Annotated in this window: 131 protein-coding genes, 1 tRNA gene and 1 pseudogene (1 of these 133 only partly in view); 74 read left to right on the top strand and 59 right to left on the bottom strand. The window is 44.4% G+C overall.

The features are described 5' to 3' along the window. Nucleotides 1–637, bottom strand: the 5' portion of a protein-coding gene (locus ACMQ5W_RS06805) for a hypothetical protein (RefSeq protein ID WP_419024412.1). The gene continues 86 nt to the left of window position 1, outside the view; only the first 637 of its 723 coding nucleotides appear in the window; the start codon lies at nt 635–637; its stop codon lies off the left edge, out of view. Nucleotides 638–906: 269 nt separating this feature from the next. Here ACMQ5W_RS06805 and ACMQ5W_RS06800 point away from each other — a divergent pair, with 269 nt between their 5' ends. Then, on the top strand, nt 907–2,568 hold the full coding sequence (locus tag ACMQ5W_RS06800) for a putative manganese-dependent inorganic diphosphatase (protein WP_419024410.1): 1,662 nt from the start codon (nt 907–909) through the stop codon (nt 2,566–2,568). 17 nt (nt 2,569–2,585) lie between these two features. On the opposite strand, the gene ACMQ5W_RS06795 is transcribed toward ACMQ5W_RS06800, so the two are convergent. Both ACMQ5W_RS06795 and ACMQ5W_RS06790 read right to left on the bottom strand, forming a co-directional pair. After that, nucleotides 2,586–3,446 (bottom strand): NmrA family NAD(P)-binding protein, encoded by an 861-nt coding sequence (locus tag ACMQ5W_RS06795; protein WP_419024408.1) that lies wholly within the window; start codon nt 3,444–3,446, stop codon nt 2,586–2,588. Further along, on the bottom strand, nt 3,439–3,867 hold the full coding sequence (locus tag ACMQ5W_RS06790) for a MarR family winged helix-turn-helix transcriptional regulator (protein WP_419024406.1): 429 nt from the start codon (nt 3,865–3,867) through the stop codon (nt 3,439–3,441). The genes ACMQ5W_RS06795 and ACMQ5W_RS06790 overlap by 8 nt, the downstream gene beginning before the upstream one ends. A gap of 175 nt (nt 3,868–4,042) precedes the next feature. Here ACMQ5W_RS06790 and ACMQ5W_RS06785 point away from each other — a divergent pair, with 175 nt between their 5' ends. Genes ACMQ5W_RS06785 through ACMQ5W_RS06770 form a run of 4 tightly spaced genes read left to right on the top strand, consistent with a single transcriptional unit; the run spans nt 4,043 to nt 9,155 of the window. After that, complete coding sequence (locus tag ACMQ5W_RS06785; RefSeq protein ID WP_419024404.1) at nt 4,043–6,424, top strand: FtsX-like permease family protein; 2,382 nt, start codon at nt 4,043–4,045, stop codon at nt 6,422–6,424. Between the two features lie 20 nt (nt 6,425–6,444). Then, complete coding sequence (locus ACMQ5W_RS06780; RefSeq protein WP_419024402.1) at nt 6,445–7,215, top strand: ABC transporter ATP-binding protein; 771 nt, start codon at nt 6,445–6,447, stop codon at nt 7,213–7,215. A 4-nt stretch (nt 7,216–7,219) separates the two neighbouring features. Beyond that, nucleotides 7,220–7,900 (top strand): response regulator transcription factor, encoded by a 681-nt coding sequence (locus ACMQ5W_RS06775; RefSeq protein WP_419024400.1) that lies wholly within the window; start codon nt 7,220–7,222, stop codon nt 7,898–7,900. Further along, the gene (locus ACMQ5W_RS06770) at nt 7,887–9,155 is read left to right on the top strand and encodes a sensor histidine kinase (protein ID WP_419024398.1); all 1,269 of its coding nucleotides are present in this window, start codon (nt 7,887–7,889) and stop codon (nt 9,153–9,155) included. Before ACMQ5W_RS06775 ends, ACMQ5W_RS06770 begins: the two co-directional genes overlap by 14 nt. A gap of 103 nt (nt 9,156–9,258) precedes the next feature. Here the strand turns inward: ACMQ5W_RS06770 and ACMQ5W_RS06765 are convergent, their stop codons facing one another. The 4 genes from ACMQ5W_RS06765 to ACMQ5W_RS06750 all read right to left on the bottom strand — a co-directional run bounded on the left by ACMQ5W_RS06765 (nt 9,259) and on the right by ACMQ5W_RS06750 (nt 15,016). Further along, entirely contained in the window at nt 9,259–11,025 is a 1,767-nt protein-coding gene (locus ACMQ5W_RS06765; protein WP_419024396.1) for a hypothetical protein, read from the bottom strand. 18 nt (nt 11,026–11,043) lie between these two features. Beyond that, a complete protein-coding gene (locus ACMQ5W_RS06760; protein WP_419024394.1) occupies nt 11,044–11,766 on the bottom strand; it encodes an ABC transporter ATP-binding protein in 723 nt (240 codons plus the stop codon). A gap of 228 nt (nt 11,767–11,994) precedes the next feature. After that, nucleotides 11,995–13,413, bottom strand: coding sequence for a hypothetical protein (locus ACMQ5W_RS06755; protein WP_419024392.1), 1,419 nt, complete (start codon nt 13,411–13,413; stop codon nt 11,995–11,997). A 223-nt stretch (nt 13,414–13,636) separates the two neighbouring features. Beyond that, nucleotides 13,637–15,016: a sigma-54 interaction domain-containing protein gene (locus ACMQ5W_RS06750; protein WP_419024390.1), complete on the bottom strand. Its 1,380-nt coding sequence runs from the start codon at nt 15,014–15,016 to the stop codon at nt 13,637–13,639. Nucleotides 15,017–15,509: 493 nt separating this feature from the next. On the opposite strand from ACMQ5W_RS06750, the gene ACMQ5W_RS06745 reads away from it, so the two are divergent. From ACMQ5W_RS06745 to ACMQ5W_RS06730, 4 genes are all read left to right on the top strand, one after another. After that, entirely contained in the window at nt 15,510–16,460 is a 951-nt protein-coding gene (locus ACMQ5W_RS06745; RefSeq protein ID WP_419024388.1) for a dimethylarginine dimethylaminohydrolase family protein, read from the top strand. Between the two features lie 2 nt (nt 16,461–16,462). Continuing rightward, nucleotides 16,463–17,203, top strand: a complete 741-nt coding sequence (locus ACMQ5W_RS06740; protein ID WP_419024386.1) for a TSUP family transporter — start codon at nt 16,463–16,465, stop codon at nt 17,201–17,203. 17 nt (nt 17,204–17,220) lie between these two features. Beyond that, entirely contained in the window at nt 17,221–18,612 is a 1,392-nt protein-coding gene (locus ACMQ5W_RS06735) for a Na+/H+ antiporter NhaC family protein (RefSeq protein WP_419024384.1), read from the top strand. A gap of 385 nt (nt 18,613–18,997) precedes the next feature. Further along, the gene (locus ACMQ5W_RS06730) at nt 18,998–19,540 is read left to right on the top strand and encodes a YgjV family protein (RefSeq protein WP_419024382.1); all 543 of its coding nucleotides are present in this window, start codon (nt 18,998–19,000) and stop codon (nt 19,538–19,540) included. Between the two features lie 41 nt (nt 19,541–19,581). Here ACMQ5W_RS06730 and ACMQ5W_RS06725 read toward each other — a convergent pair whose 3' ends face one another. The 3 genes from ACMQ5W_RS06725 to ACMQ5W_RS06715 all read right to left on the bottom strand — a co-directional run bounded on the left by ACMQ5W_RS06725 (nt 19,582) and on the right by ACMQ5W_RS06715 (nt 20,925). Beyond that, nucleotides 19,582–19,845: a hypothetical protein gene (locus ACMQ5W_RS06725; RefSeq protein WP_419024381.1), complete on the bottom strand. Its 264-nt coding sequence runs from the start codon at nt 19,843–19,845 to the stop codon at nt 19,582–19,584. Between the two features lie 74 nt (nt 19,846–19,919). Further along, a complete protein-coding gene (locus ACMQ5W_RS06720; protein WP_419024379.1) occupies nt 19,920–20,474 on the bottom strand; it encodes a DUF1062 domain-containing protein in 555 nt (184 codons plus the stop codon). Between the two features lie 169 nt (nt 20,475–20,643). Continuing rightward, on the bottom strand, nt 20,644–20,925 hold the full coding sequence (locus tag ACMQ5W_RS06715; RefSeq protein WP_148490632.1) for a CD3324 family protein: 282 nt from the start codon (nt 20,923–20,925) through the stop codon (nt 20,644–20,646). 579 nt (nt 20,926–21,504) lie between these two features. Between ACMQ5W_RS06715 and ACMQ5W_RS06710 the strand changes: the two genes are divergently transcribed. Together ACMQ5W_RS06710 and ACMQ5W_RS06705 are read left to right on the top strand one after the other, a co-directional pair. Continuing rightward, a complete protein-coding gene (locus ACMQ5W_RS06710; RefSeq protein ID WP_419024377.1) occupies nt 21,505–23,772 on the top strand; it encodes an ATP-binding cassette domain-containing protein in 2,268 nt (755 codons plus the stop codon). Nucleotides 23,773–23,776: 4 nt separating this feature from the next. Further along, on the top strand, nt 23,777–26,215 hold the full coding sequence (locus ACMQ5W_RS06705) for an ATP-binding cassette domain-containing protein (protein ID WP_419024375.1): 2,439 nt from the start codon (nt 23,777–23,779) through the stop codon (nt 26,213–26,215). A gap of 66 nt (nt 26,216–26,281) precedes the next feature. On the opposite strand, the gene ACMQ5W_RS06700 is transcribed toward ACMQ5W_RS06705, so the two are convergent. The 8 genes from ACMQ5W_RS06700 to ACMQ5W_RS06665 form a co-directional block, all read right to left on the bottom strand. Then, complete coding sequence (locus ACMQ5W_RS06700) at nt 26,282–27,640, bottom strand: acetyl-CoA hydrolase/transferase family protein (RefSeq protein WP_148490637.1); 1,359 nt, start codon at nt 27,638–27,640, stop codon at nt 26,282–26,284. Nucleotides 27,641–28,370: 730 nt separating this feature from the next. Beyond that, nucleotides 28,371–28,676 carry a hypothetical protein gene (locus ACMQ5W_RS06695; protein ID WP_002304425.1) on the bottom strand — a complete coding sequence of 102 codons (306 nt, stop codon included), beginning with the start codon at nt 28,674–28,676 and terminating at the stop codon, nt 28,371–28,373. Nucleotides 28,677–28,761: 85 nt separating this feature from the next. Then, nucleotides 28,762–30,135 (bottom strand): site-specific integrase, encoded by a 1,374-nt coding sequence (locus tag ACMQ5W_RS06690; protein ID WP_002304423.1) that lies wholly within the window; start codon nt 30,133–30,135, stop codon nt 28,762–28,764. A 4-nt stretch (nt 30,136–30,139) separates the two neighbouring features. Beyond that, nucleotides 30,140–30,763, bottom strand: coding sequence for a helix-turn-helix domain-containing protein (locus ACMQ5W_RS06685; protein WP_002304420.1), 624 nt, complete (start codon nt 30,761–30,763; stop codon nt 30,140–30,142). Between the two features lie 117 nt (nt 30,764–30,880). Further along, nucleotides 30,881–31,117: a helix-turn-helix domain-containing protein gene (locus ACMQ5W_RS06680; protein ID WP_002304418.1), complete on the bottom strand. Its 237-nt coding sequence runs from the start codon at nt 31,115–31,117 to the stop codon at nt 30,881–30,883. Nucleotides 31,118–31,123: 6 nt separating this feature from the next. After that, nucleotides 31,124–31,531 (bottom strand): type II toxin-antitoxin system PemK/MazF family toxin, encoded by a 408-nt coding sequence (locus ACMQ5W_RS06675; RefSeq protein ID WP_002578938.1) that lies wholly within the window; start codon nt 31,529–31,531, stop codon nt 31,124–31,126. 514 nt (nt 31,532–32,045) lie between these two features. Continuing rightward, nucleotides 32,046–32,351, bottom strand: a complete 306-nt coding sequence (locus tag ACMQ5W_RS06670; protein ID WP_002304413.1) for a helix-turn-helix transcriptional regulator — start codon at nt 32,349–32,351, stop codon at nt 32,046–32,048. Between the two features lie 262 nt (nt 32,352–32,613). Then, nucleotides 32,614–33,177 (bottom strand): hypothetical protein, encoded by a 564-nt coding sequence (locus tag ACMQ5W_RS06665; RefSeq protein ID WP_002304412.1) that lies wholly within the window; start codon nt 33,175–33,177, stop codon nt 32,614–32,616. 286 nt (nt 33,178–33,463) lie between these two features. Here ACMQ5W_RS06665 and ACMQ5W_RS06660 point away from each other — a divergent pair, with 286 nt between their 5' ends. After that, nucleotides 33,464–33,913, top strand: coding sequence for a helix-turn-helix domain-containing protein (locus ACMQ5W_RS06660; RefSeq protein ID WP_002304411.1), 450 nt, complete (start codon nt 33,464–33,466; stop codon nt 33,911–33,913). Between the two features lie 51 nt (nt 33,914–33,964). Then, the gene (locus ACMQ5W_RS06655) at nt 33,965–34,519 is read left to right on the top strand and encodes an ImmA/IrrE family metallo-endopeptidase (protein WP_002304410.1); all 555 of its coding nucleotides are present in this window, start codon (nt 33,965–33,967) and stop codon (nt 34,517–34,519) included. A gap of 162 nt (nt 34,520–34,681) precedes the next feature. Here ACMQ5W_RS06655 and ACMQ5W_RS06650 read toward each other — a convergent pair whose 3' ends face one another. Beyond that, the gene (locus ACMQ5W_RS06650) at nt 34,682–35,059 is read right to left on the bottom strand and encodes a helix-turn-helix domain-containing protein (RefSeq protein WP_002578940.1); all 378 of its coding nucleotides are present in this window, start codon (nt 35,057–35,059) and stop codon (nt 34,682–34,684) included. A 233-nt stretch (nt 35,060–35,292) separates the two neighbouring features. Here ACMQ5W_RS06650 and ACMQ5W_RS06645 point away from each other — a divergent pair, with 233 nt between their 5' ends. The 9 genes and pseudogenes from ACMQ5W_RS06645 (at nt 35,293) to ACMQ5W_RS06605 (ending at nt 42,146) form a co-directional block, all read left to right on the top strand. After that, nucleotides 35,293–35,610: a helix-turn-helix domain-containing protein gene (locus tag ACMQ5W_RS06645; protein WP_010729536.1), complete on the top strand. Its 318-nt coding sequence runs from the start codon at nt 35,293–35,295 to the stop codon at nt 35,608–35,610. After that, nucleotides 35,570–35,671: pseudogene (locus tag ACMQ5W_RS06640) on the top strand (peptide-binding protein); the annotation flags it as partial. The gene ACMQ5W_RS06645 and the pseudogene ACMQ5W_RS06640, both read left to right, overlap by 41 nt. 46 nt (nt 35,672–35,717) lie before the next feature. Next, complete coding sequence (gene erm(B), locus ACMQ5W_RS06635) at nt 35,718–36,455, top strand: 23S rRNA (adenine(2058)-N(6))-methyltransferase Erm(B) (RefSeq protein WP_271728148.1); 738 nt, start codon at nt 35,718–35,720, stop codon at nt 36,453–36,455. 364 nt (nt 36,456–36,819) lie between these two features. Continuing rightward, on the top strand, nt 36,820–38,070 hold the full coding sequence (locus ACMQ5W_RS06630) for a Cfr family 23S rRNA (adenine(2503)-C(8))-methyltransferase (protein ID WP_002578771.1): 1,251 nt from the start codon (nt 36,820–36,822) through the stop codon (nt 38,068–38,070). A 683-nt stretch (nt 38,071–38,753) separates the two neighbouring features. Continuing rightward, a complete protein-coding gene (locus tag ACMQ5W_RS06625) occupies nt 38,754–39,623 on the top strand; it encodes a hypothetical protein (protein WP_002578944.1) in 870 nt (289 codons plus the stop codon). 19 nt (nt 39,624–39,642) lie between these two features. Next, nucleotides 39,643–40,683: a hypothetical protein gene (locus ACMQ5W_RS06620; RefSeq protein ID WP_002304399.1), complete on the top strand. Its 1,041-nt coding sequence runs from the start codon at nt 39,643–39,645 to the stop codon at nt 40,681–40,683. Between the two features lie 9 nt (nt 40,684–40,692). After that, a complete protein-coding gene (locus ACMQ5W_RS06615; protein WP_002588965.1) occupies nt 40,693–40,947 on the top strand; it encodes a hypothetical protein in 255 nt (84 codons plus the stop codon). 16 nt (nt 40,948–40,963) lie between these two features. Next, a complete protein-coding gene (locus tag ACMQ5W_RS06610; protein WP_002304397.1) occupies nt 40,964–41,227 on the top strand; it encodes a DUF1292 domain-containing protein in 264 nt (87 codons plus the stop codon). A 49-nt stretch (nt 41,228–41,276) separates the two neighbouring features. Continuing rightward, complete coding sequence (locus tag ACMQ5W_RS06605) at nt 41,277–42,146, top strand: zinc metalloprotease HtpX (protein ID WP_002588966.1); 870 nt, start codon at nt 41,277–41,279, stop codon at nt 42,144–42,146. 278 nt (nt 42,147–42,424) lie between these two features. On the opposite strand, the gene ACMQ5W_RS06600 is transcribed toward ACMQ5W_RS06605, so the two are convergent. From ACMQ5W_RS06600 to ACMQ5W_RS06580, 5 genes are all read right to left on the bottom strand, one after another. Then, entirely contained in the window at nt 42,425–43,837 is a 1,413-nt protein-coding gene (locus ACMQ5W_RS06600) for a relaxase/mobilization nuclease domain-containing protein (RefSeq protein WP_002578945.1), read from the bottom strand. A gap of 62 nt (nt 43,838–43,899) precedes the next feature. Continuing rightward, entirely contained in the window at nt 43,900–44,184 is a 285-nt protein-coding gene (locus ACMQ5W_RS06595; protein WP_002578946.1) for a hypothetical protein, read from the bottom strand. A gap of 116 nt (nt 44,185–44,300) precedes the next feature. Then, nucleotides 44,301–44,633: a plasmid mobilization protein gene (locus tag ACMQ5W_RS06590; RefSeq protein WP_002578947.1), complete on the bottom strand. Its 333-nt coding sequence runs from the start codon at nt 44,631–44,633 to the stop codon at nt 44,301–44,303. Next, nucleotides 44,633–50,335: an LPD11 domain-containing protein gene (locus ACMQ5W_RS06585; RefSeq protein ID WP_223385287.1), complete on the bottom strand. Its 5,703-nt coding sequence runs from the start codon at nt 50,333–50,335 to the stop codon at nt 44,633–44,635. The genes ACMQ5W_RS06590 and ACMQ5W_RS06585 overlap by 1 nt, the downstream gene beginning before the upstream one ends. Nucleotides 50,336–51,837: 1,502 nt before the next feature. Further along, on the bottom strand, nt 51,838–52,176 hold the full coding sequence (locus ACMQ5W_RS06580) for a TnpV protein (RefSeq protein WP_118199520.1): 339 nt from the start codon (nt 52,174–52,176) through the stop codon (nt 51,838–51,840). Nucleotides 52,177–52,339: 163 nt separating this feature from the next. Here ACMQ5W_RS06580 and ACMQ5W_RS06575 point away from each other — a divergent pair, with 163 nt between their 5' ends. Further along, nucleotides 52,340–52,933: a hypothetical protein gene (locus ACMQ5W_RS06575; protein WP_021386789.1), complete on the top strand. Its 594-nt coding sequence runs from the start codon at nt 52,340–52,342 to the stop codon at nt 52,931–52,933. A gap of 48 nt (nt 52,934–52,981) precedes the next feature. On the opposite strand, the gene ACMQ5W_RS06570 is transcribed toward ACMQ5W_RS06575, so the two are convergent. The 26 genes from ACMQ5W_RS06570 to ACMQ5W_RS06445 form a co-directional block, all read right to left on the bottom strand. Continuing rightward, the gene (locus ACMQ5W_RS06570) at nt 52,982–53,188 is read right to left on the bottom strand and encodes a transposon-transfer assisting family protein (protein ID WP_002578948.1); all 207 of its coding nucleotides are present in this window, start codon (nt 53,186–53,188) and stop codon (nt 52,982–52,984) included. After that, entirely contained in the window at nt 53,185–53,781 is a 597-nt protein-coding gene (locus tag ACMQ5W_RS06565; protein ID WP_002304389.1) for a YodL domain-containing protein, read from the bottom strand. The genes ACMQ5W_RS06570 and ACMQ5W_RS06565 overlap by 4 nt, the downstream gene beginning before the upstream one ends. 13 nt (nt 53,782–53,794) lie before the next feature. Beyond that, nucleotides 53,795–54,640 (bottom strand): LPD16 domain-containing protein, encoded by an 846-nt coding sequence (locus ACMQ5W_RS06560; protein ID WP_002304387.1) that lies wholly within the window; start codon nt 54,638–54,640, stop codon nt 53,795–53,797. Then, complete coding sequence (locus ACMQ5W_RS06555; RefSeq protein ID WP_002578949.1) at nt 54,637–56,712, bottom strand: DNA topoisomerase 3; 2,076 nt, start codon at nt 56,710–56,712, stop codon at nt 54,637–54,639. The genes ACMQ5W_RS06560 and ACMQ5W_RS06555 overlap by 4 nt, the downstream gene beginning before the upstream one ends. Nucleotides 56,713–56,889: 177 nt before the next feature. Continuing rightward, nucleotides 56,890–58,122 (bottom strand): ATP-binding protein, encoded by a 1,233-nt coding sequence (locus ACMQ5W_RS06550; RefSeq protein WP_002304383.1) that lies wholly within the window; start codon nt 58,120–58,122, stop codon nt 56,890–56,892. Between the two features lie 151 nt (nt 58,123–58,273). Further along, nucleotides 58,274–58,957, bottom strand: a complete 684-nt coding sequence (locus ACMQ5W_RS06545) for a DUF4366 domain-containing protein (RefSeq protein ID WP_002578950.1) — start codon at nt 58,955–58,957, stop codon at nt 58,274–58,276. Continuing rightward, nucleotides 58,947–59,204, bottom strand: a complete 258-nt coding sequence (locus ACMQ5W_RS06540) for a DUF4315 family protein (RefSeq protein ID WP_002304378.1) — start codon at nt 59,202–59,204, stop codon at nt 58,947–58,949. The genes ACMQ5W_RS06545 and ACMQ5W_RS06540 overlap by 11 nt, the downstream gene beginning before the upstream one ends. 14 nt (nt 59,205–59,218) lie before the next feature. After that, nucleotides 59,219–60,955 carry a C40 family peptidase gene (locus ACMQ5W_RS06535; protein ID WP_002304377.1) on the bottom strand — a complete coding sequence of 579 codons (1,737 nt, stop codon included), beginning with the start codon at nt 60,953–60,955 and terminating at the stop codon, nt 59,219–59,221. Nucleotides 60,956–60,958: 3 nt separating this feature from the next. Beyond that, a complete protein-coding gene (locus ACMQ5W_RS06530; protein ID WP_002588967.1) occupies nt 60,959–63,346 on the bottom strand; it encodes a VirB4-like conjugal transfer ATPase, CD1110 family in 2,388 nt (795 codons plus the stop codon). Next, nucleotides 63,306–63,740 carry a PrgI family protein gene (locus tag ACMQ5W_RS06525; protein WP_002304375.1) on the bottom strand — a complete coding sequence of 145 codons (435 nt, stop codon included), beginning with the start codon at nt 63,738–63,740 and terminating at the stop codon, nt 63,306–63,308. Before ACMQ5W_RS06525 ends, ACMQ5W_RS06530 begins: the two co-directional genes overlap by 41 nt. A gap of 17 nt (nt 63,741–63,757) precedes the next feature. After that, nucleotides 63,758–64,624 carry a VirB6/TrbL-like conjugal transfer protein, CD1112 family gene (locus tag ACMQ5W_RS06520; protein ID WP_002304374.1) on the bottom strand — a complete coding sequence of 289 codons (867 nt, stop codon included), beginning with the start codon at nt 64,622–64,624 and terminating at the stop codon, nt 63,758–63,760. 25 nt (nt 64,625–64,649) lie between these two features. Then, on the bottom strand, nt 64,650–64,865 hold the full coding sequence (locus ACMQ5W_RS06515; protein ID WP_002576404.1) for a Maff2 family mobile element protein: 216 nt from the start codon (nt 64,863–64,865) through the stop codon (nt 64,650–64,652). A gap of 83 nt (nt 64,866–64,948) precedes the next feature. Continuing rightward, on the bottom strand, nt 64,949–65,341 hold the full coding sequence (locus tag ACMQ5W_RS06510) for a helix-turn-helix domain-containing protein (RefSeq protein ID WP_002304334.1): 393 nt from the start codon (nt 65,339–65,341) through the stop codon (nt 64,949–64,951). 5 nt (nt 65,342–65,346) lie between these two features. Continuing rightward, nucleotides 65,347–65,667, bottom strand: a complete 321-nt coding sequence (locus tag ACMQ5W_RS06505; protein WP_002304332.1) for a hypothetical protein — start codon at nt 65,665–65,667, stop codon at nt 65,347–65,349. 12 nt (nt 65,668–65,679) lie between these two features. Then, nucleotides 65,680–67,431, bottom strand: a complete 1,752-nt coding sequence (locus tag ACMQ5W_RS06500) for a VirD4-like conjugal transfer protein, CD1115 family (protein ID WP_002588968.1) — start codon at nt 67,429–67,431, stop codon at nt 65,680–65,682. After that, nucleotides 67,431–67,913, bottom strand: a complete 483-nt coding sequence (locus tag ACMQ5W_RS06495; RefSeq protein WP_002304320.1) for a PcfB family protein — start codon at nt 67,911–67,913, stop codon at nt 67,431–67,433. Before ACMQ5W_RS06495 ends, ACMQ5W_RS06500 begins: the two co-directional genes overlap by 1 nt. 36 nt (nt 67,914–67,949) lie before the next feature. After that, entirely contained in the window at nt 67,950–68,261 is a 312-nt protein-coding gene (locus ACMQ5W_RS06490) for a DUF5720 family protein (RefSeq protein ID WP_002304317.1), read from the bottom strand. A gap of 10 nt (nt 68,262–68,271) precedes the next feature. Then, nucleotides 68,272–68,913, bottom strand: coding sequence for a DUF3846 domain-containing protein (locus tag ACMQ5W_RS06485; protein WP_002588969.1), 642 nt, complete (start codon nt 68,911–68,913; stop codon nt 68,272–68,274). Between the two features lie 54 nt (nt 68,914–68,967). Then, the gene (locus ACMQ5W_RS06480) at nt 68,968–69,495 is read right to left on the bottom strand and encodes a hypothetical protein (RefSeq protein WP_002304315.1); all 528 of its coding nucleotides are present in this window, start codon (nt 69,493–69,495) and stop codon (nt 68,968–68,970) included. 8 nt (nt 69,496–69,503) lie between these two features. Then, on the bottom strand, nt 69,504–70,430 hold the full coding sequence (locus ACMQ5W_RS06475; RefSeq protein WP_002304314.1) for a ParB/RepB/Spo0J family partition protein: 927 nt from the start codon (nt 70,428–70,430) through the stop codon (nt 69,504–69,506). Continuing rightward, complete coding sequence (locus ACMQ5W_RS06470) at nt 70,387–71,214, bottom strand: ParA family protein (RefSeq protein ID WP_002304313.1); 828 nt, start codon at nt 71,212–71,214, stop codon at nt 70,387–70,389. Before ACMQ5W_RS06470 ends, ACMQ5W_RS06475 begins: the two co-directional genes overlap by 44 nt. Nucleotides 71,215–71,220: 6 nt before the next feature. Next, a complete protein-coding gene (locus ACMQ5W_RS06465; RefSeq protein ID WP_002304312.1) occupies nt 71,221–72,150 on the bottom strand; it encodes a DUF6017 domain-containing protein in 930 nt (309 codons plus the stop codon). Beyond that, nucleotides 72,147–72,302, bottom strand: coding sequence for a hypothetical protein (locus ACMQ5W_RS06460; RefSeq protein ID WP_227131618.1), 156 nt, complete (start codon nt 72,300–72,302; stop codon nt 72,147–72,149). The genes ACMQ5W_RS06465 and ACMQ5W_RS06460 overlap by 4 nt, the downstream gene beginning before the upstream one ends. Before the next feature lie 618 nt (nt 72,303–72,920). Next, nucleotides 72,921–73,895, bottom strand: coding sequence for an IS3 family transposase (locus ACMQ5W_RS06455; RefSeq protein ID WP_419024365.1), 975 nt, complete (start codon nt 73,893–73,895; stop codon nt 72,921–72,923). Next, the gene (locus ACMQ5W_RS06450; RefSeq protein WP_419024363.1) at nt 73,895–74,296 is read right to left on the bottom strand and encodes an HTH domain-containing protein; all 402 of its coding nucleotides are present in this window, start codon (nt 74,294–74,296) and stop codon (nt 73,895–73,897) included. Before ACMQ5W_RS06450 ends, ACMQ5W_RS06455 begins: the two co-directional genes overlap by 1 nt. A gap of 294 nt (nt 74,297–74,590) precedes the next feature. Further along, nucleotides 74,591–74,667 (bottom strand) — tRNA-Arg (locus tag ACMQ5W_RS06445). 410 nt (nt 74,668–75,077) lie between these two features. On the opposite strand from ACMQ5W_RS06445, the gene ACMQ5W_RS06440 reads away from it, so the two are divergent. Further along, nucleotides 75,078–76,142, top strand: coding sequence for a hypothetical protein (locus ACMQ5W_RS06440; RefSeq protein WP_148490688.1), 1,065 nt, complete (start codon nt 75,078–75,080; stop codon nt 76,140–76,142). A gap of 293 nt (nt 76,143–76,435) precedes the next feature. Beyond that, complete coding sequence (locus ACMQ5W_RS06435) at nt 76,436–77,260, top strand: hypothetical protein (RefSeq protein ID WP_148490690.1); 825 nt, start codon at nt 76,436–76,438, stop codon at nt 77,258–77,260. Between the two features lie 38 nt (nt 77,261–77,298). Here ACMQ5W_RS06435 and ACMQ5W_RS06430 read toward each other — a convergent pair whose 3' ends face one another. The 3 genes from ACMQ5W_RS06430 to ACMQ5W_RS06420 form a co-directional block, all read right to left on the bottom strand. Next, nucleotides 77,299–77,634 carry a helix-turn-helix domain-containing protein gene (locus tag ACMQ5W_RS06430; RefSeq protein WP_148490692.1) on the bottom strand — a complete coding sequence of 112 codons (336 nt, stop codon included), beginning with the start codon at nt 77,632–77,634 and terminating at the stop codon, nt 77,299–77,301. Between the two features lie 177 nt (nt 77,635–77,811). Then, nucleotides 77,812–78,213, bottom strand: coding sequence for a hypothetical protein (locus ACMQ5W_RS06425; RefSeq protein ID WP_148490694.1), 402 nt, complete (start codon nt 78,211–78,213; stop codon nt 77,812–77,814). A 102-nt stretch (nt 78,214–78,315) separates the two neighbouring features. Next, nucleotides 78,316–79,140: a YHYH domain-containing protein gene (locus ACMQ5W_RS06420; protein ID WP_419024361.1), complete on the bottom strand. Its 825-nt coding sequence runs from the start codon at nt 79,138–79,140 to the stop codon at nt 78,316–78,318. Between the two features lie 297 nt (nt 79,141–79,437). On the opposite strand from ACMQ5W_RS06420, the gene ACMQ5W_RS06415 reads away from it, so the two are divergent. From ACMQ5W_RS06415 to ACMQ5W_RS06405, 3 genes are read left to right on the top strand one after another with little or no spacing between them, the layout of a single operon-like run. Then, complete coding sequence (locus ACMQ5W_RS06415) at nt 79,438–79,932, top strand: NUDIX domain-containing protein (protein ID WP_419024359.1); 495 nt, start codon at nt 79,438–79,440, stop codon at nt 79,930–79,932. A gap of 29 nt (nt 79,933–79,961) precedes the next feature. Continuing rightward, on the top strand, nt 79,962–81,119 hold the full coding sequence (locus ACMQ5W_RS06410) for a diguanylate cyclase domain-containing protein (RefSeq protein WP_419024357.1): 1,158 nt from the start codon (nt 79,962–79,964) through the stop codon (nt 81,117–81,119). 39 nt (nt 81,120–81,158) lie between these two features. Next, nucleotides 81,159–81,722, top strand: a complete 564-nt coding sequence (locus ACMQ5W_RS06405) for a glycosyl hydrolase family 18 protein (protein WP_419024355.1) — start codon at nt 81,159–81,161, stop codon at nt 81,720–81,722. Nucleotides 81,723–81,731: 9 nt separating this feature from the next. Here ACMQ5W_RS06405 and ACMQ5W_RS06400 read toward each other — a convergent pair whose 3' ends face one another. The 3 genes from ACMQ5W_RS06400 to ACMQ5W_RS06390 all read right to left on the bottom strand — a co-directional run bounded on the left by ACMQ5W_RS06400 (nt 81,732) and on the right by ACMQ5W_RS06390 (nt 84,342). Further along, nucleotides 81,732–83,303, bottom strand: a complete 1,572-nt coding sequence (locus ACMQ5W_RS06400; protein WP_419024354.1) for a recombinase family protein — start codon at nt 83,301–83,303, stop codon at nt 81,732–81,734. A gap of 10 nt (nt 83,304–83,313) precedes the next feature. Beyond that, nucleotides 83,314–83,748, bottom strand: coding sequence for a DUF4236 domain-containing protein (locus ACMQ5W_RS06395; RefSeq protein WP_419024353.1), 435 nt, complete (start codon nt 83,746–83,748; stop codon nt 83,314–83,316). Nucleotides 83,749–83,811: 63 nt separating this feature from the next. Continuing rightward, the gene (locus tag ACMQ5W_RS06390) at nt 83,812–84,342 is read right to left on the bottom strand and encodes an Ltp family lipoprotein (RefSeq protein WP_419024351.1); all 531 of its coding nucleotides are present in this window, start codon (nt 84,340–84,342) and stop codon (nt 83,812–83,814) included. Nucleotides 84,343–84,492: 150 nt separating this feature from the next. On the opposite strand from ACMQ5W_RS06390, the gene ACMQ5W_RS06385 reads away from it, so the two are divergent. Beyond that, the gene (locus tag ACMQ5W_RS06385; RefSeq protein WP_419024349.1) at nt 84,493–84,678 is read left to right on the top strand and encodes a hypothetical protein; all 186 of its coding nucleotides are present in this window, start codon (nt 84,493–84,495) and stop codon (nt 84,676–84,678) included. Between the two features lie 37 nt (nt 84,679–84,715). Here ACMQ5W_RS06385 and ACMQ5W_RS06380 read toward each other — a convergent pair whose 3' ends face one another. Together ACMQ5W_RS06380 and ACMQ5W_RS06375 are read right to left on the bottom strand one after the other, a co-directional pair. Then, nucleotides 84,716–85,027 (bottom strand): hypothetical protein, encoded by a 312-nt coding sequence (locus ACMQ5W_RS06380; protein ID WP_419024347.1) that lies wholly within the window; start codon nt 85,025–85,027, stop codon nt 84,716–84,718. Nucleotides 85,028–85,041: 14 nt separating this feature from the next. After that, nucleotides 85,042–85,533: a helix-turn-helix domain-containing protein gene (locus tag ACMQ5W_RS06375; protein WP_419024346.1), complete on the bottom strand. Its 492-nt coding sequence runs from the start codon at nt 85,531–85,533 to the stop codon at nt 85,042–85,044. Nucleotides 85,534–85,708: 175 nt separating this feature from the next. Between ACMQ5W_RS06375 and ACMQ5W_RS06370 the strand changes: the two genes are divergently transcribed. Further along, a complete protein-coding gene (locus ACMQ5W_RS06370) occupies nt 85,709–85,927 on the top strand; it encodes a hypothetical protein (protein ID WP_419024344.1) in 219 nt (72 codons plus the stop codon). Between the two features lie 39 nt (nt 85,928–85,966). Next, on the top strand, nt 85,967–86,155 hold the full coding sequence (locus tag ACMQ5W_RS06365) for a hypothetical protein (protein WP_419024342.1): 189 nt from the start codon (nt 85,967–85,969) through the stop codon (nt 86,153–86,155). Nucleotides 86,156–86,173: 18 nt separating this feature from the next. Here ACMQ5W_RS06365 and ACMQ5W_RS06360 read toward each other — a convergent pair whose 3' ends face one another. Then, entirely contained in the window at nt 86,174–86,437 is a 264-nt protein-coding gene (locus tag ACMQ5W_RS06360; RefSeq protein ID WP_419024340.1) for a hypothetical protein, read from the bottom strand. A gap of 106 nt (nt 86,438–86,543) precedes the next feature. Between ACMQ5W_RS06360 and ACMQ5W_RS06355 the strand changes: the two genes are divergently transcribed. The 43 genes from ACMQ5W_RS06355 to ACMQ5W_RS06145 form a co-directional block, all read left to right on the top strand. Next, entirely contained in the window at nt 86,544–86,765 is a 222-nt protein-coding gene (locus ACMQ5W_RS06355; protein ID WP_419024338.1) for a hypothetical protein, read from the top strand. Nucleotides 86,766–86,956: 191 nt separating this feature from the next. Further along, nucleotides 86,957–87,112, top strand: a complete 156-nt coding sequence (locus ACMQ5W_RS06350) for a hypothetical protein (RefSeq protein WP_419024336.1) — start codon at nt 86,957–86,959, stop codon at nt 87,110–87,112. A gap of 34 nt (nt 87,113–87,146) precedes the next feature. Further along, the gene (locus tag ACMQ5W_RS06345; protein ID WP_419024334.1) at nt 87,147–87,353 is read left to right on the top strand and encodes a hypothetical protein; all 207 of its coding nucleotides are present in this window, start codon (nt 87,147–87,149) and stop codon (nt 87,351–87,353) included. A 99-nt stretch (nt 87,354–87,452) separates the two neighbouring features. Then, a complete protein-coding gene (locus ACMQ5W_RS06340; RefSeq protein ID WP_419024333.1) occupies nt 87,453–87,698 on the top strand; it encodes a hypothetical protein in 246 nt (81 codons plus the stop codon). A 10-nt stretch (nt 87,699–87,708) separates the two neighbouring features. Next, nucleotides 87,709–87,894 carry a hypothetical protein gene (locus ACMQ5W_RS06335; protein WP_419024331.1) on the top strand — a complete coding sequence of 62 codons (186 nt, stop codon included), beginning with the start codon at nt 87,709–87,711 and terminating at the stop codon, nt 87,892–87,894. Beyond that, nucleotides 87,887–88,285, top strand: a complete 399-nt coding sequence (locus ACMQ5W_RS06330) for a hypothetical protein (protein WP_419024330.1) — start codon at nt 87,887–87,889, stop codon at nt 88,283–88,285. The genes ACMQ5W_RS06335 and ACMQ5W_RS06330 overlap by 8 nt, the downstream gene beginning before the upstream one ends. Further along, a complete protein-coding gene (locus ACMQ5W_RS06325) occupies nt 88,282–88,458 on the top strand; it encodes a hypothetical protein (RefSeq protein ID WP_419024328.1) in 177 nt (58 codons plus the stop codon). Before ACMQ5W_RS06330 ends, ACMQ5W_RS06325 begins: the two co-directional genes overlap by 4 nt. Before the next feature lie 11 nt (nt 88,459–88,469). Then, a complete protein-coding gene (locus tag ACMQ5W_RS06320; protein ID WP_419024326.1) occupies nt 88,470–88,829 on the top strand; it encodes a hypothetical protein in 360 nt (119 codons plus the stop codon). Between the two features lie 310 nt (nt 88,830–89,139). Then, nucleotides 89,140–89,478: a hypothetical protein gene (locus ACMQ5W_RS06315; RefSeq protein ID WP_419024324.1), complete on the top strand. Its 339-nt coding sequence runs from the start codon at nt 89,140–89,142 to the stop codon at nt 89,476–89,478. Next, on the top strand, nt 89,459–89,791 hold the full coding sequence (locus ACMQ5W_RS06310; RefSeq protein ID WP_419024322.1) for a hypothetical protein: 333 nt from the start codon (nt 89,459–89,461) through the stop codon (nt 89,789–89,791). Before ACMQ5W_RS06315 ends, ACMQ5W_RS06310 begins: the two co-directional genes overlap by 20 nt. Before the next feature lie 12 nt (nt 89,792–89,803). Further along, on the top strand, nt 89,804–91,666 hold the full coding sequence (locus tag ACMQ5W_RS06305; protein WP_419024320.1) for a PcfJ domain-containing protein: 1,863 nt from the start codon (nt 89,804–89,806) through the stop codon (nt 91,664–91,666). A 10-nt stretch (nt 91,667–91,676) separates the two neighbouring features. Continuing rightward, a complete protein-coding gene (locus tag ACMQ5W_RS06300) occupies nt 91,677–92,657 on the top strand; it encodes a DUF3102 domain-containing protein (RefSeq protein ID WP_419024318.1) in 981 nt (326 codons plus the stop codon). Further along, nucleotides 92,654–92,857 carry a hypothetical protein gene (locus ACMQ5W_RS06295; RefSeq protein WP_419024316.1) on the top strand — a complete coding sequence of 68 codons (204 nt, stop codon included), beginning with the start codon at nt 92,654–92,656 and terminating at the stop codon, nt 92,855–92,857. The genes ACMQ5W_RS06300 and ACMQ5W_RS06295 overlap by 4 nt, the downstream gene beginning before the upstream one ends. 143 nt (nt 92,858–93,000) lie before the next feature. Next, on the top strand, nt 93,001–93,297 hold the full coding sequence (locus ACMQ5W_RS06290; protein WP_419024314.1) for a hypothetical protein: 297 nt from the start codon (nt 93,001–93,003) through the stop codon (nt 93,295–93,297). 72 nt (nt 93,298–93,369) lie between these two features. After that, nucleotides 93,370–93,705 (top strand): hypothetical protein, encoded by a 336-nt coding sequence (locus ACMQ5W_RS06285; protein ID WP_419024312.1) that lies wholly within the window; start codon nt 93,370–93,372, stop codon nt 93,703–93,705. Further along, nucleotides 93,702–93,887 (top strand): hypothetical protein, encoded by a 186-nt coding sequence (locus tag ACMQ5W_RS06280; protein ID WP_419024310.1) that lies wholly within the window; start codon nt 93,702–93,704, stop codon nt 93,885–93,887. Before ACMQ5W_RS06285 ends, ACMQ5W_RS06280 begins: the two co-directional genes overlap by 4 nt. 253 nt (nt 93,888–94,140) lie before the next feature. Beyond that, on the top strand, nt 94,141–94,359 hold the full coding sequence (locus tag ACMQ5W_RS06275) for a YdbC family protein (protein ID WP_419024308.1): 219 nt from the start codon (nt 94,141–94,143) through the stop codon (nt 94,357–94,359). Between the two features lie 132 nt (nt 94,360–94,491). Then, on the top strand, nt 94,492–95,295 hold the full coding sequence (locus ACMQ5W_RS06270; protein ID WP_419024306.1) for a rolling circle replication-associated protein: 804 nt from the start codon (nt 94,492–94,494) through the stop codon (nt 95,293–95,295). Nucleotides 95,296–95,323: 28 nt separating this feature from the next. After that, nucleotides 95,324–95,740: a hypothetical protein gene (locus ACMQ5W_RS06265; protein ID WP_419024304.1), complete on the top strand. Its 417-nt coding sequence runs from the start codon at nt 95,324–95,326 to the stop codon at nt 95,738–95,740. 133 nt (nt 95,741–95,873) lie between these two features. Beyond that, nucleotides 95,874–96,287, top strand: a complete 414-nt coding sequence (locus ACMQ5W_RS06260; protein ID WP_419024302.1) for an HNH endonuclease — start codon at nt 95,874–95,876, stop codon at nt 96,285–96,287. A 106-nt stretch (nt 96,288–96,393) separates the two neighbouring features. After that, complete coding sequence (locus ACMQ5W_RS06255) at nt 96,394–96,930, top strand: hypothetical protein (protein ID WP_419024300.1); 537 nt, start codon at nt 96,394–96,396, stop codon at nt 96,928–96,930. Beyond that, nucleotides 96,927–98,621 (top strand): terminase TerL endonuclease subunit, encoded by a 1,695-nt coding sequence (locus ACMQ5W_RS06250; protein ID WP_419024298.1) that lies wholly within the window; start codon nt 96,927–96,929, stop codon nt 98,619–98,621. Before ACMQ5W_RS06255 ends, ACMQ5W_RS06250 begins: the two co-directional genes overlap by 4 nt. Nucleotides 98,622–98,633: 12 nt before the next feature. Then, complete coding sequence (locus ACMQ5W_RS06245; RefSeq protein WP_419024296.1) at nt 98,634–99,878, top strand: phage portal protein; 1,245 nt, start codon at nt 98,634–98,636, stop codon at nt 99,876–99,878. Then, entirely contained in the window at nt 99,856–100,443 is a 588-nt protein-coding gene (locus ACMQ5W_RS06240) for an HK97 family phage prohead protease (protein ID WP_419024294.1), read from the top strand. The genes ACMQ5W_RS06245 and ACMQ5W_RS06240 overlap by 23 nt, the downstream gene beginning before the upstream one ends. A 10-nt stretch (nt 100,444–100,453) precedes the next feature. Further along, the gene (locus ACMQ5W_RS06235; protein ID WP_419024292.1) at nt 100,454–101,596 is read left to right on the top strand and encodes a phage major capsid protein; all 1,143 of its coding nucleotides are present in this window, start codon (nt 100,454–100,456) and stop codon (nt 101,594–101,596) included. Nucleotides 101,597–101,642: 46 nt separating this feature from the next. Beyond that, the gene (locus tag ACMQ5W_RS06230) at nt 101,643–101,930 is read left to right on the top strand and encodes a hypothetical protein (protein ID WP_419024290.1); all 288 of its coding nucleotides are present in this window, start codon (nt 101,643–101,645) and stop codon (nt 101,928–101,930) included. Beyond that, the gene (locus ACMQ5W_RS06225; protein ID WP_419024288.1) at nt 101,905–102,225 is read left to right on the top strand and encodes a head-tail connector protein; all 321 of its coding nucleotides are present in this window, start codon (nt 101,905–101,907) and stop codon (nt 102,223–102,225) included. The genes ACMQ5W_RS06230 and ACMQ5W_RS06225 overlap by 26 nt, the downstream gene beginning before the upstream one ends. Before the next feature lie 8 nt (nt 102,226–102,233). Further along, the gene (locus tag ACMQ5W_RS06220; protein ID WP_419024286.1) at nt 102,234–102,578 is read left to right on the top strand and encodes a head-tail adaptor protein; all 345 of its coding nucleotides are present in this window, start codon (nt 102,234–102,236) and stop codon (nt 102,576–102,578) included. After that, nucleotides 102,578–102,991, top strand: coding sequence for an HK97 gp10 family phage protein (locus ACMQ5W_RS06215; protein WP_419024284.1), 414 nt, complete (start codon nt 102,578–102,580; stop codon nt 102,989–102,991). Before ACMQ5W_RS06220 ends, ACMQ5W_RS06215 begins: the two co-directional genes overlap by 1 nt. Continuing rightward, nucleotides 102,988–103,455: a phage tail terminator family protein gene (locus tag ACMQ5W_RS06210; RefSeq protein ID WP_419024282.1), complete on the top strand. Its 468-nt coding sequence runs from the start codon at nt 102,988–102,990 to the stop codon at nt 103,453–103,455. The genes ACMQ5W_RS06215 and ACMQ5W_RS06210 overlap by 4 nt, the downstream gene beginning before the upstream one ends. Beyond that, nucleotides 103,430–104,479, top strand: coding sequence for a phage tail sheath C-terminal domain-containing protein (locus ACMQ5W_RS06205; RefSeq protein WP_419024280.1), 1,050 nt, complete (start codon nt 103,430–103,432; stop codon nt 104,477–104,479). The genes ACMQ5W_RS06210 and ACMQ5W_RS06205 overlap by 26 nt, the downstream gene beginning before the upstream one ends. 11 nt (nt 104,480–104,490) lie before the next feature. Next, nucleotides 104,491–104,937 carry a phage tail tube protein gene (locus ACMQ5W_RS06200; protein WP_419024278.1) on the top strand — a complete coding sequence of 149 codons (447 nt, stop codon included), beginning with the start codon at nt 104,491–104,493 and terminating at the stop codon, nt 104,935–104,937. Nucleotides 104,938–104,947: 10 nt separating this feature from the next. Further along, nucleotides 104,948–105,349 (top strand): hypothetical protein, encoded by a 402-nt coding sequence (locus ACMQ5W_RS06195; protein ID WP_419024276.1) that lies wholly within the window; start codon nt 104,948–104,950, stop codon nt 105,347–105,349. Then, entirely contained in the window at nt 105,349–105,513 is a 165-nt protein-coding gene (locus tag ACMQ5W_RS06190; protein ID WP_419024274.1) for a hypothetical protein, read from the top strand. Before ACMQ5W_RS06195 ends, ACMQ5W_RS06190 begins: the two co-directional genes overlap by 1 nt. Nucleotide 105,514: 1 nt before the next feature. Next, a complete protein-coding gene (locus tag ACMQ5W_RS06185) occupies nt 105,515–107,152 on the top strand; it encodes a hypothetical protein (protein ID WP_419024272.1) in 1,638 nt (545 codons plus the stop codon). 11 nt (nt 107,153–107,163) lie between these two features. Continuing rightward, nucleotides 107,164–107,580 (top strand): hypothetical protein, encoded by a 417-nt coding sequence (locus ACMQ5W_RS06180; RefSeq protein ID WP_419024270.1) that lies wholly within the window; start codon nt 107,164–107,166, stop codon nt 107,578–107,580. Further along, nucleotides 107,581–108,549 carry an XkdQ/YqbQ family protein gene (locus ACMQ5W_RS06175; protein WP_419024268.1) on the top strand — a complete coding sequence of 323 codons (969 nt, stop codon included), beginning with the start codon at nt 107,581–107,583 and terminating at the stop codon, nt 108,547–108,549. It abuts the gene before it with no gap. A 2-nt stretch (nt 108,550–108,551) separates the two neighbouring features. Continuing rightward, nucleotides 108,552–108,845, top strand: coding sequence for a hypothetical protein (locus ACMQ5W_RS06170; protein ID WP_419024266.1), 294 nt, complete (start codon nt 108,552–108,554; stop codon nt 108,843–108,845). Between the two features lies 1 nt (nt 108,846). Then, nucleotides 108,847–109,293, top strand: a complete 447-nt coding sequence (locus ACMQ5W_RS06165) for a DUF2634 domain-containing protein (protein ID WP_419024264.1) — start codon at nt 108,847–108,849, stop codon at nt 109,291–109,293. Beyond that, entirely contained in the window at nt 109,277–110,323 is a 1,047-nt protein-coding gene (locus ACMQ5W_RS06160) for a baseplate J/gp47 family protein (protein WP_419024262.1), read from the top strand. Before ACMQ5W_RS06165 ends, ACMQ5W_RS06160 begins: the two co-directional genes overlap by 17 nt. After that, nucleotides 110,316–110,849, top strand: a complete 534-nt coding sequence (locus ACMQ5W_RS06155) for a putative phage tail protein (RefSeq protein ID WP_419024260.1) — start codon at nt 110,316–110,318, stop codon at nt 110,847–110,849. Before ACMQ5W_RS06160 ends, ACMQ5W_RS06155 begins: the two co-directional genes overlap by 8 nt. A 13-nt stretch (nt 110,850–110,862) precedes the next feature. Then, a complete protein-coding gene (locus ACMQ5W_RS06150) occupies nt 110,863–111,198 on the top strand; it encodes a hypothetical protein (RefSeq protein WP_419024258.1) in 336 nt (111 codons plus the stop codon). Nucleotides 111,199–111,208: 10 nt separating this feature from the next. Beyond that, nucleotides 111,209–111,702: hypothetical protein (locus ACMQ5W_RS06145; RefSeq protein WP_419024256.1), on the top strand; the 494-nt coding region annotated here is incomplete at its 3' end.

The raw sequence follows: 111,702 nt of genomic DNA, 5'->3' as shown, positions 1-111,702 counted from the left end.
TTGCGGCTGCAAATGGCGGAATATCACTGCACTCCAACAAGAAAGCGCCAATTGCAGGCTCTTTTGCCATCATATCCTCTGCAATGTGTACCACTTGCTCCCGAAAGCGGACTGCATCCATTTCGGATTTTCTTTGCAGGCGGATGCAATCCATAAATTCTGAACAAGTATCCAGTTCCCCTATCACAAAGGGTATGGTATCGTCAATGCCGCTGGTTTCTAAAAAATGTGGTTCTTTGAGACGGCGGCCTGCCGCGGTGATGATTCCCAGCTTTTTCTGTCTTCCGATGATTTTGGAAATCATCGGGGCCATCAGCAGGGGAGAGGTGCATATAGGAATGTCCAGTTCCTCGGCTGCCCGCGTCTGCCAGACCACGAATAATCCGCAGCCGGTGGTGATGGCTCGTACCCCTTCGCCCTGCAGTTCCTTTGCTGCTCGAATAAAGGTCTGATACTTTTCTTCGTTTAAGTCCTGCCACCAACCGGTGGGCAGATTGACGACTTTGTAGCGGACCGGAAAGTCAAAAGAGGCCGCATGGGCCATGTTGCCGGGCATCAATGGGTATCTGGCGTTTAAAACGAGAATGCCTATTGGTACGCCGCCAAAGGCGGTTCCCCCTGAAATCATCTTTGTCAAAATATCACCTCCTGCTGTTTTGTACAGAGCCACTATATTATCATATAATTTAGATGGTATATATAGCTTTGACATATTGGCTTTATAATCTTATTTTAACACAGAATGGAGGATACGTTAATAGTTTTTTGAATATTCTGGAATAAATTGGGCGCTTATGTTGTCCCTTTCTGCTGCCTAAAAAACGAAATAATACTTTCGCTTGATTGATTTTGCCCGAAAATCAGTGTAGAATGGACACAAGTTTAATGAAAGAGGGGGCAAGGTGATTGCAAGAATATGAAACGACTTATGTCATCGGGCACAAGAACCCAGACACGGATTCTATTTGTTCGGCAATTTGTTATGCCAATCTGAAACATCGGATTGACGGGAAAAATTATGAACCGGCCAGGGCGGGACATATCAATGAAGAGACGAAGTTTGTACTGGAGTATTTTGATGTACCAGCGCCGCAGCTGATTGAAAACATCACTACCCAGGTGAAGGATATCGAGATTCGCAAGACCAAAGGCGTCTGCAAAAATCTGTCTATTAAACTGGCTTGGAACATGATGCAGGAACACGATATCTACACGATCCCGGTAGTTTCAGAGGGTGCCGTTCTGGAGGGACTGATTACCGTGGGGGATATCGCCAAGTCTTATATGAACGTTTACGACAGTGATATCTTGTCTAAGGCCAATACGCAGTATTCCAATATTATTGACACCTTGAAGGGGAGTACCGTGGTCGGCGACGGCACGAAATTTTTTCATCAAGGGAAAGTTCTGATTGCGGCGGCCAATCCTGACATGATGGAGAGTTTTATAGAGAAGGGAGATCTGGTGATTTTGGGGAATCGTTACGAATCCCAGCTCTGCGCCATAGAAATGGAGGCGGCCTGTATCATCGTATGTGAGGGTGCGCCCGTTTCCCTTACCATCAGAAAACTGGCGCAGGCGAGAGGCTGCACCATTATATCGACGCCTTATGACGCTTTTACTGTCGCTCGTCTCATCAATCAAAGCATTCCAGTGGAGTTTTTCATGCGCACAGAGCACTTGATCGCTTTTGAGGATACGGATTATATCGATGAGGTCAAGGACGTTATGGCCAGTAAAAGGCATCGGGATTTTCCAATCATCGATGAAGATGGAAAGTATATGGGGATGATTTCTCGGCGGAATCTGCTGGGAGCTAAGGGTAAACCAGTTATTTTGGTAGACCACAATGAAAAAAATCAGACGGTGGAAGGCATTGAACACGCAGAAATCAAAGAAATTATCGATCATCACCGCATTGGCGCAGTGGAGACCATTTCACCGGTCTTTTTCCGCAATCAGCCGCTGGGCTGTACTTCGACCATCATTTATCAGATGTATCACGAAATGAACATCGATATAGATCGACTGACAGCAGGGCTTTTGTGCAGCGCAATCATATCAGATACTTTACTATTCCGCTCCCCGACCTGCACTGAAATTGACAGACAGGCGGCAATGGACCTGGCAGGAATAGCTGGGATAGATCCGGAAGAGTTTGCAGAAGATATGTTTGCTGCGGGCAGCAATTTAAAAGGCAAATCAATAGAAGAAATTTTTTATCAAGATTTTAAACGCTTCACAGCGGGAAATGTCTCCTTTGGCGTTGGTCAGCTGATTGCTACGAACCGCAGTGAACTGGAAGCATTGCAGGAGGATATGGTGCCTTTTATGGAAAAAGCCCGGGAACGTCACGAAATGGATATGATGTTCTTCATGCTGACTAACATTTTGACAGAGACCACAGGATTGATTTGCGCCGGCAGCGGCGCTAGACAGCTTATTCTGGATGTCTTTGGCGGAGAATATGATGAAACCTATGAGAGTGAACACATCATCAGATTACCGGGAATGGTTTCGAGAAAGAAGCAGCTGGTTCCGAAAATCATCATGGCTTTGGGCGAATAAAATCGCCCATTTTTTTGTTATTCCCAACAAGCGGCGTTCTTTTTTACAAACTGCTGGAACGTCTGCGGCTTCTTTCCCATGACTTGTTCAAAGGCAGTCGTTACTTTTTTCGCTGCTCCAAAACGTGTCATCATATAGAGCATTCCCATGACAGTGCAGTATTCTTTTTCCATCCCCCTGACATACATCCAGTATTTTTTTGCAAAGGCAGGTTTAGGGTTGGTATATATAATCTCTCGGCCTAATTCCTCGGACAGGATTCTTGCAACTTGCCAATAATCAATGGCGGCGGGACCTGTTATGGAATACCCTCTATTTTGGTGTAACTCTGGTTCGCTCAACACTTTAGCCGTGATTTCGCCGATGTCCTCCGCATCAACAAAGCTGGTCAAGGCGTTCTTAACTGGCACCACAATTCTGTTAAAGTGTTTGATTTCAAAGGCGTGAACGCCGCTGATGTTTTGCATGAAAAAACTAGGTCGGATGTGACAAAATGGCAGACCTGCCTGTTCAATGTATTTTTCGATTTTGTGGTGAGGAGGAACCGGATTTTTTTCCACCCCGAGCAGAGATAAGAAGCTGACAAGCCGTATGCCGCCTTGCTCTTTCAGCGCATCTACAAAAGGTTTCAAATCTTCAGGCTTCCCTAAATGTGGGGGACGCATGATAAATACTCTGTCGACGTTTTCCAAAGCGGTCTTAAACGTAGAAGGATCAGTGAAATCAAAGTAAGCGACTTTTGCGGTGCTGTCAAACATCTCCGCCAATGTCTCTGTATGAGTTCCGGCCACGGTAATTTCCTGCCCATTTTTGTGCGCATATTGTGCAACATACCTTCCGACATTGCCAGACGCCCCTGTAATTAAAATTCTACTCATCGCTTTTTTCCTCCAATAAGATTTCATTTGCTGCCGTGAGCAGGCAGATGAGCGCATCAAATTTCTCTTCCCCTAGTTTTGCTTCCAGTAAAGACATTGTCTTAAAATAATCTTTGTAGGTGTCTTCTACTAAACGGACTGCTTTTGCAGTGGGGATCAGTTCATAGCTGCGCCTGTCTGTTTCCAATTGTCTTTTCTCGATGTACCCGTTGGACAACAGGGACGTAACCATATTCGTTGCCATCGCTTTTGTAACCTTGAAAAAACGGGCTGCTGCATTCGGGGTTTTCATTTCATCTGTTTTTACAAGATAAATCAGCATGCCCATTTCACTAGAGCGGATTGGTAATTCTCGCGGTCTATTGAGATTGAGTCTGCAAAAGAGAGATACCTGCTTTGATGATTCGATCATTCTATCCATAATAGGACTCCTATTCTTAATTAGTAAAGTAGATGTACTATTTACATGATAGTACACTTGATGTACTTTGTCAATGGGACTGATAAATTATAAAAGTTATGATGATTTAAGGATTTTTTAATAATTCACTTGCTATACTGAACGCACAATCGGAAACGAGGAAAGGATTTACATTATGTTAGGTAATATATTAAAGAAAGACCTGAAGAAGAGGAAAGGCGTCAACCTGATCCTGTTCTTATTTATCACGATTGCCACGGTATTTTTGGCCAGCAGTGTCAACAACATTCTGGTCGTGGCGCCAGCGGTGGATTATTATATGGACTATGCCAATGTGCCAGACGTCTATTTCAACATTGTTGGCACGGAGGAGGAAGAGCAGGTTGACAGCTGGCTTCAGAGCGGTAAAGGAGACCTCAGAAAATATGGGAAAAGTACCATGATGACCATGGGAGATAAAGACGTTTCTTGCGAGATAGATGGGCAGCGCAAATCGTTCCGTACGGGTGGCTCTGATATTTATCTGGGATCTGTCTCAGAAAAATACTGCAAGGTCTTTGATCAGGATGGAAACCCATTGAACCTTGGAAAAGGTGAGATTGCAATGACGAAAGCAGCTCTGGACAGGAACAAACTGGAGATCGGGGATACTCTGACGCTTCGGGCAGGGACCATAGAAAAGAATTTCGTCGTCAAAGAGAACATCAAGGACGCGGCCTTTGGCAACGATATGGTGGGAATGATCCGACTGGTCGTCAATCAAAAGGATTTAGATGAACTATCTGGCAGCAATGAGGCGGCGGCCTTCATTCGCTATGACGTGGAGACCGATAATGCGGAAGAATTTGTAGAGCAGCTGAATCAGCTCAGTTTTAATACCATGACCAACGCAGTGACGAAAGATACCTACAAAATGATCTACTCCTTTGACATGTTGATGGCGGCGCTTTTGATTCTCATCGGAATCTGTCTGATCCTCATTGCACTGTTAGTGCTGCGATTTACACTGGTATTCACCATGGAAGAGGATTATCGGGAAATCGGCATCATGAAGGCCACCGGTTTTCGAGATTTTCAGATTAAAAAAATTTATTTGGCTAAATATCTGACTCTGGTCACTTGTGGTTCACTGATCGGCCTTATCATGAGTGTTCCAGTCAGCAGGACGATGATTCAATCTGTCAGCGTCAATATGATTATGGAGGACAGTAAAGCGAATCTATGGGTGAACTTTATCTGTACTGCACTGGTGATTGTGCTGGTCATGGCCTTTTGTTACTTCTGCACGAGAAAGCTGAATAAAGTCTCTGCTATTACTGCCATCAGAGGGGGGCAGACCGGAGAGAGATACAAACGCCGGGCGGGATTGCGCCTGCACAGCCGCGGTAAAATAGGGGTACCGGTTTTCTTGGGAATGAACGACATGGTCAGCCATGTGAGGCGGTATCTGGTATTGATGATCACTTTCTGTATCAGCTTTATATTAATCACCATTCCGCTGAACACCTTGAACACCATGCAGAGTGAAGAAATGGCATTGAAATTTGCCTTGAACCCCGAAGCGGCTGCTTATGTCCGCAAAATTGAGGCCAAAGGGGAGGAGCGGTATGAGAAAGAAGATGACGTACAGCGTGGCATGGCTCGCGTAGAGGAGGAGCTGAAAGAAAAAGGGTATGATGCGCAGCTTTCGGCAGTAGTCTTTTACTTCTTAAAATTTGGTTCCCAGGGCAAGAAGGCGGACAGCAATTTGATGACATTGCAGATTGTAGGATCTGAAAATGATTTCCTGACCTATGACGAGGGCAGTGCGCCAAAGTTGTCCAATGAAATTGCTGTTTCTAAGAAAATGTCGGAGAAAAACGGCTGGAATATCGGAGATACCATTGAAACCAGTCTGCACGATGGAAAGCACAGCTTCATCATCACCGGGTTATATACAGATTATATGCAGGTGGGAGAAAGCGCCAGAATGAATCCTGCCTTTGACCTCGGCAAAGAAATGCTGGCAGATTACTGGAACATCGCTGTGCATGCGGAAACAGACTTGAGTCAAAAGGAGTTAGCGGCAGAGCTGAAAAAAGACCTGCCGGCTTATGAGTGGAACAGCGCGCAGGATGTCATAGATCGCAACGTGGGCGGCATACAGAAAACACTGCAGTCCATGAAAATCCCGATGACGATTTTACTCTGTGCTGTCATCATGCTCATCACTTTATTAATGGAAAAACTCTTTATTGTCCGTGAAAAAGGGGAGATCGCCATGCTCAAGAGTGTAGGCTTCAGTGACCGCAGTATTGGTTTCTGGCAGGTGGTCCGCATGGTCAGTGTTGCCGTCTGCTCTATGATTGCCGCCGTGCCGCTGTCCCTTCTCAGCAATCAATTTGTGTTGAAACCGATTTTTGCAATCATGGGCGCTGAAGTGAAAATTCAGGTTGTCCCATGGCAGGTATACGGCGTTTATCCGTTGGTTCTGCTGCTGGGTATCATCGCAGCCACTGTCATCGCGGCTAGAAGTGTGAAACGAATTAACATACAGGAATTAAACAATCTGGAATAAAAGAATGGAAAGGAAATGTTATGGGAACTTTAAAGGTATCAAATTTATGTAAGACCTATATTGTAAATAAACGCCAGAACAACGTACTGCGAAATGTGAATCTGGAGATCAGTGCTGGCGAAATGGTGGCTATTATGGGGCCTTCCGGCTCAGGAAAGACTACGCTTCTCTATACTGTCAGCGGCATGGACGATGCGACAACAGGAAAAGTGAATTTTTATGGCAGAGATTTGACATCATTAAAAGGAGATGATATGAGCAAGCTCCGATTGACGGAGATGGGCTTTGTATTCCAGCAGATGTATATGCTGAAAAATCTGTCCGTTTATGATAATATAATTATACCAGCATATCAGTCGCCGGAGGGAAAGACGAAGGAAGGCAGAAGGGCTATCAATGAACGGGCGAAGCTTTTGATGCAGAAGCTTTCCATCAGCGAGGTGGCTGATAACGATATCAATGAGGTATCAGGCGGGCAGCTGCAGCGGGCGTGTATCTGCCGCAGCATGATTAATAACCCGAAAATCATCTTTGCAGATGAGCCTACGGGTGCTCTGAATAAGCAGAACTCTATAGAAGTGATGGAAGAATTGAATCACATCAATGAAGAGGGCACCAGCATTTTACTGGTCACACATGATATGAAAGTAGCGTCAAAATGCGAACGGGTGCTCTATATTGAGGATGGTGATATCAGAGATGAGTTTGCCCTGGGAAAGTGGAGCAAGATAGAAGGAGATGCAGTCAGAGAACGTAAACTCAACGAATGGCTGATCAAATTAGGATGGTAAAAAAATGAAAGACGTTTTACTGGTGGAAGATCATGTGGAACTGGCTGAGTTGATAACAGCATTCCTGAAAAAGGAAGGCTGCAGTGTGCACCACGTTACAACTGGAGAAGAAGCAATGAACTATTTGCAGGAGCAGCAGGTAAAAGTGCTGCTCCTGGATATCATGCTGCCGGGAATGGATGGCTTTGCCGTCTGCCGCGCCGTCAGGGAGGAGGGGAACCTGCCGATTTTGATTCTCAGTGCCAGAGGTGAGAAGGCAGACAAACTCAACGGTTTTGGCTTGGGTGCAGACGACTATATGGAAAAACCCATCGATCCGGAAGTTTTGGCAGTCAAGGTGAAAGCGCTCATTCAACGGACTTATGACAAAGAGCCGGCAGACAGCCGCCTGGTATCCGGTGGAATTACCATCGATCGGAGCGCCAGGCAGGTCTACTTAGACAATCGGCCGGTGGAACTGAATGTGAAAGAATATGAGCTGTTGGTTTTGCTGGTGGAGAATGCGGGCAGAACACTGCACAAGGACTTCCTCTTCAATCAGGTGTGGGGCGCGGACAGCTTCAGCGAAAATCAGACCTTGACGGTCCATATCAAAAGACTTCGCACCAAGATTGAGGCTGAGCCGAAAAATCCGCAGAGAATATTGACGGTATGGGGAGTGGGGTATCGTTATGAAAAAGTATAACCGGATGCTGGCCTTTTCTGTCATACTATATATGATACTGGCTGTCTTAGCTGGAGGCATATTTTTAAAGGCTGAAAGGACAAACGACAAAGAATATAAGGTTGAAATCAACCGCATCAGAAAGAGCTTATCTGAAGAGAAGAATTTGGATAAGCTTGATTTGCGTGAGTATCGATACATAAAAAAGGTTGTCTATTTAGAACCCGATGCTTCGGAACAGAGATATGAAGATTTCTTTCAGGAGAAGGGCCGCAATCAGATTGAAATTATGCCCGCCTATAAAGACGGCAAAGCGCATGGCTTTCTTCGTTTTGAATATGTATCGTCTAAGGACGATTCTATGAAAGGGTTCTTGCTGATGGAATCTGCTTTAGGCATTTTGTTTATTTCTAGTCTGGGGGTGTTGCTCTATCTGAAATATAAACTGATTGCCCCATTTTATCGGATGAGCGAACTGCCCGGCGAACTGGCTAAAGGGCATTTGAAGACAGAGATCAAGGAAGAAAAGAGCCGTTTTTTTGGCCGTTTTATCTGGGGTATCAGTCAGCTGCAGGATACGCTGGACGTCACTAGAAAGAGAGAACTGGATCTGATGAAACAGAAAAAGCAGCTGCTGCTGTCATTGTCCCATGATATTAAAACACCTTTAAGTACAATCAGCTTATACGCAAAAGCCTTAGAGAAGGATGTATATCACGGGGAAGAAGAGAAAAAACACGCAGCCCATCAGATTGGAGAAAAGACATTAGAAATTGAAAAATATGTGGAAGAAATCATGAAAGCGTCTAAAGATGATGTTTTAGATATTCCAATCAATATGGGCGAGTTCTACCTTGCTGACTTGGTAAAAAAGATTTCTGCCACTTATCGGGAGAAATGCGCTTTGCGGATGGTTGATTTTGAGATAGGTCCTTATGAGAACTTACTGCTTCGCGGTGATATGGACAGGCTGTGGGAGATCCTCGAAAACCTCTTTGAAAATGCCTTTAAATACGGAGACGGCCGCCGCATTAAAGTGGAGTTTTATGAAGAAGATTATTGTCAGCTCATTCGCGTATTTAACACAGGCGAACCGGTCAGTGATAACGATTTTAACCATATCTTTGAGAGCTTCTTTCGCGGGACCAATAGCAGCGGTAAAAAGGGAAATGGTCTCGGGCTGTACATCTGCAGGGAAATCATGCACAAGATGGATGGCGAAATCTTTGCGCAGAAAGAAGAAGAGGGGATGTCATTTGTTTTGGTTCTGCGGTAAATATTTTGCATCTCTAGGACTGAATATCGTTCACTTTTTATACATCAAAGGGTCGCTGCGATGATGCAGCGGCCCTTTCTGCTATAACATAGGAAATATCGTCTTATTTTGCTGGATCATCCCATTTAATCCAATTTTCGTTTCTAACAGGTTCTATCATGTATTTCTTCATTATGCCGTTTTCAGTGCCGTCTCGAAGGTCTCTTATCATCTGAAGTTCATCCGCGCTCATATCGTATTCTAAGTCTACTATATTGCTTTTTAATCTGCCCCTGTAGATCACTCCGCTTTTGTCTATAACGGCACATTCAAGCGCTGCATTCCTGATATCGAATTGCGAATCGCCTATCAGCGCGTTTTGAACGAAAGCAACCTTACCGTCTTTTGCTGCAATAGACAGCCCTTCGTCAATACCATATTGATACTTAGCATAGGAACGCTTTTTAGTGACCATCTCTGTATCAAAAAATGCTTTATCAAAGCCACTTGGAACCTTTCCGCTGTAGAGAATTTCATATGGTTTGTTCTCGTTCCCGGTTCTGGTAAAAACTGCCACATACCCCTCATGGTTTGTCATTGCCAGGCTTCCGTCCTCACCCCAGGCATATGTCATTTTTTCTGAGGCTGGAAATACTCGGGACGGTCCTTTGGACGTCCAGGTATCTGCATCAATCAGATCTACCAGGTAAGCCCCGTTTTTCACCGAGAAAATAGCCAGATATCTGTGGTCCTCCGACAAGCTCATTTCTACATATTCAGCCTTTTCATCCAACGGATAGACCATCGCAATTTCATCGCTTAGAGGCTTCGGATTGGCTACCGTCGCGCTTCTTCTGCCCATTGTTACCGTTGCAGTAGCTTTTGCATCGATGGGAAGTTCATACACGCCATAACCGTCGCTGATTTGGGAAACGTCCACAGGGGTGCCCTTCGCCGTCCTATTATTGACAGCAAAAAGTATCCTGTTCTTCAGACCGTAATCGGATGCCGTCTTCCCTGCATGGGATTCGTCAGAATCGTTGTCTTTATTGGACAGGTTAGCGGCAAGATCCGGATGAACCCACTTCTTGCCGTCTTTGAGATTCTCCTCCTGGAGTGCGATGATGGGATCAAACTCATAAAAATCTTCCCCCACACCTGAAGGTTTTTCAATCTCTGTCTTATAACCTAAAGCCTGCTTGTAATCATAGTCCTCTATTTTTGAAACCTTGTATTCCTGGTATTCATTCTTGATGACAGGAATTTTGAATAGGTTGTTCAAGGCTGTATACAGCTCCACCTCGACATCATAGTCGAACATCCCACTTTCTGAAGAAAGCATATTCCGCTCATCATAAACTTTCAAGCCTGTCAGGGCATTATCTGAATTGTAAATCTTGGTGCCAAATTGGAATCGGAAGCTTGCAGGATAAAAATCGAGATAATCTTTAAGTCTGATCTTTCCTTCTTCTGTAGAGCCGTCCTTCACAACCGTCTGCTGAATCTGATTATAAAAAGCATGGATTTTCTTATCCTGTACTCCTTCAAACATGTCATATTTCAGCTGCGTGCAGTAAGGCGCTGTGGACCAGCCCGTGAAACGGATATTGTCATAAAGCAGGGGGTCAACAGTTTTAGCCATTTCTCCCCGTTTAAAAGATGATTCCGTTTGGTCTGCACCATAATCGAAGCGACTGATCCAATGAAGGCTATCCGCCGAATCAGACCTGAAGCCGACCGCAAGTCCGTCCGCGACGTCCCTGTTTCCCGTGATCGTCTCTTCCGTCAGCGTGACTTCGCCGACCTGGCTGTCCACGAAAGTCCAGCCGTAAACAGTCATCCCAACCGAGAGGACTGCCACTGTCACAAATATAATAATAGATTTTTTCATAATAGATGACTCTCCTTATTACTTCATTTGATCTACAGCCTTTCTGATCCGGTCTGACCTGTAATCATATTTTTCCTTTACAATTTCGATGAGTGATCTGCCAGACTTCTCTATGTCGTCCACGCTCAAGTCGTCTATAATTTCACTCTTCCTTATGAGGATTGCTCTGTCTATGTAGTCGGCGATCTCCTCGATCAGATGGGTGGAAATGATGACTGTCTCGTCTTCATTTACAACGTCTATCAAAACTTTATAAAAGTCTTCTCTATTAAATACGTCGTTGCCGGCGAAAGGTTCATCCATGAATATGTAATCAGCCCCCTGGCTGATTGCCAGTACCACTTCAAACTGATTCTGCATTCCCAAACTGAACTCACTGATCTTCTTCTTCGTCGGCAATGCAAAGAATTCCATCAGAGCTTCATACCTCTTTTCGTTAAACAGGGGGAATTGCATCTTGTAAAATAACCTGTGGTCCTCTGCTGTAATAGATGGAAAGAAAGAATGGTCGCCGGTTGCAAAAGACAGCCTGGAGATATTGCTTCCGTCGATCTTTTTTCCATCCAATGTGATTTCGCCTTCGAAGGTCAGGAATCCCATGATGCATTTCATCAATGTGGTCTTGCCTGCTCCGTTAGCGCCAAAGAGACCGATGACCTGCCCCTTGGGGATTTGAAGGTTGCATTCTGCAAGGGCAACCTTATCTTTATATTTCTTAGATACATTTTTTAACTCAATCATGTTTCCTCCTCCTAATGGCGCTTGCCACAATTTCTGTAAGAAATTGATGGAAGGCCTTATGCTTTGAATCCCCAAGAGAGGTGCGCATTCAATACCGCTCTCTTGGATGGATTAAGTCGTATAATGGTTCTGCCCCAAATCTTTGCTTTGGTTAGTTATACTGCTGGCAGATCCCCGTTCAAGATGCTCCCTGGCACGCAGGCGACCAGCTCCACGAGGGGCTAGGCGCTAGTTGTAAAATGGTAAAATGTGTGATAAATAGTCCGGTTGAAGTGCAATTTCCGGTGTTCCGAGAACATACACTGCGAAATCAACAGCGGTATGCAGAACCATGATCATGGCAATAAAAAGTGCCTGTATGACAGGGGTTACCCAGATCGTCCTTGGATACTCTTTTCTATTTGGCAGTCTTTTCATAACATATACGCTCTTCGTCTCCTTATTGTAGTATTCATAATTCCAATATGCCTGAAGAAAAATCATCAGCAGAATAGCTGCGATGTAACCGTAATAAGCGTGTTCTTGCAGATCCCAAAAGTATGGCATCCTCACGCTGGAATCTATCGTCACCCCTTTGATGCTTTCCTTTATCACATCCAGCTGCATGAGATATCTGCCAAAGAACAACAAATGCTCGGCAATCCCTATGAGGATGCACACGCCGAAGAAGAAATTGGTTCTTTCCAGGTTGATTCCCAGCGGCATGAATCTGCGCCTCAGCCAGACCGGATTCAGCTTCTTCAGACCTTTTTTCTCACTATTTTCCGATGACCGCCCATATCGCTGCAGGAGGGATGGGTCATAGGTTTCAGCTGCATTGGTGACTTCAAGCCGGACGTTGTCATCAAATTCTGTACTGTCCATGTCCATGATTCCTATGTACTTATTAACCATAAATGGATCACCTTTGGGGCGTTTCTCTCTGGAAATCACATCCCCGAAGGAAAAGGCAGCGTAAAAAGTGAGAAGCAGAATGGCCATGAGGATATAACTGTTTTCTGAGAGATAGGTCCAGATAAGAAACATGGGCGCGATTACCAAAGCCACGCCTGCTGATTGTTTTCCATTATGCCAGCCAAAATAGCATGATCTGGCACATTCGCCTGCCAGGGCTAGTACGGCAATAATATTAAAGAGGATGATGGTTGGATGTGCAATAGGAATCAAGGCATGGCCTATTTCCGTCCTTAACAGACCCAGGGCCAGCTTAGTGCTGATATCGGCGGCACCTGCCATGGTCAGCCCCATCTTTCCAATCGCGTATAAAGAAGCGATTGCCACACCCCAGAATATAAGAATCATGACAAGATAGTAAAAGAAAATTGTGAGGAAAGATGAAATCGGTGACAGATTCAATCTTCTCATTGTGTATCCAATCGTTGCATGAGTTGCTTTTAGGGCTTTTTTTCCATTTAACGAATTGACCACAGTCATCAGCCCCATCAGATTTACAGCGATAAATAGCAGGACAGCCCATACACCTCCGAAAGCGCGTTCCATAAGCATATAGGAACTTGCCTCATAAGGATTGCCAATCCTTAAAAGAAAAATTGCTAGAAAACTCAGCGGAATGGCTCCCACAAGAAGCAGGAGTTTTTTATAGCCCGCTCGGTTGTATAAGAAAATTAAAGATAGATATTTGTTCAATTAGGGTACCTCCTAACTTATGATAATGTGATTTATTGATATGCGATGATTATGCAACCATCAATTTAACATTAAAGTATTTCGAGGAATTACTCTAATATGTTTAGAATACATTTAAATTATAGCATATTTTGTTTGAACTTTCAAATGATTCAGTCATCAAGGAGGGATATTGTCTTGATAGAAATGCATATTGTTCAATGTGCTCTCGAAAGAAACCTAATTACTGCTCATCTATAATCTTCTGTATCTCTATCTCATATTTCTCCAGCTTGTAGCGCAGGTTCTGTCTGGTGATGGACAAGGCTCTGGCGGCAGATGATAATGTGGGGTGCTGCTGCAGCGTTTTGATGATGATGTCCTTTTCAAAGGCTTTTACTCGTTGGTCCAGAGGCTGCAAGTCGTCGTCTGTCGAAGTATTTTCGTAATACTTGATAGAGGAAAGGAGATAGGCGGGGATATTTTCTCTCGTTAAGAACCCGTCGTCTACAATGTTAAAACAACCCTCGATGATATTTTTCAGTTCTCTGACGTTACCAGCCCAGGAGTAGTTTCGCAGCACTTTTAAGGCATCTTCTGTAATTCCCAGGACGTTTCGATGCATCATTTTATTGAAATAATTGATAAAGTAATCTGTCAGGATGGGAATATCGCCTTTGCGTTCGCGCAGGGGCGGAATGGTAATCTGCACGGGAGAAAGGCGATAGTACAGATCGGTTCTGACTTTTCCTTGATTGAGAACGACTTCGGGTTTTTCATTGACAGCGGAGATAATGCGTACATCAAAAGAAATGTCCTTCTGACCGCCGATTCGCTTGACCTTCTTTTCTTCCAGAACCCGCAGAATTTTGCTCTGCATGTTGATATCCATAGAATTAATCTCGTCGAGGAACAAAGTGCCGCCGTCTGCCAATTCGAACAGGCCCTTGCGATTTTCAGCACCTGTGTAACTGCCCTTGACGGTTCCAAAGAAAATACTTTCCAGAAGCGTATTTGGAATCGCGGAGCAATTTTGTACGATAAACGGTCCGTCCTTTCTCTGGCTGGCGCTGTGGATGGACTGTGCAAAAAGTTCTTTGCCCGTGCCTGTTTCTCCATAAATCAAAACAGAGGAGCTGGTGGAAGCAATCTTGATAAGATTTTCTTTTAATTGTATCATATGCTCATCTCTGGTAATGATGTCGCTGACAGTGAACAAGTTGGCGGGATTGGCAGGCTTGTTCATCACGATGGAGAGACGATTGCGTTCATTGGTGATATAAACCGACACGTCGATGGCACCAATCAACTGTCCATTTGCATCAGTTAAGGGCATGGTCGTGTTGATGGCTTTGATCCTCACACCCACACAGTTATCGTACTCCTGGAAATAATTGAGGATTGGCTCGCCAGTGCGCAGTACGGTAAGCAAAGTGCTGGTCTCTTCGTCAAGGCTTGGAAAGACGTCCAGGACATGTTTGTTCAGAGCCTCTTCAGCGGACAGCGGATTGATATTCGGGCGGTAATTAAAATAATATCGGATGATTCCTTCTTTATCGACGGCAGCTAGTCCGTCGATATTTTTGTAGAGTTTCATGGCTTTTTCTATATATTTTGATAACACGGGGAGCCTCCTCTCTTTTTATAACATAGGAAATATCGTCTGAATCGTCCCTTGCGGGCGACATGCGGAAATAGGAATCTTTGATTCCGTCATTTCCACGTTTTTTATAACATAGGAAATATCGTCCGAAGGGCGGATTTCCGTATGTTTCATCGTTCGCTTTGCTCACTCCTCCAGTCGCAAACGCTCCTTTCGCTGTCCGTTTCGCCTAGCCAGCTAAAGCTGGGGCGAAAAGGCAAAGAACGCACCTTGCGAAGGGTCGCTCCTTGGGCGACATGCGGAAATAGGAATCTTTGATTCCGTCATTTCCACGTTTTTTATTATAGTATAGTGGCGTACATTTTTTTTACAAGAAGAAAATAATTATTTTACAAAATGTGCCGCAAACCGGAACTGAGAGACGGTAGCACCCTATTTTCCTACGAAAAAGTGTTGGCACAGCTTTTGCTCATATATCTGTTAAGTCAATAGAATTGGAAAGGAGACATAAAATATGTACGACACATTAGAGAAAAAAGCCTTTGACCCCTTGGGCGGAGACAGATGGTTCCCAAAAGAAACTTGGTTTGAAGAAGATATGACTGAATATTGGGGAGACTGGGGCTGCCATTCAGAGGTTGATGAGCTGAAAGCTGTTTTGATGCGAAGACCGGGAAAGGAAGTCGACGATTTTGACTATCGTGAAGTGAGATTCCGCACGGAGATTGACCCTGAGCGATTCAGAGCACAGCACGATCAGCTGGCTGATTTTTACAGGAGCAAAGGCATTGCCGTCCATTATGTGGAAGAGCAAAGAAAAGACCGGCCCAATGCCTTGTTCTGCAGAGATCTACTTCTGATGACGCCAGAAGGGGCCATTATCTGCAGACCGGCTATGGCGGCAAGAAGAGGCGAAGAGACGGCTGTAGCGAGAGCTGTCGCCAACTTAAACATCCCCATCATCAAGACCATTAACGCGGACGGCTATTTTGAAGGTGCAAATGTCATGTGGGTAGACAGAGAGACCGTAATTTTGGCGATTGGAGCCAGAACCAACAGAGCAGGGGCAGAGCAGGTGGCCGAGGAACTGAGAAGAATCGGCGTCAAAGAGATCATCTATATGCAGACACCTTGCGGGCAGGCGCACATTGATGGCGTGTTTAACATCGCCAGCCATGACCTGGTCTACATGTATCCATCCCAAGTTCCATACAGCGTGGTCGATACCATGAAAAAGAAAGGTTATAAGATCTTGGAATGCCCGGATACCAGAGAGTGCAAGGAGGGCTTCAGCGTTAATTTTGTCGCGATCAAACCGGGGGAAATCGTCATGCCGGCGGCCAACGAAAAGTCCAGGGAAATTTTGGAGAGCAACGGTGTCAAGGTTCATGTGATAGAATATGACGAGGTTGTAAAAGCCTGGGGCGGTATGCATTGCTGTACAGCTTTCCTGAAAAGAGGTTAACGATGAACAGCATGCCGGCATTACTGCCGTCGATTTTTCTGCTAGTCGTTTTTTTCTGCGGCTATTTTATCCAACAGATTACAGGATTTGGCGCGGCAATCTTCTGCCTCCCCTTTGCACTGCTCGTGCTGCCGAGAGAAGTCTTTATGCCCGCGGCATGGCTTTTTACGGGTGCCCAGTCTGTTTTTATTCTGATTCGCCAGAGAAAGAAAGTAAACGTCCGGCAGCTGGTGGTTGTACTCACCTTGGCGGTTCTCTTTGGATCGATGTCGGCGGATTATCTTATGGACCATGTTTCTGAGCAGTTGATCAAAATCTGTCTGGCCCTGTTCATCATCATGAATTCGGCTTATGAATTGTCTGGAATATACAGAGGGAAAAAGGAGAAGGGGCTGAAGCTTTGGCACTACCTTTATCCAATCGGAAGCGGAGCGCTGCAATCGGCCTATGGTATCGGCGGGCCTTTGCTGATCGCCTTTTTGAATAAAACAATTGAGGACAAGGATGCACTGCGCAGCACTGTGTGCGGCTACTGGGCGGTACTGAATACTTTTCTTCTGGGAAAGTATCTCATTTCTGGACAGATGACAAGCGTATCGACCGCAGTCTGCCTGATGCTGCTGCCAGCAGTCATCGCCGGTGGCTTAGCAGGCAGCCTGGTACTAAAACGGATTAACCAAAGAACTTTTTCAGTGGCAGTTCACTGCGTGCTGATGGGTTCTGCGATTTTTATGATTATTTAGCAAAGAAAGGAGCAAAAATGGAATATGGAATCTTATCAATTATTCCTACAATTGTTGCAGTAGGATTGGCCCTTACCACAAAAAATGTCTATGTGTCATTGCTGTTGGGGCTTTTTATCGGTAATGTCATCGTATTTGATGGCAATATTCTCTCTGGAGTGGACGGCATCATCAAATCAGTTGAAACGGTATTTGCCGATGGAAGCAATTTGACCACCATGCTGGCAATCTCTCTAATGGGCGGCATGATTCTGCTGATTCAAAAAGCGGGCGGTGTCAACGGCTTTATCGACTTTTTGACGGTACGGACATCGCTGATCAGATCAAAAAAATCAGCCAACTTTATCACCTGGCTCATCGGTATCATCGTATTTGTCTCTGCAAACATGAGCAGCCTGATTGCCGGGTCTATTATGAAACCTGTCAACGACAAGTACCTGACTTCACCTGAAAAGCAGGCCTTTATCGTACATACTGTTTCAGCACCTGTCTGCGCCTTGATTCCTTTGAGCAGCTGGGGTGCTTATATGATCAGCGTGTTAGAGAATTCGGGCGTCGAGGGTGCTGCTGGAGTCATGATCAAATCCATACCGCTGTCCTTTTATGTCATCCTTGCAGTGGCAATCGTGCCGATTATGATTTTGACTGGTTTTGACTTTGGACCGATGAAAAAAGCGGAGCAGCGCGTCATTGAGGAGGATAAGCTGGCAAAGGCCAGCGGCGTTTACGAAAAAGGCGAGGATGAGAAGACGACGACCTGTCTGCTGTTGATTCTGCCTGTGGCAGCTATGATTGCAGTGACCATTATTGGTATGTATATCACTGGCGATGGAAATATATTAAATGGAGCTGGCATGAGATCCTTCTTATGGGGTGTATTGTCCGGCATCGCTATTGCTTTCATCATGATTTTGGCTAAGCGAGTGATGACATTCAAAGAGGCCAGCGCGGCACTGTATGAGGGATGGATAGGAATGCTTCCAATTATCATCATCCTGACCTTTGCTCTGGGACTGGGAGACCTTGTATCGACCTTGGGCACGGGAGCGTATTTGGCCAATGCCTTCTCAGGCATTTTGAGTCCGGCGCTGCTGCCGGTTATCGCCTTTACCATCGCCTTGATTATTTCTTTCTCCACTGGAAGTTCCTGGGGGACGATGGCGGTAGTGCTGCCTCTCGTCATGCCAATGGCATTCACCATGGGGACGAGCATTCCCCTTCTTGCGGGAGCGGTTTGGAGCGGCGGTCTGTTCGGAGACCAGTCATCGCCAATTTCCGATACGACTGTAGTGGCATGTTCTGCAACAAAATGTGGGATTGCGGAGCACATCAGAAGCCAATTTCCATATACATTGTCCGTTGCACTGATTTCTGCTGTGCTGTATGTGGTTGTCGGGTTTATTATGTAAAATTCTAGAAGATTTTTTTAAAGATGCAAAGGGGCGTCGCGCAGATGGATTAATCCGCTGGCGTGATGCCCCTTTTCCTGTTTTTGCCGAAAAGGCGTTTTTTTATTGATTTGGAAAAAAGTAATAGAGCAAGCAGTTGCAGTGTTTAGCGGCGTTTTTTAATAATAAATCGGAAAATTTTAATTATGAATGTCTCAAATACAATGGTTTTGAGAGTTTTTCCAAAACAGTCTTTTTTGTGATTTTATGCAAAAAAGGCCGCAACATAATACCGATGAAAATTAAAACCTGATGCAAATATGGATAAGCGGATAACAATACTTGACAAAACCGGCGATGAGAAGTAATGTGTTTGTACACAGAGAGAACTATAAGGAGGGAGCCAATGCATGACATACTGATTCAGGCAATTGGATATATAGGTGTATTGCTGTTTATTTTTTCTTACCAGATAAAATCCAATCGAGCGTTGTTTTTCTGTCAGATATTGGGCAGCGCGCTGTTTTGCCTGCAATTTTTTCTGTTGAATGCCTTAAGCGGCTGTCTGAATTTGATGGTCATCATGTTTCGAAACGGCCTGCTGATGTGGTACGACAAATACTCGTGGGTCAGATGGAAAGGATGGATCGTGATTTTATCAGCAGTATGCACAGTGATTCTCGTTTTCACATGGAAGGGCGCCATCAGCCTGCTGCCTTTTGCAGCATTGATTGCAAGCAATGTCGGATACTGGACAAATAACGCACAAAAAATACGCCTGTCGAATCTGGCGTGCGCTTCGCCGTGCTGGCTTTTATACGATATCCTTGTCGGCTCGTGGGGCGGCGTACTCAATGAAAGCATTACCCTGGGGTCCATAGTCCTTTCCATTTACCGCTATGGCTGGAGAGCCATGGGAGATCCGAATTCAGAATTTCAAAAAAGATAAAGCGGGGCGCTGCATTAGAATCGAACTCAATGCGGTGGCCCTTATCTATGCAAATAAAGTGCTGCTGCGACGACAAGGAAAGCGGATAAGAATATCATCATCAGCTGCGTTTTACCATGCTTTACATGGCGGAACTGTTTTGCGCCAATATAAATGGAAATAGAAATGAAGACTGTACCGATTAAGACTGCAGAGTATATGAAGAGCTGCTCCGTAAGGAGGAGTTTAGAAAGCAGAAAACAGATAGCAAGACAGAGAATGACGATGTACAGTACCATTTGCTGCTTTTTTTGTAACTTATTCATGATTTTAATCACATCCTTTCATAAAAGTCACTGACATCATTTTATTCTATTGCCCACCGATATATGCCCTGTCCTTACGGAAGAAATACGATAACTGTTTCCAGATTCAGTTTGCTTTTTAGCAGGTTTCGATCAGAGCGATCTTTGATCCGTCCGTTTTCAACTAGTTCCTTATAAGCCTTTTGTGAAAGATGCAATTTCTTCCTGAGAACTGCGGAGATTTTGATTGGTAAAATATATTCACTTATCAATTTCACTTCGGCATATTCTCCAGTGATGATATCATCGCCGACAACTGAAAATTCAGGCAGCTCACATTCTGTCCCGCTTTTGTGGAGAAGTTCAGAGTTGAACGCGTAGTTCCTAGCCAGAACCTGGTCGTTTTCCTGAAATTGATTGAGCTGCTCTGCTGTCAAAGCTTGTGGAGAAATGCGGGAATAGATTGTCGCATTCCAAGTTGTATTACATTTTGTACATTTATAAATCAACCATATGTCTAAATATTGTCGCTGTGCATTGACGCGAAACTGGTCAGAGGATTTAAAGTGCGTTTTTTTCCCGCATTTTTTACAGTGTCGATAGACTAGCGGCGTTGAATCGTATTGTATTTTCCAAATTAATTTTTTCATGATTTTAGTGTAGCATGGAAGTATGATAAATCCGACCTCATACTTTCTTCATAATTAAAAGTGGGAAAAAGGAGGCGCTTCTGAACTTACAAATATTGAGAACTGCTATCGCCGCAAAAGAAAACTGCTGCCCGAGTAGATTATTGATCTACCTGAGCAGCAGCTTCGTTTATTCAAGTTGTTCTTTTTTTAACTGCCCGACGATTCGTTGGATACTCTTGAGAGATAGGAAATATTTCTCGGCTAATGAGCCCATCTGCTCTCCGGCTTGATAATCTGCAAAGATTTGCCTATTTCGTTCCCTCAATTCCTGGCGAATTGACGTGGTTGCACCCCAGTCTTTTTTGTTATCAGAAATTCTTGGAATGTAGAGAAATTCTCCATCTATATACTCTTGCACTTTTTCCAGCAAGTCCTGCGGCAGTATGTGTGTTGCTTTCTTATAGCCCATCTCGCGCTCCTCATTTTAGTATTTCAACGGGAAGAGCAAGCACTATCTACAACACGTATTTCATTCCTAACGGCTGCGATAGTCTTGCTTACGCGGCCATAACGATAGGATTAAGCATAAATTGTCAGCCTCCTTGTTCAAAGTATATTCGTGATAAAACTTATTTTAACATGGGATCAGGAATGGGAAAACCCCATTTTTACTTAAGAAAAGAAAATGAGACATGAGTGCATAGGCGGCTTTGCCGCCGTCATGCATTTGTGATTTCTTAATACGGAGAAGAGGGAGCGGAGCTGCCTGGTTCGGAGTATCAACACTCGCTTCGCTCACTCCTCCAGTCGCTAACGCGCCTTTCGCTGTCCGTTTCGCCAGGCCAGCTAAAGCTGGGGCGAAAAGGCAAGGAATGTACCTTAATCGTCGTCACGCCGTAAGGCTGTGACATGAGTGCATAGGCAGCTTTGCCGCCGTCATGCACTCATTTCTTACAATTCTCTTACGTTTCTTAAACTTCGTCAACTTTCGTAGATTTTTGTGCCCTTAGTATGCTATATTAAGATATCCAAAGAAAGGGGAACGAAAATGTTAAGATTAGAACGTGTATCAAAATTCTACTCTGGGAACGGGCTGGTATCCACAGGATTCAGCAAAGTGGACCTGGAATTTGATATTGGCGAATTTGTCGCGATCACTGGTGAAAGCGGCAGTGGCAAATCCACCCTCCTCAACGTAATTTCCGGTCTGGATTCTTACGAAGAGGGCGAAATGTATATTATGGGGCAGCCAACTAGCGGATACTCCAAGGAGGATCTGGAAGATTACCGTAAGAAGTATATCGGCAGCATTTTTCAGACTTTTAATCTGATTAACAGCTATACCGTCTATCAGAATGTTGAGCTAGTCCTTTTGATGAGCGGATATGACAGGAGCGAGATCCCTGACAGGGTTAGGGAAATTATCGAGCAAGTGGGCTTGTCCGACTATGAGAAGACAAAGGCTTCTAAACTTTCTGGCGGTCAGAAGCAGAGGGTGGCCATCGCCCGCGCTTTGGCCAAAGAGACACCGATTATCGTAGCTGACGAACCGACAGGAAACCTCGACAGCAAATCGGCAGCAGAAATCATTAAGCTGCTTCACCAACTGTCAAAGGACAAATTGATTATTGTCGTAACCCACAACTATGACCAAGTGGAACCTTATGTGACGAGAAAAATCGCCATGCATGACGGCAGAGTGGCGGAAGACAAGCGGCTGAGAGTGACTGCCATGCAGGCAGATCAGAAAGAAACCGAAATAAAGACTGCAAAAGCGGATTCGCTATCTTTTAGCAGTATGGCCAGGCTGGGTGTCCGAAACACCTTTAATATACCAGCAAAGTTTTTGCTTCTTTTAGTTGTATTTATTTTTTTGTGCTCAGCAGTCTTTGCACAGTATTCCTCGTTCATGTATATGGGGGAAATGACTACTGGCGGTTTTAATAACTACTTTTCGGATACCGAGAAGAACCGCATTCTTGTAACCAAACCAGGTGGCAAAGAGTTTACTGATGAGGATTATGAGAAGATTAAGAAAATCGACAATGTGGATAAGATTGTGGAATACGACCTGCTGCTCGATCTTGTGGCAAACGTGACTGATGACAGCGAAAAGGGCGAATATTATGTGACGACAAAGTTAGGGGAAGCCGCAGATTATGCAGGTCAGCTGGAAGAAGGCAGAATGCCGAAAAACAGCAACGAAGCCATTATAATCTGCCCGAGAGACCAGTATGCCGCGCAATTCATGGATGTGATTATGGATAAAAAAGCGGAAGTCATGGATCAAAACAGCGGCAATGCCATCATAAAAGATAAAGTGAAAATCGTAGGCTATGGATATATGACCGAGGAACAGCAAAAAGTCCTGGAAGAGAGCGACATCTACCTGGAAGGTTACTTGTGTGTTAACGATGCCACCATGTCAAATATCAGGCTGGCAGCCCTGGAACGTTATTGCACACAGGAAATCGAATTGGCAGATCACATCGCTGAGGGTAATTCCGCGGCCGGGGTTATGCCGATCCGCGCCTCTTCAGAAGTTCCTAAAGGGGAGATATACGTATCAGAGGATGTGGGCGCCATGGCAGAATCTGATGCTGTGGGAAAAGAACTGAAGCTGACCAATCAGAGCCTGTACTTTGAAGATACCTTCAAGTTCAAAGTCGGAGCTGTATACAATAAGAGTAATTTGAGTTATTATCTGGATCGTGACGATTTTGACGCGATCAGTGGCACTTTGTTCATCAACCCAGAAGATTACAGCACGATGTTCAATAAAGGAAACTTCCAGTCCAGCGTCATCGTCAGTGATTATAAAACAGCAAAGGAGACCGCTGGGAAAATTGAAAAGGCCGGATTCGATACGTTTAACGTCAGCGACGGCGTAATCAGCTATTCTCAGGGATTTGACATTATTCAGGAAACACTGAGAACCATTATGCTAGTGGCAATGCTGTTGGTGCTCTTCTTCATCACGTACTTTATTACAAAGCTGATCTTGAAGTCGAGAAACGTCTACTTCTCCACGATCAGAATGCTGGGTGCCACAAAGGCCAACTGCAGTTCTCTGCTGAAGACAGAGCTGTTTGCAGTATTTAACATCGCATTCTTCTTCTGCATGCTGATAATCATGCTAGTTAAGACCGGCGTGGTGCAAAATGATACGCTGATACAGATGGCATCCTTCCTGACTGCAGGCGACTATATCATCCTGTACGTGGTGCTCTGCTTGATGTCTATTTTGCTGGCGGCCAGATACGCGAGACAGTTATTCAAGAAAACTGCCATGAACGCATATAAAGAGGAGGTGTAACGGGATGATTAGATTAACAAAGGTAAACAAGTATTTCAACAAGAAGAAAAGCAATGAGATCCACGTTATCAACGATACCTCCATCGAACTTGAAAACAAAGGGCTGGTTACGTTCCTGGGCAATTCCGGCTGCGGAAAGACCACTCTGCTTAACGCCATCGGCGGTCTCGACAAAGTAGACAGCGGGGAAATTTATATCGACGACGACAGGATCACGACAAAATCCAACGGGAAAAAAGATGAGATTAGAAATGTCAGCGTCGGTTATATTTTTCAGAACTACAACTTGATTGAGGACGACACGGTCTTTGACAATGTGGCTTTGGTGCTGAAGATGATGGGCATTAAGGACAAGAAAGAAATCGAAGAACGGGTCATGTACATTCTGAAGAGAGTGGGGATTGACAAGTACAAGAACCGTCCGGCTAAGATGCTTTCCGGCGGAGAACGTCAAAGAGTCGGTATTGCCCGTGCCATCGTCAAGAACCCGAAGATTATCATTGCCGATGAACCGACGGGGAACTTGGACAGCAAAAATACCATCGAGATTATGAACATCATCAAAGCGATTTCCAGAGAAAAGCTGGTCATTCTGGTCACTCATGAACGGGAAATTGCAGAGTTTTACGCATCGAGAATTATCGAAATCGTTGATGGTAGAATTGTCAGCGACAAGGAAAATGCCCATAACGATGAGCTGGACTACAGGCTGGAGAACAAAATCTATCTGCAGGATATGCCTGTTCAGAAAGAACTGATACAGGATAATGTCAAGGTCAGATATTACAGTGACAAAGAAGATGCACCTTTGGAGATTAAGGTTGTTGTCAGAAACAACAACATTTATTTGGAAACGCCTAAGGGGATGGGAGAAGGCTCCGATGCCGTGGAACTGATTGACGACCACTACAAGAAGATTTCCAAAGATATCTACGAGGACTACGAATTCGATTACGACAAGCTGATCGACGAGAGTTTCAAGCCGCATTACACCTCCATCTTTAACTTGGGAACCCTCCTGGTCAATGGATATAAGAAGATTTTTTCCTATTCCATCATCAAAAAAATTCTATTACTGGGATTCGTGCTGGCCTCCATGTTCTCCATCTATGCAGTCAGCAATATCGCCGGCATCACTAACGTGACTGACGACAAATTTGTGCAGGTCAATCAGAACTATCTGACGATAAACACGGCAAAGCTGAGCCCTGCTTTCTATGAAAAATATGAAAATCGGGAGGATGTAGACTACGTTCTTCCGGGGGACTCCAACGCTAGTTTCATCATGCCTATTGACGATTACTATCAATCGGCAGGCGCCATGACCACGGTCAGCGGTTCGCTTTCGGACATCGACATGGTTACAAAAGACAGTTTGATTGCTGGAAAGCTTGCTGACAGTGAGAGGGGAATCATCATCGACAAAATGGTCATCGACAGCATTCTCGGTAACTATGAGGTACAGCAGGTGGGCATATCCACCTATGAGGATTTTGTCGGTCGAAAACTGGAGTTGAACAGATTGGGAGAATTCACCATTGCCGGTATCACCGACCAGGGCAGCCCGTCGATTTATACAGAGAAAGACCTCTTCATCGACATCCTGTGCAATCAGCCTTCTAAAGGCGCTGAGGATGAACAGGGCATGGAGGATGCAGAAAGCACAGAAGATCAGGTAGTCAATTATGATTTGGTCAAGAAGAATGAAGATATTCAGATTACCAGTGGCAGTGCCCCAAAGAACGACTATGAAGCTTTGATCAATGAGAATCATCGGTTTGAAGCCGCTATCGGCAGTGACCTGGATGTGAAGATCAACGGGAAAAAACTGACCGTCTGCGGTTACTATTCTGACAAACGCCAAGGAGACAATATCTATGTCACTGCAAAAATGGCGAAATATTATTATATCGGTAGTCAGAAAAGTATGGTTCTCTCACCGAAGGATAAGTCAGCGACCTTTGATCAGCTCTCCTCTCAGAATATCAAAATTACAGATAACTATGAGAACAGCAGGGAGCAGTATATCGACAGTATCAAAAAGCAGGTTATGGCGACATTGCTGGTATGTGGAATCATTCTGATCATCTCGCTTATAGAGATTTACTTGATGCTCAGATCCTCATTCCTGTCGAGAATCAAAGAAGTCGGCGTTTTGAGGGCCATCGGTCTGAAGAAAAAAGATATCTATAAGATGTTCGTAGGTGAAATTATTGCACTGACTACGTTGACTACTTTGCCGGCTATGGCGCTGATGGCGTATATATTGAACGGGATATCAAAAGTACCGATGATCGGGGAACAATATTTGATGAATCCGGCAGTATTTTTAATCAGCTTTGCCATTGTGGCGGTGTTTAACCTGGTTGCAGGACTGCTTCCTGTCTTCAACACGATGAGGAACACACCAGCTGAAATCCTGGCGAGAAACGATGTAAATTAATCATATACAACAAAAGAAGCTTCGGACGGAATTCCGCCCGAAGCTTCTTTTGGTTTGAGATATATTTTAGAATGTGCATTTGCTGGTGTTTTTCCAAATTCCATTCTTTTCTGCGGCTTTGATCAGGTCTTCTCTGAAATCAGGGTGGGCAACGTTAATCAGGAGTTCTGCTCTCTCCCAAGTCGATTTCCCTTTCAGGTTGGCTACGCCGTACTCTGTAACGATCATATGGGTAGCACTTCTCGGCGTCGTTACAATAGATCCCGGAGTCAGCACTGGTGCGATGAGAGATTCCTTTGTTCCATCTTTCAGTGTTCTGGTTGAAGGGGTACAGATGAAGCTCTGGCCTCCTTTTGAATGATAGGCGCCCATGACGAAGTCAAGCTGGCCGCCGGTTCCGCTGATATGCTGATATCCTCCGGACTCGGAACATACCTGTCCGTAGAGGTCTACCTGGATACAGCTGTTGACAGAGACAAAATTGTCCATGCTGGCGATGACGCCTACATTATTGACGTAGTCTACTGGCGCACTGCAGCAGAGCGGGTTGTTGTCGATAAAGTCATATAGTTTCTTTGTGCCGCCAGCAAAGGTGTAAACTAAGGAGCCTTTGTTGGTGGCTTTGTTATTCGTTAATTTTCCGGCATTGAACAGTTCAACATAAGCGTCGACCAGCATCTCTGTGTGGCCGCTGATGTTTTTTACATCGGAGTCAGCCAACATCTGACCGATGCAGTTTGGAAGACCGCCGATACCTAACTGAAGAGTGCTGTCGCTGCTGATTCTTTCCACTACGTGTGCTGCAATCTGTCTGTCGATTTCGGTAGCCCCCTTGGTCGGAAGTTCTGCCAAAGTCTCATTGGAGCCTTCTACGATATAGTCCACATCTGCCAGATTCACCTGTGTCTGGAATCCTTGTGCGAGAGGCATATTTTCGTTGACCTCTACGACAATCTTCTTGGCGCTTTCAATGACACCTCTCATATCGGATACCTGAGGTCCCAGGTTGAAATTGCCGTTCTGATCCATCGGCGTTACCTGGAACATGGCTACATCGATACCGCAGTCGTTGCCCAGCCAGTAAGATGGCAGTTCGTTAAAATTCATCGGTATATACCAGCATCTGCCTTCTTTGCACATTTTTCTGTCAGCACCGCTGAAGTGAGCGGATTCAAAACGAACCTGTTCATTGGACTGGGTCGCCAGATAAAGCTTGGACGGTTCTTTTCTGATGGTGATACAGCTTAAAATATGTACGTCTTTCAGGCTATCGGCGCGTCTTGCCATGGCCTCATCCAGGTCTACGGGGCTGCCGCAGCCTGTTCCATAGTGAACTCTGTCACCCGGCTTTACGATGGCAACAGCCTCGTCTGCTGTGACTAATTTCTTCTTGTACTCGTCTGCGAGTGTGGAAACCTTATACATTAGATCTTCTCCTTTTAACACATACTTATTTTATCTAATAAATAGGAAATAGCGTCTGACGACGATATTTCCATATAATACAAGGTGGTATCCTTGCGAAAAACTGTTTGTTTACTTTTTAACAATTGCTCTACACATTTTACTACATTACCGACTGGTAATCAACCTTAAATTCATAAAGTTCTGGCTTTTTTATGAAACATCTTCCATAAGCCAGTCTTATTGACAGGTGAATCCTATAAAAAGAAGCCGTCTTAAACCTTGTAATTGAGGTTTAAGACGGCTTCTGCTGGTATCCCCGGCCAGAATCGAACTGGCAACGACGCTTTAGGAGTAGACCCGATACGACATCGGGAAGTGGCATCTAATGCTTAAAAATGCTTGGAAATACAAGGTTTTTCAGCATTTCAAATCCCATCTGATACTACGCTGTGATAGCTAATTCAGAGGGATTTTACACCGTCCGATTGGCTCGAAATTAGCAAGTCTTTCGATTTTTGGTGGACGTTGCAAGTGCAAGTAAATGTCACTATGTAACTTCTCGTGATGCGAAATGATAGGAAATCCTATTCATTCTCGTGTGAGGGTGCGGGTGTCCTTAGACACAGATTTCAGTCTGTTTTATATATCATTTCAAAATGAATTTTTCAACCAGAATTATTAAGAATTTCAAAGGTTTTTCAGACTCAATGATTCTATGTAATTTAGACCCGCCGAAGCAGGTCTTTTTTTATTTCAGCATAATCTCTCTATCCTCAGCGCCGAGCATATAAGCACCCTTGGCAAAAGCATCCCTTGCAAGAAGCTCTGCTACATCAACCCTATCGAACAGCATCCATATTTCTTTTTCTTTCGGAGTCAGTTCATGGCTATGGTCAAACAAATGCTCAAGTCCCAATCCTTCAAGCAATGCCGACTTTGCTGCTTTGTATTCCTCAGCTCTGCCAACATATTCGTCGTTCCTTTCCTTGGAAAATGCCTCGATATTGTCAGCTCTCAGATGCTCGTAATACTCGTCCATAAAGATTCTATCCATACTCGTTGACCTCCATAACAAAAAAATAAGGGCAGACCCTTTTACAGCTATTGTAGCTATGTAAAAGGATCTGCCCTTGCAGTTACTATAATGTTTTTGCCAGCGACTTCAGGAGTGCTGCCATTTCCGGATTTTGCAGAAGCTTCAGAAGAAGTTCTTTATCATCAGCGGAGCTTTCCGTTGCGGCTGGTTGAACCGGCTCAGGCGTTGCCTGTCTGCCTGAGTAGAACGCAGCTTCCATTCTTTCAGCGTTCAGTCTGCGGTCATCGTCGATGATATGGGAGTAAACATCCGCTACCATCTTGACCTGTGCATGACCGGAATCGCCTTGAACGGATTTCATATCGCCGCCGTTCAGCTTCAGCTTGTAAGTGATACTGGAATGTCGGAGACTATGGAAAACCACTTTCGGCAGTCCCTTCTCCTCAATCAGCTTATTGAAAGCACGGTTGATAACCTGCCCCTCAATCGGCTTGCCATTGGAAGAACAGAAAACCAGATTGAAGTCTACGAACTCGTCACCGAAAAGGTCTTTCAGTTCTTCGATGTCAGCCTTTCGCTGTACCAACATTTCCGCTACGGTTTTCGGTAAGAACACCTTGCGGACACTTGTTTTGGTCTTAGGAGTTTTGAGAACCAATGCGGTATGCGTACTGGCGAAGGTCGGTGGGAACTTGAACATGATGTCCTTACCGTCCAGATCTGCCATCGCTTCACGATTTACTCTCTGCAACTCCTTTTCAACGAAGATGCTTGCCTGACCAAGTTCAATACTGGTGGGGGAAATGTCAATACAGTCCCAGGTAAGCCCCAGAAGCTCGCCCATTCGCAGGGAACAGGAGAAGGCAAGGTTAATAGCCAGACGAAGAATATCATCGTCACAGGCTTCCAGAGCCTTCTGGAGCACTTCTGCTGTCCAGATATCCCTGGTCTTGTGTTCTTCTTTCGGCAGCGTAGCGTGCTCCACAGGGTTTCTGGTCATCAATTCCCACTTGACCGCTTGATTGAAAGCATTTCGCAATGTCTTGTGAACCTCTCGGACAGTATGCGGAGTCAGATATTCTGTACGGGCTTTTACATACTTAGAAGAAACCGCTTTGACAGAAAGCAAATCTCGGTAATACTTGTCCATGATTCTCGGCGTGACATCCTCCAGCTTCATATCACCGATGAGGGGACGAATATAGTTTGCAATCAGGCTCTTTCTGCTTTCATAGGTAGACATCGCCCAGGTGTTCACACCATAGATTGACATATACTCATCCAAAAGATCATTGACGGTTTTAGCAGAAGGGGGAATAAAGGTTCCGGACTCCTGCTCATATTCAACCTGCAACTTCCTTTTCTTTGCTTCGGCATTCGTTTCAAAGGTTTCCCACTTCTGACGCTTGTTGCCGTTCTCATCGGTGTATGTATAAACCACAGAATACTTCTTTTTTCTCTTAACGATAGATGCCATGTAATCAGCTCCTTTCCTGTCTATCTTCCGCTAACTGGTAGCGGGTCTGATTGTGATACCATTTTTCAAAGCTCTCTTTGGTAGCTCGCTTATACCTGCCAACCTTGATAAGCTCAAAATCTTCATTGGCAACGATATAGTAAATGGTCTGACGATGTACCCCAAGCATTCTTGCCATTTCCGGCAGACCGTAGGTGGATGCCATAATATCTGCATCCAGTTCCTGATCCTCTACCGTGCGGTAATCGGTTTGAGAAGCATACCATCTTTCAAAGCTCTCCTTTGTCACTCTGCGCTTGCCCAGGACATCGACCACATCAAAATGCCCTTTGGCAACCAGTTCGTAAGCAGTCGCTTCTTTCAGCCCAAGGCGCTGTCCAAGCTCCTCCATTGAATATGTAGTTTTCTTCAATTCCTCGCCGGGAGGGGTTCCATCGACCTTCTGGTATTTGAACTGATTGGCATACCATTCTTCAAAGCTGTCGATCATCACCCTCATGGTGTTGCCGACAAGAATGGTTTTGAAGTAATTCTTCTTAATGAGCCAGTATGACTCCGTTTTACCAAGACCGAGCATCCTGCCCATTTCCAGAACAGACATACTCGTGCGTTTTCTCATTTCCGCCATCGTACAACCTCCTATGTAAAAAATGTAGCCATGTGTTTCTTGTCATGGCTACATTTTATCGAACTCTCAATATGTTTTGAAGTTTGTCGCCGGGTTGTACGACGCCCTTGACAAATCTTACATTTGATGATCCAACCACTCATCAAAACTCTTTTTGGAGATTCTGATACTGCCACCGATGCGGACGCTATGGAAAACTTTCTTTTTCACAAGGTTGTATGCGCTGGTTCTGCTGATGCCCAGAATATCCTGAATCTCATCAACCGTATAGGTTCTCTTATCAAACTGAACTGCGTTAGCAGCCATCGCTTCTTCGGTGCGCTGATTCATGGCAGCGATTCTTTCTTCAAACATTTATGTTCACTCCTTCGCTCTCTTTGCTTTATGTTTTGGGGAACGCTTTTTCAGCTGTTCCATTGCCAGGCTGACAGATAAGGCTTTCTCAATCGCTACCATTTCACGGGGCGTTACCTTACCTAAGTAATTATCAATCCTGCTTTTATCAATGGTACGAATCTGTTCCAGCTGAACAACGGACGCTTCTTTGAATGCAGGATTGTCGTAAATAACAAAGTGCGTCGGCATATTCGCTTTCTTATGGATTCTGGTGGTGACCGTTGCCACAATCAATGTGGGAGCGTGTTTATTACCGGTATCGTTCTGAATGACGATAACCGGACGGATGCCGCCTTGTTCCGACCCAACTACCGGGTCCAGCTTGGCGCAATAAATATCACCACGGCAATATACCCAATTTTCTTTCATCATGTGCCATGACCTCCTTTCGTTGGCTATGTAATAACTGACTGCCAGAAAGGAATCAGGCAGTCAGTCCAAAAGTCTATGTGTCCCATATTTGCCACGCACCCCTGGGAAAGAGGGCTTACGCCCTCAGGGAATCACCGAACGACTGATTGCGAATCAGTTCCATAGGAATCTAACCTCTGCCGGGTTCTCCGCCAGCTCCGTAGAGAAGTATCTTTAATCCTGTTGCTTTCATGGCCGTATTGGGAGCAACCCAATATTTACAAGCCAGTATTGATCGCTGGCATCGGGAGAGAGACAAGCGCTTAATTTATAGAAGAAAGTCGTTCTGTTTCTCTATCCGATACGTCTCGGCGTACCGCTGATGTGGCTGATGCTCTCGCACCGGCAACAGGAACGTATTCGATGACTGTGTATTCAGTTTTCAAGGATCAAGCAGCCGATTTTCTTTGGCTGTATCTAAATTGTACCTGTTCCTCATGCAAGTTTTTATTGCCTCGTAGGTATAGTTTTGAGGTTATTCACGACCTAAAAATATGTAATCAAGGGTTGTCTCAAAGCGCACAACCAGTTCGATTGCCAAATCAATAGAGATACCTCTGTTGCCGGTTTCAATTCGTGCAATGGTGTTTGCGGCAACACCTAACTGCTCCGCAAGCTGTTCCTGTGTAAGCCCATGTTCCTTTCTCAAGGCTTTAATTCTTTTTCCGCTTTCAACCAAGTCGTAATACATTTTCGTTCCTCCGTGTTTTTGAATTTGTGAAGTTGCAAAATCAAAAACAGCGGGAGGAGATCGTGCCCGATTCTCAATACCCTTTGCCATCTGCCTGTCCTCCTTGCAGGCATAAAAAAAGAGCCGGAGTAAATTACTCCAAGCTCTCGTTCATGCCTTTGTGTTAATTATGGGGGAAAATAGGCAGGTATAAAAAAAGCCCCGTACCCATTACAGGCACGAGGCGTAACTCTCTCTATTCAATTTTATGCCGCTATCTCCCAGCATAGCCATTTTAACACTGGACAAGTCGGACTTTCAGTAGGGGAACCGTCGTATTTTCATCGGATTTTAGTCGGACTAAAATCCTGTCTTAGCATTCACAATAACACAATGCTTCTTCCTCCCGGGCACTTTCCAGGAAATCTTTCAATTTAGGAATGGCTGTTCCCCAAAGTGACAGACCAAATAACAGTATCGCTTCTTTCTTTCGGTCATAGTAGGTGCTGCGTTCCATATTCAAAACCTCCAGCATTTCTGATTCCCTGTACTTGAAGCGGTTGAGATATGCCTTTGAGATAATCTCACAGTACAGAGCGCCTTTATCTGGATATTCTCTGATTTTCAACATAGCCATATCTACCAGTTCAATGATCCACTTTGTCTCAAATAAGCTGCGAATGCGTTCTTCAAATCGTTCTCTCGCTTCATCCGGAGCAAAGTTCTCCAGATAAATCAATGCACCATCTAAGCTGTCACCGTAAGTACAAATAAGGGTATCACATACATCATTCGCACGATCAATGGTAGACCAGCACACCTCTCGATATATGGATAAAATCAGCTTTGCTCTTTCATACAGAACCTTCTCGTCAATGTTCTGCATCCGGCAAAGCATTCGAATACTGCTTAATACCTGTGTATTATATCTGCTCATTCAGAATCTCCTTTCAGCCTAATCCATAAAATAAGAATTCCTTTCTAACTCCTGTCACTTGGCTAAAGGGAAACAAATACCATGGGACAAGAATGACTATAACTTCCGATATTTGATTAAAATAACAGAAGTGAAATCGGAAGTTCTTGACTTTATAAAAGTTCCGATATATAATTAAGCGGAATTAAAACTTCTGTTATGATTCTTATTATAGCATTTTCCAGAAGTTTGTCAACAAATAATCGGAAGTTACGAATAAATATTTTTTGAAAGGAAGGATACTACCATGACATTTGGAGAAAAAATTAAAGAAGCTCGTTTGGCTATGAACCTATCTCAAACGGAGCTTGCCCAGATGACCGGCATTTCCGAAAGATCCCTTTACACCTATGAGCAGCTCGGAACACTCCCCAGAAAAAGCAACATCAGAAAACTTGCTGAAGCACTGCATATCTCTGTGTCCTATCTTTTGGACGAATCTGAAACGGATAGCCAGAGCCATATAGATCAGGATATGTTTATTTTAGAGGCAAAGGAAAACTTCGGTTCAAAAGGAGCAAAAGAAGCTCAGGAAGTGTTGGGTCGTGTAAATTCTCTGTTTGCCGGTGGAGAATTGGACGAGGACGCAAAAGATGTATTCTTCCAGGCGATTATGTCAGTTTATATGGACTCTAAGAAAACAGCACGGGAAAAGTACACTCCGAAGAAATACAGAAAGCATAAAGATAAAGAGTAAAATCCTCAAGCACAGAATATGTTTTCTGTGTGCGATTCGGAGGTGAAGCAAATGAAAACGGCAGAGCATATCATTGAAACTGTCGATAAGCTTGTGCGAAAATATCACACCAGAGACCCTTACGAGCTATGTCAGCTGTTAGGTATCAAAATCCACTATTACGATTTACAGAAGAAATTGAAGGGCTTCTTCTATTACCAGTCCAGACAAAAGAATATCGTGATAGATCACAATGTGAACGGTATCCTGGAGCGTATATTAGTCGCACATGAATTAGGACACGCTGTCCTGCATACAAAAATCGCTATGATGCACGGCTTTCAAGAAATGGAAGTTTTTGATGATAGATCAATCGAAGAAAATGAAGCAAACTTCTTTGCGGCGGAGCTTCTGTTAGAAGATGGGAAAGTCCTGGAATGCCTTTCGGAACACACATTTTTTGAAACGGCTAAAATGCTCTATGTACCGGCAGCATTATTAGACTACAAATTCAGCCTGCTCCACGAAAAAGGAGAGCTGGTAAATTCGATGTATATTCGTAAAGCAGATTTCCTGAAAGAAGATCTTCATGCCTACGATAACGACATTGGTTATGGCGATATATGAATATCTATTTTTATATCTTTACAGAAAAAGTCCACCAGTACGATGCGTAGTGCATCATGACTGGTGGACTTTTTGCTTCTTAAAGAATCAGTATATTGTGCTGCAAAAAAGAACCCCATAGCAGTTCACTCTGTACCGTCAATGGGCTTCTTTTTCATTATATCAATCAAGCTCCGCTTTTTTTATCATCTCTTGCTGGTCAATCAAGACATCAATCAACTTTCCTACGGTTATCAATGTTGTTACATTACACTTTTTCAGTTTTGCAGCAATCTCATTATCAATGATGCTGTCGCATTTTGCATATGGGGTATCCAGTAAAAAATAGTCAAAGTTCTTTTCCAAGACGAATGCCAGTTTTAGAAGCATTGCCAAAGAAACTTTCGTCTGTCCAACTTCAACATGGCTCATATGATTGTTCGAGCAACCAACCAACGCACCCAAATCAGCCTGACTATAACCCTTTTCCAGTCGGGCAGCTCTAATGCGCTGACCAATCTTAACGTAATCAATTTCCGGTTGCGTTTCAATCACCTCCATGCTGTGTATGATTCTGCTATACATTATAAAATGTACCAAAAATCTCAACAACCAACATCGGGTGCAAGTTGCATTTATAAATGCAATATGATAAAATTTTATAGGCAGATTGCATTAAATGATAGAATGAAAAGAACCCCAAGACGACAATATGAGCTATCTTGAGGTTCTTTAAAATAAAAAATTCGTAGAGTACATTACTCTACGAAAGAGTATACCCAGGAGGAGATTTATTGATTCAATTTGTAGGGCGAGATGCTTATAAGCAGTTTTGGAATTTTAGTAAAGATGAGAAAGAGAACTTGGCCACTCAATTGGCGATTGAGTTACCCGCACTCAGAGGAAAAGTTGGTGCATCACAAGAAGAAATTGCTTCGGCTGTTGGTATTTCACGACAAACTTATAGTGCCTACGAAAATCGGACACGCCCAATTCCATGGAGTTTATATCTAGCACTATTGTTTTATTTTGATTACATTCCAAGTACACATTATATGATTCGCCAGCTTGAATTATTCCCAAATGAAAGAAGTTATGGAAATAAGACTTAGAAGCAAACTTAAGAGTGTGTTGATAGTGCAGTATCTTAAAATTTTGTATAATAGGAATTGAAGTTAAATTAGATGCTAAAAATTTGTAATTAAGAAGGAGTGATTACATGAACAAAAATATAAAATATTCTCAAAACTTTTTAACGAGTGAAAAAGTACTCAACCAAATAATAAAACAATTGAATTTAAAAGAAACCGATACCGTTTACGAAATTGGAACAGGTAAAGGGCATTTAACGACGAAACTGGCTAAAATAAGTAAACAGGTAACGTCTATTGAATTAGACAGTCATCTATTCAACTTATCGTCAGAAAAATTAAAACTGAATACTCGTGTCACTTTAATTCACCAAGATATTCTACAGTTTCAATTCCCTAACAAACAGAGGTATAAAATTGTTGGGAATATTCCTTACCATTTAAGCACACAAATTATTAAAAAAGTGGTTTTTGAAAGCCATGCGTCTGACATCTATCTGATTGTTGAAGAAGGATTCTACAAGCGTACCTTGGATATTCACCGAACACTAGGGTTGCTCTTGCACACTCAAGTCTCGATTCAGCAATTGCTTAAGCTGCCAGCGGAATGCTTTCGTCCTAAACCAAAAGTAAACAGTGTCTTAATAAAACTTACCCGCCATACCACAGATGTTCCAGATAAATATTGGAAGCTATATACGTACTTTGTTTCAAAATGGGTCAATCGAGAATATCGTCAACTGTTTACTAAAAATCAGTTTCATCAAGCAATGAAACACGCCAAAGTAAACAATTTAAGTACCGTTACTTATGAGCAAGTATTGTCTATTTTTAATAGTTATCTATTATTTAACGGGAGGAAATAATTCTATGAGTCGCTTTTGTAAATTTGGAAAGTTACACGTTACTAAAGGGAATGTAGATAAATTATTAGGTATACTACTGACAGCTTCCAAGGAGCTAAAGAGGTCCCTAGCGCCTACGGGGAATTTGTATCGATAAGGGGTACAAATTCCCACTAAGCGCTCGGGACCCCTTGTAGGAAAATGTCCTAAGTGCGCATGGCAGAGCTTGACGCTCTTGCGGAATTATCACCGGAAGAAAGAGAGCTTTATATTCGTTTGAATGAAAAATATAATTGTCGCTTGATCGAGAAACTTTATCGCATTATGGACGAGGTGAACCAAGACAGGAAAGATTGCGATTAAATAAGAAGGAGAAAATATAATTATGTCCAAGTATAAAAAAATGAAACAGCTCATAGCGGATATGCGCTTACCTGAGTATCGTTATAAGCAACTGCTTGATGCTGTGTTCCTACAAGGAATTATGCGTTTTGAAGATATGAAGTTGCTTCCAAAAACGCTGCGCGAAAAGTTGGTGGAGCAGTTTGGTGAAACTGTTGTGGAGATCAAGGCGATCCATCATGAGAAATCAATGCAAACTGACAAGGTGCTGTTTGAACTGTCGGACGGAAACCGTGTGGAAACGGTGGGTCTGTTTTATAAAGAGGGCTGGAACTCCTTTTGCATTTCATCTCAAAGCGGTTGCGGCTTCGGTTGTAAGTTTTGCGCAACAGGGACTTTGGGATTACGCAGAAACTTGACTGTGGATGAAATTACCGACCAAATCCTATATTTTATGCAACAAGGATGCAGTATCAACAGTATCTCTTTTATGGGAATGGGAGAGCCGTTCGCTAATCCACAAGTTTTTGAAGCCCTGCATGATCTGACCGCCCCGGAACTGTTCGGGCTGTCCCAGCGACGCATCACCATTTCGACTATCGGTATCGTGCCGGGTATTCAAAAATTGACAAGAGAATATCCGCAAGTCAATCTGGCCTATTCCCTCCACGCACCTACTGACCGTCTGAGGGAAACGCTCATGCCAATAACTAAAACATACCCCCTTGGTCAGGTACTGGATACATTAGATCAGCACATTCGGCAAACAAATCGCAAGGTGTTTTTGGCATACATCATGCTAAAGGATGTCAATGACAGCGACAGACACGCAGAGCAACTTACCAAGTTGTTATTCAAACACAAAAAGTATTTGCCACTATACCATTTAGATTTAATCCCATACAATCAAACGACAGTTACGGAAACTATGGTGCCCTCAAGCCACACACGAATAAAGGCCTTTTGCCGTATCATTCATAATGCAGGAATTAGCGTCAATATCCGAACGCAATTTGGCTCCGATATTAACGCTGCTTGTGGCCAGTTGGCGGGGGCCTACCGTGACGATCAAAAACAAGGAGAGAGAACAATGTCCGCTATACAAGAACAGTCTTTTGAATGGCTCTTGTGTCCTGTGTGCAAGAGCAAAACACGACTTAAAATCCGAAAGGACACGATACTTGACAATTTCCCACTCTTTTGTCCCAAATGCAAAAGTGAAATGCTTATCTGTGTCAAACAATTTCATATATCTATTATCAAAGAGCCAGACGCACAGACGCAGAGCCGATAATCCGTAGCCCTTGGGTGCGAGTTATCGGCTCTTTTGTTTTTTGGGGCGGGTATCAATCAAAGTTACCGCCTTATACGATGACTTTAGGAGGAACACGGCGGTTTCCATGGAGGGATCGTCGTGTTCATTTTGCTTTTTCACACTACCCGTGATTTTCACCTGCTAAAAAAAGCGTAGTTCTCCCTCCGGGATCGTCCGATCATGAACATGAAATATTCCAGTACATATATGTAAATAAAACCTTTCCTCATGTTTGAAAAGCTGATCGAGAAATAAAGCACACAACGGTATTCTTTCTTTTTTCAGTTGGTACATTTTGCAGTCTGTAACGTGTCATTTACTGTTTGTTACCTTAACATATCCAGTCGAAAACACAAGGGTATATAAACGAGCAAGCTCGCCCTTGTGTTTTCTTTGTGTCTATGTTGCGTTCTCGTCACAGCAAACGACACGAACACACTGGCGAAAATGAACCAACAAAACGAAAAAAGAAAGGAGCGTATACTTCACAGACGGTGTTAAGGATACTTACCAGATGAAACCGTACATTGCACCGACCGCTGCTGAGTTGGAACAATTTCTTTCCTCTCTAAATTAAATCTTGCCGAAGCAGTGATGTGTCAGACTTTCCTGACACATCGCCGCTTTGCACTTCACAAAATCCGCTGCCAGGAGGTGATGAAATGAGTATGGTAAATGCTGACTCCGTTCAGCTATTCGCAATGCTGAAAAAAATGCAGGATTCCATTTCCTCCATCGAAACTACCAAAAAATCTGTAAAGATGAAATATGAACAGTTAGGTGCTGGATGGCAAGATAAAAAATACAACGAGTTGGGCGTGGTTGTAAGAGACTGCAACAAGGCTCTCAATGACATATTGGTAATTATGCTTCAAGCAGAAAAATATGTGGCTTTACTCGCCAAGAGCCTTAGTGAATACGAAAGTGTTCAACTAGGATCTACAAATGGAATATCTGCAAGCACACCTCAGACCAGTAGTTTTGCTGTTACACCATCAAGTGCAGATACAACCACCTTTGAGTCAAATACCTTTGGTTCTAATCTTGCATTTGTTCAAGACAGACTATCAGCTGAACGATATTTTTCCCGTGGAAATCACTATGAAGAATATCGAGATTATTGGGAGAACGGGAACTATACCTTTTCTCGAAATGAAAATCCAGAACTCGTATACGTTAGAGCAAGGGATATTGAAGGAGTTTATCTCAGTGACCGAGAACTTGGGAACCCGGAAGGATTTTGGACACGGAATGGTCGAGAGGGATGGTCGAGAGAAAACATTCTAAGGCGAGCTTCGCACATCCAAGATGTTCGTCAAAATACTGAGTCAGGAATGTCTTTGGATGAGCTTTCACAAAACCCAGTGTTAGATGATACCATTCGTAGCTATTACAATAATCCTGTCCAGGTTGCGCAGGTAGGTTCTTATTATGTATTTCAGAGTGATGGGCGACATCGAACACTTGCAGCTCAATCGCTTGATACATATATCCCGGTTTTAGTAACAGGTAGCTACACTCGAAATGATTAACAAATGAGGAGGTGAGTGTTTGAGCAACGTAAATGCTGATGCAACTCAATTACTGACAATACTGAAAAATATGCGGACCTCCATTTCTTCTATCGAAACTACAAGAAGTTCTGTGAAGATGAAATATCAGCAATTGGGAATTGGATGGAATGACAAGAAGTACGATGAGCTGGGAACTATCGTAAAAGATTGCAACAAAGCCCTGAATGATATTTTACAGATTATGCTTCAGGCCGAAAAATACGTTGCTTCACTTGCCAAAAGTGTACAAGAATATGATAATGTTAATTTGGACACTCCTTCTGCACGAAATTCTTTCCTCCAGGGTCTGCAAACACCTAATGTTGGTAATTCGTCTTATCAGTATTGCCTTGGCGTGCTAACCCAAGGTAGCACACCAGACGGATATATCGCTGTTATATCACAACGCCATGAAAATGCAGAGCAGAATGTCAGAGAAGTGTTTGACCATTTCGCTGGTAAACTGATGATACAAGATTCTGAATATCCACCGGATCAGACAGCACATTACTCACCGGGAAATTATATAGGGCATTCACGAGGAGTCTACTACAATGCAGCTTCTGATATGACAAATCCAAGAGGTGCAGGAACAACTTATTTCCACGAGCTTGCTCACATGATCGACCATGCTTCGTGCAACTATCGGAGCAATCTATCCAATACTCCAGAATTTGCTGAGGCACTGGTTGAGGACGGACAAAGAATCCTGAGCTTATATAACAATCTTCCAGTGGAAAAGCAAACTGCTTTTCTGACCCGTATTAGGCAGGATTCAGCTCACTCCTTCTCGGACTTAATTGATGCGACAACAAATGGTCAATTGCACGGAAATTATGGTCACTCAAGGAACTATTGGACGAGACCGGGCAATCTACAAGCAGAAGCCTTTGCCCACTTTTTTGAAGCGTCTATGGGAGACCAAGGCAAATTAGAGCTATTAGCAAATTTCTTTCCTACAGCGTTTGGTATTTTTTCTTCAATGATTGATTCTATTAGACCAGATAATCATGTTAGGGTCTTGAGCAGAGAAAGGTAGGTGCATACAATGGACAAAAACAAGAGCGTTGCAGATTTTATGAATAGCTTCCTTAATACACCTGAACCGAAAATTGATAATGAGTATTATGAAATCGAAGAACAGTATTTTCGGCAATTCGGTCATGGTGTCCCAAGGGAAATGTTGCCTGATAGCATTTCAACGGAACAAATTAAACAAGCCATGAAAAAATGCATTCTTTCCAAAAAGGATAATCTCTTTGAACTATTAGGCATCATTATCAACGATAATTATTTATATTAAGAAAAGGAACGACGACATGGATGAAGACAACATTATAACTTTGAATGATGAGAATGGGAACGAAGTTGAATTTGAATTTCTTGACTTAATACCGTATCGCCAGAACGAATATGTTGTCCTGCTTCCTATTGGAGATTCGGATGGGCAAGTTGTTATTTTGCAGCTGAAAGAAATTGACGATGAAACAGAAGAATATGTTGGTGTTGAAAACGAATTTGTGTTAGAGACTGTCTTTGCTCTGTTCAAAGAGCGAAACAAAGATTTCTTTACATTTGAGTAATTAAACAATGCAAGCTCAAACCAACAACACGATAAAAGGGGGGTGCATTATGGATATTTGGCATCGTGTAGGCAGAATTGTTCGCTTCTCAAACTTAGGAACTCTTCTGTTCTTTACTCTTAATATTCTGCTGATTGTTGCTGTGTTCGGTTCGTCAGGAAGCATTGTTGAACTGATTTGTATTTACTTTTTCACAGTAGCTATCAGCTTATCCCCATTAGGCGAAATGTGCCTGGCTGCCTTCGCAGGAGCAAGCGATATAAAAAGAGTAGATATAAAACTTCGAGTTGTCCCGCTGGTTCAATATGTTTTAGATAAAGCAAAAGAGAACACATCATACTGTCCTAAAAAAGTGAAAGTGAAGATTATCCATGATCCTGCTCCAAATGCATTTGCTCTAGGTAGGCAAACACTATGCATAACTGACGGATTGCTTTTACTCTCCGATGATATGATACTTGGAATTCTCGCCCATGAGATCGGACATCTCTCATACGGACATACTGTTATCCAATTATTGATTGGCGGGGGCAATATATTTATATCCGGGTGCCTCCTGTTAATCAAAATATCCTACTGGATTTTTTCTGCAATCATGGGGCTGTTCGCAATATGCTCTCGTAGTGGTGTAATGGGTATAATTACCGCAGTTTTCGCAGGAATATCAACAGCACTTTCTTGGTTATGGGTAAAGTTCTGTATGCTTTTTCTGATGTGGTCTATGAGACAAAATGAGTATCTGGCTGATGAATTTGCTTATAAAATTGGTTTTGGTCTTGAATTAGCGACGGTATTAGACCAACATATCTCAGATGTTCCGCATGATGGTTTTCTCAGTGCAATATACTCAACTCATCCATGCAACGATGATAGGGTTGCAGCATTGCAAAATTTAGGTGTACCCTATTCTCGATACTAAATTCATAATCTCACAAATTGGCAAGCAGTGTAAACCTGTACAGGTTCACTCATTTTCTCGATTTTCCCTTCGGTGCAATCTTCGCAAATTTGCTTGTTGGGGAAGCATCCCCAATCCCCTTTGAACATCATCTGCCGATGATGGCTACACGATTTTCAATCGTTTCTCAAAGAACAGTAGAATAAAAATTTGCCCATGGTTGAAAGCACCGAAATCGAAAAGCAAAAAAGCAGCCACGATCCGCACCCTTTGGGGAGTGCAGACCGTGGCTTTTTGCTTTAACGGAAGTTCTTCTTTTCCTCTTTCTCTTTCTCTTTTTCCTGCTCTTTCTGCCTGTCGATATTCAAAATCGTTTCAACCGTCCGTTTGGCAATCAGCAGTTCTTCTTTCTCTTTTCTGATCTGACGGTACTCAGCGTAGTCCTGCTTTTTCTGGACTGCCAGCTGATGAAACTCCTCATACAATGATTGCATGGACGGGAGCTTTGTAATCTGCAATTCATCAAAGGCTTGCTTCGCCGCTTTATGAATTGTGATTTCCTGACGGTGTTCTTCAAAGAATTTTTTGCTATATCCAGACTTGCGGTACTCGATATAAATTTGCCTTGTGTTGCGATAATTTTTGATGTGCTGCTGCAACGCCTGAACCTCAACCATACGTTTCTCTGCGACCTTGATAGAATCAGAAAGCGCATCGAACCGGGCAGACAGATTTTCAATATGAGCAGTCAGATCGTCGTAGTTGCCCAAGCCTTTTTCTTTCAGTAGGATTACCGTTCGGGCAGCTTCTTTTCGGTTGAACTTCTTCGCCCACTTTTCATAACCGACCGTCTTGCCCTCGGCCATCTTTGCCTGAATATCAATCAGCATCTGGAACTGCTTCGGGGCAGGAGCCTTGGCAGAGCCGCCTTTTGATTTGTGCAGGTTCTTGCCGGAGATAACCGCTTGAATTTCCTCTTTGCTATATCCTTCGCCCAGGGAACGCAGCCGAATGAAACGCTTCTGATTCTCGCCCTTGAACGCAGGCTGCTTTCCATCCTTGAACTCAAATCCCATGTCAGCCAGAGCCTGAACAAAGCCATCAAAGCTCTTTGGTTTCTGCTTCAGCACCGCATCAATCGCATCACATAATTCGTCACGCTGGGTACGCTTCTTGGGATAAACAGTTCTTTTCTGGCGCTCCCGATACGGCTTCGGTGTAATAATGGACAGCCCGTGTTCCAGGCAAACCATATCACTGAGTCTTTGCACCGCCAGACCGGAAAGAAAGAAGTTTTTGAATTTCCGTGTGGCATCCAGCGAGGTCGAATTATAAATGATATGATTGTGAATGTGGGATTTGTCGATGTGGGTCGCAACGATGAAAGCGTGTTTTCCCTTTGTCCATCGCATCGCTGTTTCATAGCCGACTTGGTTCGCTTCTTCCGGGGTGATTTCTCCCGGCTTAAAGGACTGGCGTATCTGGTATGCGATGATATTGTTCTTCTGCTGTCTGCCGGTAATATGCTGATACTGCCGTTTGGAAAGCAGAAATTCCTCATCTGCTGTCTTTGGATCACACTCATAGGAACTGATAAATTCGCCATCATTGGTTTTTGCGGCATTTTGTGAGTAGTCGGTTCTGTCTGCCAAACATTGAGCGACCGTCTTTCCCTTATTCACATGGAGTGCAATCAATCTTGTCGCTGCCATTCCCATCACTTCCTTCCCAAAAAGAAAAAGCCACCGGTCGGTGACTTTTCTCTGATATTATCTTATGACCTGATAAATGCTCCCAGACTTTCTCCAATATTCTCGACTTTCATAACAGCCCAGACGAGCAAGAACACCGCTGCTATTGTCGCAATTCCAAGAACCACAAGAATAAGCAGGGACTGCCACAAAGCCTTTACAATGCAGTAAATCGCAGATCCGCCAATGACCAAGAGCAATAAACCAATTACATAGGACACAACATTTGTAAGCAGATTTCCAAGAATGCAAATCACTTTTACAACGAACAGCACCGGCAGTGCCAATATCTTCAATACCAGCTTCATAGGCTCAACCCCTTTCTTTTAATTATATTGTACAAGGGTATCTGCCATAACGCAATGATGTCAACCCTTATGTAAAAGCCGCAGCCGAAACTGCGACTTCCCAACAAGTTGTCGGATTACTGGATTGAGGACAGGCGAACAAGAACTTCTCTCATGTCCGTCCAGATCTCCTCCAGCCGTTTTTGCAAATCCTCAATGTCAGCACGATAGATGCTGCCTGTTTCGTTCGCTCGCTTTGCGTACTGGTTCAGGTTGTTGGAGCAGATTCGCAGGAGCGAAACCAGGGCTTTCACATCCTGCAAATCCAGTCTGATACAGTAACCATCCAGAGCCATTTTCCGCAGATAGGCTCCCATGCTGCGGATGCCAAGCTCGTCCATCTTCTCATGGATTCGCTCGACCTCCTCCTTGGATGCAAGGAAATGAACATCCTGATCTCGCTTTGCCATTACAACACCTCCTCACGGGTTTCAGAGTATTTTGCAGGCGGGATATGCTCCGCTTTGGATTTCAGATCAGCCAACACAGAAGGACGCTCTGACTCGCTTCTTTCGTCACGATTTTCCACAGAGTCCTCCATATTCAGGGCTGCATCCAGTTCTGCCAGTCGCTGACTTTTGGCTGTCAGCTCTGCTTCCTGCGGGAACGGTTTTCCAACCTCCGCCTTGGCTGCTTCCTGCTGATTGTAGAGATTATTCAACTGCTCATTGGCTCGTTCTAAGCGCTCAAGGATGCCTGCAAGGGCATTGTCCAGTCGGGTGATATTTCCTCGTGCGTCCGTTCCAAGGGCTACTCTGTGGCTCACAGCGCCCTTCAGGGTCACATCGAACTCGTTCCGGAAACTGTCAAACGAAAGCTCCATCTGAAAGCCACGGTAACTGCCAAGAGGAACCGGATCGGCACTTTTCGTGTCCTTACAAGCCGCAAGGAGGATTTCACCGGCATCTGCCTTTTCGGTGTAGGCTTTGCCCATGATTTCCATGCCGCAAAAGCCATCGGCAATCTGCGGGTGTGCTTCCACGGTTTTAATATCAGCTTCAAAGCCATGAATATAGCCTGTCTGCTTTTCAATCTCAGCCGGGAAGTATTTCAGAAGCTTATCTTCCATACGGTACTGCTGGCTCTGGTGGTCAGCTTTCAGCACCTTCAGCCTTGCCACATCAATGTCCAAGTCCATCTTTTCCTTGATAAGCGGATTGCCGGCACACAGCGCCTTGATCTCCGCATAGGACAGCGCCTGCTCATCCACATCGTCACAGGAGCGAACCGGTGATTTGGAGGTCATAATCTGAGAAATAAACTTCTGCTTGTTTTCCAAGGTCTGATACAGGTAGGCATCGAAGGTTCCCTCGGTCACATACTGATACACCTGAACCTCTTTGTTCCGGTTGCCCTGACGGATGATACGACCGTTTCTCTGGGTCATATCAGACGGACGCCAACCCACATCCAAGTGGTGAACTGCCACCAATTTGTCCTGGACGTTGGTTCCTGCACCCATCTTTTGCGTACTGCCAAGAAGCACTCGCACCTGCCCGGTACGAACCTTGGCAAAGAGGTCTTTTTTCTTTGCCTCGGTATCTGCATCATGGATAAAGGCAACTTCTTCCGCAGGCACACCGTTTGCAATCAGCTTGGTTTTGACATCATCATAGACATTGAAGGTTCCATCATTTTTCGGTGTGCTAAGGTCGCAGAACACCAACTGGGTCAATTTGTCAGCCTGACCGTCCTGCCAGATACGCAGGATATTTCCCACGCAGGCATTGAGCTTGCTGTCAGGGTCATCGGGTAACAGGGTGTTCATTAGCCGCTGATCCAGTCCCAATTTTCGTCCGTCGCTGGTAATCTTGAGCATATTATCGACGGACGGGTCTACAATACCGGCATGAACATCTGCTGCTCTCTCTGAAAGGGAAGCCACCATATCCTTCTGGTACTCAGAGGGCTGAACCACAACCGTTTCAAACTTTGCTTCGGGAACAGGGAGATGCAACTGGTCAGAGGTCTTGATGTCGGCAACCTCCTTGAACATATTCATCAGTTCAGGCAGGTTGAAGAACTTCGCAAATCGGGTTCTGGCACGATAGCCGGTTCCCTCCGGTGCAAGCTCAATCGCAGTTGTTGTTTCTCCGAAGGTCGATGCCCAGGAATCAAAATGGGTCAGGTTCTTTTGCTGGAGCGTACTGTACTGGAGATAGCGCATGACCGTATAAAGCTCGGTCATCGAGTTACTTACTGGAGTACCGGTTGCAAAGATCACACCACGCCCGCCGGTCAGCTCATCCATATAGCGGCACTTCATAAACATATCCGAAGATTTCTGGGCTTCGGAGGTGGACAGACCTGCCACATTTCGCATTTTTGTGTAGAGGAACAAATTCTTGAACGCATGGCTTTCGTCCACAAACAGCCGGTCTACACCCAACTGCTCAAAGGTAATGACATCATCTTTCTTGTCAGCGGCAAGGAGCTTGTCCAGTCTGGCTTCCAATGATTTTCGTGTTTTCTCCATCTGCTTGATCGTGAAGTTTTCGCCACGCTGCCATTTCAGCTCCGCAATCGCACCCTCGATCTCATCAATCTGCTCCCGCAGCTGCCGTTCCTGTCGTTCGGCAGAAAGCGGGATTTTTTCAAACTGGCTGTGACCGATGATGACTGCATCATAGTCACCCGTTGCGATACGAGCGCAGAACTTCTTACGGTTTGCTGTTTCAAAATCCTTCTTGGTGGCAACAAGGAGCTTGGCACTCGGATAGAGGTGCAGGAACTCGTTTGCCCACTGTAAGGTCAAGTGATTCGGCACAACGAACAGGGATTTCTGGCTCAATCCAAGCCGTTTACTCTCCATAGCCGATGCAGCCATCTCGAAGGTCTTGCCCGCACCAACTTCGTGTGCAAGCAGCGTATTTCCACCATATAGCACATGAGCGATAGCATTTCTCTGGTGTTCACGGAGGGTAATATCCGGGTTCATGCCGCCGAAACGGATATGAGAGCCATCATACTCACGAGGTCTGGTGGAGTTAAAAAGTTCGTTGTACTTGGTGGAAAGGGTTTCTCGTCTGTGCGGATCTCTCCAAATCCAATCTCGGAACGCATCCTTGATTGCCTGCTGTTTCTGCTGTGCCAGGGTAGTTTCTTTTTTATTGAGGACACGCTTCTGCTTACCATCTGCATCTTCAATCGTATCATAGATACGAATATCCTTCAGATTCAGCGTTTCCTCCAGAATCCGATATGCGTTGGCTCGCTCTGTACCGTAGGTGACATACGCCGCCACATCGTTGTAGTTGGGAGAACTCTTACCGTTGATGCGCCACTCTGCGGTCAGCTCGGAGAACTTGACCTCAATGGAACGGCGCAAGTAATACGGCGTTTCAAAGGTTTCCTCCATGAACTGCTGAATATAATCGGCATCAATCCATGTTGCACCCAAACGCACATCAATCTCGGACGCATCCAAGTCCTTCGGCTGTGCTTTCTGCAAGGCTTCCACATTGATGTGGAAGGAAGAATCCCTGTCTGCCGCCATCTGTGCGACACGCAGCTTGCTTCTTACATCACCGGAAAGGTAATCATCGGCAGTCTGCCATCCAACTTCCACAGCATCGGGAGCCATCGGGTCTTTGAAGATCACCCCTCGAAGCTCTGCCTGAATCGCATCGTATTCTCCAGGTGTTCCAAGCAGCTGTGCCATAAACGGCAAATCCACCTTGCCACGCTCACCGATAGAGATTGCCAGAGCTTCGGACGGCGTATCCACGCTCGTCACTCTGCGTTCCGGCTTGATGGTTCGCTTGGTGAACATATCCGCCTTGCTTTTCAGATTGCCGTCCTCATCCACATTTTCCAGAGAACACAGGAGATAGTAGGAGGAATCGTCAGCAAATGCCTGACCATTGGCTCGATTATTGATAAGCCCGTTCTTTGCGGCAAACGCATCGTAGGCATCATTCAGTTCTGCCTGTTTCTGAGTAATCATTTCATCCGGGTAATCCTCAAGCTGATATTCGATCAGCTCGTTGACGATACCACGAAGTTCCACCATGCCCATCACACGGTCTTTTGCTTTCTCATTCAGGTCTACACGGCGCATCAGGGAGTTTTCACGGAAGTACACATTGCCATCCACCACGGTATAAGAGAAATTCTTTACATCCGGGGTTGCAGGAATGGTTTCGATTTCCTTACCCTTGTCAGCTTCGGGAAGCTCCACAGCCTGATAGGTTCCTTGGATGTGGGAAACTGCTTCTTTCAGAAGTTCGGACAGTTCCATGCCCTCAATGGGACGCACTGTAATGTCCATGCCGTAGGCGGTACTTTCTTCCACCGTATCGCCCAGAACCATTTCAGGATGAGCGACAAAGTAGCTGTTCATGGTGTGTCCTTCTTCGGTGCGGTCAAGGTTTACCCATTCCGGTACAATGTCAATCGGATGGTCACGCTTTTGCAGGAACAGGATGTCGGACACGACTTCCGTGCCTGCGTTTTTCTTAAAGGCATCGTTTGGCAGACGGATTGCACCAAGCAGTTCCGCCCTCTGCGCCATATATCGCCTTGCGTCAGAGTTCTTGGAATCCATGGTGTAACGGCTTGTCACAAAAGCGACCACACCACCGGGACGAACCTGATCCAAAGCCTTGGCAAAGAAATAGTTGTGAATGGAGAATCCCAGCTTGTCATACGGCTTGTCGGACACTTTGTAGTTGCCGAAAGGGACATTACCCACAGCCAGATCGTAAAAGTCTCGGCGGTCTGTCGTTTCAAAACCGGCTACTTTGATTTCTGCGTTGGGATAGAGCTTCTGAGCAATTCTGCCGGTGATGGAATCCAGTTCCACACCATACAAACGGCTGCTCTGCATTTCAGGAGGGAGCATACCAAAGAAGTTGCCGATACCCATAGCAGGCTCCAGAATATTTCCTGTTTCAAAGCCCATCTGTCCGACCGCATCGTAGATGGAGCGAATGACCGTAGGGCTGGTGTAATGTGCGTTCAGGGTGGAAGCTCTTGCCGCAGCATATTCATCTTCGGAAAGCAGGTTTTTCAGTGTCTGATACTCCTTCGCCCAATTTCCCTTGTCCGGGTCAAAGGCATCTGCCAGACCGCCCCAACCGACATAATTCGACAAAATCTCCTGTTCTTCGGTAGTGGCGTTCCTGTTCTCGCTTTCCAGTTTGAACAGAGTTTCAATGGCTGCGATGTTTCTTGCGAATTTCTGCTTCGGTCCACCTTCACCGATGTTGTCATCCGTGATGTGGAAGTTCACCGCAGGAACAGGTGGGATTTCTCTGGTGGTGATGGACTGCTCAAGCTGAGCGATAATGTCCATGACTTCGGCATTCTGCCATCCGTCCACCTGGGCATAATCCTGAATGATGGTGTCCTTTCCATCTACGCACTGTACGAAGTCCAGACTACCCGGCAGATCTCTGGTATTCATTGCACCCAGGGCTTTTCTCTGCGTGTCAGGAAGTGCATAGTAGGCTCGCAGGGCATCATCAAAGGAACTGTATTCCTTGATGTCCAGCGCACCCCGCTTCTGAATGTCCTCGGCAACATAAAAATGATCGATGAAGTGTTCCGGTTCCTGCTGTTCGGGTTCCGCACTGGCTCTGACCTGTGCGTGTGCCTTTTCGTCAGGGTAGTCCCCATAGATACGGATGCACTTATGCTCCTGCTGATCGTAAACGGCAGCACCATCGTACTTGAATCCGTCATCCTCCATGGTTCCGTCCACATAGCCCTGGGCAGCTTTTTCCGCTTCTTCCAGAGTGTAGTAGTCCAGTTTATCATCGAAGCCGTTTTCAAAGTGATGGTAGGCGGCAACCAGATAGCGGGGAGCCATGCGCTCCTCGTAGCTGTTAATCATCTCAGGTGTCAGCCATTCTGGTTTGTCGGGAATCATTTCATACAGCTCACGCATCTTGGCAATCTGTGCATGGCGGTTGCCTGCCCACAGATGCTTTTCGCTGTGCTGTCCTGCACCAAGGAAGTATTCGCAGTCCATACGCAGACGGTCTAACAGCTGATACTCAGGGGTGTAGTCCCTCGGTTCGGTTTTGCCCAGAAAATCCTCTGTAACGGGCTTTTCTTCGGTTTGGGCATCAACCCTTACCGCATGGTTTCTTTCGTCCTGAGAGAGCATACGCTCGAAATTCTCACGATTCTCGGCACGGAAGATGGGATAAGCAAGCGTAGGGTCACGCAGCTGAACTTCTCTGTCCGTGATCTGCTCCACACGGAAAGCTGTATCGTCCAGATATACCGTGTCACCGACCTGATAATTCCATTTCGGTTCCTCGGAAGCAGATGCTTCCACAACTTCGGCAGGCTCTGCCACAGGCGCTTCTGGCTGAACCGACTCCATCGCAGCTACGGACTGACGAACTTCCTCCAAATAGTCATTGGCAAGCCATTCGTCCGTGAAGTATTCCGTAACGCCTTCCGGGTCTACATAGTAGTCATCGGTCTGATTATCCCAGATCGCATACTCGCCATCCTCGGTATCAATCACTGCGAAACGGTCATAAACATCTTCCAACGGATCAGTTTTAGCTTCTTCGATAGCCTGTCGTTCCGCTTCTTCCTCCGGGCTGAGGTAGCGTCCCTTTCGTATCAGACCGTCGATTCTCTGCACCACCTGCGCCCAGGACATCTGCAATTTATCGCAACCGCTCTTGGTGTAAGCAACACCCTTGGCATCGTGATCCTGACCGCTGTGCGTTGCACCAGAGCAGGCATGGGAATGACCACCGGTTCCGTATTCATGCTTCAGGAAGTCCATCTTTTCCTTGGCAGAATGATTCTCCTGCCAGTAGTTATAAATACGGGCTTTACCACCGGAAAAGCCGCTTCCACGGGTCAAGTCTGCATTGACTTCATCATCCGTAATGAACTGGCGGACAAGGGGCATCTGCATCATATCGGTCTGATACTCACGCAAAGGCATATTCAACTCATACAGCTGTTTCTGAATGAGATTCAGCTTGTGATAGTGAAAACGAAGCAGATCGGGATTTTCCGCAAGGGTTTTTCTAAATTCCGAATACTGCTGTACCAAGGTTGCGTGGAAACGAGGGTCATCCAACTTTTCAGCCAAGTCTGCGGTTTCGTCAGGGAAACCACGAAACGGTTCCTGATGAAGAATTGCCAGATAGTTGCTGGAACGGGCTTCTTCACTCAAATCGTGATAAAGATGCCACAGGGATTCTGCCAACTTCTGACGCTCATATCCGGATGCTTCTACCAGTTCCACATTAGTTGCGAACCGACCATTTTCAAGCAGTTCTCCAATGCGCTCGGCAACCGTTTCCCAAGAAACGATCTGCGCTCTGGGGCTGTCAATGGCAGAGGAACCTTTGGCAAGGTGGATACCGTCCTCGGCATACCACGCACAGATATTCCCGCTATCTTCTTTCAGACCATAGCCGCCGTGATAGACCTGCTTTAAGGTCTGAACGATTTCTTCCAACGGCTTCTGCTTCATATATTCCAGCGCTACGACTTTTCGGGCTTCATCGGTATTGCTACCAAGCAGAAGGAAGTGGTCGATTTCTTCCTGGGCAAAAGAAAAAGCAGAGGGCGTAAAGCTCTCTGCTCGGTCGATAAAACTGATTTGTTCATTTTCGGAGAGGAAAAGGTTCAGACTCAGCTGTTGATAAGCTCCGTCATCACGACTTCCTCCGCCTGTGCTTTCAGGCTGTTCATGTGCTGCACCCACGCCATCTGCTGCGTTTCCTTGTCCGGTGCGGGGCTGTCCTTCAGGTACTGCTCCATCAGAAACTCCACTCTGGCTTTCGCTGTTTCCTCGATCTCCCACAGGTGCGGGAACAGGCTCTCCGTCAGAATCATGTCGTTCAGGAGCATCGGATTGTTCTGTTCCAAAAATGCTCGACGCATCCTGCCGTACTTGCCCAGAGGTTTCTCTCCCTCGTTCTCCAACTGAAGGTTCGGAATCTGATAATCTCCGGCCTGTCTGTAAGTCATCTCGCTCATAATCTGTACTCCTTTCGGTAGCTTTAATCTGCTCATGTTCTCCAATCGCTTTTTCGATTTCCTGAAACATCCTTGTGCTGATGGCATTCACCGCAGTACCAAGGGCATTTACCGTCTGTCTGGTGTTAAAATCAAACACCTTCTGGAAATCCTCATGCTCGAAGTAGTTGTCGGGACTTTCCACGAACCGGCAATACATCGTATAGGATACGCTGTTTGCCACCGCATTTTTGAAAGCTACTTCGATGTTGAGTTCATCATACTCCTCAAGGAAGCTGTTGGCAACGATGTCGAGGAACTGCTTTTTGTAATCGTCCCAATACTCAGCCGCCAGTGCGGATGCAATATCTTCAAGCTGTGCTTCCAGTACCCCGTCAGCGGCAACACCGAAGGTACGCTCCATCGCTTCCATGACATAGGAGCGGTTTTCAGGCGTCACCTCCCACGGTTTCAGTTCCGGGGAAGAACGGCGAACGCCGGTATCCGCCACATCAAACACATAGCGCAGATACGGTTTATCCCTGTTCATCACAAACAGAGCAATGCCGGTAGAGCCACGCTTTACATATCTGCGGTAATTTTCAGCGTTCCAGTCCTCATAGGGCTTGCAAAAGGTCGCATTGGGGCGCTGAGCATAAATCATCACCTGTTCCGGATAGGTGAACTCATAGTTGCGGGACATCGTTCTCAAAAACGAAGTCCAGTTATCTGTGTTCGAGGTGATTTTCCCAATCGTTTCTTTTGCTAATCCGGAATAAAATCGCTCTTTTGCGTTCATTGTATCCCTCCAATCCTATCAATCCGGATAAAGGTTCAGCTTCTCAAAGGCGGCATCGTCCATGGCTGAAACTTTACGGAGAACCGAGTCTGCCAAAGCAAAAAGCTCTGACTCGTCCTCCGAAAGCTGTTCCTTCATCAGTGTCAGTGCTTCACACAGCCCTGACCTTGTGCCAGGGCTGTAAAGCATCATCATGTTCCGCTCATCCTGTGTGAAATCCATCATTCAATCTCCCTTTCCGGGTGGCTCTTGGGCGGCTTATGGGAAACATCCGGCACGGGCTTTTCCTTTAACTGCTCCAACACCGAAGGACGTTCCTCTAATCCGGACGCTTTTCCGTTATTGATGATACCGTCAATCATCCCATAATCATCTTCCATTGCCATCTCTGCGTTTTTCAGGTAGTTTTCGGACTTCATAAAGTTTTCCAGCTTCTGAAACCCAACAGAATCTACATAGTGAAAGGATACCTCACCGACTACCTTTAAGGCTACGATGTCGCTGACCGACATACTGTGACCACGGAAATCATCCGGGTGGTCAATATTGAACTTTACATACAAATCTTCCAGCTGCCGATTCACATCCTCGGACATAGAAATGGAGCCATGATAGACCACCTCGTAACGGTCAATCTCAGGCTCCATTTCTTTCTTCTGAAGGTAGCTGTAATTTGCAAACATGAGCGGGATATTATCGTCTACATCTTCCCGCAGCTGAAGAATCGCATAGGAATCCGTGGGGCTTTCCAGAAAAGCAACCATTCTGTCATCCGGGGTGGTATTTCCGTGAACATCATCCCATTTTTCGTTTTTCATATCCGTGTCCTCCTTATCGTTCAGGCTCTTTGCGTTTGGGAGAGGGACTGGCAGGCGCAGCTTTTTCTGCGGCCTGTGCCAGTTTTTCCATGACCGACTCACGCTTCGGAGAGTCGAGCTTATCCAGCTGACTTTTCAGCACTTTGGCAACCTCAACCGCAGTTTCCTCACGGGCTTCTTCAATGGCTGTATTCAGGAACTCACGATACGGAGCCGTATTACCAGCGGCAAGATCTGCCTTGATTTCTTGGATATGCGCCTGCACATCATCGACCTGATCCATATATTCATAGGGGTCGAAGTTCTCTGCAAAACGGTCGAGCTTAAAAGCAAGCTCAGCGATAGGGTCATTGACCACCACCGCCTGTCTGCCGACTTCAAAAGCCTGCTCCATGACATCCTCATAGAACATTGCCCGCAGTTCCCGGCGCTCCAGCCCGAAGGATTCCAGAATATCCCGGCGGACTTCGAGCATGGACAGTTCAGGGTTATCAACCTGACCGCCATCAATCTCGTTGTAGTTTTCATCCAACAGGGTGTAGTCGTAACCATCTTCGCAGGTCTGCACCGCAAGGATTCTATCCTTTCCGACCTTCCATGCGGCTTCATCGCCCATAATCTCAGGCTCCGGCATATAGCTTGCGCCGTTGCGCTCCATAATTTCTGCAAACTGGCAGATATGAAACACATTGTATCCGATCTGCGTATGATACTCGTCAATGAAGGTGCAGGGCTTCACAACCATTTCATCCGGGTAGTGAATCTGCACACAGCTGCCATCGGGGATATGAAACAAATCCTTATAATGGCTGTCGATAAATCGGATTTCCTTACCATCCGGGTTGTACTCATTTGTCATTTGCGCTTTCCTCCATTTTCAAATTCCATACTGAACTTCGTTTTGCCATCATCTGATACCTCCATAAAGACGGTGGCATCAAAGGTGTTGCCCGTTCTTTCGGACTTGCAATTCTTGAGCTTTACCTTGCCGGAACCAAGCAATTTCTGCGCCGTGGCAGAAGTCATGCTCTTGCCGATGCTCGCAAAGTAGCGATTGTTTTTCCAGAGGGCAAATTTGCAAGCTCTGTTGGAACAGAAAAATGCCTTGGCTTTGTCCTCTACAGCACTGCCGCAGAGCGGGCATTTGCCGATAGAATTGGCTTCTTTCGACATCATAACCTCGGAATCACGGATTACTTCATAGTTCTGAATCAGACCGGCAATCACATCTTTGATCTCGTCCATAAAGTCCTCGCTGGCATATTCGCCTTTCTCAATGAGCAACAATTTTTCTTCCCAATCCGCCGTCATGGATGGGGACTGAATCTGTTCCGGCATGACTGTTACCAGAGCCGTACCCTTGTGGGTCGGAATCAGGTGTTTGGTTTTCTTATCACCCTTACGCTCCAGAAAACCGATGCGAACCAGCTTCTCAATGATACCGGCACGGGTCGCAGGCGTTCCCAAACCTTTGCGCTCCACCTCATCAGGCATTTCGTCCGCACCGGCAGTTTCCATAGCAGAAAGCAGAGTATCCTCGGTAAAGTGTTTAGGGGGAGATGTTTTCCCTTCCTTGATTTCCGTGCCGCTGACGGTCATTTCGTCACCAACGGAAACAGAAGGGAGTGTCTGCACGTTTTCGTCGGATTTTGTCGAATCATTTTTCTGAACCAGAGCTTTCCATCCATCCTGCACAACAGTTTTGCCTTTGGTGGAAAACACGGTACCGCCACAGTCCAGCTCAATAACTGTCTCTGCGTATCGGTGCGGATCGCCAACAGCTACGCACAACCGATTCGAGATCAGTTGCAAAATTGCAAGTTCACCCTTGGGAAGTTCGCTCAGATTGCATTTCTGCAATTCTCTGGTCGGAATGATGGCATGGTGATCTGTGACCTTTTTGTTATTCACAACCTGCTCTGCATGAACTGGTATGTTATCCACATCCTCCACGGGGAATGTGTGGAAAGCCAGCTTTACGAGGTCGGTCAGGCTATGTGCCATATCTTCCGTCAGAAACCTGCTGTCGGTACGGGGATAAGTGACCAGTTTCTTTTCATAGAGGTTCTGCGTGTAGTCCAAGGTCTGCTGTGCCGTGTAGCCAAGCACACGGTTGGCTTCTCTCTGTAAACTGGTCAGGTCATAGAGCGCAGGCGGCTTTTCTGTTTTCTCCTTACATTCAGCTTTCTGAACGATTGCCACCGAACAGCTTTGTTTGACAGCTTCGGCTGCTGCCTTGGTTTTGAAGCGTTCGCTTGCAGCCGTAAAACCATCCAATCCAATCTGAACTGTGTAGAACAGTTCAGGCTTGAATGCGGAAATGGCAGCTTCTCGCATAACAGCCATAGCAAGGGTAGGGGTCATAACACGACCAACATTCAGGGTCTGCCCGTAAAGGGTCGAAAAAAGTCGAGTAGCGTTAATACCAACAATCCAGTCGGCTCGTTCTCGACACAGTGCTGCTTCATACAAAGCATCATATTCCGTTCCAGACCTGAGATTTTCAAAGCCCTCCTTGATTGCTACATCTTCCATCGAGGAAATCCAAAGCCGCTCAAACGGCTTTCTGCACCCGGCTTTGTGGTACACCAACCGAAAGATCAGCTCGCCCTCACGACCGGCATCTGTTGCACACACAAGACTCGCAACATCTTCTCTGGCCATGAGCTTTTTCAGAATCCCAAACTGTTTTTTCGTACCGGCAGAAACCTCATACTGCCAGTCCATCGGGAAGATAGGAAGGTCTGCATAAGCCCATTTGCTGTACTTCGCATCATAGACTTCCGGCTGTGCCAGCTCCACCAAATGCCCTACACACCAGCTGACCACATATCCGTTTCCCTCTAAGTAGCCATCCTCACGCTTGGCAGCACCTAACACTTTGGCAATACTCTGTGCAACCGAAGGCTTTTCAGCCAAAACTAATTTCATTTGCATCTGCTCCTTTCACAAAAAAATAAGCAGCCACACACCGTAGTGCATGACTGCTATGTAAAAAGTTCGGAAAGGATTTTTGCAACCTGATACAATTTTCTGTTCTACAATCTCCGTCATAATAAAAATATCTCCATCATTTCAAAAGAGAATGACGGAGATATTTCACCTTGCTTATTCTTGTAGCAACCAATCGGCTATATCGTGAATTTCGATTCCTTCATAGCTATATTGGGGATGTTTGGTTCTGGCAATAATCATTTTCGGATAAGCGTCTCGAATCTGAAGCAGAGGAGAGCATTCTCTCTCAAATGTTTCCTGCCCGGAAATGTTGTCGCTGACCTGAATATAAATCTTTTCGCTACCTCTCTGAGCAACAAAGTCGATTTCCTTTTGATAGAGCTTGCCGACATAGACATCATATCCACGGCGAAGAAGCTCGATACAAACAACGTTTTCATATACTCTGCCATAGTCTATATTTCTGCTTCCCAGTATTGCATATCGAATACCGCTGTCACACAAATAGAACTTTTCAGAGCTTTCAAGGTATTTCTTACCTCGGATGTCATATCTCTTAATATCATAAAATACAAAAGCATTGCACAAATACTTAATGTACTTGCCGACGGTTACATGATTGGTTGGAGTCTCATTTGCTGTCAGTAGCTGACTGACCTTATTCGGAGAAGTCAGGTTGCTGATATTATCCATAAGGAACTCGCTCAGACGTTGTAAAACCAAAGTGTCCGGGAGAGTATATTTCTGTACCAAATCCCTTGTAACAATCGTTTCGTAGACCTCTTTGATATAGTTTGTTCTGTCTTTTTCGGTTCTATAAGCATAGGAACCTGCTAAACCGCCCTTGATAGCGTACTCATCAAAGAGCTTATCTTTGTCACTAATATCATCATAATACTGGCAATATTCCTGGAAGCTGAAAGGAAACACATGAATTTCAATATAGCGTCCGGTAAACAGAGTTGCCAGATCTGCACTCAACAGGAAAGCATTAGAGCCTGTTACATAGATGTCGTATTTTCCCTTAGAGTACAGGCTATTGATTGCCAACTCAAACTTGGGACACATCTGAACCTCGTCTACAAACAGGTAGTTCGTTTTTCCTTCCTGATAATGTTCTTCCACATAGGCGTGTAAGGCATGGTATTCCTTGATTTCTTCATACGCCAAATCCATGAAGTCGATGAAGATAATATTGATGTTTTCAAAATTGCTTTTCAGATACGCAATATACGCCTGCATCAATTTGGACTTACCAGATCGACGAATGCCCGTGATGATCTTGATGTCAGGAGTACCATTCAGTTCAATGATTCTATCGAGATATTTTGCTCTCGTGATTGTTTTCATATAGTCACCCGCTTTCAAAAATTGAAGTTTTTTCATTTCTCGAAACCGCTTCGCTGTACTTATTATACTGTCTGCTAATAGTATATGCAAGATGTCACTTTCAAAAACGCAAATTTTTTTATTTTTTGAAAGCGGAAACTATGTAAAGGCAACCCGAAGGCTGCCCCAGGCATCAAGCCTATCCTGTTTACACAGGTTCATTATCATCTTCATCGACGGAGCTATCTTCATCGTCGTCCTCAAACTCCGGATCGTACCCATAGTCCTCGTCATCGTCCACATAATCAGCATCTGGGTCAGGCTTTGCCGCTTCCTGTGCCTTCTTCTTTTCCTGGACTTTCTTAAATACGAAGAATCCACCACCACAGGCAAGCACAATCAGAGTAAGAATCGCCGGGAGCATATTTGTGGATTTCGGCTTTTCCTCCGGTGTCGGTTCTGTAATTTCAGGAACTGTTTCAACTACTTCCGGCTTTGTTTCCTCAACCGGCTTGGTGAACTCTGCAACTTCTTCCTCGTCCATCAGCTTGAGCAGGTCGGCTTCATCCACCTGATTCAGAAAATGCACGGTTTCCTCGCCCTTATCATCACGGTCAATGATGATATAGAAGTAGTTTCCGTTTTTGGTTACAGCGGTAATGAACTGCTTTCCGCTTTTCGTAGGCGAGCCAGCGTCATCAACCAAAGTCAGATTGCCGTCGGGAGTAAGCGGTAGCATCGGCTCCTCCGGCTCTGTTTCGGGAACTTTTTCTTCGACCGCAGGTTCTTCAGTCGCTACGCTTTCATCTACATAGGCAAATGCCGTTGTAGAAAACACGCCAAAACACATTGCACACGCCAGCAATGCGGCTCCAATTTTCTTAAATCTCATTCTGCGTTTCCTCCTCATTCATAGTATTGATCGTATCAGGCTTCGGAGCCATATCCGCAGCAAACATACGGAGCAGCTCGGAAAGCTGTTCGGGATTCAGGTTCGCAGCATGAACCATCTCATGGATTTCGGAATTTTCCTCCTCACGGTATCTGCGTTCCAGGTCTTTCACCTTAGCATCCCATTCTGCCCGTTTCTTACGGGCTTTTTCAAGGTCTGCACCTATTCTGTCTAACTTGGCACTCAATCGCCATCCCTCCTTTAGTTTCTGATTCTGCCGAAGCAGTAAAAATGCTGTTGCCAGTAATTCGATTCGATAGAAGCGTAGGAAATGGGGTTTCCGCAGTGGATCATCATACCATTGCCAACATAGATACCAACGTGTGATGCACCGGAGGTATCATAAGTGCCTTGGAAGAAAATCAAATCTCCCGGTTTGGCAGAGCTTTTCGGGATAATGTCGCATACGCCCATCAAACCGTTTGCGGTCAAACGACCAACACTCCAACCGTTTCCGCAGTGATTGATTACATAGGAAACAAATCCGGAGCAGTCAAAGGAGGTAGACGGGCTGCTGCCGCCCCACACATACGGGTATCCCAGATATTTTTCAGCTTCCCGAATCATATTGGCAAATCTTGTGTCTGTCAGCGCTTCGCCCGGAATATCATAATCGGTGTACTCGCCGCCAGGGGTGGCGTAAATGTCATTTCCGAAAATATCCGGTCTGTTGCCCCTTGTCTGAAGCAAAATTCTATATCGCTCCATATCATCTTCCGACAAGCCGGAATTTGAAATCACACTGTTCAAGCCCTTATTTCTGAGCTTCACATTCAGAATATAATATTCGTAATCTTCTTCCTCTGTTGTTGTCTCTCCCGTTTCGGGATCAGTAGAAGATGTTGTTCGTGTACGAATCTCTACTACTTCCGTCAGGGTCAGCTCATATTGTTGCTCAAATAGCCATTGCAGGGTAGCCTGCACCTCATCTCTGGTGTAATCCTCAAACTTCACCGTCAAATACGCCGCCAGCTCATAAGGATTGTGGTTGATTTCATCAAGGTCATACCGGTACTCGTCATATCCGCTATGAGTACGCTCGATATTATTGATTTTATTGCGGAGCGCAGCTTCCAAAGCCTTGTAATCATTGTCCGCACCAATAATATCTTCCTCTTTTGCAGTAAAAGAAGTTCCCAGAATGATCTGTGTGCCGCCTTGGAACATAGCCGAACAAGACGAGAACATCCCTGAGAGTATCATAAAAAGCAGTCCGGCAATCAAAACAAACAGAATCGTTTTAGAGTGTGTGGTGCAGAACTCCGTTACTCTTTCTGTGATGTTCTTGGCTCCCTGAGCTGCTTTGCCCGTTGCCTTGCCTGCACCCTTAGATGCAGAAGCCGTTGTCGAAGCGGTATTCTTACCGGCTTTGGCGGCAGCATATTCTTTCTTGATTGCCCTTTTCTGTTGCCAACGGGAAAAGGGATTGGAACCGGCATCGGGGTTGTCCTTTTTGAACTTCTCATACAGGGCATTTACATTTGCTTTATCTGACTTCTCAACCAGCTTTTCCGCCTTGTCGTAGGCTTTCAGCTTGTGACTGTAAACGGCATGATCGACGGTATAGACAGTGGATTCAACAGCCTTGGTCGTTTCCTGCACAGCCTGAACGCCGATATTATCATCCTCATATTCTGACACCGCCCGATGTGCTTTGGATGTGAGCGTGACTGCGGCACCACGGCTTGCCATGTGCTTTGCCACAGATGGGCGCTCGATTTCCGTAAACTCCGCTTTTTCAAAACGGAGCTTTGCTTTACGGGAACCGGCTGCATCTGTTTCCAGCTTTAGCTTCGGCTTTGCCTTTTTAGAAGCCAATTTGTCTGCCGCTTTTTCAGCCCTATCAACCGCCTTATCTGCACGGTCGGCAGCTTTCTTCACATGAGAATCTGCAAGGTCATCTTCGGTAAAACGGAGTCGTGTAGGTCTTTTCGCCATACATTACGCCTCCTTTTCCTGTGCCACCTCGTTTAACTTCGTGGTCATAATGCGATACAGTTCCAGATCTGTCGGGAATCGGTCAATGAACGGCAGAATCACATTGCCATAGAACAGAAGTCCTTCGCCCTCACCGGAGTTGGTTACATAGGACAGCTGATGCGGCGAAATGTTCAACCGCTGTGCCAGAATACTTCGGTCATCGCTTGCCTGATTCAGCATATAGATGAAATCAGAGTTTTCGAGGATGTTGGCAATCTCCGGGGAACGAAGCAGGTCTTTGACATTCTGAGTAATACCGGTCGGCAAGCCGCCCCATTTACGGAATCGCTTCCAGATTTCTACGGAATAGGTTGCCGTCTGTTCTTCCTTCAGAAGCAGATGGAACTCGTCAATATAATATCTGGTCGATTTACCGGCAGAACGGTTGGCAGTTACACGCCCCCAGACCTGATCCTGAACGATCAGCATACCGATTTTTTTCAGCTGATTGCCCAGCTCCTTAATGTCGAAGCACACCAGACGATTCTGAATATCCACATTGGTTCTGTTGTTAAACAGTTTCAGAGAACCCTTAACATAGATTTCCAAGGCGGTCGCTACATGGTGGGCTTCCTTTTCGTCCTGTTTCAGAAGGGCATCATACAAATCCTCAAGGATCGGCATATTCTCAGGGGCAGGATTGTCGAAATATCTCTGGTAAATCTGATGCACACAACGGTCGATAACCGTCTTTTCGATAGGCTGCAAGCCATCCTTACTGCCCATAATCAACTCACAGAGGGACAGGATAAAATCAGCTTTCAGTGCTACCGGGTTGTCATCCTCAGAGTAGTTCAGGTTGATGTCCATAGGGTTGATATAGTTGGTACTGGAGGAGCTGATTTTTACCACCTGACCATTGAACTTGTGAACCAGAGCCGCATATTCCGCTTCGGGGTCGCAGATGATAATATCGTCATCCGTAACCAGGAACGCATTGGTGATTTCACGCTTTGCGGAAAAGGATTTACCGGAACCGGGAGTACCCAGAATCAGTCCGTTGGGGTTCTTGAGCTTCTTTCTGTCCACCATGATAAGGTTGTTCGACAGAGCATTCAGCCCGTAATAGAGCGTTTCTCCACCATTCTGGAACAGCTCCTGCGTGGTGAAAGGCACAAAAATAGCCGTGGAACTGGTAGTCAGGCCACGACGAATCTCAATCAGGTTTTGTGCCAAAGGCAGGCTGCTCATCAGTCCGGATTCCTGCTGAAAATCCAAACGACGCAGATTGCAGTTATGCTTCTGGGCGATGCTCTGTGCCTGGAACACATTGTTCTCCAGTTCCTGCTCGGTGCGCCCGGTGTTCAGCACCAGAAATGTCACCATGAACATTCGCTCATTCTGGCTCTGCAATTCTTTCAGAAGTGACTTCGCATCTTTACCATAGGTAGCAAGGTCAGATGGGATAATGTCCATGTCATAGCCAGAACGCACAGCCTTTTTCTGTTCCTCGATTTTGGAACGGTCAAGCTCGGTGATGATTCTCTTGATGGTCTTAATCGCCGCAGTCTGGTCAACCGACTGGATGTGCATGGTCACGATCTGCGTGGATTCCATATCCAGAAAATCCGCCAGCATACGATCAGACAGGTCTGATGCCGTAATTGCCAGATAAGACATCGAACCGAAGATACTGCCCATCTGGAAGGTGCGGTTGGTCTTAAAGGCAAACGCCGTCGGAGCAATGAAGTCCTTTACGGACAGCCCGGATTCCACAAGATACTTCCAATCGAAGAAGAACTTATCATTATCACCCATGTGGAACATAGAGTGCATCAGATGCAGCCGCTCTTTGCCGTTCATGGTAGTGGCAATGACACCCAAACGCCGAAAGTTATTGAGCAGATCGTTTTCGATATGGTTGAGTCTCGGCTTTGCCTGCCGCATGGATTCGGCTTCAATGCCGAATGTCAGGTACTTGGTTTTGGTCAAGCCGTTGTTGCCCTGCGCCAACTGCTTTTTCAGCATCTGGCTATACTCGGCACGGACGGGATTGAAGCTGTCCTTCTTGAACGGGATACGGATACTCTTTTCAAAGCTTTCAGCATCGGTACTCAGGTTCATAAAGGAAAGCTCAAAGTGAATGGAGCTGTCAAAGAAATTCAGGAAACTGCACCACTCATCGAAGATGGCAGTCTTATCTTCCTGCTGTGCCAGCTGATAGTTGATGTCCTGAAACTGAATGGTCTTGGTGTAATAACTGTCAGTGACACGGCAGATGCCATCCGGGAACATTCTCTGAAAGGGAATGGACTGCTGTGCAGTCTGCGGAATACCGTTGTCCTTCTTTGCCCGTTCCACAACAGCTTTAATTTCTCGCTGCTGCTTCCGATTCAGATTTGCAGGCATTTTGATGTTTCTTGCCTGTGGCTTCTTTTTGAAAAACAATTCGTTCAACCTCCTTTTCCAGTTTGTACTGACGCATCAAAGCGTCATAATAGTTGTCCGTCTGATAAGGGCGAACCTTGGGACGAACGAATTTGGTCTGAATGAAGTGTTCTACAACCACTTCCAACGGCTGACTATCCTTTTCATACATTGCCAGAAAGAACAACGGTAACATGACGATCATCATGGACAGTGCTGCAAGGCTCACATTTCCGGTTGCTTTGACCAGAAAGAAAATCGGCACTCCGATGAGCGCCGCCGCACCAAAGCAAAGTAACTGCCGTTTCGTCAGATTGAAGAACACTTTTGTTTTTACCCTCGTCAGGTCACGAGGTACGGGAATATACGCTGCCAAACAATTTCCTCCTTCCCTTAGTGAGCGCTGAATACACCCTTCGCAAGCGAACCAGTCTTAAACAGGGTGAAGCACAAAAGGACGGTGTAGCCCATAACACCCCAGATAGAACCGATGATGTCATCACTGAATGCGATAGACTGAATCAGCACCGCATAAATGCCCACGCAGATCATAATCAGGAATCCCTGGAATCCGATTGCAAACAGCGAACGCAGATAATTCTGTCCGATATTGCTCTGTTCTCTGTTTCCAAAAGTGGAAAGCGGAATCGGGGCAAGGCTGACCATCAGATAAATTTCAATCATTCGACCGTAGACGATCACAAAGATGATGATTGCCAAAGCGGACATCGTGACCTGCACGATAAAGGATTGCAGGAACAAGCCGAGCAAAGGACCCAAATCCATTGCCATCAGCGTTTCTTCCATTGTTTCCAATGCCGAAGCATCTATGGCAGTATTTCCGGATATGATACCGGCGCTTGCGTTTATAACGTGCTGTGTCACATCAAACACAGCCATCGTGATATTGAATGTGTTTGTGATTAACATGACCGCAACAAAAGTCTTGAACACCCATTTGAAGAAGATCCAGGTTTCAAAATTTGCCAGATTGTTGTGGTCAATAATCATCTGAATTAGCTCATAACAGGCAATGAAGGTCAGAATCAAGCCTGCGATTGGGATAATCACTGACTCGGAGATGTTTCGTACCATGGCAAAGACACCCGGCGAAAAATTCGCCGGGGTCATGCCAACGGAGGTTGCTATCTCGCCAACCTGGTTGTTGACGGACTCAAACATCCCCGACAGATTTCCCATAATAGCTGAAACGAGCATTTCTTTCAGCCAGTCTGTGATCTGTTGGAGTATGCTGTCCAAAGGCGATTACCTCCTTGTTTTGTGATTAACCGAACAGTCCGGAGAGCAGAGGTACAAGGGTGGTGCCGATGAGGGCAACACCGCCGCCAGCCATGAGCTGCTTCATGCCCTGGGACTTTGCGCCGGGGTTATCGTTGCCGTAGCCCTCAAGCAGATTGATTGCACCCCAGATGCCAAGACCTGCGCCCAGAGCGATAACGAGAGTCTGAAGAACGGTTACTGCGCTATTGAAAAATGCCATAATATTTTCCTCCTAAAATTTGAAATTGTTTTGAGAATAGAAAAAGCCCTCCGTACTACCGGCATCAAAACCGGACGGAAGGCTTAGTTTACGAGAATCTTTTCAAGGAACTCCTCGACGGTTATCACGCCAAGTTTCTGTTCCATTCTGCTTCTTGCATATTCAGTTTCACAATCATATATATCACCACCACCTTTCATAAGAAACAGCCAATACATTGACTGCAACAAATCTTCACGAGAAGCACAGATTGTCGGTGAAAAAACGACAGGTGAAACCTTCAGAACCTCTGCGAGTTTCGCTGTGGTTTCTGCATTAGGGGTTCGAGCGTTTTTCTCATACTGAGCAATACGGACATCCGCTGTTTTCTCGGAATACCCCATCAGGAGTCCAAGCTCTTTCTGGGTAAGGCGGCGAAATCGTCTAACGAACTTCAATCGCTGCCCAATAGAGGTATCCGTGATCCACCAAGTCATTTTTTTTACACCTCGCTTTCTGCAAATTCTCGATATACAACCTCATTTTTTGCTCTGCGCTTGCCTACGGCTTCACTGGGAGCAAGGTCAGGGTAGGTTGCCTGCACTTTCTGTCTGCTTCTGCGGACAGTTTCAAACCCCGGAAAGCTGCGTCTATCCAGTTCCTTCAAAAACACAGGAACCGTCATGGCATGAATGTCGATGCCACGCAGACCGGAATAGTGTTCCAGTACCATCAGGTACAAATGATTGTCGGTATTTCTTGCCTTGTGGTCGTGTTCCAAGATGTTCTTAACCAGGGCAGATACCGTTTTCAGATTTTCCAAACAGAAACCTCCTTAATCCGCATCGACTACCACAAACTCATCACCTGCCTTGAGCTTCAACCTTCGACTCAGAAACTGCTCAATGTTGAACTCATTTCTCTTATCAAAGTCTGATGTGTACTTATAATTGGGGTGCTGCGTCAGATCGTACTTGTCAGAAAGAAACGGTCTGACACCACGCAACTGCAAAATACACTTGCTGCCATCCAGAACCGCAAGCTCATCTACGCTCGCAAGGTCTTTGCCTAACTTCTGATAATTCAAGCCGTAAGACGGGCTGTTACCTCTGGTGTTGGAGGTGTTGTAGGTGTCGATAGTTTCTTTTCCCAATGCCTGATTCAGTTCTTTGAGCGTGGTTGGCTCAGAACCACCCAGGAAAATTCGGGAATCCATGTTGCCGATGATGGTATCGGCATTGTCTTTATAAATGGCTTTCAGCTGTGATTGTGCCTGGAGAACAAGGCAAGCCGATATTTCACGGCTTCGGATTGTCGCTACCAGTTTTTCCAGATTGGGAATCTGACCGATGTTTGCCATCTCATCAATCAAGCAGCGCACATGAACCGGCAGTCTGCCGCCGTACACATCATCTGCTTTCTCGCACAACAAGTTGAACAGCTGTGTGTAAATCATGGAGATCAAAAAATTAAACGTCGCATCCGTATCTGACATAATCAGAAAGAGCGCCGTTTTCTTATCTCCGAGAGTATCCAACTGCAACTCGTCATAGGCAGTCACATCTCTGACCTCCTGAATATCAAAAGGAGCCAGACGAGCGCCGCAGGAAATCAAAATCGACTTAGCGGTCTTGCCGGCAGCCAGCTTGTATTTTTTATACTGACGGACTGCAAAGTGATTCGGCTTTTTCTTTTCCAGGGCTTCAAACATCAGATCCACCGGGTTCTGGAACTCCTCATCATCTTCCCGCACCTCCATTGCGTTCAGGAACTCAATCAGGGTGGAGAAATTCTGTTCCTCAACCGGAGCTTCATAGTGGATATATCCGATCAAGGCACAGTAGAGCAGCGTTTCCGCCTTCGTCCAGAACTCATCACCGGCTTTTCCATCACCCTTTGTGTTGGCAATCAGCGTTGTCACCAGTTTCAGAATGTCTTTTTCTGAATGGATATAGGCAAATGGGTTATAGTGCATCGACTTCTGAAAGTTGATGGTGTTGAAAATCTTGATGGTGTAGCCATGCTTCAAAAGGGCGTTGCCGCACTCAATCACGATGCTGCCTTTCGGGTCAGTGACCACATAGGAACTGTGCATCTGGAGAAGGTTTGGCTTCAACCAAAAGCGAGTTTTACCGGAACCCGAACCGCCGATAATCAGAACATTCTTATTTCGGGCATTGGCAGGATTCTTCGGGCGATTGCTCATCATCAGCCGCTCCGTTTTCGTCAGGATCACATTGTCCTCGAACTTTGGTGCAATAAACGGCTCAATATCTTTTGCCGTTCCCCAACGAGCAGAACCGTACTCAACATTGTGTCGGTACTTCTTTGCGTTTTTGCCTTTTAGATAGACAGCCAGCCGAAGTCCTGCGCCGCAGAGAATACCAATCAGCAAATCCAACGGGTGAAAGCTGGGAAACGGATTGTTCAGGGCTATCGGAAGGGCATGAAAAAAGCTGAGGATTTTCGCAGATGAATCTGCCCCCTCAGCCAATCTCCATGCTTCTCCTAAATTCGTAGCGAACAACCCTACCAGAAAATACGGTAAATTCAGAATCAGGAGCTTTTTCATTTTTCTCTTATCCATCACAGATCACGCTCCTGTTTCTTCTCTCGAACCTTCTTCGGAATCGCTGCGACAATTTCCTTGAACTTCTTCAGCTGCGCCAGAACGCTCGGCTTTTCATTCTTGGTTAATGCCCTTGCCTGATGTTCCTTGCAGATTGCATCCAAAGCATCTGCATCTTTAGAACGGACAAAAACAAGAAACCGGGGAGGATCAACGGACTTATCTTTTCTTACGGCAAAGTCCACGCCATACTTCTTGGCGAGCTTTTCAAAATCACGGATACTCTCTTTGTCGATCTCAACATTCGTAGCACCCTGATTCTGTCCCAAAAGCTGTTTCACGGATTGCTTTCCATGAACGGCAGGGTCTCGTGCCTTTTTCATCTTCACTTTTTCCCGGTGCTGCAAATACTTGCGGATACCGGCAATGATAGTGCGCCCCGTCAGCTTGGTTGTGCTGATCGCCAGGTTTACTGTTCTGTTTTCAACTTCTTCCTGCATGATTCATCACCTCCTGCAAGCAGTAGAGTGAACAGATTATCGTGCCATATCTCTGTGGTCGTAATACAGATTGCCCTTGGCAACTGCGGCATGGCTGATAATCTTGATATTGCCAGCTTTCTGGTTATCCAGAGCCTTCTGATAACCCACATCGCTCAAATACAGGCGATTTCTTTCGCCTTTCCAACCGACAGGCGATTCATCGGTCAGCACATCGAAAATAATCATGTGCTTGGTGGCGTCATCAAATCGTGCCAAGTCCATATAGGTATGTCCCTGGTACTCCTTGGCACCATCCTGAATCCGCTTTCGCTCCATCAGCTCTCCAATCGTCGAATTTCTTTGCATAAGAACCTCCTTACAGAACATCTCGGTCAGGGTTACTTTTGTGGGGAACCGAATCAGCTTTGACAGGTGCATCTTCTTTCTTCACCATGTCATCCGGCAGGGGAAGCGCCATAATGCTGCGCCCCATGCGTACAAAAGTCTCAGGCTGATGAAAGTGTTCCTCAAACTGCTTCATCAGTTCCGGGGACAGAGAACAAAAATCATCCTCGCCCAATCCCACAACCAGAAAATCACCGGCGATAATGTCATAAATATCGCCGTCATCATCACGCAGCGCACGGTTCAGTTCTTTGCCTACGAGTTTACCTTCGTCGTGCATCACCAGTGCAACCGGCTCATTGAACGGATAAGTTGCCTCAATATCGCCACCTACGGCTTTCTGCAAATCCTCCAGCTCACAGCCGATCTGCACAGCCTGCGGATACATGAACGGCTTTACCAGCAACACATTCATGGTATCTGCCTGTTCTTTCTGAACCTCCCGTTCCTCGGTCGTGCCGAACGCAACACCGGTAAAGTTTTCGGAGTCCAGAATGTACTCCGAATTGTAATAAGCGGCTCTAACCTGTTCCTCTGCCGCATCGTGAGATTCTGCTTGCACCGTAACCGTTTTCTCCAAGGTTTCGGTGATCTTCACATCGTATTCTTTCAAGTTTCGATACCTCCGTTTCTTTGGAAATAAGAAAAGCGACCATCCATGAACCTGTTACAGTTCATAAATAGTCGCATCCACATCGGCTAAAAGCTCGAACAAGCAAATATCGTCCAGTTCGCAAATCAGGGAACCCATGTCGAAGAAAATATCGTCCTCGCATTCCACCGTAGTAACCACGCTGCGGTGTTCGTTAAGACAAATGGCTTCTTCCTTGTCCATCGTGATCGTAGACATACAGGACACCACATAGAATGTCATATCTTCTGCTAACCACAGCTCCTTGCTCTGAATCGTGCGAACTTTTTCATCGCCGCTCATATCTTCTACATAGGACAGAAGCCGCACGGCTCTGCTGTTCAGAAGTACCTTTCCCTGATAGTCGATACCCTCACCAGCAGAGGACAATACTCGATACTCGCTAATCATCTCGGCATTTTTCTGAAACGACTTTGCCAGAAGCGCAGGAGAAATATCATCGAACTCCTCACTGTAGTTTACGAGCATATCTACCATATAATCAGGATCGCAAAGGTCGTAGAGTTCTTCCAAAGCGCCCTGAATGTTTTTGGGTGTAAACATTTTTTACCTTACCTTTCCATTGATTTTTCTCTTTTTTTCTGCCATTGCTCCAAAAGCTGAATGATTTTATCCTCCATCTGCTTGTTGGTATAGGACTTCGGGAAGTATTTTCGCAACGAATCCGTTTTGAAGGTTACTCTGTCCAGCTCTCCCTTCTTGATTTCATTCATAATCTCGCACATCGCATCCAGCGTACACTCGCCCTCCTGTGCGAGCTTTTTAATTCGCTGTGCTTGCGAAAGGGAAGGAGCTGCTTGAGCATAATCCATTGCAGAAAGAAAATCCTTCTGTTCTTCACTTGCCAGATAGGAAAGCTCCACCGCAGGATTGAATTTGATCTGACCCGTATCTACCATATCCAGCAGTTCCGGAATCAGTTCGGTCAGACGGATATAACGGTGTACCTGATTTCTGCTTTCTCCTGCCTCCTGACCGACTATATCCATTGCCTGCAACTTCATCCCAACTTGGGATGAAGTTAAATCGGTGCGTTGACCTTGATGTTTAATCGCATCCAGCTTCATCTTATAAGCAAATGCTCTTTCACTCGGCAGGATACTCTCCCTCTGCAAATTCGCATCAACCATCAAAATAATGGCTGCATCATCGTCCAGGTCACGAACAATCGCAGGCATGGTTTCCTTACCCGCAAGCTCCGATGCCCGGTGCCGCCTGTGACCAGAAACGATTTCATAACCACCGTCGGGGTCAGGACGGACAATCGCAGGAGTGAGAACTCCGAAATCTCGGACGCTCTCTGCCGTTTTCATCATTTCTTCATCATCAACCACACGGAAGGGGTGTCCCTCAAAGGGGTGTAGCTCAGAAAGCGGAATTTCCTGCACACGCTCCTGCTGGGCTTCAGCTCTGGATTGATCGGTGGAGAAAATATCATCGTACCCCTTCAAGCTGATGTTTGCGCCTTTTTTCTGCATTGTTTAACACCTCCTTCGTCAGAATTTTATAGGCTTCGGCAACTTTGCCTTTGGGATCATGCTTGAAGATACTGGTTCCCTCTGCGCTGATTTCCTCTGCACGGACAGAGCGGGGAATGTCGGTCTTGTAAACCTTCAGCTTTCCGCCGTAGCTCTCCCGAATCAGATTGCTGATGTCTTTGGAGTAGTTGGTGCGGCTGTCCACCATCGTCAGAAGAATCCCTTCAATCCTCAGTTTCGGGTTGATTTGCCTCTTGACCTTGTTGATGGTTCCAAGCAGCTGTTCCAGACCCTTTGCAGGAAGGTATGCTGCCTGAACCGGTATCAGCACATTGTCGGCAGCTGCCAACGCATTGACGGTCAGCATACCCAAAGACGGCATACAGTCAAGAAGAATGTAATCATAATTCTGTTTGACTGTATCCAGGTATTGCCGGAGAATGGTTTCCCGGCTCATGGCATTGACCAGTGCTACCTCCATACCTGAGAGTTCGATGTTGGACGGCACCAAATCAACGCCCTCCGGATGATGAAGAATCCCTTCATCGGGAGTAATAGGGTTTTCCATCATAATCTTTCCCATCAGATCGGAAAGTGTCGGAGACAGATCATCCGGGCAGGGATTGCCCAAACTGACCGTCAGGGAAGCCTGGGGATCGGTGTCTACCAGAAGCACCTTTTTTCCTTCAAGAGCCAAGCCAACGCCCAGATTCTCGGTGGTGGTGGTCTTTCCAGTGCCTCCTTTCTGATTGACCACCGCAATGATGGTTGCTTTTTTCGACATTTATCGTCACTCTCCTTCCTCTCGCTTCATTTTCAATTTCTTAAATCCTCCTTCCAAATATCCGTGTGACATATCGTGCCGAACAAGAGCATCGTAGTAGGTGTCTATTGTCGTCGGCGCATTGTATATCGTAGTCAGCATATACTGACGGATATTTCTAATCTTTGTGGTGTTCTCCTTGAAGCAGTCCATAACATATCGAATGTGTTCGGCATTCAGTTTCATAAACCGACTGCGGACAATTTCTGCCGGACGCTCCTCTGCACCAATGCGAATCAACGGTCGCTTCGTGCAAACTGTTTCAACGATCAACTCCAGAATGTTATCCAGCATTTCGGAATCGTAAGGGTAATCCTTCTTCAACAAATCCATACTGAGCTGATCCGAGAAATAATCAAAGTATTCTTGATACCGGTCATTCTCGTCCATCATTCCACCATTTCCGGAAGGAAAGATAGAATCAGTATCACTAAATTCAGTATTTTTAATATCAGTATTATTACATTGTGATTTCGGAAGTTCTTGAGTTGTGATTTCCATTGTTCCAGAATTGTGATTTTCACAATTCAAGAGTTGTGAATCCACAGCAGAGATAAAGTTCTTCACATAGATCAGGTTGGGCTTTCCCAAACCCTGGCGCTTACGTTCAATCAATCCTGCTTTCTTCTCAAGTTCACTGAGCAGCTTGATAGCCTTTTGTTCAGCACAGTTCAGAGCCATCTTCGCTTCGTCGATTGTAAAAATGATATACACTCTACCGTTTTTATCTATCCAACCATTCTTGGCAGACAGGCTCATGCGGTCAAGCAAAATGCCATACAGCATCTTGGCATCGGCAGAAATATTCCAGAACCTCTCGTTCGTGAACAACACCTTCGGAACTCGATAGAATGTGAATAGATCGGATTGCTGACCGTAAAAATAATCAAAACTCACACGGCTTCACCACCTTCTTTCTGCGGAAAACTTTCTGTTGTCAGCGGAATGCTGCGGAAAGTCGTATCCGTCTTTTCGTAAGGACATCGGGCAAAATAGTAGAAGCGGTATTCCTGTTCATACACATCCATATCAACGAAGCCCCACTTCACGCATAACCTTCTTCGTACACCAACCAATGCACGGGTGATCTCGCCCATAGGGACAGCCATCACATTCCGACTTGGGTTTCGGCGGCAAAGAGATTAAGTAGTAGCAATTATTTCTACCCAGACGGCAGCCCTTTCTGCCATTCGTCCAGAAGTAGCAGTAATGACAGTCGCTCGGCTTGTCTGCGGTATAAACAGGCTTGCTCAAATAAAACACCTCCAATCTCTTGTATTTGCCCATGGGTTTGGGCATAAAAAAAGAGCGCCTATCCATCCCCAATGCGGGGCAAATAGACGCTCTATGTACATAACGATATTTAATTTTATCTGCTATAACTGCATGGTATTCAAAACATCCGCCTTTTTTGATTAGCTGGATTTTTGGCACGATTTTGGGGCTGATTAGCAGGAAGGGCATTTTCATTAGCAAGAACAGCCCGTTTTCTGCTAAAAATTAGCTGGCGATTTTGTCTTATAACAACCGTTCGATTCTGGAGGGGTTGTCAAAAATCAAATTTTGGAGTAGAATTTTATCTCATACTAAAGTGTACCCTTTGTCAAGGACACTATGACTTTTCCTTTTCAGATTTCTATTTTATATTTGTTTGTTGTGTAGAGGCATCAAAGTGATGCCTCTGATTGATGGTTTTTACCTTTTGCTTTAGGGATTATCAGTGGATAAATTCCTGTTGTCAGATATTGATAATATTCAACAGGTGACAACCTTGCTAAGTTCCATTGATAACGTTCTGTATTATAATATTCTGTCCAATCCCTAACTGCGTTTAATATCTCCTCATAGCCGTAGCACTCTGATAGATCCAATTCATCTTTCATATGACCAAAGAATGATTCCTGAGGAGCATTGTCCCAACAGTTTGCTCTACGTGACATAGACTGTCTCAGTTCGTTCTCCTTTAACAATTGGATAAATTTAATGCTGGTATAGTGGGAACCCTGATCGCTATGTATTAATGTTTCTGTGCTTAAATCAGTTCCATGTTTTTCTATTAACTGCTTTACTGTTTCTAATACAAAATCAATTTCTAGTGATTCGCTGAGAACCCATGACAGCAGTTCCTTGGTACAGGCATCTATAATTGTTGACATATAGCACCGGGGTGCTTTTCCATTTATAATATACGTGATATCCGTTAACAGAATTTTTCTTGGTCCGTGTTCCTCGAATTCACGGTTTACTATATTGGGTGCGGTATATGCAGTTGCCATTGCTTTTGCCATTCTCCGATAGGGATTTGCCTTGCGGATAGGGCACTGTAAGTTGTACTTCTTCATCAGCCGCCGGATTTTTTTGATATTCATCACTATCGGCGGTTCCATGTGTAACAGCCTCATATATATGCTACGGGCACCTTTATGATATCCTCGGTACTGGTATGCTTTCAGAATCAAAAGAAAATCCTGTCTGTCCCGTTCCTCCCTTTCCATTCGCTGGTCTTCTGTTGAGAGATAATGGTAATATCCCGAACGAGATACTCCTGCAATTTCGCACATGGCAGCTACATTCAATAGATTATCGTTTTTTTGCATGGTATCATAAATAATCTGATACTTTGCGTGTGCTGGTATTTTCATTATTCCGGAGCCTCCGGATCTAAAGATACAATTTTTTTTAGAAACTCAATCTCCTGATCTTTATATGCCAGTTGCATTTCTAAATATTTTATCCGATTTTCAGCCGAAAGATATCCGTTGCAGCCCTGTGCATAGGTGTTAAGATCACGAAAACCATTTCCCTTTTTTACTTCATTTCCAATCATGGTTTTCAGACCATTTATTCTGGAATCCCCCAGGATATTTGGATCTATTCCAAGAGTCGAAACAATCTCACGTGGAAGCCTGCCCCTTGACAGTTCCTCCCAAAATAGTTTTTTAAATTCTGCCGAGAAATGTACAATGCTCGGTGATACATCCAGCACATATTTGCTATTTCTCAGTGTGAGCATTTCCTGTTCTGTAAACTTTCTATTTGCCATAATTTTCTCCAATTCATTTTTATTGTAATATCAATCTGAATCGGAGTCAAAAAGCGATTTTGTCCAAAATAAAGGGGTTCATCAAAACCATGTCCGAATTTAAGGGTTCCCTGTAAAATCATTGTCTAGATTTAAGGGTCTTTATTAAAACTTACTGTCCAATGGTAAGGGTTTTAAAAACTCAAACTGTCTAATCTATAGGGTACATTTTATACAGTGAAAGAGCTTTTTCGTAGCTTTTTATATAAGAAAAGCCGAAAACCCTTGAAAACAAAGGCTTTCGGCGTTGTTCACTGGCGTCCATAAGAGGATTTGAACCTCCGACCCCACGCTTAGGAGGCGTGTGCTCTATCCAGCTGAGCTATATGGACGTGTCTGATATATGATTATAGCCCGATCAAAGTCGAACTGCAATCCCTTATTTAGTTTTTTTTGAGGTGGCCGTTGTAACGCAACCTTAGGAGAGCGTTGTTATATCCATTTAACTACGGAGACATATTACTTGTTAATATGTCGACAAAGATCGAGATAACAACGCAAAGGAAACGTTGTTCATACTAGCTTATAATAACACTTTTTCTCGTAAATTTCAATCTAATTTTGAACTTTCTTAGCAGCCCTTTCAATAGGAATTTACTTGTTGTCAATCTGCTGCATTTTGTTCTTTTTTTTATACAGACAGAACGATTTTTCGGGTGTAATCTGAAAGCGAAAGGAGGAAATTTTGTCGAATGGTGTTGGGAAAGTTGTAACCTCATGTAGTTTGTGAGAGGAGAACAAAATGAAAAAGAAAACATTAATGAAAAAAGCGAGCGTATTTGCAATGCTCAGCGTATTGACGATGACGATGTTTGTACAACCTGCATTTGCAGCGGGAACATATGCAGTTGATGATGGGGGAAATCTTCTCCCGGTATCTTCGGAGCGTGCCTTAGCTTGTGACCGAATGAAAGAAATGTCGCAAGTAGAGTGGACTTTATCTGGAGCGCTACGCTATTGCTATGCCCAATCAGGAGGCAAGCTGACAGAGGAATCTCAAATAACCATCTACAAGTATTGGGATAATAAGCTGGCAAATGAGGTGATACCACGTAAAGGGATACCATACACACAGGTCGACAGAGAACATAGTTTTCCAAATGGATTTACATTGACCAAAGGAACTAAAACTCTGCAAATAGGAGATAAACTCTTTTGCTCTATATGGGGAACTGACTGCTCGTCTTCTATTGACTTCGCTTGGAGAAAGGGAACCGGTAACTTAAACAGCAGTAATTTCCTTAAACGCAAGAAAAGCGATGGTTCTTATGAACTTTATAGAACGCGAAATCTGTTTAATGACGGTCTGATTAACAGCAAAGAGGATGGCGAAGACGATTATCTCATGCTGGTAGGAAAGTATGGAGGCTATTACACGGATCGATTAAAGGCAAGCACTACCAAAGAAATCGTTGAAGGACTCTCTGCACCGGGGAATTATGAGACTGGTGAAGATATTTACAGCAAAGTCTATGCTGATATGAAACCTGGAGACGCATTGTTAAGAAGAACTTCAACATTCGGACATGCACGGCTTGTTACCGGAGTCAAGATTGTTTATACTGATGCTGCTAAGACACAAATTGATCCTTACCAAAGCTACGTTACATGTATTGAACAGGCTGGATTTAGACAAGGAGATGGAAACTGGAAGACATCATGGATGCCAAATGATGAAGACAATGGAAAATATACGGGGAAGTATAGTTTTGCACAACTAAGTGGAGAAAGCAACAGCTACAATTTGGCGGGAAACCTAATAAAAGCTTATTATGTGCCAATTAAGCTGAAAGCTTTTACTGATTAAGTTTTGCAACGTGATTTTAAATACGGCTGGGGCATTCTACCCCGGCCTTTTTGATTGTAGGAGTTTATATCGCCATAGTACTACAGATGAGGACGTAATTTACTAATAGATGAGAACTGGAAATAGGAGAATCTTCATCGAGTTTAATTTGTTAAACTAACGCTTGACAAAACGAGTTTACTATAGTAAAATAATCATGAGGCAAAGCGCGAGCCTCATAAATTTTAACTCTTATTTTTACTATAGTAAACTAGAGACACAAAAAAACTCAATAATCAAAAGGAGGTAATAAAATGGCATATTTAACAATTCCAGAATTAACATCTACGCAAAAGCAGGCAATGAAAAGTTTAATGGATGCGTATTTTGCACAGAAGAATATCTTTGAATACAGAGGTGATATCAGAAGAGAGAGCTACGCATATACGAGCAAGCTTGCCACTGGCAGTTCCACCATCGAAGGTTGTATGAATACAGCAGGAGATTATCTTCTCAACTGCGGCGTATTTGCACAGATGATTTGGATGGGCAGAAACATTTCGGATTTTACCAATCACATGACAACACCTGTTACATCTATCACAAAGGCCTTTGATTGGGGATACTATTTTGACTTCCTAGGTTCACAGAATGCTTACAAGGTAATGAAGGACTCTACGACGTACTATGGAGCAAATACTTATAAGATCAGCTCCAGTTCAAAACCGATCTTCATTACTTTTGATAATGCATCAGCCATGGCCGATGAACTTCATAGAAAGGGCTATGAAATTCCATATGGACAGGCAGACATAGGCGATCTTGTCTTCTATAGAGCAGACTCTATTACAGATGGAGATACGGACGAACTAGAAGCGACCAATTTTAGAAACATCACCCATGTAGGTGTGGTGTACAATGTAAATTCCGATGGTACTTTGACCATTATGGAATGTACCAATGCCTATACGGCAAACATTGGTAAATGTGGTATTTCTACAGCGAGCGGTGTAACTACATTTGGACTTGTGAGGGGTTCCAACTTAAACTACCGAGTCGAAATGTGCGCTAGGCATCCATCTGCCTATGGAGATGGCGGCAACGTTCCAACAAAATTCACACCATATAGACGAGGATAACATCAAAAAGGCCTGTAATATTGCAGGCCTTTTTTCGTTCATTTAAGTTTTCTGACGGCGTCTTTATTTGCCTTCAACAGTTCAAGCAATACTTGCGCTTCTTGCTCCGTACAGTCTGATAAGATGTTCTTTATCTCGCTTTCAATAACCAGATTGGAGTGCCTGGAATCAAAGACCAGAAAGTCTATGGAGATATGTAACTCACTGGCGATATTTGTAAGTGCCTGCAGACTGACACCTGTGCTGGCATTTTCGATTGCACTGATATGGGTAATCGATAAGTCTGTTTTTTCTGCTAGCACTTCTTGTGTAATGCGTGCGTTTAATCTTGCGTCTCTGATTTTTTCTCCAACTGCCATGTAGTCTATTTTCATAAATTCCGTTCCCCTTTATTCACCTTTTTCCCTATTGTATCTTCTCAGACAATACATTATAATAAACTAATACAGGAATAACTATCGTATGACAGGATAAAGCGCAGAATAAAAGACAGTAAAAACCATCTGCCAATGGAGGAAGTCCTTCATGTGCAGATGGCTTTAAGGTTATTGCTATTTAAAGTTGATTTCATTGAACTGGTCTATGAGCTTCTGATCGGAGTCATTAGGGAAGACCAGGATAATGCCGTCTTTGTGAGCAGCTGCCTTGATGGTTCCCTCACCTTTTACGATATCCTTGTATTCTTTAGAATCCTCTTTGAACTCATAGAGCTCTACGCTACCATCATTATATTCTTTGCCGTCTTTTGCACCGATGGTGTTGTACATTGTCTTTTCACCATCTTTTAAATCAAGATGTTTAGCGACTGCATCGATATTTTTATCAATTGATACAGTTTCCGCATTCTCCTTGTTGTTGTCGTCCTTACCATCGTTTGCGTTTGAATCATTGCCGCAGGCGAACAGGCCGAGACAGAGCAATAATGAAAGTAAAATAACTGTTATTCTTTTCATTTTTAATTCTCCTTTCTTCGTATCACCTATTCTTCCCATTAAATCAAAAAATATGACATAACAAGAAAAATTTACTATGATAAGAATAAGGAGCAAAAAGTGTTACGCTGCATTATCTTCAGCAGCGTAGTCCGCCAACTGAACGGTCAGCGTTTTTTTGTATAGGCGTTGATGATTTTCAAACTTGAGAGTAATCTTAATCTTCCTGCCAGCCTCACTTGCGCTGGCATAAGAATAGATATATAGCGGCAGACGGCCGTTTTCATCTTCATCGCCCCATTCAATTTCGATATAATCATCGTTGTAATAAGCAATGATATCATCAGACGTGCCTGAAGTGCTTACATAGACGATGGCAGTTTCATCAGGCCGCAGATCAAAATTGTTTTTTGATAAGGTGATCTTGCCATTAAAATTGATTTTGCCGTATTTGACGGTGCTGTAATAGCTGTTGTATTTTGATGCCTTGGCAATCGCCTTGACTTTGTAATAATAGCCAGTTTTGTTTTTAACAGTCTTATCATTATAATAGGTTTTGGTAGTGCTGGCAATTTTCTTGTAGCTGCCATACTTGGATGTAGAACGATAAAGATTGTATCTTACCGCTTTACTGCGCTTGCTCCAAGAAACTTTTATGTAATTGGCGCCGACCGACTTCAGAGACAATGTCGGCTTACTGATGCGCGAATATTTTTTAACAGGTTTCTTCTGACTGGATGATCCTGAATAAGGACAGACACCATTAGGATGTAAATGAGCGGGGTGGCCGCCACAATGGTAATGATAATAGCCTAATCCGCTGACATTCTTATTGTCTCGATGTCCGCCGCTGCTGTCAGTTCGCCCACTGTGAGCAAAACTGAAGGCTGTACAGGACATGACTAAAATAAGTAAGATACTGATGACTCTTGCAGCTTTTTTCTTCATAAACGTAAATCCTTTCAAAACAGTAAATATTGCAAATAATATATTTATCATAACATATAACGCAAAAAATCGGTACGATTGATGCTATTTACATACAAAATGTAGTAAATTTTAAACATGGTTATTATTTTTTGTTAAAAATGTAGATATTGATGTTATAATATTTCCAACATCTGTTGCAGCGATTGCTGCGAAGTACCCCATTGAATCATGACGTACGATTATATTTATAGAGGAATCGTCATGCTGTCATAGTTTTACAAACGATAGCTTTGCCGAAAGGAAGTAGGGAAAAATATGTGTAACGAAATTATTTTGAGAAATATGACTGCAATCTATATCAGCCGAGCTGGAGAAATGCTGATGCTCTACCGAATCGGGTCCAGGGTTGTAGAACCGTCGTGGTGCGGAATAGGCGGGCACTTTGAACAAGAGGAATTGAATGACCCTCGAACATGTATGCTTCGCGAGTTGGAAGAAGAAATCGGGTTAAGAGAAGGGGCATTAGAGAACTTGCAGCTGCGCTATGTGACTTTGAGACTGAAAAATGGTGAAATACGGCAGAACTACTACTATTTTGCTGACTTGAAACCGGAAGAAGAAGTCAATTTGATATCCGATGAAGGCAGGGTAGAATGGATTCCGTATGACAGGGTACTGGATAGAAAGATGCCCCTGACAGCAAAATTTATGCTGGAGCATTATATGAACATGGGGCGGTTTACCGATGCATTATATAGTGGCACGACGACAGAGAGCGGAATGGCATTCACAGAACTGCGGGATTTTTAGGAGGATATATATTAGTGGGAGGACTTATTGTGCTGAAAATTCTATACGTAGAGATCAGTATTATTGGAATCGTGATTCTTTTGGCAATCAGGTTTTACCTTCGTAAAAGAGAATATACGAAAGACCTGGACAAACGCACTTTTAAGTGGCTCATCTGGTCAGATATTCTGATATTGATTTTTGATGCAATCACTTGGGTAATGGATGGTTTGGAGTTTTCATGCTCGGAAGAGCTGTTTTTGGTCAGCATGATGATCTATTACTGCCTGGTGCCGCTGCCGTCATTATTTTGGCTGCTCTATACGGATGTAAAACTGCATGCTGACCAACAGCGATTGAAAAGACTTTTGATTTTGTATAGCATTCCATGCGTTATCAGTACGATTTTGGTCTTGACCACCTTGAAGACAGGTTGGATTTTTACCATTGGATCGGACGGAGTATATTACAGAGGTCCCTATATGGTCGTAATCATACTGCTGACTTACGTTTATCTTGGCGGTGCCCTCGCCATGGCTATCAGGGAAAGATGCAGGGAAAAGAATCCGGATCGCATCAAAGTCTGCAGATACTTGATTTTCTTTCCCATCCCGACGATTATCCTGAGTTTTGTACAGGTGGAACTGTACGGGGTGACCTTGATCTGGATTTGCATGGCCGTATCGCTGCTGATTATCTTTCTCAATGTGCAGAGTGAGCAGATCAGCAAAGATACGCTGACAGGACTTTTGAACAGGGGGTATCTGGATTCCTATTTGGACAGAATTCTGACGACATCAAAAGGAAGACCGGAGGTGAGAGCAAAGTATTTTGCAATGATTGTCGACATGGACGACTTTAAGCAGGTCAACGATACTTTTGGCCACGTGGAGGGCGATAAACTTCTTGTTGCGGCAGCTAATTTGCTCAAACAGTCCTGTCGGCTTGACGATGTGGTGACCCGTATGGGTGGAGATGAATTTTTTATCATCGGACAGCGGGACAACCGGGATGAGGTACTTTGTCTGAGAGACGAAATTCTTGATAATGTCAGACTGTACAATGAGAGAAGCAATGAACCATATAGCATGTGCATGAGTCTGGGATTTGCTATGCTGGATAAACAAATCAAGCGGCCCGATCAGTTTATTACGGCGGCAGATATCAATATGTATAGAAATAAAGAGAAAAAGAAGGCGAACAATTAGCGAGATTCTTCATATTGTATGGTATGGAGGATTGCACATATGAAAGAAATCATCGTAAGCGGATATGCTTACCCGTCAATTAATCCGGCAGTGTTAGAAGCCTGGCTGCCTGATTTGACTTTTTTAAATACATTCAGTTATGGAATTACGGCGGAAGGCGGCGTGGTCGATCTTAACGATCAAAGTCTGATAGATGCCGCCAATGGGGCAGGGGTGAAGCCTTTGATGGTCCTGACACCTATGGACGAAATGGGTATGTTTAATGATGTCATCGCCTCCGCACTGTTGGAAAATCCCGCAGCAAGAACGACGCTGATTTACAACATCTTGTCGACGATACAGAGAAAAGGGCTGGCTGGAGTTGATTTTGATTTTGAGTACATACCCGAAAAAAACAGAGGACAGTATGTGGATCTGGTTCGGGAAGCGAGAGCTATTTTAGGACCGCAGGGTTATACGGTGACAGTCGCTTTGGCGCCAAAGACCTCAGCGGATCAGGCAGGCGTGTTGTATCAGGGGCACGATTATGCCGGCATGGGTGCAGTGGCTGACTATGTGCTGCTGATGACCTATGAGTGGGGTTACACGTACCGCCATCAATGATAAAGGCAATCAGCGCAAAAAGTCCACAATCGGGTGAAATTCAAGCTCGAATTCACTTTCGTGCCCTCTACCACCAACACTCTTTTCATATTCAATCTTATTAAAAACAAACTTTAACAATTTATTTTTTTCCTCTGCTGACTCTGCGTGTGCATAAGCTTCTCGAACAGTTTTGACTCTTTTCAAAAATTCTTCTATATTAATTTGTTTCTGACGTTCTTCATGCCTGGAAACTAGATTGTCGATAAGTTGTTGAACTTCAGATATCTTATTTGTAATTTTTAGGTTTCGAGATATAAAGGTATCTTCATTATAAACAGAACGTTCTAGTAAGTCATAAAGCTTTTCTCTTTGACTTTCCAATAATGCCTTTTCTTTTTCAAGCCTGCGAAGGTCTTCATCAAAGGTGTCAAAAGATCCGTTCGTATCCACGCTCAATTCTAAACTGTGAGTTTGAGTCCAAACATCAAGGACATTTGTAATTGCATCCTCAACGAGTGAAATATCGCTGGACACATTGGGGCATCCAGGCGTATTGCACGTAAGCCGGTAAACAATATTTTCTTTTTTCTTGCTATTACCATCCACTTGACGTTGCATGACATGGCCACATTTTCTGCAGATACAGATACCGGCAAGTGGATTTTGCAGTCCATCAGCTTTGAAATTAACTGAACAGATAGCACGGCTTGACCTTATTTGCTTGCCTATATTAAATTCTTCCAATGTCACGTAGGCAGGGTGTAGTCCTTTAGCTATAGTTGGGTTTGGATTGGTAATACGCCGTTTTTTAACCTTACCATTAACAATCTCTTTTATCTCTTTGCGTTCACCGAATTTTACGAAACCAGCGTATGCAATGTTTTTAAGAATATCGCGAATAGAAGAGGGCGAAAAATCACTTCCTTCCCTCGTTTTAAATCCACGTTCTTTAAGGCGTAATGCAATCGTGGTCGATCCTACCTTATCATAAATATGGGATTTCCATATTAAAGCCACAGCGTCATATTCTGATTCTTCAAAAGCAAGAGTGTATCCTTTGTCGTTGTTTAATTTTACTATCTTGTATCCGTAAGGCGCGCAGCCATAGACCCATTTGCCCTCAAGCACAGAAGCACGTCTTCCATTTTGTATACGCCGGTTTATGGTGGCATATTCTCTGCGGCTCATAAAGAGTCCAAATTCAAAATACTCCATATCTGAGTCATTAGCTGGGTCATAAATTTTTAATGGGGTAATGATTTTTGTACCGGATATAGCAAAAGCTCTGGCAATGATGCCCTGGTCTAAGGTATCACCACGAGCAAGCCGCTCTACTTCTACGACTAAAACACCTTTCCATTTGCGTTGCTCTACATCTGCAATTAGCTTTTGTACTTCTGGCCTGGCATCAATACTTTCACCAGACACGATCTCTCTATAAATGCAGCCGATGCTTATATTTAGTTTCTTTGCAAGATTCATAAGCGTACGTTCATGACGTAAAAGGGTATCGCCCTCTCCATGTAGTTCAGCTTCAACATCTTCGCGACTTTTTCGCAAATACATGCAATACAAGCCATCATCTAATTTATTATACATATTTCAGACCTCAAGATTTTTGTTTATAATGACGTGCAGCGATAAAACATATGACGGACAGCATAATACATATTATTCCGGGTACGGTATCGGCTGGAGGATAAAATGATATCAACCCGAGGAGCAGTAAAATTACTGCCAAGATTATAAATGCTATACTGCCAATCTTAGGCCAGATAGGGTTAGACGATTTTTGTTTTATCTGCACATCGACTTTTGCAGATACTGAGGGCTCTCTTCTCACATATTCTTTTTTTCTTATGCTATGCCGATCCACGTAAGATAGACCGCTGCCAGGTATCCCCACGGTCTTTGTAACATCGCCTTTGGTATTGATAGAGGCATGCGCACCTCGCACTCCTGCAGTTATGCCAATGCTTTTTTTATTGATGTTAACCTTTAGTCCTGGAGCAATCTTTATGCTCCGGCGGAATCTTATACCCATAATAACCTCCAATTAGATTAAAACTGAATATGGTACCAGCAATAAGACTGGTACCATGAATTCTCAGTAACCGACAGAATCTGCTCCATGATTTGCCTGTTTGTCTGTAAAGCCTTCAAATTTAAGTTGCTCAATCAAGCCGCTCCTGGAAAAGTTCATGGTGTCTATGTAATTTTGAGCACTCAAAGCAGCTTGTTCCATCCAATCAGCGTTACAATTCTTAATTGCGTAATCAATTTCATCACTCGAATAGCCTTCATAATCAAGTTGTTCCCTCAGACTTTTTTTAGAAAACCCTCCTATTTCTAAATATGATATAGCTGATCCAAGCGCATTCTCTTCACCGACCGTGGCTTCGGGCACATCAGGCTTAGAAGTATCCTCATTTGTCTGCTGTTCTGACTTAGGAACGTCGTTGCTATCACCATTATCGTCGTCAGTAACTCCACAGCCATAAGCTCCAATAATACCGATTATGATAACCAACGCAATCATGATTAACTTTAAACTTTGGCGGATAGACTTTTTGACCCTTGCTGTTTGCTTATTTGTGTTTACTGCAACATCTCTTTCAATTTTTTCTTTCTTAATCATAACATTCTCCTCTTTTTCAAAATTTACTATATTTTAATGCTCGTAGCATAGAGTAACAATATTATCCATCCAAGACTTACCTGTATATTTTGCCTCGGCCTATATTGTAAAATCGTATTTGGCACCCGGTAATGAAAGAAGGCGGATGCAATGGAAGTAATAACACTTACAGATTTTAACGGATTGTCATACCGGTTTGAAGTGACAGACTATAAATACAAGCACATGGGCGTAGATGATATCTACGCTATTGCTATTTTTTATAACGGTCGTATTGTCTACAACTTGGATTTTGACCCGGAAAAATACGAGCAAACAATAATTCTAACAGACTAAGTAATACTATCAAGTAATACAGCCGGGTGCTATTAAACTAGCACCCTCTTAATTTTTCTAACAGCTGCGTAGCACGCACCATTTCATTGTAACTATCCTCTCTTTGTTCTTGTGCGATTCTTTCAACAAGTTCTTCGTGCTTGCCACGATATTTTGGCGGGGATATGACAGGAATCTCCTCCTCGGTATATTCTGCAGCAATCCTAGATACCTCCTCGCAAATTCGCCCCTTTCCGTGTTCTGGACACTGCGAAAAGTCATTGATCAAATTAAATATCTGACGCAACGATTGCTCATCGGCATTCTCTATTAATCTTGTTATAGCGTTCTTTACAATACTCTTATCCATAACCTTTTCCTTTCTTATTTAGCTTCTTTGATATCTGTAATTACTTCCGTTATGTCTTCTGGCTGCTTCATCATCTGCACCTTATCGGCCAGCGTCCTTTCTGCTTTTAGATTTGCTGATGTGTTGAGTCGTCCACGTTCAAATTCGTTGCAATTCAGGTAGTCCCGCACGAGTTCGTAGACATAACGTTGTGTTCTGGTGTCCTCTTGCTCCATTAATTCTACAACTGCAAGGATAGTTTTGTTAATATTTAGTTCACAATCAGAATTTTGTTCGGAGATTGTGTCTATATCGCCCGCTTCGTCTTCATCCCATCCCATCAAGAATGAAGGAGTAGTCCTTAATGCATCCGCAATTGGCTTCAATATAGAAACAGGCATATTTTCTATCTCGTTGCTTTCGTATCTGTAAATTGTTGCTCTGCTTTTTTGTAGTCTTTCGGCCAAAGCGTCAACGGTAAGGTTTAATTCTTTGCGTCGTGCCTTAATTCGTTCTCCTATTGTCATATAAACGTCTCCCTTGTAATGATGATTATATTATATCAGTGATTCGCAAAAATGCAAATAAAATTTCCGATAAAATAAAATAAAATCTCAAAAATGCGAATAATCTATTGACAAGGCATCCAATAAGTGGTATTTTTAGATTAATCTCAGATGTGCGACATGAAGGGAGAAAACAATGGTAGATATAGAGAGAATAAGAGAAAAACTTGCAATACAAGACAAAACGATGCAAGAGCTGGCAGATTTTGTAGGGGTGCACTTAAGCACGCTTTATAGGAAGTTTGAAAATCATGGAGAAGGGCTGTCCTTGAAAGAGGCGAGTAAAATAAAACAGTTTCTAGGGCTAAGTAAAAATGAAGCGGAAGAAATTTTTTTTGGTTTGCTTGTCGCATAAATGAGATTTTTAATATTTGAAAGAGGGAGGTGAAGAGGAATGGAAAAGATGTTAGACACTATAGAAAATGCGATTTGTGAAAAATATATCGCCATTAGAGACACAGGGAAAATCCTTGATGGGATAGAAGCCGTACATAGGCATTTAAGATTCAAGGACCCAGAACTTGCGGAACATATCAGAAAGAGATTACTGGCCATTGCCAATGAGAAAGGCGATTTACCTTAAAAGATAAACCGCCGAAAACTACTCTATAGAGATTTTGACAACAGAATTTGAATTGTAGACGTTAGATGAGTCTCCGTTCAAATAGAAAAAATCGCATCGAGCAAAAACATCGAGAATTGATGGAACTAAACCATTATTGGCATGGTTCCAAAGTTCGGAAGGTTCACCCATAGACGCAAAATTAGCAGAAACGTCATTTTTGTAAATGATAGGGATTAGCAGATCACCTTCTTTTACTTCGATGGAACTTTTATCCGAAAAATAAATTCTTGCAACATTCATTGAACATGTCCTCCTTTCATAATACTTGATTACTAGAATTTGTAATTAAATTATAAAGCTGAAAGAGGAGGAAAGCAACAGCATGATTGAGAGAGGAGGTGCAAAAATGGATAAAGAAGTTATAAAAAGAGCAGAAGCAGTTATATGCAAAATGCTGGATCAACTGGGAACTGCAGAAATTGGGAAACCAGATTATGAAAGAAAAATAAATGTCACATGTACAGCAATACATGTGGCAGTAGAAGTAATTAACACCAGCAATGCAAATGCAGGCGAACACCTATGTAAAGACATTATGCAGGCGATGCGTCAGTTAGACCAATCGTGATATCGCTCAAGGATGTCAAGCACAGACTCAAGGGTAGAGGGCTTTATAGTTGCGAGCATTCTAACAAAATCATCCGGATCAGAGTCCGCTACATACATTATAAGTTGGAGGGAGCAAAAGCGCAAGATTTAGAAGTTACAGTAATAGGACAAACAGCAAAGCTGTATCTATTAAATTAGAGGTGCATAAAAATGGCAATCGTAATGGAATACAAGACCGCCGCTGGCGTGACCATAAAGATTAATGATGCAGCTTATGCAGATAAAACTGAGAAGGAAAAGCAGGTGCTGCGAGAAGAGCTTAACAAAAATATATCAACGCTTCTGCTTTCTAAATTTAAAGGTTAAAGAGTTGTGTTATATCAAGAAAGAGGTGCTCTATATGGTAAGGGTCGACTCAGACGTCGCTGGCTACAAAAACAAAATGATCCATGATAACGGAGGCGTTACATACTACAACGACATAAAAATGACTGACAGCTTGAGCAGGGTAATGAGCCGGTGCTGGGACAGCCTGCCGGACGATAAAAAAATCGAAATCAATAAACGATACGTAGAAAAACAGAAAAAAGAGAATGCAGAGAGGTAATCAGATGCCAAGGAAAAGCCATCGCCGGCGCCGGAGAAAAATGGCGGACAAGCTGCAGACACCGGCAGGAAATTATCGTAGAGAACTTAAGGAGGAAATATGGACACACAAAACGCACCAGAACTTGAAGAAAAGAATCGCTTTATAATAAGCATCCAAAATGCCTTGCTATTAGACCAGGATAGAAACTGGCTGGATTGCATCTGCTACCAAGCGGTAGAAAGGGAAGGCTGCTTGAGCGAGTACATCGATGTCATACGGACGGACGGTAGCTGTAAGCGCATCCTTGCGACAGGACAAAGCAACGGGCAGAGCCTGAAGGAGATTATCGACTATCTGTATTAAGGAGGAAAATATGAAGGGTGAATGGAGAGTATCGTCAAATTTTGTTGGAGGAGAAACACTGTATGGCGTTTATTGCTTGAGAGACACGCAGGCAGTAGATCATAGTGGGAATCGGGAATGCAGGGGCTATTACGATGTGAAGGCAGATGCACAAAAAGAAGCTGACCGACTGAACAGGGAGGAAAACAATGATTGATGAAAGATATTATAACTACGCCATCCAGCAGATGGATCGGGCAGCCAGGGAAAAGAAAAGATACAACGGATACAAGGACAAGCCAAACCGCATTTGCTTTTATACTGGCACTCCTTGTGCTGATCGCCACGAAGTCTATGGCGGCACAGCAAACCGGCAGATCAGTTTTTACTACGGATTCCAGGTGGATCTACATCCGAAGAAACATGCAGAACTCCATTCTAATACGACAGCCTGGGCGCAGGACGAAAATCAAAAGTGGAGAGAGACCTACCAACGGGCGTATATGGACAGGCAGACGGCAGATTGGGGCATGGACGAGGATAACGCCCTGCGGGCTTGGATGCTGTTAATCGGAAAAAATTACCTAGAGGAGTGTCAACCAAAATGAAGAAACAAAAGAAAATGGACTATGGCGAACTGGTAGCCATAGTCAAAGAAAACGAACTGAAAAGCTATCTCGGGGTTATATATTACTTGGTCGGCTACAAGGGCTTTGTAGACCATACGGACTTGGAAAATATAAGGCAACTGTTCGCAGATGGTTTAGTAGAGGTAGGATAAGGAGGATTGCTATGACTTGTCCAAAATGCGGGAACCAGGATTACCGGGTATCTCGCCAATGTCCGCAGATGGCCGGACAAGCCGTCTGCCAGAGATGCTGCACGGAGTGCTGCTATTACGACCCGGATCCAGTCGGCATCTATGCATGCAGATACCATATCTACAATCCAAAGCTGGACTACAAAGGCGAGCTATACAAGCTGGATCGGCAGATCGGCACAAAAGAAAAGCAGATCGAGCATTTTTACCGGATCAGCAAGCCGTGGATTGCCGAGAAAATCGAGTCGGAACTATCGTGGGTGCGCCACCAAAAGACAGAGCTAGAAAGGAAATGGGATGAAGAGAATCAAAGAGCTGGCACTGCGACATAATGCGATTGCCTACATATACGCTGCCGGCGTCATGGCGCTTGTGGCAGCACCGTTAATACTATCATGGATCCTGCTCTACATAGCAGGATGCAACTAAGGAGGGAATATGTTTAAGAGACTTTACAAGAGACTGTTTGTCTGCCCGCACTGTGAGATGCACGTAAGCTTTAAGGGCAAGGGCTACTGGCCGTGTGGTAACCACGTATGCTACAAAAAATAAAACAGACTTACCATAAAGGTAAGCCCAGCTAATAGAGTAGGCACCGCTAATGCCTACTCCTAATTTACCACAAAAAGGAGCAAAAATCAAATGCAAAAAGGAAAAGCCAATCTGGACGAGTTAAAAAGGGAGGCCGAGAAACTTGGAGCCAAGGTAATCAAATCGTTATCCAGGAGCCGCTGCTACATAACGGACGGGAGGGAGATCGTAATTGCTACTACTGACGGAACCGCCAGAATACCGATAGAGCAGGCCATGAACTTTTGGCACGAGTTTGCCAATGTCATGCGGGCAGTGTCTGAAATGCTCACTGATTTATCGTCCGAGAACAAAGAACTGGTCGCAAGGGAGAAAGGCATGTCTTACGGACAGATCCAGGCACTGATCACAGAATTAGGAGGAAGTAAAAATGAGCCGGAAAATAGATGATGCGATAGACAAATTACGGTCTGAAGCAGAGACGATAGACACCAGGTTTACCACCATGATGGCAAGACAGATTTCGGAGTTGATAAAAACTGATACCGATGCTGAATGTATATTGCAGCAGGGCAAGATGATTGCGGGATGCAAAAAAGAGTTTGACAATTTTGCAGGAAAGCATAAGCAGGGAGGACAGGCAATCATTTCTCCCGAGGAGGCAGAAGAACTGATTGTAAAATACTTTGGACTAGATAAACCGTCTAGGGATTCAAAAGATGACCATGTATCCGACGTAATAGACATCATGGATTTTTTGTAAGGAGGCGGCAACATGCTTATAAAAAAAGAACTGTTAGAGTTTGAACCGAAGAAACTGGAGTTGCTGAAAACAACACGCTACGAGGCGACTGCCGGAATATATAACGGAAAAAGAAGTGGGAAAATTCTGGCTGCATTTTTGTATAAAAATGGAAAGCTGTATAGCAGGTTGTTTTTTAACGGCGAAAACTATATCACATACTGGGAAAACGTAGGACACTGGGGCAGCGGGAATCCGTTTGCAGAGCACCATCATTATGCGGGCACTAAAACTGATGAAATAGCGCGAGAATACTTTAAGAAAAATTATGGCAGCTTGAATGGACTGATGGACCAGAAGATATGCATTATCAACCGGAGAAAAAGGGAAAAGGCGAATGACAGAAAGTGGGAAAGAGTAAGACGACATTTAGATCTGCTACCGAAAAATCTTCCAGATGCCGCCATAGAAACATTTGAACGATCGGTGCCGCATAGAGGGATCCTATATGTCCAAAAAACCAAAACAGGGAACTACCGGATCAGATGCTGCGCTTGTGGAAAAGTGCACCATAGCAAAGATATGCCAAAAAGCAGAGATATGATCACCTGCCCAAAGTGCGGGTCACGAATCAAAATTGCGAAAGAAAGATACATCGAGGGGAAGTCGGCGCAGGACAAGGAAGCATTGGTATTTGCGCATGAAACTAAGTCTGAGGGAACACCGGCAATCCTGCTGATCACGGCAACCGTGATTAGGACGGTAACTGCGGAGGGAAGATACGGATATCAATACGATACGGACTATTTCGAGGTACGTACGGAAAATCGCATGTACCCATACAAATACAACCAGCAGCTTTACTCATACACGGACGCAAGATATCCACTAACCAAAAAAGCATTTATTTGCACATCCTGCCTAGAAAAATACTTTGGGGACTCCAAGTATAAAGGGGTAGAACTTTCGCGGCTGGAAGGTGTCAAAGTAGACTTTCACCAGCTGCTTGCAAGCGCAAGTTGCGGTCCGATGGCTGGAAGGCTTGTACAAAAAGGATTGGTTAACTTAGCAGAACATGCAAACATGCTCACGCAATCGGAGGACTTTGAAGAAGTATTAGGCATAAGCCGCAATTACATGCAGTCTGTGAAAAGATGGAATATATCATACAAAGAGCTGCGAATCTTACGGAAGGCAGACTGTTGGGTTGATGATGACCTGTTTGCAAAAATACAGGATATAACATCATCATCGGGGTATTTTGATCATGGAAGATTTGCGGAGATGCTGCAGATGATGTCTTATAAGAAAGCGATAGGATACATAGCAAAACAGATGAAGATAACACGGAAGCCGCCCGGCGAAGTCATGGGGTGGTATCTTGACTACATCAGAATGTCAGAAGAACTTCTAAATAAGACATACAAAAGGAACGACTGTAAAATTGAGAAGCGGTACATGTTTCCAAAAGATATCAAAGATGCCCACGACAAGGTGTCGGATCAGCTGAGGTGCAGCAACAATCCGAGAAAAAACAGGCAGATAAAAGCAATCTATATGCGGCACCACAAAGAATATGCATTCAAATATAAAGGGCTGATGGCAGTAATGCCAAAGAGTATCGAAGACTTCATCGTAGAGGGACGGAAACTGAACCACTGCATAGCCAGCGGAGACGGATACATTGATAAACATATTGCAAGGGAAAAGATGTCTTTCTTCATCCGCAAGGTTAGCGAGCCGGATGAACCATACTTTACATTTAGCGTAAATATGGAGACGCTGAAAAAAACGGACTGCAACGGAAAGAACCATAAGTTGGAGACCAAGGAAATCAAAGAATTCATAAAGGCATTCCTACAGCATCTGGGCGCAGAGAAAGCCAAAGCAGCATAAGGAGGAAAAAATGGAACAGATAATAGACGTAGAATACAGGGAAATTGAGAACCTGAAAGATAAGACCATCGAACAGCTGGCAGGCGAGGCCAACATTTTATGGAGTCAGATGGAATCGATAAGCAATATCGGCATGATGATGGCCGCCCAGGCCGGAAGGAGACTGACTGTTATCAAGAACAGATTAGATCATGGTGCGTGGGAGAGATGGGCAAAAGACAATCTGAATTTTAGCCTACGCAAAGCAAATAACATGATGAAGCTGGCCGAAAAAGTTGAAGACGAGAACAGCCTCTTCTCAAATCCGCAAATATTTGCGGATATTGGAATTTCAAAGGTTTGGGCGCTCTTAGCCGCCCCTGAGGAAGTGGCTGAAGAAGCCATACAGAATCCCGATCTGCCAGATATGACCGTAAAGGACCTGCAGACAGAAATCCAAAAACTGAAAGAGAAGAATGCCAACCTGGAAGACATGATTCAAAAGTCCGAAGAGGAGAGTACGGCAGCAGAAATTGCTCTCCATAAACGTGTCAAGGAGCTGGAAACAAGCTTGAAAAATAGACAGGGAATCAGCCCGGAAGTGTTAGAAAAAAAGGAGAAAGAGCTCCAGACGACGAAAGATAAATTAGAAAAAGAAAAAGAGAAGTTAAATAAGCTGAAAGAAACAACAAATAAGGAGAAAGATGAAATTGCAGCCGAAGCCATGAAGAAAGCAGAGGATATAGCAAAAGCCAAATATGAAGAAGCAACCAGACAGCTAAAAGAAAGCAATCAGCAGGCAGCAAAAGAAATCGACCGTCTCCAAAAGCTGGCCGGAAGCAACACGGAGCTTGCAATCTTTAAGGTTAAGAGTGAGCAGCTCCAGCAGGACTTTAACGCCTGCCTTACCTCAATTATAGATATAGAGGCAGACGACCAAGAGAAGGCAACCAAACTCCGACATGCGCTAAGAGTGGTCATGGAAAAGCTGATAGAAAGGATAGAGGAATGAAAAATTATGAATTGATGAAACTTTTAGGCGATATGCCAGCAGGTGCCGAAGTAAAAATAAACGTCCTTTTATCCACTGAAGAGTTAGGCGCATGCGATGAAGTGGATGTAAACAATCGAGGAGAGAACGTGCACAGCTACAGCGCAGAGATTGAAGATCTTGACACGGATAGAGACAAGACAATCTACCTCTATATATAAGCCACCAACAGACGGCGCGCAGCAGGCCCACCAATACCCTGCCATGACCGCAAACTCTGTTTAAGTATTAGCCCATAAGGCAAGCCGCGGCCGCCAGGTGGGGTCGCCGCGGATTTAATAAGCTCGCCATAAGAGGAGGCAATATGAGACTGATAGATGCGGATGCAGAGATTAAAAAAATCGAAAACGAAATTGAACAATACGAAAAACGTATAACCCAGTGGGAAAGCAGACGTAATGACTGTAGCTACGACATAGACCAGATAATTGAGGGATTAAAAGAAAATATCAAACATGCGAAGCTTGAAATCATGACGCTAAACCAATACGACACACTTGTATTACCGGAAAGAATGAAGCTGTGCGATATATGCGAATTACTCGAGAACAAATGCACCGTATCAGTCAGCCAGGGAAGCACCGCGGAATGTGAGAGGTGAAAGATGTTGATACAGCCAGAGACGAAACAATCTGCCTCTATACATAAGCCACTAACATTTAGGAGGTAAAAAATGATGAATATTAGATTAACCAGAAGACTGAAAGACGGCACCGCATATATAAAACCATTGGATCCGGACTGCGGCAGCTGTGACCAGAGGAAACCACAGTGCAGACGGCACTATAAAATGATAGCAAACCGCCTTGCGGAACTAGAAGAGTCAGAAGAAAAATATAAACTGGCCTTATTTATGGTCATCAGAAACTCTAAGGTAATGCCACAAGGCCTTCGACTTGGAAGGAGCATGACAGAAATTAACCGAATGGCAGTACAGACAATGAGCAGAGACATAGAAATGATAGACTATGACAATGCTGCAAAGAGCTTTGAGGAGGGAATTAAATGATAGATGAAAAGAAACTGATAAAACTTATCGAAACAGAAATAGCTCGTCAAAAAGAAAATATGATGCTTTATAACCTTGAAATCAAAGGATTAGAATATGCTCTCAAACTGGTTAAAATGCAGCCATTAACAGAGCCATACCATATTGGCGACTCCGCCGGAATGGGAGAAGAAAAAACATAGATGGAACCGTGGGAAGGAGAAAAGAAATGACAACAGCACCATGTAAAGACTGCCATGACCGCAGGCTCCACTGCCATAGCAGCTGCAAGCGATACCTTGAGTATCTTATAATACATAACCAAGAACGCGAACAAATCCAATCAGAGAGGAGCAGTGAAGCAATAAGCTACAACCGGCAATCTGCTGCCAAGGTCATGGGCGCAGAGCACCGCAGAGGGCATCGGAGGCAGAAATAGGAAGGGAGATAACAGAGATGGCAGATAAAAAATTAGAGTTTGAAATCACAAGACACATCGCAGTAATCAAAGAAGGCAAATGGGATCTTGAATTAAACAAAGTGGCCTGGAACGGCAATCCAGAAAAATATGATTTAAGAACCTGGAATAAGGACCATACGACACCGGGAAAAGGAGTCACAATGACCCGTGAAGAAGCAGCAAGGCTTTATGAGGCACTGGAAGAAATCATCTAGCCTACATTATATATAGGAAGAAACAAGCCTGGGACAAGCAGTCCCAGGCATAGCTATCGGCGGCAAAGCTGAGCGTAGGGAGCGAGAGCCTCCCTTGTATGCTTGGTAAGAGTATTATTAAGAGGGACAAAAATGAAAGTAGTAAGAGAAAGATGCATAGCAGGGAAAACAATCGATATGACAGTAAAAGTGTGCTCTGGAAATCATAAAAGAAAAAGAGCACCTAAGATGAATATCACATCTGAGCAGGTACAGAAAAATAATGACCGTTATGCAGCTAAAAAACTCATGCGAAAAATCAATGCAAATTTTGGGTATGGAGATTTACATATTGTCCTCACATACAAAATTGCACCCACACAAAAGCAGGCAAAGAAAGATCGTGCTGCTTTCATCAAAGCATTACGCAGGGAAATGAAAAGACAGGGGATCGATTTAAAATATATCGCTGTGACAGAATACCAACATGCGAGAATCCATCACCACCTAGTCATTAACAATATCAATGCCGAAGCCATAGAAAAAATTTGGAAAAAAGGGTATGTAAAATTCGCAGCACTTGATGCCAGCGGAAACTACGCTAAACTGGCAGAATATCTGATCAAAGAAACAACGGCAAGTTTCCGCTCTGACGAAAGCTCGTTTAAGCGCAGATATTCATGCAGTGCCAACCTGGTGACACCGATTGTAACCAGGAAGTACGTAGATGAGTCAGAACTCTTTGACGACCCACAACCGATTAAGGGATATTACATAGACCAGGATTACTGCCGCAGGTACGAACATCCGGTCACAAAACTTGAACATGTGGAATACATCATGGTCGCCATGGAAGAGCCGCGCAGGTTTAAGAAATGGCCCGGAGAAAAGATTGTAACCGATAGAGAATATTATAAAACGAACTATGGAGAGGAACAGCAGAGCCTATACCTATAGGCTTCTTTCTGCTGGGAAAGGAAAGCGGATGACAAGGCAAGAGTTAAATAAACACTTCTGGTTAAAACACGAGATTGAAAGTCAGCGAAAGCGTTTACGGCATCTAGAAGAGAAACCTTATGAGGGTGCAGTCGGAGATACCGTGAGAGATTATAAGTCGGGCAAAGGGATACCTGTACGGATTGAAGGAATACCGGCAGAGGAATTTACCAGACCAGTCATGATCGGTTTATTGAGAGACGAGGTGGAAAAAAATATACAGGAACTGGAGTCGGCAGCTGTAGAGATTGAACAATTCGTGCAAGGAATAGAAGATCCGAAACTCAGAGAAGTCATGCGCTGCAGGTTTTTGGATCACATGAAATGGGAAGAGGTTGGGGCAACCAACTTCATCGCACCTGATTATGCAAGGAGGATGGTGCGGGAATTTTTACGGACATTGTAAAGATGTCCGCTTATGTCCGCTTTTATTATGTTATATTGTATATAGGAGTTAAGAGATAAAACTCCGACAATAGTATATCCACAGCAAGGGAGACGTCAGTTCACGGCGTCTCTTTTGCTATAAAGGAATCAATATGAAAAAGAGCTGCAGTTATTGTGGACGGATACATCCGAAAGGTTATGTATGCCAACTAAAACCAAAGAAAGACATCGGACAGAACAGGAAGAAGAATAGGTCAGAAGCGGACCGGTTCAGAAGTACGATGCAGTGGCGCAGGTTATCAGAGAGAATAAGGGAGAGAGACAAGCATATATGTCAAGCCTGCCTGCATGGACTGGGGAGTCCTATCAGATGGAGACCGAGCGATCCTGTTGAGGTACACCATATAGATCCTATGGAAAGCGCATTCGAAAAGAAAGATGATGAGGACAACCTGATTACTCTCTGCAAAATACATCATGAAGAGGCGGAAGCAGGACGGATTGATACTGGAACACTAAAAACCATAGCAAAAAAGAACAACAAGGAAGACATTATTATATTTTAGCATCCCCCCTGCCCAAAGCTTATGAAAGGGGGCGGCCGTCCACGACCACATTGCCCCCACATACACATATGAAATTCCCACAACTGAAATTGAAAGGAGGGAGAAGATGCCGACAGCGAAGCCCTATTTAGTATTAGTTAATGAAAATAAAAGTCATAGAACAAAAGAAGAATTGTGCCAGCGAAAGCAGGCAGAAGAGCAGCTTTATACTGGAAAAATGCTCAAAGAACGGACAGAAATTAAGCAAAACGAGGCAGCACACAGTGAATTTTTGAGAATCAAGAAGCTGCTGAAATCTATAGGAAAAGATGATGACATTTTTTCCGGACCGATCAACCGCTACGCCCTCCTGATGGCTGAATGCAAAGACTTTGAGCTGAAAAGGGAAGCTGCGGCAAAGAGGATAGATGAACTGATCGAACACCAGGACGACTTTACCAATGCAGATGCCATGGTGGAATATTTTAAGACGCTGGCAGCCATGGAAAAACACCTTATTGATATTGACAAGCAGGTACAGGGCAAACGAAAAATGATGTTTGACATCGAGAAAGAAAGCCTGATGACCGTAGCGGCGGCGATGAGGAGCATACCGAAGAAACCAGAAAAGAAGAAATCCAGGCTTGAAGAGGCTCTTGAATGAGAATACAGGAAACTGTCGCCTATCAATATGCAAAATGGGGCATGCCGAAAAAAAACAAGAAGGTCGGGAAATACGTTAAACTCCAGGAGAAGCAGTGGCTAAAGATTGCCGATGGCAAAGTCAAGGATGTGTGGATAGACGAAAAAGAAGTCACGAGAATCTATAAGATACTCGACCTGATGGTTCATCCGGATCTGCAGGTGCCGATGCTTGAGGGGCTGGAACCTTATGCTAATCTCTTTATTGTCGCAACGCTTTGCACAAAAACGAAGAATGTCAACGGGCAGGAGGTAAGGTACTACGAAACCGGCCTGCTGGAAATTGCAAGAAAGAACTTCAAGACATTCACATCGGCGGTGATCTTTATCGTGCTCATGCTGACCGGATCAAAATATGGACGATTTTTTTCCGTTGCACCAGACAAGGACATCGCCAGCGAGATGTGGCTCGCCATAAACAAGATTATCAAAGAGAGCCCGGAACTATATAGCGAATATGAGCAGGCGTTTGAAATCCTGCGATCGGAAATCCGGTGCAAGGTCACAAATTCCACATACAAGCCGCTGGCATACGGCAAAGACCGTATGGACGCCAGGACGGCAAACGGGTTTCTGGCCGACGAAGCAGGAGCCATGGATAACTATCCGATAGAGGCAATGCGTTCATCACAGATCACGCTGGCAAATAAACTTGGAGTGATCATCTCCACACAATATCCGAGTGATGATAATGCACTGGAAGACGAAATCGACATGGCAAAGAAGACATTGGAGGGACTGCAGAATGCGAAAGTATTTGCTTTGCTGTTTGAGCCTGATGAAACCTTGAGAAAAGACGATACATGGATGAAGAATGACAATGCCATCTACCAGGCGAACCCGGTTGCCATAGACAACAAGATCGTCTTTGAAAGCATAAAAAATAAGCGAACTGAAGCAATACTTTATGAGAACAAGAGAGAAAACTTTTTATGCAAGCACCTAAATATAAAATACAGGTCGCTGGGCGTCGAAGGATATATCGATATACAAAAGTTCAAACGTTGCGTCAGGAAAAATGAAAAAAAGTGGTGGAAAGGAAGGAAGGTATATCTGGGGATGGACCTCTCACAGTCAGACGATAACACCGCCGTTGCCATGGTGACGAGCGATGGCGACACTTTATATATCAAGGTCTTCGGTTTTATCCCAAAAGGAAATATAGACCTAAAGACATACCGGGAAAAGCTTGATTACTGGAAGATGATCAAAAAAGGGTACTGCTTTGCATGCGGAGACGAGACGATCGACTACGGCTTTGTAGAACAATTTATCTTATCCCTTGAAGAGGTTTACGGCGTGCAGATCATGCAGTGCGGGTATGACCGGTATAACGCAATCAGCACTGTACAAAAACTTGAAGAGGCTGGAATTGAGTGCGTTGACATCAAGCAGCACTCATCGGTACTCCACTCCGCTACGAAACTACTGAAAGAGAAGGTTTTAAACAAGAAGGCTGTATATGACGAAAATGAACTCTTGGAAAACAACGTCATGAATGCCAGATGCGTAGAAGATACAAACAAAAACAAATACGTCAACAAGAAAAAATCTGCGGGAAAGGTGGATATGGTCGTTGCAACAATCAATGCAACCTATCTGTGGGAGCAGGAACAGCTCTACGGATCAGATTTTACCGTGCAGGTTGTTTAGAAAGGAGGAAGAATGAAGCTACCATGGAAAAAAGAAGAACGTGCGCAGAATCCGCAGACAGAAGAAGGCTTTGAAAATGAGTCACAGCTGATCAGGGCGATTATGAGCGGAGAGAAAATAGAAAAGCAAAAGGCACTGGAGATACCTGCGGTGGTTGCTTGTATAGATAAGATCGCTGCATCGGTGGCTGCGGTAGACTTTAAGCTTTACAAAGTCGTAGGCGGAATACCAAAAATGCAGAATGACAACAGGACAAAGCTTTTGAACGCGGAGACAGGGGATACACTGGACTCCATCCAGTTTTGGAAGGCTCTTGTACAGGACTACTTTCTGGACAAGGGCGGGTATGCGTATATCAATTGGCGCTTTAATGAGATTGAGTCGCTCCATTATGTGGAGGCGGATAAAATATCATTTCAGCATAACGCCGATCCGATTTTTAAAAAATACATGCTGTTATGCAACGGCAGGCGGTATATGCCGCATGAGTTTTTAAAGATCATCCGACACACGAAAAACGGATGGAAGGGAACGTCCCTCATTGATGAAAATAACGTACTCTTATGGGTAAGCTATGCAGAACTGAAGCTCGAAGGCAACCAGGTCAGCAAAGGCGGAAACAAAAAAGGATTTATTTTATCAGAAAAGAAATTGGAAAAGCATGCGCTTGACGCAGTCAAAGAAGCGTTCAGAAGCCTGTACTCGAACAATTCGGATAATGTCGTAGTGCTGAACAACGGCATGAAATTCCAGGAATCATCAAATACGGCGGTTGAAATGCAGCTGAAGGAGATGAAGGAAGCCAATGCGAAAGCGATTTATCGTATTTTCCAGATACCGCCATCGGTCATGGATGGCAATGCATCGGATGACGATAATAGATTATATTACGAAAGTGCAGTAAAGCCGGTACTGGATGCCATAAAGGCACAGATCAACCGGCTTTTATTGTTAGAATCGGAAAAAGACGACATGTACTTTGATTACGACATGAGCTCACTGATGAAAGGTGATGTCAAGAGCAGATATGAGGCATACAAGACCGGACTAGAGTCCGGGTTTATCACGGTAGACGAAGTACGGCGGAAAGAAAATGAAGAGCCAATCGGTCTGCCATTTGTGAAGCTAAACCTTGCCGATGTCCTGTATGATCCGACGACCAAAACGGTATATGCGATCAACACAGACAAAAGCACGAGTATAGAAGATTTGAAGAAGGGAGGAAAACAGATAGATGAAAGCGGAATTGAGAGCTGACGGACTGCACATTACAGGGTATGTCAATGTGCCGGGCAGGGAAAGCCGGCCAATCAGAAGCCCAAGAGGGAAATTTATCGAAGTTATCGAGCAGAGAGCGTTCCAGAGGGCGATTGACCGTGCACCAAGGATAGATTTGCTGCTTGACCATGACAGAAACCGGATCCTAGCAAGCACGGCAGATAAGACACTGTCTGCTGAAGAGGATAATGTAGGTCTGCGAGCAGAAACGGTTATCACTGACGAGCACGTCATCAAGGAGGCGAAAGCCGGGAACCTACGCGGATGGAGTTTTAATATCAAGAATCCCAAAGACGAATTCGAGGAGCGGGCGGATGGAGAACTGCCTGTCAGGAGAATCAAGGACTTTAATATGGACGAGATAAGCCTGGTCTTAAACAAAGTCCCTGCCTATCAGGCAACGAGCATCGAGCTCAGGGCAGATGACGAGGACGAGATGACCGAATACCGGGCATCAATGGAAGAGGTTATCGTAAATGAAAAGGCTGAACCGGAGAAAAAGCCGGATTTGTCGGAATACAGAAACAGGTTAAACAGATTATAGGAGGGCAAGGATGTTTGTTAAGAAATTAAAAGAAAAAAGAACTGAACTAAAGTCAAAAATGGATGCGCTGCTCAGCGGCGCCGAAGCAGAAGAACGAGCTTTAAGCGAAGAGGAAACGACCGAGTTCGAAGGATACGAAGAAGAAATCAAGAAAATCGACAGAACTATCAATGCTTATGAAAAAAGAGCCGAAGAAGAACTTGATGAAGAGGATGAACCAGAAGAAGGAACGGAAAATGAAGAGGCAGAAGAACGTGCCTTTGTAGAGTACATCCGTGGAACCTATTCGGAAGAGCGAGCTGATGCGAACCTGACGTTTGCAAATAACGGTGCCGTAATCCCATCCTCAATCGCCAACAAAATCATCGAGAAGGTTAAGGACATTAGCCCGATCTTCCAGCTGGCAGATACATACAATGTCGCAGGAAACCTGTCGATACCAAAATACGATGAGGAAACGCAGAAAATCACCATGGCGTATGCAGATGAATTCACGGAACTCGAATCAACATCTGGAAAATTCAGCAGCATCGAACTGAAAGGATTTCTGGCAGGGGTACTGACCAAGGTATCAAAGAGATTAATCAACAACGCTCACTTTGATGTGCTCTCTTACATCGTCAATAAAATGGCAGAAGCAATTGTATGCTGGATAGAGAAAGAAATGCTGATCGGAACAGAAGGAAAAATTGAAGGGATGTCCGGAGTAAAGCAGGTAGTGACAACAGAAGCTACAACCGCCATCACTGCAGACGAGCTCATTGACACACAGGAGGAAATCCCGGACCTTTACAGAGGTGCATCTATCTGGATCATGAATAGAAAAACGAGAAAAGCAATCAGGAAGCTGAAAGACGCTGACGGAAACTACCTCTTAAACAAGGATGTGACAGCCAGATGGGGATATACGCTCCTTGGAAGCGATATATACTGCTCAGACCAGATGCCACAGATCGCATCCGGGGAAACAACCATCTACTATGGGGACATGAGCGGACTAGCGCTTAAAATATCTGAAGACCCGTCTATTGAGGTGTTAAGGGAAAAATATGCGACGCAGCACGCTGTAGGCATCGTCGGATGGCTGGAAATCGACTCAAAAATTGAAGACGAACAGAAAATCGCTGCACTGAAAATGAAGGCAGGTGCTTAAAATGGTAAGGCTTAAAGCACTACAGTCCTTTGCGGGGCTGATATCGATGAGAATAGGCGAGGAGAGAACCGTCGAACTTACTGATAATATGCAGGAACTGGTCGCATGTGGGCACGTTGAGATTATTGAGGATCTTAGCGAGGACTACACTGGGATGGAAATCAAAGAGATGTCTAAAAGACAGCTGATAAAGTATGCCAAGGACAACAAGATTCCAATTGCCGAAAAAGAAAAGCACGAGAAAGTCCTGGAGCAAGTCGAGTCTCATCTGGGAATCAAGGACGAAAAAAGCGAGGCGGTGACACTGGATGAAGCCAAGCGAAATAACGACTGACTGCATTAGGGACTTTTTGCGCATCGATGAGATGGGGCCAGAACAGGAAATTATCGGAAAAGAGTTAGAATCTATGAGGAGTGCGGCAATAAAATTTGCCGAATCCTATACAGGGCTGCCAATTACGTCGGAAAGCGGAGATAGGTGCCTGGATGATTACGATGATGTGGCGATAGCCATACTTGCTATCGTTGCGGACATGTACGAGAACAGAGCGGCCAGTGTGGACAAGCAAACATACCAGAACAAAACAGTAGAGTGCATCCTATCGATGCACTCTTATAATTTAGTTTAGGGGGAAATATGAATCCAGGGACTTTAGACCAAAGAATAGGTATCTATAAAAATGTGGTTAAAACCAATGAATTGAACGAGGATGGATCTGAATGGACTATGATGAAGAGGATTTGGGCGAACGTGCAGCCGAGGACTGGATCATTAGTATCAGGGAGACCGGCTGATACGATGTTATCTAAAACAACACATGTGATTACGATAAGGGCGGAGGCTGTAAAAGATATTACGGTGGACTGCTATATCACATGGAAAGATGCCGCGGGAATTTCACACCGATTTGACATTGATTATATTCTTCCGCCGGTGCGCACGAAGCCAACAACAAGTATTTACGTGCAGGAGGTGATCTGATGGCAGATACAGGGATAAATGAGGTAAGTGCTAACATGGACAGATTGTTGCGGGCGTTTCCAAAACAAACTGAGAAATTTATGAAAAACGAGGCTAAAGATCTGAGAAAAAAGATGGTTGCATTCGCAAAATCGAAAGTAAAAAAAGTCACTGGGAACTACTTCAAAGGCTTTAAAGCCGGAAAAAAAGTATATAAGTGGCAGGATGCAGAATATAACGTCAGGGTATATAACAGCGCACCTCATGCCCATCTTATCGAAAATGGACACAGAGGCATGTATTGGGGACGAAAGGGAGGCTGGGTACCGGGAAAACATATTATGGAAGATGCCATGAGACGTTTCGAACCTGATTTTACTGACCATGTTGAAAATGAATTGGCAGACTTTGTCGTGAAGGAGTTAGAAAAGTGATAACTACGAAAGAAATAGTCAAGGCGGTAAATGCGAAATTGAAAGCAGGACTTCCGGATCTGAAAATAAAGTCAACAGATATTCGAAAAAATGTGGAACCGGGAAGCTTATACGTAGAATACCCACTGCCGATGTTTGATGGAACTGAGGATTTAAGACACGAAGCCGGGACGATCCGTATATGTTATTTTCCGGCTGATGAATATAATTATCGAATCGAATTTGCAGACATGCAGAAAAAGCTAAGTGAGTTGTTCTTTGGATCGCTAAAAGTTGCAGAACACTTCACCATTCCAATAAATGAACTGGAATTTGAGCAGTCTGACGGCGTGCTTTTGATAAGTTTTGATTACGAGACGTGGCAATATGTAACAGAAACAGGAGATGATATGGAGCATATCGAGGTCGGAACTGATATGGATCAGATAGGAGGACAGAATGGGACTACCAAATATAGTGGTTGAGTTTTTAACCAAGGCAAATACTGCAATCACCCGAAGCGAAAGAGGTATCGTTTGTTTGGTAATAAGTGATACCACAAAAGAAAGCAGAATCACGGAGTATAAGTCTATTTCAGACGTCGTAGAGACGGACTGGAGCGAAGAAAATTTGAAGATTATAAAAGAGACATTTTTGGACGGGCCAAGCAAGGTTTATGTGGCCAGAGTAAAAACAGAGGAAACTTTGACTAATATTGAAAAAGACTTAGACCTGATTAAAATTAATTGGATTACGCATGTCAATAACGATCAGACGGAAATTGTTGAGTATGTAAAAAAACGGAATCTCAAAGGTGGATCAGCTGCAATAAAAGCCGTCGTGTTTAATCAAGCTGCAAATGATACGCACATCGTAAATTTTACAAATGTAAAAGTTACTCGCTCTGACGGAGCTGAGGTTGACGGGTATAAATATCTAGGCCGCATAACAGGAATGCTGGCGGCGCTGCCGCTAGACCGCAGCGCGACTTACTACACGTTTCCTGACCTTGCATCGGTCCAGGAGCCGGAGAAACCGGGCGAAGCAGTTGATGCTGGAGAATTTGTCTTATTTAATGACTACGGCACAGTAAAGGCGGCCAGAGGGGTGAATTCTGCAACAACGACAGAAAAAGAAGACTTAAAAAAAATCACGATTATTGAAGGCATGGATTTGATGAAAGAAGATATCATCGAGACATTTAAGAACCAGTATGTTGGAAAATACAAAAACAATCTGGACAACCAGTCAGTATTCGTGGCAGCAATTAATACATATTTCAGGCAGCTGGGCATGAGTGGCGTGCTTAATCCAGACTTTGCGAACCTGGCCGCAATTGATATAGAGAAGCAAAGGAACGCTTGGGCAGATGCGGGGACTACAGAGGCGCTTGACTGGGATGATGAGACAGTAAAAAAGACACCGTTTAAATCCTACGTCTACATGAGGGCAAATGTCCAATTTTCTGACGCAATCGAAGATTTGGAATTTAGTGTATATATGAATTAAGGAGGTAAACAATGGGACTGTTTGGTAAAGAAAAAATTAACGCAAACCAGGTGATCAGCGGAACAAGTGGAAAAGTGTTTATAAATGGCAATAAATTTGCGAATATAAAAAGTTTTGAAGCAAAGCTGACCTTTGAATATGAAGAAATCGACCTAGCAGAAGACATGGGGAAACATCAGAAATATATGGGGTATCAAGGGGAAGGAACTATGGTATTTCACAAAGTCGATTCTTCTGTCCTACGGATGGTTAAGGATGATATCAAAAACGGAAAAATGCCAGAAATAATGATTGTGGGATCAGTAGAAGATCCTGCGGCACTTGGAGCAGAACGAATCCAGTTGATGGAAGTTACACTGGATGAGCTGATGTTGCTGAAATTTGAGCTAAAGACTGTAGGCGAAGAGGAAGTACCGTTTAAGTTTGCGGACTTTGAACCGCTAGATTTAATCGCATAAGGAGAAACATATGGAAAATGAAAAGATAAAAAGAGCCACGAAAGAGGCTTTGATTGCAAGGGCACAAGCAAACAGGGATAAGAAAAAAGAGTATAAGGAGTATTATTGCAAAGCAATTGATGCAAACTTGTTGATTAAAAAACTGTCAATAACGAGAGTCTGTGAAATCATGGATATGGCAGATGATTCCACATTAGCAGGGGACTTAGAATTGAGCAAGCAACTAATATATGAATCAGTACCATTGCTACAGGATAAAGAAATTCAAGATGCTTACGGATGCGCGGAACCATACGACATAGTGCTTGCCGTAATGGATGACGACATAGGAGAGTTGCAGCGCGTCAGCCAGACAATTTTATCGATTTATGGATTGGATGAACTGGATTTGGAGACTGAGATAAAAAACTAATGGAGCGGGATGGTGAAGCTGCCATGATTGGCTTTTACCTCCTGCGCGGACACACATTAGATGAATTACTTGGCTTATCCACAACGGATAAGTTTTTTTATTCGGCGGCTATGAGAATCTACTATGAGAGACTAGAAAAAATGGAAAAGATGGCAGGTGGTTGATGTGGCAAAACAGGCATATGTAGTATTAAAATTAAAAGATCAATTTTCCAAGCCGCTGCAGGTGGCTAAGCGAGGGACTAAAGAATTTGAGCGACAATCAAAATTAGCGGATCAATCAATCAAATACTTTGGCAATACCCTGAATAACAAGTTCAAAAAAGCCGTTAAAGCTTCTGCTGTAGCCCTTGGAGCGTTGGGATTGGCGGCTACAAAAGTTGGATTTTCAGAGGCAATAGATCTGGAAGGGTATCGTACGCAACTTGAAACGGCAACGAAAGACACGAAAAAGGCCGCTGATATTATGAGGTATGCCATAGACCTGGCGAATAAGACACCTTTTGAAGGTGGAGAACTCGTTGAAGGCGCGGCAAAATTTGAATCTATGGGAATGAGTGCAAAGAAGTGGCTGACTTATGCTGGCGACATGGCAGGGGCAACTAATAAATCGTTTGATCAGTCGGTAGAGGCCCTAATTGACGCACAGGCCGGAGAATTAGAACGATTGAAAGAGTTTGGTATTACAAAACGGATGATTGTGGCAAAAGCGGAAAAACTGTTTAAGAATGAACAGGTCGTAAATAACCAAGGGCAAATTGTAAACCAAAAAAAATTTAATAAAGCTCTCCTGTCTCTCATGAGTGACAAATTTGCCGGCGGCATGGAAAAACAATCACGGACATTAAAAGGGCTTTGGTCCACAGTAACAGGCGTAACGAAGAATGCCCTGGCGAATATCGTCGGAATGACCAATGATGGAGAAATCAGAGCCGGAAGTGCGATGGATATACTGAAAGGTAAGATCCAATCTGTCGCAGATACATTGGCCAAGTGGCAGAATGACGGGACACTGGATGCCCTAGCACAGAAGGTTGGTGATATTTTATCCGGAGCTATCCGTACAGCTGCAAATGCTTTTAAATGGTTAAAGGACAATCTATCCTGGCTGAAACCAGTAATCATGGCGGTAGTAATAGCGCTGACTGCATTTAATATTATAAACGCCATTGCAACCCTGATCCAATCATTCACGATTATTATTAACGTCCTAAAAATCGCTTTTACTGGGCTGAACACGGTAACGATTGGATGGACGCTGATTATAGGTGCTGTAATTGCGATTATCTACTTGTTAATCACAAACTGGAAACAGGTAGTTGTATGGCTGGGGAGATTAAAGGACCGATTCATGGCGGTACAAGGTCCGATCGGGGCACTTCGTGACGCGGTACTGCTAATAATCAGCGCGTTTAAAGACCTCTTTGACTGGCTGGATAAGACCGTAGGGAAAATTAAAGATTTTCTGGGCTTAGACACGAACAAGACTGTAAAAGTTACTACTATTGAAGAACATAAAGATGGCGGGCGAAGTGATGGCAAACCTACACGGCACGCACTCGGTACTACATATTTTGCAGGAGGACGCACAGGATTCTCAGAGGGTGGCCGCGCAGAAGAAGCCGTATTCCCATCCGGGACTAGAATAATACCTGCTGATAAGGCAGGAAAAAATTTGGGAGGTGGAGGCAACATAAATGTTAACCTTACCATCCAGGGGAACATGATTGGAAACCAGGAATATATGGAGATGATTGGATCATATATTGTGGCAAAAGTCCAAGCTGCCAAAGGAAACATTTAAGGGGGCAAGATATGAAAGTGACAATCAGCATTAACAATAATAAAAAAATTATTGTACTACCCTTTGTGACCACGGACATGATCAACATTAACTACGGGCAATCTCTGAACGAAAACAAAGAATCTGTAAAATATGGTCAGATTAAAACCATAGGACCAGAACCGCTTTCAAGCGTAAGTATTTCAAGTTTTTTTCCGAAAGGACGAGTAAGTTTTGGAGAACCGGACGCAAAAATTAATCCTATGACATATGTCTGTTTTTTTAAGGACAATCGGAAGAAACCCATGCGCGTTGTTATAACTCGAAAAAACGGAAAGGACGTATTTAACCGGTTGATGGCTTTGGAATCATTTGAAATAACGGAGATAAGCCGCGCAGGCGACTACTACTATAACCTCGATTTTGAACAATACAGGCGGGTGAAGTAAATGGCTTACAAAGTAAAATGGATACGAAACGGGAAGGCGAAGTACATAACCGCAAGAGTGGGCAATTTGTCTTGGTCAGACTCTCTGGACTCATTGGGTACAGAATTTAGCTTTGACTTTGCTAGGTCATATTTTGATAGCCAGTTTAGGAGCAGGCTATACAACGGTGACATCATCATAATATATAGGGATAAAACAGAAGTCTTGCGCGGCGTGATTACCGAGGTGCCAATCAACGGCGACTCTTACAAGGGATACGACTTTGCCTGGTATTTAAACAAGTCTGAGACGATTATCCAATATAAAAAGATTGCTGCAGATAAAGCCATCCGGCAGCTCTGCAAAAAGTATGACGTGCCAATTGCTGAGCTGCCAAAGATGGCTACATCGATTAGCAAGTTATATAAAGATATGGTCATATCCGACATTCTAAAAGATATCCTAACCAAAGTCAAAAAGGAGACTGGACAAGGTTATCGTATAGAGATGCGCAAAGGCAAGTTACACATTATTAAACGAGGCTACATCAAGGTCAAACCAATTTACTACGACCGGACTGGTAAAAAAATCTCCTGTAGCAAGGCCGCAAACATCACCGGAGCAAGATCCATAGAGGAGTTACGCAACCAGGTGATTGTCGCAGGCAGTGGAGATAAAAAAGCGAAGATCAAAGCCACAGCCAAGAGCTCATCATCCATTAAAAAATATGGACTTTTGAGCGTAGTAGAGACCAAAGACAAACTGACGGCGGCCAAGGCACGCAACATCGCCAAAAATAAGCTCAAAGAACTGAACAAGGTTGCAGTATCTTTTACCGCCGAGATGCCGGGCAATAATCTAGTCAGAGCCGGCCGAAAGCTGTATTTTGACCGCCCAGAGGTTGGGATAAAGGGATGGTATACGGTAAAATCCTGTACACATACCGTTAACAATGGCCTGCACTGGATGTCATGCGAAATGGAGGTGTAGACATGGGTTGGGAACATGAAATGGCTCAGATGATCAAATCCACAGGAGAACATGCAAAAGAAAAAGCAATTGAGGATGCATCGGTTTCTATTGGCACCATCGAACAGGTGGATCCGTTAAAGATATCAACGCTAGGAGGAGAGGGGATGTATGAAGAAGACGATGATGACATCGTCCAGAGCAGAACATTTTTGCGTTTATCGAATGACATAAAGAAAAAGGGCGCAAAAGTAATAGTAATGCCAATAGACGACCTTAACACTATAGCGGTGCTGGACGTTGTGGAAGGAGGTTAAAATGATATTTCCTGAAATAGATTATGATTTCGAGGCGGAAGAAATGGAAGTGGAGATGCAGTCTACTATGATAGGGCGCACTCCACTTTTTGATTTTAAAAAAAACCGATACGTTCTAAGAGACGGAAAAATAGTAGAGTGCACCCAGGAAGAGGCTGTAAGGCAATGGGTAGGATTTTTGATCAAAACCGCAGCGGACAAATTTGCAGTCTACGATGACACGGAATTTGGCACATATATTGAGAACTATATCGGTTACAAAGATCCGGCCTTTGTAGCGTCCGAAATCAAGAGGGAAATTGAAGAAAAAGTAGAACTGAATCGGGCCATAGAATCAATAGAAGATTTTGACTATACGAAAGAGGGAGGAACGATGCACGTCTCCCTTACTGTCGTTATGACGGATCAAATGGAAGTGGAGGTAGAAACGGATGTCGACGAGGGGTGAAAATATACGGAACAACATCTCCGCAGATTACGAAAAGACGCCAGGGTATCTACTATGGGATATATCCGAGGCAGTTGGACAGGTGATGGATATCCAGGATGCGGAGCTTGCGGGGATACGGTCAATTTTTGACGTAGATAATCTGGAGGGAGATATGCTGGAGAGGGCCGTAAGGCAGCGCAGAGGACTTGAGCGCAAAGCGGCCACTTACGCAGTCGGAATTTTGGAGATAATCGGATCCGGAAACATAAACCAGGGAGATCTCTTTGAAACGGAAAATGGCGTACAGTTTAGGGCTACTGAGACAGCAGAGATTATGGAGGCCGGAAGTGTGGCCATTGAGGCTATAGAGCCTGGAAATGTTGGTGTGGTCGGCGCAAATACCATCACGCAGATGCCGGTTACCCTTGCGGGAATCGTCTCCTGCAATAATCCGGAGCCGACACATGACGGATATGACGCTGAGTCAGACGACAGCTTGAGGCAGAGGTATTATGCAAAGCTTAGGACGCCGGATAGCGGGGCAAATAAATATGCTTACCGAAATTGGGCACTTGAGGTACCAGGCGTCGGCGATGCGCAGATTCATCCGTTGGGTCACGGAGACAATACGGTTGACGTAGTGATTATTAACACTGACAAGCTGCCGGCATCGCCAGACCTTGTGGCTGATGTGCAGGAGTATATCGATCCTGGCTCTTCCGGGCGTGGTGAGGGAGCCGCCATGATGGGGGCGCACTGCTACGTATCTAGTGCGACAGGTCTTGAGATAAATCTGACAGGTAAGCTGATTATCAATGCGCAGCAGGCAGACGTAGAGGCTGCGGTCAAGCAGTCGGTTAAGTCCTACCTTGCGAGTATTGCTTACAGCGGCTACAACATATCCTACGCGCAGATCAACAACGCCGTTCTGGAGACGGCAGGTGTTTTAGATGTGGAAAACCTTAAAATCAATAGCGGAATTTCTAACGTCGAAGTACCGGATAGATCCGTGGGAATCTTGGGAACGGTGGTGTTTAGTTATGCGTAAAGACGACGTGATAAAACGTATCAATAAGCTAAATGCCGTGGATCCCATGGTAGACAATGTGATTGCTGCAATTGCTGCAGAGATGGATCGGACAGATCAGGATGCACAGCAGATTATTGCTGATATGTACTTTGACACCTGCTCCGAGCAGATGCTGGAGTTTTACGAGCACGAGGCGGGCATAACGCCACTATGGGGGCAAGACATTGACGGCAGGAGATCGGCCGTAGAAGCAAAATGGAAATCATCTGGAAAAATTGATATCGCAATGCTGCAGGCAGTCGCTGACAGCTGGCAGCACGGAAAAGTTGATGTGGACTTTGTAAACAACAAGATTCAGATTACTTTTGTTGATCAATTTGGTTTGCCGTCAGACAGAGCGGGCCTGGAGCTGGCTCTAGACGAAGTAAAACCGGCACATCTGCCGATTATATATTTTGTAAGATACTTGATGATTGCAGATGTGGAGGCAATGACGCTTAACGAGATGCAGTCATGCATATTAAGTGACTTTGCTTTTGAGTAGGAAGGAGGACAAGATGGGATGGACACCACTTAACTTTTTTAAGTATGACCCGAGCAAAGATGATTTTAGCAAGACGGCGTTTAATGTCAAGCAAGCATTAAATAATAACTGGGATCATCTCGCGATCTTGATAGATGAGATCAGGCGCGCGATTGGATTAACTGATATCGATTGCGGAAGCTGGGAGGAGACGCCGGTTACTTTACATAACGCATCTGCCATGGCGCACGTTAACTTAAATGCCGATGGTAATGCCAACGGGGTTGTAAGCACTGGAGGCGAGCTGGCGGCACACGAAACGGACCCAAACGCCCACCCTAACATCATATTGGACGGAAATAACAATTAAGGAGGATAATATGGCAAAGATACAAATTAAGAGGGGCCTGCAGGCAGGCGTAGAAAAGCTCGTGCTGGCCGAAGGAGAACTTGCCGTCGCACTTGACACGGGCAATGTATACGTGGGCACGACAGCAGGCACCATGCTGGTTAACCCGGACGGCGGAATCGCGGATGAGGCGGTTAAGTTGAGAAACAGAAGAGAGTTCTCGGTATCAGGAGACGGCACAGCACAGCCGGTCACCTTCGACGGCACCGGTAACGTGGCGCTGATCCTGGCTCTGGCGATGATGCCGGGCCTGACGGCAGGAACATATACCAAGCTGACCGTAGACGGCAAAGGGCGTGTGACGGGTGCGGCCAATATTGAGATAACGGATCTGCCGTCCATCCCTGCATCCAAGATCACAGGACTAGGGACGGCGGCAAGTCAGAATACGGGAAAAGCCAGCGGCAACGTCGTCGTCGTGGAATCAAACGGCAAGATTGCAGATTCCCTGATTCCATCCCTGGC

It is taken from the genome of Emergencia sp. (genome assembly GCF_048465375.1).
In the GTDB taxonomy this organism is placed as follows: domain Bacteria; phylum Bacillota; class Clostridia; order Peptostreptococcales; family Anaerovoracaceae; genus Senimuribacter.
The sequence above is the reverse complement of the archived record's forward strand: the minus strand, read 5'-3'. Positions and strand labels throughout refer to the sequence as shown.

Coding starts and splice junctions, on each gene's coding strand:
- ACMQ5W_RS06795 (WP_419024408.1), bottom strand. CDS start 3,446: ATGAGTAGAATTTTAATTACAGGGGCGTCTGGCAATGTCGGAAGGTAT.
- ACMQ5W_RS06790 (WP_419024406.1), bottom strand. CDS start 3,867: ATGGATAGAATGATCGAATCATCAAAGCAGGTATCTCTCTTTTGCAGA.
- ACMQ5W_RS06785 (WP_419024404.1), top strand. CDS start 4,043: ATGTTAGGTAATATATTAAAGAAAGACCTGAAGAAGAGGAAAGGCGTC.
- ACMQ5W_RS06780 (WP_419024402.1), top strand. CDS start 6,445: ATGGGAACTTTAAAGGTATCAAATTTATGTAAGACCTATATTGTAAAT.
- ACMQ5W_RS06775 (WP_419024400.1), top strand. CDS start 7,220: ATGAAAGACGTTTTACTGGTGGAAGATCATGTGGAACTGGCTGAGTTG.
- ACMQ5W_RS06770 (WP_419024398.1), top strand. CDS start 7,887: ATGAAAAAGTATAACCGGATGCTGGCCTTTTCTGTCATACTATATATG.
- ACMQ5W_RS06765 (WP_419024396.1), bottom strand. CDS start 11,025: ATGAAAAAATCTATTATTATATTTGTGACAGTGGCAGTCCTCTCGGTT.
- ACMQ5W_RS06760 (WP_419024394.1), bottom strand. CDS start 11,766: ATGATTGAGTTAAAAAATGTATCTAAGAAATATAAAGATAAGGTTGCC.
- ACMQ5W_RS06745 (WP_419024388.1), top strand. CDS start 15,510: ATGTACGACACATTAGAGAAAAAAGCCTTTGACCCCTTGGGCGGAGAC.
- ACMQ5W_RS06740 (WP_419024386.1), top strand. CDS start 16,463: ATGAACAGCATGCCGGCATTACTGCCGTCGATTTTTCTGCTAGTCGTT.
- ACMQ5W_RS06735 (WP_419024384.1), top strand. CDS start 17,221: ATGGAATATGGAATCTTATCAATTATTCCTACAATTGTTGCAGTAGGA.
- ACMQ5W_RS06730 (WP_419024382.1), top strand. CDS start 18,998: ATGCATGACATACTGATTCAGGCAATTGGATATATAGGTGTATTGCTG.
- ACMQ5W_RS06725 (WP_419024381.1), bottom strand. CDS start 19,845: ATGAATAAGTTACAAAAAAAGCAGCAAATGGTACTGTACATCGTCATT.
- ACMQ5W_RS06720 (WP_419024379.1), bottom strand. CDS start 20,474: ATGAAAAAATTAATTTGGAAAATACAATACGATTCAACGCCGCTAGTC.
- ACMQ5W_RS06715 (WP_148490632.1), bottom strand. CDS start 20,925: ATGGGCTATAAGAAAGCAACACACATACTGCCGCAGGACTTGCTGGAA.
- ACMQ5W_RS06710 (WP_419024377.1), top strand. CDS start 21,505: ATGTTAAGATTAGAACGTGTATCAAAATTCTACTCTGGGAACGGGCTG.
- ACMQ5W_RS06705 (WP_419024375.1), top strand. CDS start 23,777: ATGATTAGATTAACAAAGGTAAACAAGTATTTCAACAAGAAGAAAAGC.
- ACMQ5W_RS06700 (WP_148490637.1), bottom strand. CDS start 27,640: ATGTATAAGGTTTCCACACTCGCAGACGAGTACAAGAAGAAATTAGTC.
- ACMQ5W_RS06695 (WP_002304425.1), bottom strand. CDS start 28,676: ATGGATAGAATCTTTATGGACGAGTATTACGAGCATCTGAGAGCTGAC.
- ACMQ5W_RS06690 (WP_002304423.1), bottom strand. CDS start 30,135: ATGGCATCTATCGTTAAGAGAAAAAAGAAGTATTCTGTGGTTTATACA.
- ACMQ5W_RS06685 (WP_002304420.1), bottom strand. CDS start 30,763: ATGGCGGAAATGAGAAAACGCACGAGTATGTCTGTTCTGGAAATGGGC.
- ACMQ5W_RS06680 (WP_002304418.1), bottom strand. CDS start 31,117: ATGTTTGAAGAAAGAATCGCTGCCATGAATCAGCGCACCGAAGAAGCG.
- ACMQ5W_RS06675 (WP_002578938.1), bottom strand. CDS start 31,531: ATGATGAAAGAAAATTGGGTATATTGCCGTGGTGATATTTATTGCGCC.
- ACMQ5W_RS06670 (WP_002304413.1), bottom strand. CDS start 32,351: ATGGCAAAGGGTATTGAGAATCGGGCACGATCTCCTCCCGCTGTTTTT.
- ACMQ5W_RS06665 (WP_002304412.1), bottom strand. CDS start 33,177: ATGAGCAGATATAATACACAGGTATTAAGCAGTATTCGAATGCTTTGC.
- ACMQ5W_RS06660 (WP_002304411.1), top strand. CDS start 33,464: ATGACATTTGGAGAAAAAATTAAAGAAGCTCGTTTGGCTATGAACCTA.
- ACMQ5W_RS06655 (WP_002304410.1), top strand. CDS start 33,965: ATGAAAACGGCAGAGCATATCATTGAAACTGTCGATAAGCTTGTGCGA.
- ACMQ5W_RS06650 (WP_002578940.1), bottom strand. CDS start 35,059: ATGGAGGTGATTGAAACGCAACCGGAAATTGATTACGTTAAGATTGGT.
- ACMQ5W_RS06630 (WP_002578771.1), top strand. CDS start 36,820: ATGTCCAAGTATAAAAAAATGAAACAGCTCATAGCGGATATGCGCTTA.
- ACMQ5W_RS06625 (WP_002578944.1), top strand. CDS start 38,754: ATGAGTATGGTAAATGCTGACTCCGTTCAGCTATTCGCAATGCTGAAA.
- ACMQ5W_RS06615 (WP_002588965.1), top strand. CDS start 40,693: ATGGACAAAAACAAGAGCGTTGCAGATTTTATGAATAGCTTCCTTAAT.
- ACMQ5W_RS06610 (WP_002304397.1), top strand. CDS start 40,964: ATGGATGAAGACAACATTATAACTTTGAATGATGAGAATGGGAACGAA.
- ACMQ5W_RS06605 (WP_002588966.1), top strand. CDS start 41,277: ATGGATATTTGGCATCGTGTAGGCAGAATTGTTCGCTTCTCAAACTTA.
- ACMQ5W_RS06600 (WP_002578945.1), bottom strand. CDS start 43,837: ATGGCAGCGACAAGATTGATTGCACTCCATGTGAATAAGGGAAAGACG.
- ACMQ5W_RS06595 (WP_002578946.1), bottom strand. CDS start 44,184: ATGAAGCTGGTATTGAAGATATTGGCACTGCCGGTGCTGTTCGTTGTA.
- ACMQ5W_RS06590 (WP_002578947.1), bottom strand. CDS start 44,633: ATGGCAAAGCGAGATCAGGATGTTCATTTCCTTGCATCCAAGGAGGAG.
- ACMQ5W_RS06585 (WP_223385287.1), bottom strand. CDS start 50,335: ATGCTCTCTCAGGACGAAAGAAACCATGCGGTAAGGGTTGATGCCCAA.
- ACMQ5W_RS06580 (WP_118199520.1), bottom strand. CDS start 52,176: ATGACTTACAGACAGGCCGGAGATTATCAGATTCCGAACCTTCAGTTG.
- ACMQ5W_RS06575 (WP_021386789.1), top strand. CDS start 52,340: ATGCTCGAAGTAGTTGTCGGGACTTTCCACGAACCGGCAATACATCGT.
- ACMQ5W_RS06570 (WP_002578948.1), bottom strand. CDS start 53,188: ATGATGGATTTCACACAGGATGAGCGGAACATGATGATGCTTTACAGC.
- ACMQ5W_RS06565 (WP_002304389.1), bottom strand. CDS start 53,781: ATGAAAAACGAAAAATGGGATGATGTTCACGGAAATACCACCCCGGAT.
- ACMQ5W_RS06560 (WP_002304387.1), bottom strand. CDS start 54,640: ATGACAAATGAGTACAACCCGGATGGTAAGGAAATCCGATTTATCGAC.
- ACMQ5W_RS06555 (WP_002578949.1), bottom strand. CDS start 56,712: ATGAAATTAGTTTTGGCTGAAAAGCCTTCGGTTGCACAGAGTATTGCC.
- ACMQ5W_RS06550 (WP_002304383.1), bottom strand. CDS start 58,122: ATGAAAAAACTTCAATTTTTGAAAGCGGGTGACTATATGAAAACAATC.
- ACMQ5W_RS06545 (WP_002578950.1), bottom strand. CDS start 58,957: ATGAGATTTAAGAAAATTGGAGCCGCATTGCTGGCGTGTGCAATGTGT.
- ACMQ5W_RS06535 (WP_002304377.1), bottom strand. CDS start 60,955: ATGGCGAAAAGACCTACACGACTCCGTTTTACCGAAGATGACCTTGCA.
- ACMQ5W_RS06530 (WP_002588967.1), bottom strand. CDS start 63,346: ATGCCTGCAAATCTGAATCGGAAGCAGCAGCGAGAAATTAAAGCTGTT.
- ACMQ5W_RS06515 (WP_002576404.1), bottom strand. CDS start 64,865: ATGGCATTTTTCAATAGCGCAGTAACCGTTCTTCAGACTCTCGTTATC.
- ACMQ5W_RS06510 (WP_002304334.1), bottom strand. CDS start 65,341: ATGACTTGGTGGATCACGGATACCTCTATTGGGCAGCGATTGAAGTTC.
- ACMQ5W_RS06500 (WP_002588968.1), bottom strand. CDS start 67,431: ATGGATAAGAGAAAAATGAAAAAGCTCCTGATTCTGAATTTACCGTAT.
- ACMQ5W_RS06495 (WP_002304320.1), bottom strand. CDS start 67,913: ATGCAGGAAGAAGTTGAAAACAGAACAGTAAACCTGGCGATCAGCACA.
- ACMQ5W_RS06490 (WP_002304317.1), bottom strand. CDS start 68,261: ATGCAAAGAAATTCGACGATTGGAGAGCTGATGGAGCGAAAGCGGATT.
- ACMQ5W_RS06480 (WP_002304315.1), bottom strand. CDS start 69,495: ATGTTTACACCCAAAAACATTCAGGGCGCTTTGGAAGAACTCTACGAC.
- ACMQ5W_RS06475 (WP_002304314.1), bottom strand. CDS start 70,430: ATGCAGAAAAAAGGCGCAAACATCAGCTTGAAGGGGTACGATGATATT.
- ACMQ5W_RS06470 (WP_002304313.1), bottom strand. CDS start 71,214: ATGTCGAAAAAAGCAACCATCATTGCGGTGGTCAATCAGAAAGGAGGC.
- ACMQ5W_RS06455 (WP_419024365.1), bottom strand. CDS start 73,895: ATGAAAATACCAGCACACGCAAAGTATCAGATTATTTATGATACCATG.
- ACMQ5W_RS06450 (WP_419024363.1), bottom strand. CDS start 74,296: ATGGCAAATAGAAAGTTTACAGAACAGGAAATGCTCACACTGAGAAAT.
- ACMQ5W_RS06440 (WP_148490688.1), top strand. CDS start 75,078: ATGAAAAAGAAAACATTAATGAAAAAAGCGAGCGTATTTGCAATGCTC.
- ACMQ5W_RS06435 (WP_148490690.1), top strand. CDS start 76,436: ATGGCATATTTAACAATTCCAGAATTAACATCTACGCAAAAGCAGGCA.
- ACMQ5W_RS06430 (WP_148490692.1), bottom strand. CDS start 77,634: ATGAAAATAGACTACATGGCAGTTGGAGAAAAAATCAGAGACGCAAGA.
- ACMQ5W_RS06425 (WP_148490694.1), bottom strand. CDS start 78,213: ATGAAAAGAATAACAGTTATTTTACTTTCATTATTGCTCTGTCTCGGC.
- ACMQ5W_RS06420 (WP_419024361.1), bottom strand. CDS start 79,140: ATGAAGAAAAAAGCTGCAAGAGTCATCAGTATCTTACTTATTTTAGTC.
- ACMQ5W_RS06415 (WP_419024359.1), top strand. CDS start 79,438: ATGTGTAACGAAATTATTTTGAGAAATATGACTGCAATCTATATCAGC.
- ACMQ5W_RS06405 (WP_419024355.1), top strand. CDS start 81,159: ATGAAAGAAATCATCGTAAGCGGATATGCTTACCCGTCAATTAATCCG.
- ACMQ5W_RS06400 (WP_419024354.1), bottom strand. CDS start 83,303: ATGTATAATAAATTAGATGATGGCTTGTATTGCATGTATTTGCGAAAA.
- ACMQ5W_RS06395 (WP_419024353.1), bottom strand. CDS start 83,748: ATGGGTATAAGATTCCGCCGGAGCATAAAGATTGCTCCAGGACTAAAG.
- ACMQ5W_RS06390 (WP_419024351.1), bottom strand. CDS start 84,342: ATGATTAAGAAAGAAAAAATTGAAAGAGATGTTGCAGTAAACACAAAT.
- ACMQ5W_RS06385 (WP_419024349.1), top strand. CDS start 84,493: ATGGAAGTAATAACACTTACAGATTTTAACGGATTGTCATACCGGTTT.
- ACMQ5W_RS06380 (WP_419024347.1), bottom strand. CDS start 85,027: ATGGATAAGAGTATTGTAAAGAACGCTATAACAAGATTAATAGAGAAT.
- ACMQ5W_RS06375 (WP_419024346.1), bottom strand. CDS start 85,533: ATGACAATAGGAGAACGAATTAAGGCACGACGCAAAGAATTAAACCTT.
- ACMQ5W_RS06370 (WP_419024344.1), top strand. CDS start 85,709: ATGGTAGATATAGAGAGAATAAGAGAAAAACTTGCAATACAAGACAAA.
- ACMQ5W_RS06365 (WP_419024342.1), top strand. CDS start 85,967: ATGGAAAAGATGTTAGACACTATAGAAAATGCGATTTGTGAAAAATAT.
- ACMQ5W_RS06360 (WP_419024340.1), bottom strand. CDS start 86,437: ATGAATGTTGCAAGAATTTATTTTTCGGATAAAAGTTCCATCGAAGTA.
- ACMQ5W_RS06355 (WP_419024338.1), top strand. CDS start 86,544: ATGGATAAAGAAGTTATAAAAAGAGCAGAAGCAGTTATATGCAAAATG.
- ACMQ5W_RS06350 (WP_419024336.1), top strand. CDS start 86,957: ATGGCAATCGTAATGGAATACAAGACCGCCGCTGGCGTGACCATAAAG.
- ACMQ5W_RS06345 (WP_419024334.1), top strand. CDS start 87,147: ATGGTAAGGGTCGACTCAGACGTCGCTGGCTACAAAAACAAAATGATC.
- ACMQ5W_RS06340 (WP_419024333.1), top strand. CDS start 87,453: ATGGACACACAAAACGCACCAGAACTTGAAGAAAAGAATCGCTTTATA.
- ACMQ5W_RS06335 (WP_419024331.1), top strand. CDS start 87,709: ATGAAGGGTGAATGGAGAGTATCGTCAAATTTTGTTGGAGGAGAAACA.
- ACMQ5W_RS06330 (WP_419024330.1), top strand. CDS start 87,887: ATGATTGATGAAAGATATTATAACTACGCCATCCAGCAGATGGATCGG.
- ACMQ5W_RS06325 (WP_419024328.1), top strand. CDS start 88,282: ATGAAGAAACAAAAGAAAATGGACTATGGCGAACTGGTAGCCATAGTC.
- ACMQ5W_RS06320 (WP_419024326.1), top strand. CDS start 88,470: ATGACTTGTCCAAAATGCGGGAACCAGGATTACCGGGTATCTCGCCAA.
- ACMQ5W_RS06315 (WP_419024324.1), top strand. CDS start 89,140: ATGCAAAAAGGAAAAGCCAATCTGGACGAGTTAAAAAGGGAGGCCGAG.
- ACMQ5W_RS06310 (WP_419024322.1), top strand. CDS start 89,459: ATGAGCCGGAAAATAGATGATGCGATAGACAAATTACGGTCTGAAGCA.
- ACMQ5W_RS06305 (WP_419024320.1), top strand. CDS start 89,804: ATGCTTATAAAAAAAGAACTGTTAGAGTTTGAACCGAAGAAACTGGAG.
- ACMQ5W_RS06300 (WP_419024318.1), top strand. CDS start 91,677: ATGGAACAGATAATAGACGTAGAATACAGGGAAATTGAGAACCTGAAA.
- ACMQ5W_RS06295 (WP_419024316.1), top strand. CDS start 92,654: ATGAAAAATTATGAATTGATGAAACTTTTAGGCGATATGCCAGCAGGT.
- ACMQ5W_RS06290 (WP_419024314.1), top strand. CDS start 93,001: ATGAGACTGATAGATGCGGATGCAGAGATTAAAAAAATCGAAAACGAA.
- ACMQ5W_RS06285 (WP_419024312.1), top strand. CDS start 93,370: ATGATGAATATTAGATTAACCAGAAGACTGAAAGACGGCACCGCATAT.
- ACMQ5W_RS06280 (WP_419024310.1), top strand. CDS start 93,702: ATGATAGATGAAAAGAAACTGATAAAACTTATCGAAACAGAAATAGCT.
- ACMQ5W_RS06275 (WP_419024308.1), top strand. CDS start 94,141: ATGGCAGATAAAAAATTAGAGTTTGAAATCACAAGACACATCGCAGTA.
- ACMQ5W_RS06270 (WP_419024306.1), top strand. CDS start 94,492: ATGAAAGTAGTAAGAGAAAGATGCATAGCAGGGAAAACAATCGATATG.
- ACMQ5W_RS06265 (WP_419024304.1), top strand. CDS start 95,324: ATGACAAGGCAAGAGTTAAATAAACACTTCTGGTTAAAACACGAGATT.
- ACMQ5W_RS06260 (WP_419024302.1), top strand. CDS start 95,874: ATGAAAAAGAGCTGCAGTTATTGTGGACGGATACATCCGAAAGGTTAT.
- ACMQ5W_RS06255 (WP_419024300.1), top strand. CDS start 96,394: ATGCCGACAGCGAAGCCCTATTTAGTATTAGTTAATGAAAATAAAAGT.
- ACMQ5W_RS06250 (WP_419024298.1), top strand. CDS start 96,927: ATGAGAATACAGGAAACTGTCGCCTATCAATATGCAAAATGGGGCATG.
- ACMQ5W_RS06245 (WP_419024296.1), top strand. CDS start 98,634: ATGAAGCTACCATGGAAAAAAGAAGAACGTGCGCAGAATCCGCAGACA.
- ACMQ5W_RS06240 (WP_419024294.1), top strand. CDS start 99,856: ATGAAAGCGGAATTGAGAGCTGACGGACTGCACATTACAGGGTATGTC.
- ACMQ5W_RS06235 (WP_419024292.1), top strand. CDS start 100,454: ATGTTTGTTAAGAAATTAAAAGAAAAAAGAACTGAACTAAAGTCAAAA.
- ACMQ5W_RS06230 (WP_419024290.1), top strand. CDS start 101,643: ATGAGAATAGGCGAGGAGAGAACCGTCGAACTTACTGATAATATGCAG.
- ACMQ5W_RS06225 (WP_419024288.1), top strand. CDS start 101,905: ATGAAGCCAAGCGAAATAACGACTGACTGCATTAGGGACTTTTTGCGC.
- ACMQ5W_RS06220 (WP_419024286.1), top strand. CDS start 102,234: ATGAATCCAGGGACTTTAGACCAAAGAATAGGTATCTATAAAAATGTG.
- ACMQ5W_RS06215 (WP_419024284.1), top strand. CDS start 102,578: ATGGCAGATACAGGGATAAATGAGGTAAGTGCTAACATGGACAGATTG.
- ACMQ5W_RS06205 (WP_419024280.1), top strand. CDS start 103,430: ATGGGACTACCAAATATAGTGGTTGAGTTTTTAACCAAGGCAAATACT.
- ACMQ5W_RS06200 (WP_419024278.1), top strand. CDS start 104,491: ATGGGACTGTTTGGTAAAGAAAAAATTAACGCAAACCAGGTGATCAGC.
- ACMQ5W_RS06195 (WP_419024276.1), top strand. CDS start 104,948: ATGGAAAATGAAAAGATAAAAAGAGCCACGAAAGAGGCTTTGATTGCA.
- ACMQ5W_RS06190 (WP_419024274.1), top strand. CDS start 105,349: ATGGAGCGGGATGGTGAAGCTGCCATGATTGGCTTTTACCTCCTGCGC.
- ACMQ5W_RS06180 (WP_419024270.1), top strand. CDS start 107,164: ATGAAAGTGACAATCAGCATTAACAATAATAAAAAAATTATTGTACTA.
- ACMQ5W_RS06175 (WP_419024268.1), top strand. CDS start 107,581: ATGGCTTACAAAGTAAAATGGATACGAAACGGGAAGGCGAAGTACATA.
- ACMQ5W_RS06170 (WP_419024266.1), top strand. CDS start 108,552: ATGGGTTGGGAACATGAAATGGCTCAGATGATCAAATCCACAGGAGAA.
- ACMQ5W_RS06165 (WP_419024264.1), top strand. CDS start 108,847: ATGATATTTCCTGAAATAGATTATGATTTCGAGGCGGAAGAAATGGAA.
- ACMQ5W_RS06160 (WP_419024262.1), top strand. CDS start 109,277: ATGTCGACGAGGGGTGAAAATATACGGAACAACATCTCCGCAGATTAC.
- ACMQ5W_RS06155 (WP_419024260.1), top strand. CDS start 110,316: ATGCGTAAAGACGACGTGATAAAACGTATCAATAAGCTAAATGCCGTG.
- ACMQ5W_RS06150 (WP_419024258.1), top strand. CDS start 110,863: ATGGGATGGACACCACTTAACTTTTTTAAGTATGACCCGAGCAAAGAT.